The sequence below is a fragment of the Acinetobacter sp. P8-3-8 genome, assembly GCF_000214135.1.
GTDB lineage: Bacteria > Pseudomonadota > Gammaproteobacteria > Pseudomonadales > Moraxellaceae > Acinetobacter.
Genome location: NZ_AFIE01000010.1, coordinates 1 through 90,803 on the forward strand (window position 1 = coordinate 1; position 90,803 = coordinate 90,803).

General features: G+C 36.7%; 80 protein-coding genes and 1 pseudogene. 44 read left to right on the top strand and 37 right to left on the bottom strand.

Features of this window, described 5'->3' with window-relative positions; translation table 11 throughout:
• From GGG_RS0106440 to GGG_RS0106465, 6 genes and pseudogenes are all read right to left on the bottom strand, one after another.
• Positions 1–261, bottom strand: a 261-nt coding sequence (locus GGG_RS0106440) for a hypothetical protein (protein ID WP_029574479.1), incomplete at its 3' end; no start/stop codon positions are given.
• Positions 262–410: 149 nt separating this feature from the next.
• A complete protein-coding gene (gene gltP, locus GGG_RS0106445) occupies positions 411–1,700 on the bottom strand; it encodes a glutamate/aspartate:proton symporter GltP (RefSeq protein ID WP_010113205.1) in 1,290 nt (429 codons plus the stop codon).
• A gap of 278 nt (positions 1,701–1,978) precedes the next feature.
• Positions 1,979–3,097 carry an ABC transporter permease gene (locus GGG_RS0106450; RefSeq protein WP_010113207.1) on the bottom strand — a complete coding sequence of 373 codons (1,119 nt, stop codon included), beginning with the start codon at positions 3,095–3,097 and terminating at the stop codon, positions 1,979–1,981.
• A complete protein-coding gene (locus tag GGG_RS0106455; RefSeq protein WP_010113209.1) occupies positions 3,090–4,223 on the bottom strand; it encodes an ABC transporter permease in 1,134 nt (377 codons plus the stop codon). The genes GGG_RS0106450 and GGG_RS0106455 overlap by 8 nt, the downstream gene beginning before the upstream one ends.
• A 2-nt stretch (positions 4,224–4,225) precedes the next feature.
• Positions 4,226–5,185, bottom strand: a pseudogene (locus tag GGG_RS0106460) (HlyD family secretion protein); the annotation flags it as partial.
• 267 nt (positions 5,186–5,452) lie between these two features.
• Positions 5,453–6,946: a TolC family protein gene (locus tag GGG_RS0106465; protein ID WP_010113213.1), complete on the bottom strand. Its 1,494-nt coding sequence runs from the start codon at positions 6,944–6,946 to the stop codon at positions 5,453–5,455.
• A gap of 202 nt (positions 6,947–7,148) precedes the next feature.
• Between GGG_RS0106465 and GGG_RS0106470 the strand changes: the two genes are divergently transcribed.
• From GGG_RS0106470 to serC, 3 genes are all read left to right on the top strand, one after another.
• Positions 7,149–7,562, top strand: a complete 414-nt coding sequence (locus tag GGG_RS0106470; protein WP_010113214.1) for an SRPBCC domain-containing protein — start codon at positions 7,149–7,151, stop codon at positions 7,560–7,562.
• Positions 7,563–7,758: 196 nt separating this feature from the next.
• Complete coding sequence (locus GGG_RS0106475; protein ID WP_227500489.1) at positions 7,759–8,181, top strand: GNAT family N-acetyltransferase; 423 nt, start codon at positions 7,759–7,761, stop codon at positions 8,179–8,181.
• A gap of 151 nt (positions 8,182–8,332) precedes the next feature.
• The gene (serC, locus tag GGG_RS0106480) at positions 8,333–9,412 is read left to right on the top strand and encodes a 3-phosphoserine/phosphohydroxythreonine transaminase (RefSeq protein WP_010113219.1); all 1,080 of its coding nucleotides are present in this window, start codon (positions 8,333–8,335) and stop codon (positions 9,410–9,412) included.
• Positions 9,413–10,233: 821 nt separating this feature from the next.
• Here serC and GGG_RS0106485 read toward each other — a convergent pair.
• Positions 10,234–11,163, bottom strand: a complete 930-nt coding sequence (locus GGG_RS0106485) for a hypothetical protein (RefSeq protein ID WP_010113221.1) — start codon at positions 11,161–11,163, stop codon at positions 10,234–10,236.
• A gap of 668 nt (positions 11,164–11,831) precedes the next feature.
• Here GGG_RS0106485 and GGG_RS0106490 point away from each other — a divergent pair.
• Both GGG_RS0106490 and GGG_RS0106495 read left to right on the top strand, forming a co-directional pair.
• Entirely contained in the window at positions 11,832–12,320 is a 489-nt protein-coding gene (locus GGG_RS0106490; protein ID WP_138920263.1) for a YaiI/YqxD family protein, read from the top strand.
• A 56-nt stretch (positions 12,321–12,376) separates the two neighbouring features.
• The gene (locus tag GGG_RS0106495; protein WP_010113224.1) at positions 12,377–13,285 is read left to right on the top strand and encodes a DMT family transporter; all 909 of its coding nucleotides are present in this window, start codon (positions 12,377–12,379) and stop codon (positions 13,283–13,285) included.
• Positions 13,286–13,339: 54 nt separating this feature from the next.
• Here GGG_RS0106495 and GGG_RS0106500 read toward each other — a convergent pair whose 3' ends face one another.
• Complete coding sequence (locus tag GGG_RS0106500) at positions 13,340–13,912, bottom strand: PilZ domain-containing protein (RefSeq protein WP_010113226.1); 573 nt, start codon at positions 13,910–13,912, stop codon at positions 13,340–13,342.
• Between the two features lie 22 nt (positions 13,913–13,934).
• On the opposite strand from GGG_RS0106500, the gene GGG_RS0106505 reads away from it, so the two are divergent.
• The 4 genes from GGG_RS0106505 to GGG_RS19545 all read left to right on the top strand — a co-directional run bounded on the left by GGG_RS0106505 (position 13,935) and on the right by GGG_RS19545 (position 18,763).
• A complete protein-coding gene (locus tag GGG_RS0106505; protein WP_010113228.1) occupies positions 13,935–15,170 on the top strand; it encodes a lipoprotein-releasing ABC transporter permease subunit in 1,236 nt (411 codons plus the stop codon).
• Between the two features lie 16 nt (positions 15,171–15,186).
• The gene (gene lolD, locus GGG_RS0106510; protein ID WP_010113229.1) at positions 15,187–15,870 is read left to right on the top strand and encodes a lipoprotein-releasing ABC transporter ATP-binding protein LolD; all 684 of its coding nucleotides are present in this window, start codon (positions 15,187–15,189) and stop codon (positions 15,868–15,870) included.
• 424 nt (positions 15,871–16,294) lie between these two features.
• Positions 16,295–16,837, top strand: coding sequence for a hypothetical protein (locus GGG_RS21335; RefSeq protein WP_227500487.1), 543 nt, complete (start codon positions 16,295–16,297; stop codon positions 16,835–16,837).
• A gap of 72 nt (positions 16,838–16,909) precedes the next feature.
• Complete coding sequence (locus GGG_RS19545; RefSeq protein ID WP_227500488.1) at positions 16,910–18,763, top strand: DNA internalization-related competence protein ComEC/Rec2; 1,854 nt, start codon at positions 16,910–16,912, stop codon at positions 18,761–18,763.
• On the opposite strand, the gene GGG_RS0106520 is transcribed toward GGG_RS19545, so the two are convergent.
• On the bottom strand, positions 18,704–19,669 hold the full coding sequence (locus GGG_RS0106520; RefSeq protein ID WP_029574481.1) for a lysophospholipid acyltransferase family protein: 966 nt from the start codon (positions 19,667–19,669) through the stop codon (positions 18,704–18,706). The two genes, GGG_RS19545 and GGG_RS0106520, sit on opposite strands and share 60 nt — an antisense overlap.
• Before the next feature lie 137 nt (positions 19,670–19,806).
• On the opposite strand from GGG_RS0106520, the gene sppA reads away from it, so the two are divergent.
• Complete coding sequence (sppA, locus tag GGG_RS0106525; RefSeq protein ID WP_010113231.1) at positions 19,807–20,838, top strand: signal peptide peptidase SppA; 1,032 nt, start codon at positions 19,807–19,809, stop codon at positions 20,836–20,838.
• 84 nt (positions 20,839–20,922) lie between these two features.
• Positions 20,923–21,735, top strand: a complete 813-nt coding sequence (locus tag GGG_RS0106530) for an alpha/beta hydrolase (RefSeq protein ID WP_010113232.1) — start codon at positions 20,923–20,925, stop codon at positions 21,733–21,735.
• 96 nt (positions 21,736–21,831) lie between these two features.
• On the opposite strand, the gene purN is transcribed toward GGG_RS0106530, so the two are convergent.
• Both purN and purM read right to left on the bottom strand, forming a co-directional pair.
• On the bottom strand, positions 21,832–22,464 hold the full coding sequence (gene purN, locus GGG_RS0106535; protein WP_010113233.1) for a phosphoribosylglycinamide formyltransferase: 633 nt from the start codon (positions 22,462–22,464) through the stop codon (positions 21,832–21,834).
• A gap of 10 nt (positions 22,465–22,474) precedes the next feature.
• Positions 22,475–23,545 carry a phosphoribosylformylglycinamidine cyclo-ligase gene (gene purM, locus GGG_RS0106540; RefSeq protein ID WP_010113234.1) on the bottom strand — a complete coding sequence of 357 codons (1,071 nt, stop codon included), beginning with the start codon at positions 23,543–23,545 and terminating at the stop codon, positions 22,475–22,477.
• A gap of 135 nt (positions 23,546–23,680) precedes the next feature.
• Here purM and cxpE point away from each other — a divergent pair, with 135 nt between their 5' ends.
• The 7 genes from cxpE (at position 23,681) to GGG_RS0106575 (ending at position 33,148) form a co-directional block, all read left to right on the top strand.
• The gene (gene cxpE, locus GGG_RS0106545) at positions 23,681–24,886 is read left to right on the top strand and encodes a chloramphenicol efflux transporter CxpE (RefSeq protein WP_010113235.1); all 1,206 of its coding nucleotides are present in this window, start codon (positions 23,681–23,683) and stop codon (positions 24,884–24,886) included.
• 15 nt (positions 24,887–24,901) lie between these two features.
• The gene (gene hda / locus GGG_RS0106550; protein ID WP_010113236.1) at positions 24,902–25,609 is read left to right on the top strand and encodes a DnaA regulatory inactivator Hda; all 708 of its coding nucleotides are present in this window, start codon (positions 24,902–24,904) and stop codon (positions 25,607–25,609) included.
• 176 nt (positions 25,610–25,785) lie between these two features.
• Positions 25,786–27,594, top strand: coding sequence for a rhombotarget A (rbtA, locus tag GGG_RS0106555; protein WP_010113237.1), 1,809 nt, complete (start codon positions 25,786–25,788; stop codon positions 27,592–27,594).
• Between the two features lie 12 nt (positions 27,595–27,606).
• Positions 27,607–30,042 carry a CSLREA domain-containing protein gene (locus GGG_RS0106560; protein WP_010113239.1) on the top strand — a complete coding sequence of 812 codons (2,436 nt, stop codon included), beginning with the start codon at positions 27,607–27,609 and terminating at the stop codon, positions 30,040–30,042.
• A gap of 187 nt (positions 30,043–30,229) precedes the next feature.
• Complete coding sequence (locus GGG_RS0106565; RefSeq protein ID WP_010113240.1) at positions 30,230–31,012, top strand: hypothetical protein; 783 nt, start codon at positions 30,230–30,232, stop codon at positions 31,010–31,012.
• A gap of 9 nt (positions 31,013–31,021) precedes the next feature.
• Entirely contained in the window at positions 31,022–32,149 is a 1,128-nt protein-coding gene (locus GGG_RS0106570) for a toxic anion resistance protein (protein ID WP_010113242.1), read from the top strand.
• Between the two features lie 75 nt (positions 32,150–32,224).
• A complete protein-coding gene (locus GGG_RS0106575; RefSeq protein ID WP_010113244.1) occupies positions 32,225–33,148 on the top strand; it encodes a hypothetical protein in 924 nt (307 codons plus the stop codon).
• A gap of 98 nt (positions 33,149–33,246) precedes the next feature.
• On the opposite strand, the gene GGG_RS0106580 is transcribed toward GGG_RS0106575, so the two are convergent.
• Positions 33,247–33,867 (bottom strand): DsbA family protein, encoded by a 621-nt coding sequence (locus GGG_RS0106580; protein WP_010113246.1) that lies wholly within the window; start codon positions 33,865–33,867, stop codon positions 33,247–33,249.
• A gap of 551 nt (positions 33,868–34,418) precedes the next feature.
• Entirely contained in the window at positions 34,419–35,048 is a 630-nt protein-coding gene (locus tag GGG_RS0106585) for a DsbA family protein (protein ID WP_010113247.1), read from the bottom strand.
• A 421-nt stretch (positions 35,049–35,469) separates the two neighbouring features.
• On the opposite strand from GGG_RS0106585, the gene ahpF reads away from it, so the two are divergent.
• Positions 35,470–37,035, top strand: coding sequence for an alkyl hydroperoxide reductase subunit F (gene ahpF, locus GGG_RS0106590; protein WP_010113249.1), 1,566 nt, complete (start codon positions 35,470–35,472; stop codon positions 37,033–37,035).
• Between the two features lie 266 nt (positions 37,036–37,301).
• On the opposite strand, the gene GGG_RS0106595 is transcribed toward ahpF, so the two are convergent.
• A complete protein-coding gene (locus GGG_RS0106595; RefSeq protein WP_010113251.1) occupies positions 37,302–38,249 on the bottom strand; it encodes an AraC family transcriptional regulator in 948 nt (315 codons plus the stop codon).
• Positions 38,250–38,345: 96 nt separating this feature from the next.
• Here GGG_RS0106595 and GGG_RS0106600 point away from each other — a divergent pair, with 96 nt between their 5' ends.
• On the top strand, positions 38,346–38,687 hold the full coding sequence (locus GGG_RS0106600) for a carboxymuconolactone decarboxylase family protein (protein ID WP_010113252.1): 342 nt from the start codon (positions 38,346–38,348) through the stop codon (positions 38,685–38,687).
• Positions 38,688–38,812: 125 nt separating this feature from the next.
• On the opposite strand, the gene GGG_RS19550 is transcribed toward GGG_RS0106600, so the two are convergent.
• The 4 genes from GGG_RS19550 to arsC all read right to left on the bottom strand — a co-directional run bounded on the left by GGG_RS19550 (position 38,813) and on the right by arsC (position 41,767).
• Complete coding sequence (locus GGG_RS19550) at positions 38,813–39,145, bottom strand: NAD(P)H-dependent oxidoreductase (protein ID WP_010113254.1); 333 nt, start codon at positions 39,143–39,145, stop codon at positions 38,813–38,815.
• Between the two features lie 337 nt (positions 39,146–39,482).
• The gene (locus tag GGG_RS0106615; RefSeq protein ID WP_010113256.1) at positions 39,483–39,743 is read right to left on the bottom strand and encodes a YfhL family 4Fe-4S dicluster ferredoxin; all 261 of its coding nucleotides are present in this window, start codon (positions 39,741–39,743) and stop codon (positions 39,483–39,485) included.
• 15 nt (positions 39,744–39,758) lie between these two features.
• On the bottom strand, positions 39,759–41,171 hold the full coding sequence (gene yegQ / locus GGG_RS0106620) for a tRNA 5-hydroxyuridine modification protein YegQ (RefSeq protein WP_029574482.1): 1,413 nt from the start codon (positions 41,169–41,171) through the stop codon (positions 39,759–39,761).
• A 164-nt stretch (positions 41,172–41,335) separates the two neighbouring features.
• Positions 41,336–41,767, bottom strand: a complete 432-nt coding sequence (gene arsC, locus GGG_RS0106625) for an arsenate reductase (glutaredoxin) (RefSeq protein ID WP_010113260.1) — start codon at positions 41,765–41,767, stop codon at positions 41,336–41,338.
• A gap of 96 nt (positions 41,768–41,863) precedes the next feature.
• Here arsC and GGG_RS0106630 point away from each other — a divergent pair, with 96 nt between their 5' ends.
• The 3 genes from GGG_RS0106630 to arsH all read left to right on the top strand — a co-directional run bounded on the left by GGG_RS0106630 (position 41,864) and on the right by arsH (position 44,279).
• The gene (locus tag GGG_RS0106630) at positions 41,864–42,187 is read left to right on the top strand and encodes a metalloregulator ArsR/SmtB family transcription factor (RefSeq protein WP_010113262.1); all 324 of its coding nucleotides are present in this window, start codon (positions 41,864–41,866) and stop codon (positions 42,185–42,187) included.
• Positions 42,188–42,205: 18 nt separating this feature from the next.
• Positions 42,206–43,246 (top strand): ACR3 family arsenite efflux transporter, encoded by a 1,041-nt coding sequence (gene arsB, locus GGG_RS0106635; RefSeq protein ID WP_010113264.1) that lies wholly within the window; start codon positions 42,206–42,208, stop codon positions 43,244–43,246.
• Positions 43,247–43,574: 328 nt separating this feature from the next.
• Positions 43,575–44,279 carry an arsenical resistance protein ArsH gene (gene arsH, locus GGG_RS0106640; RefSeq protein ID WP_010113266.1) on the top strand — a complete coding sequence of 235 codons (705 nt, stop codon included), beginning with the start codon at positions 43,575–43,577 and terminating at the stop codon, positions 44,277–44,279.
• A 20-nt stretch (positions 44,280–44,299) separates the two neighbouring features.
• Here arsH and GGG_RS0106645 read toward each other — a convergent pair whose 3' ends face one another.
• Entirely contained in the window at positions 44,300–44,704 is a 405-nt protein-coding gene (locus tag GGG_RS0106645; RefSeq protein ID WP_010113268.1) for a Cd(II)/Pb(II)-responsive transcriptional regulator, read from the bottom strand.
• A 118-nt stretch (positions 44,705–44,822) separates the two neighbouring features.
• Between GGG_RS0106645 and GGG_RS0106650 the strand changes: the two genes are divergently transcribed.
• Positions 44,823–45,449, top strand: a complete 627-nt coding sequence (locus tag GGG_RS0106650; protein ID WP_010113269.1) for a cation transporter — start codon at positions 44,823–44,825, stop codon at positions 45,447–45,449.
• A gap of 197 nt (positions 45,450–45,646) precedes the next feature.
• Here the strand turns inward: GGG_RS0106650 and GGG_RS0106655 are convergent, their stop codons facing one another.
• Positions 45,647–46,447 (bottom strand): phosphatidylinositol-specific phospholipase C domain-containing protein, encoded by an 801-nt coding sequence (locus GGG_RS0106655; RefSeq protein WP_029574483.1) that lies wholly within the window; start codon positions 46,445–46,447, stop codon positions 45,647–45,649.
• A gap of 409 nt (positions 46,448–46,856) precedes the next feature.
• Positions 46,857–47,558: a hypothetical protein gene (locus tag GGG_RS0106660; protein WP_010113273.1), complete on the bottom strand. Its 702-nt coding sequence runs from the start codon at positions 47,556–47,558 to the stop codon at positions 46,857–46,859.
• Positions 47,559–48,032: 474 nt separating this feature from the next.
• Here GGG_RS0106660 and GGG_RS0106665 point away from each other — a divergent pair, with 474 nt between their 5' ends.
• On the top strand, positions 48,033–48,677 hold the full coding sequence (locus GGG_RS0106665; RefSeq protein WP_010113274.1) for an RluA family pseudouridine synthase: 645 nt from the start codon (positions 48,033–48,035) through the stop codon (positions 48,675–48,677).
• 141 nt (positions 48,678–48,818) lie between these two features.
• A complete protein-coding gene (rapA, locus tag GGG_RS0106670) occupies positions 48,819–51,656 on the top strand; it encodes an RNA polymerase-associated protein RapA (RefSeq protein WP_010113277.1) in 2,838 nt (945 codons plus the stop codon).
• A gap of 136 nt (positions 51,657–51,792) precedes the next feature.
• Here the strand turns inward: rapA and GGG_RS0106675 are convergent, their stop codons facing one another.
• Complete coding sequence (locus GGG_RS0106675) at positions 51,793–52,809, bottom strand: AI-2E family transporter (protein WP_010113279.1); 1,017 nt, start codon at positions 52,807–52,809, stop codon at positions 51,793–51,795.
• A 732-nt stretch (positions 52,810–53,541) separates the two neighbouring features.
• Here GGG_RS0106675 and GGG_RS0106680 point away from each other — a divergent pair.
• A complete protein-coding gene (locus tag GGG_RS0106680) occupies positions 53,542–54,312 on the top strand; it encodes a response regulator (protein ID WP_010113281.1) in 771 nt (256 codons plus the stop codon).
• Positions 54,313–55,164: 852 nt separating this feature from the next.
• On the opposite strand, the gene fabR is transcribed toward GGG_RS0106680, so the two are convergent.
• Positions 55,165–55,860: an HTH-type transcriptional repressor FabR gene (fabR, locus tag GGG_RS0106685; RefSeq protein WP_010113283.1), complete on the bottom strand. Its 696-nt coding sequence runs from the start codon at positions 55,858–55,860 to the stop codon at positions 55,165–55,167.
• A gap of 140 nt (positions 55,861–56,000) precedes the next feature.
• Between fabR and GGG_RS0106690 the strand changes: the two genes are divergently transcribed.
• Entirely contained in the window at positions 56,001–57,068 is a 1,068-nt protein-coding gene (locus GGG_RS0106690; protein WP_010113285.1) for a ferredoxin reductase, read from the top strand.
• A gap of 12 nt (positions 57,069–57,080) precedes the next feature.
• A complete protein-coding gene (locus tag GGG_RS0106695; protein WP_010113287.1) occupies positions 57,081–58,175 on the top strand; it encodes an acyl-CoA desaturase in 1,095 nt (364 codons plus the stop codon).
• A 119-nt stretch (positions 58,176–58,294) separates the two neighbouring features.
• On the opposite strand, the gene GGG_RS0106700 is transcribed toward GGG_RS0106695, so the two are convergent.
• The 3 genes from GGG_RS0106700 to GGG_RS0106710 form a co-directional block, all read right to left on the bottom strand.
• Entirely contained in the window at positions 58,295–59,065 is a 771-nt protein-coding gene (locus GGG_RS0106700) for a TSUP family transporter (RefSeq protein ID WP_010113288.1), read from the bottom strand.
• A gap of 146 nt (positions 59,066–59,211) precedes the next feature.
• On the bottom strand, positions 59,212–61,407 hold the full coding sequence (locus GGG_RS0106705; RefSeq protein WP_010113290.1) for a TonB-dependent siderophore receptor: 2,196 nt from the start codon (positions 61,405–61,407) through the stop codon (positions 59,212–59,214).
• Between the two features lie 241 nt (positions 61,408–61,648).
• Positions 61,649–62,353 carry an SIMPL domain-containing protein gene (locus GGG_RS0106710; RefSeq protein WP_010113292.1) on the bottom strand — a complete coding sequence of 235 codons (705 nt, stop codon included), beginning with the start codon at positions 62,351–62,353 and terminating at the stop codon, positions 61,649–61,651.
• Positions 62,354–62,860: 507 nt separating this feature from the next.
• Between GGG_RS0106710 and GGG_RS0106715 the strand changes: the two genes are divergently transcribed.
• The 10 genes from GGG_RS0106715 to GGG_RS19555 all read left to right on the top strand — a co-directional run bounded on the left by GGG_RS0106715 (position 62,861) and on the right by GGG_RS19555 (position 74,974).
• A complete protein-coding gene (locus GGG_RS0106715) occupies positions 62,861–64,234 on the top strand; it encodes a diaminobutyrate--2-oxoglutarate transaminase (RefSeq protein WP_010113294.1) in 1,374 nt (457 codons plus the stop codon).
• Positions 64,235–64,237: 3 nt separating this feature from the next.
• Complete coding sequence (locus GGG_RS0106720; protein WP_010113296.1) at positions 64,238–65,770, top strand: aspartate aminotransferase family protein; 1,533 nt, start codon at positions 64,238–64,240, stop codon at positions 65,768–65,770.
• A gap of 854 nt (positions 65,771–66,624) precedes the next feature.
• Positions 66,625–67,641 (top strand): substrate-binding domain-containing protein, encoded by a 1,017-nt coding sequence (locus GGG_RS0106730; protein WP_010113300.1) that lies wholly within the window; start codon positions 66,625–66,627, stop codon positions 67,639–67,641.
• A gap of 104 nt (positions 67,642–67,745) precedes the next feature.
• Complete coding sequence (gene pstC, locus GGG_RS0106735; protein WP_010113302.1) at positions 67,746–69,125, top strand: phosphate ABC transporter permease subunit PstC; 1,380 nt, start codon at positions 67,746–67,748, stop codon at positions 69,123–69,125.
• Positions 69,122–70,516 (top strand): phosphate ABC transporter permease PstA, encoded by a 1,395-nt coding sequence (pstA, locus tag GGG_RS0106740; protein WP_010113304.1) that lies wholly within the window; start codon positions 69,122–69,124, stop codon positions 70,514–70,516. The genes pstC and pstA overlap by 4 nt, the downstream gene beginning before the upstream one ends.
• A 15-nt stretch (positions 70,517–70,531) precedes the next feature.
• A complete protein-coding gene (gene pstB / locus GGG_RS0106745; protein ID WP_010113306.1) occupies positions 70,532–71,446 on the top strand; it encodes a phosphate ABC transporter ATP-binding protein PstB in 915 nt (304 codons plus the stop codon).
• Positions 71,447–71,540: 94 nt separating this feature from the next.
• On the top strand, positions 71,541–72,203 hold the full coding sequence (locus tag GGG_RS0106750) for a hypothetical protein (RefSeq protein WP_010113308.1): 663 nt from the start codon (positions 71,541–71,543) through the stop codon (positions 72,201–72,203).
• Between the two features lie 58 nt (positions 72,204–72,261).
• On the top strand, positions 72,262–73,224 hold the full coding sequence (sohB, locus tag GGG_RS0106755; RefSeq protein ID WP_010113309.1) for a protease SohB: 963 nt from the start codon (positions 72,262–72,264) through the stop codon (positions 73,222–73,224).
• 193 nt (positions 73,225–73,417) lie between these two features.
• Positions 73,418–74,560 (top strand): acyl-CoA dehydrogenase family protein, encoded by a 1,143-nt coding sequence (locus GGG_RS0106760; protein ID WP_010113311.1) that lies wholly within the window; start codon positions 73,418–73,420, stop codon positions 74,558–74,560.
• A gap of 66 nt (positions 74,561–74,626) precedes the next feature.
• Entirely contained in the window at positions 74,627–74,974 is a 348-nt protein-coding gene (locus GGG_RS19555; protein WP_010113313.1) for a hypothetical protein, read from the top strand.
• Between the two features lie 22 nt (positions 74,975–74,996).
• Here the strand turns inward: GGG_RS19555 and GGG_RS0106770 are convergent, their stop codons facing one another.
• Positions 74,997–75,515, bottom strand: a complete 519-nt coding sequence (locus GGG_RS0106770) for a DJ-1/PfpI family protein (RefSeq protein WP_010113315.1) — start codon at positions 75,513–75,515, stop codon at positions 74,997–74,999.
• A 295-nt stretch (positions 75,516–75,810) separates the two neighbouring features.
• Here GGG_RS0106770 and pheA point away from each other — a divergent pair, with 295 nt between their 5' ends.
• From pheA to GGG_RS0106785, 3 genes are all read left to right on the top strand, one after another.
• Positions 75,811–76,917: a prephenate dehydratase gene (gene pheA / locus GGG_RS0106775; protein WP_010113317.1), complete on the top strand. Its 1,107-nt coding sequence runs from the start codon at positions 75,811–75,813 to the stop codon at positions 76,915–76,917.
• A gap of 33 nt (positions 76,918–76,950) precedes the next feature.
• Positions 76,951–79,197: a bifunctional prephenate dehydrogenase/3-phosphoshikimate 1-carboxyvinyltransferase gene (locus GGG_RS0106780; protein ID WP_010113318.1), complete on the top strand. Its 2,247-nt coding sequence runs from the start codon at positions 76,951–76,953 to the stop codon at positions 79,195–79,197.
• 197 nt (positions 79,198–79,394) lie between these two features.
• Positions 79,395–79,775 (top strand): hypothetical protein, encoded by a 381-nt coding sequence (locus GGG_RS0106785; RefSeq protein ID WP_010113319.1) that lies wholly within the window; start codon positions 79,395–79,397, stop codon positions 79,773–79,775.
• Between the two features lie 58 nt (positions 79,776–79,833).
• Here GGG_RS0106785 and GGG_RS0106790 read toward each other — a convergent pair whose 3' ends face one another.
• The 8 genes from GGG_RS0106790 to GGG_RS0106825 form a co-directional block, all read right to left on the bottom strand.
• Positions 79,834–80,358, bottom strand: coding sequence for a hypothetical protein (locus GGG_RS0106790; protein WP_010113320.1), 525 nt, complete (start codon positions 80,356–80,358; stop codon positions 79,834–79,836).
• Between the two features lie 236 nt (positions 80,359–80,594).
• Positions 80,595–81,035, bottom strand: coding sequence for a DUF2147 domain-containing protein (locus GGG_RS0106795; RefSeq protein ID WP_010113321.1), 441 nt, complete (start codon positions 81,033–81,035; stop codon positions 80,595–80,597).
• A 208-nt stretch (positions 81,036–81,243) separates the two neighbouring features.
• The gene (rtcA, locus tag GGG_RS0106800; RefSeq protein ID WP_010113322.1) at positions 81,244–82,275 is read right to left on the bottom strand and encodes an RNA 3'-terminal phosphate cyclase; all 1,032 of its coding nucleotides are present in this window, start codon (positions 82,273–82,275) and stop codon (positions 81,244–81,246) included.
• Between the two features lie 250 nt (positions 82,276–82,525).
• Positions 82,526–82,987 carry a DIP1984 family protein gene (locus tag GGG_RS0106805; RefSeq protein WP_010113323.1) on the bottom strand — a complete coding sequence of 154 codons (462 nt, stop codon included), beginning with the start codon at positions 82,985–82,987 and terminating at the stop codon, positions 82,526–82,528.
• A gap of 25 nt (positions 82,988–83,012) precedes the next feature.
• A complete protein-coding gene (locus tag GGG_RS0106810) occupies positions 83,013–83,417 on the bottom strand; it encodes a hypothetical protein (RefSeq protein WP_010113324.1) in 405 nt (134 codons plus the stop codon).
• Positions 83,418–83,422: 5 nt separating this feature from the next.
• Positions 83,423–83,842, bottom strand: coding sequence for a hypothetical protein (locus GGG_RS0106815; protein WP_010113325.1), 420 nt, complete (start codon positions 83,840–83,842; stop codon positions 83,423–83,425).
• Positions 83,843–83,846: 4 nt separating this feature from the next.
• Complete coding sequence (locus GGG_RS0106820; protein WP_029574485.1) at positions 83,847–85,118, bottom strand: RtcB family protein; 1,272 nt, start codon at positions 85,116–85,118, stop codon at positions 83,847–83,849.
• Between the two features lie 330 nt (positions 85,119–85,448).
• Positions 85,449–85,697 (bottom strand): hypothetical protein, encoded by a 249-nt coding sequence (locus GGG_RS0106825; protein ID WP_010113329.1) that lies wholly within the window; start codon positions 85,695–85,697, stop codon positions 85,449–85,451.
• Between the two features lie 213 nt (positions 85,698–85,910).
• Between GGG_RS0106825 and rtcR the strand changes: the two genes are divergently transcribed.
• Positions 85,911–87,518: an RNA repair transcriptional activator RtcR gene (rtcR, locus tag GGG_RS0106830; protein ID WP_010113330.1), complete on the top strand. Its 1,608-nt coding sequence runs from the start codon at positions 85,911–85,913 to the stop codon at positions 87,516–87,518.
• A 26-nt stretch (positions 87,519–87,544) separates the two neighbouring features.
• Here rtcR and GGG_RS19560 read toward each other — a convergent pair whose 3' ends face one another.
• Both GGG_RS19560 and GGG_RS0106840 read right to left on the bottom strand, forming a co-directional pair.
• Entirely contained in the window at positions 87,545–88,906 is a 1,362-nt protein-coding gene (locus GGG_RS19560; protein ID WP_050809028.1) for a patatin-like phospholipase family protein, read from the bottom strand.
• A gap of 306 nt (positions 88,907–89,212) precedes the next feature.
• Entirely contained in the window at positions 89,213–89,845 is a 633-nt protein-coding gene (locus tag GGG_RS0106840; protein WP_010113333.1) for an alpha/beta hydrolase, read from the bottom strand.
• Positions 89,846–89,969: 124 nt separating this feature from the next.
• Between GGG_RS0106840 and yaaA the strand changes: the two genes are divergently transcribed.
• A complete protein-coding gene (gene yaaA, locus GGG_RS0106845) occupies positions 89,970–90,749 on the top strand; it encodes a peroxide stress protein YaaA (protein ID WP_010113334.1) in 780 nt (259 codons plus the stop codon).
• The last annotated feature ends 54 nt before the right edge of the window (positions 90,750–90,803 follow it).

A 90,803-nucleotide genomic window follows, 5' to 3' on the forward strand; every position in this document is an offset into this window, starting at 1 on the left:
ATTGGTTTTATCTTTGAAGAATTTTTCAATAAAATCGGGGTCTGTATTTTGAGATTCTTGAATAAAGGCTAACAATTGCTTTTGTTCTTTTGCATTTTTATAATTGGTATAGGCTTTAGTTAACCCAAGAACTATAGATGCTACAGGTACAGACTTAGTAATATCTTCTAATAATGTAGTTGCTGATTTGAACAGAACTTCATCTGCAATATTCTCAATTGTATTTAATGTTATATCATTTAGATTTTGTTTATTTGACATATGAATACAATGAACATAAATAGTAAAGTTAAAGAAATATAGAGTAAATTCAAAAAAAATGCCAGTTTCTAACTTTTGGGAATAGTGCATGCTAAACACTTGCCAACAAAAAACCACCCGAAGGTGGTTCTTATCTATCTTAAAAATTCTTAATGTGTGGCATCAAAATTATAAGATTTTTGCTTCTCAGTATCGAATTTGCCTTCCCATTTACTAATGACAAGAACAGCAAGTGCATTACCAATCACATTCAACACAGTACGCGCCATATCTAAGATACGGTCAATACCAGCGATAAACGCAAGACCTTCAAGCGGAATACCGACGCTACCCAATGTTGCCAGCAGTACAACAAAAGATACACCAGGAACACCTGCAATGCCTTTAGAGGTAATCATCAACGTCAACACTAAAACGATTTGTTGCGTAATCGTCAAATCAATACCATAAAGTTGAGCAATAAAGATTGCTGCAATACTTTGGTACAACGTAGAACCATCTAAGTTAAAAGAATAACCAATAGGAACAACGAAACTGGTAATTGATTTTGGCGCACCATAAGCTTCCATTTTTTCCATCATACGTGGTAAAACGGTCTCAGAGCTTGCGGTAGAATATGCAAGAATTAATTCATCTTTTAAGATTTTGATAATAGTCCAAATACTAAAACCACAGAATTTAGCCACAAAACCAAGCACAATAAAGATAAAGAACAGAATAGTCGCATAAACCAAAACAGCGAGTTTAACCAAAGGTAAAAGCGAGCTAAAACCAAAGTTTGCAACAGTCGCAGCGATCAAGCCGAATACACCAAAAGGTGCAAACATCATGATCATATGCGTTACTTTAAACATCGTTTCAGAAACAGCTCGGAGTACATCAATCAATGGCTTCTTGGTTTCATTGGCTAAAGAACCCAAACCAATACCAAATATCACAGCAAAGAAAATGATTGGAAGCATATGTCCATCATTCATTGCAGCGAAAATATTAGATGGAATAAGTGAAAGAACAGTATTCACTAAACCATGTGCTTGATGACTGACCTCTTGAGTGGTCTGTTGATATTGTGAAATGTCCGATGTCGTTAATTTTGACATATCGATACCAGCACCCGGCTGGAAAACATTCGCTGCAACTAAACCAACAATAATTGCAACAGTCGTAATGACTTCAAAATAAACAATGGTTTTAAAACCTAATTTACCAACACTTTTGCTATCCCCAGCATTTGCAATTCCTAAAATCAGCATGGAAAGCACAAGAGGGACCACAATCATTTTAATAAGATTGATAAAAATCTTACCCAATGGTTGTAAGAAGTTGGCAACAATATCGTCACGTATTTCAGGAGAATTGTGCAGAAAAGCACCGACAAGAATACCTAGAAAGAGCGCAATAACAATTTGCCAAGCTAGGCTAATTTTCATTTTCTTCATACTGAGCCCTTAAAATTCAGATTTTGGCGAAAAGGGAACACTCTAATGAAAAAAACGCAAAAAAACGCCCACTAAAGCATATGGATACTTTAGGGTGGGAGATTCTGAACGTTCAGAGTATTTCGAAAATGGTCTATTTTGCGCTTATTTACACAACTGTACTATTTTTTTTGCATAAACTCAGTTCGATCGTTTGAAATTGATTCAGTTTAATTTAAATATTCGATTCTAATATTTAGATTAATTAATTTTATAAATAATATTTGAATGTCCTATTCCTATTTTTTATCAATATTGTTCAAATTGGTTAAACGGTAAAATGCCCAAATGAAGAATATTGCAGCAAAACAGGTTAAATAAATCAATTTAGGAATGACCAGTTCAATAGGTGTACCCATTTGATTCAGTTGTATAAATAGATTGATTGCTTGCGTGGAAGGAAGTAATTCAGAGAAATATTGCATCCATATCGGCATGGCTTGGAGTGGCCAAGCGGCACCTGAAAGGAGAAATAATGGGATTGAGGTAAAAACAATTAAATGCCCAGCACGTTCAGAAATATCTAAATAACTTGCCAAAACCATAGCCAATGCAATCGCACTGCTGATGAAAATAGGGACAGCGATCAACATTCCCCAAAAGTTTCCACCGCGTGGATAATCATTTAACCAAAATGTAAACCCAAAAAGATAAAAACAACCTAAACAACCAATGGTCAATGCAGCGAAGTAAATCCCAAAAAACTCAGCAGTGGTTGCTCGCCATGTGCGTTCACGATAACCCGCAATCAACATACATAGGCCTAATACAATAGTTTGGTGAATGATTAATGGTGCAACGGCAGGGAAAATATAACTACCATAACCTGAAAGTGGATTAAACAGCGCAATTTGGTGAATGGGTAGAGATAGCTCGAAATGTGAAATTTTGCCAAACTTTTCTGCTTGTTCGGCAATTGCATGTTCAATTGCTGTGGCAAGTCCTAAACCAATCTGTTTGGTTTTCAGAAAATATGCGCCACTCAAATATAAGCCAACGCCACCAGCTTCACCTCGTATAATGCTATTAGATAAGTTTTCAGGCAATAACAAAATACCATCAGCTTTTTGCTGTTGAACCATTTGTTTCGCTTCTTCAAAATTTGTGGTTATTTCAGTGATTTTGATATTTGGGCTTTTAGAAATCTGGGTAATGATGGCATTGCTCACATTACTTTGTTCTTCATCTACAACAATAATGGGAAGGTTTTCAGCAGTTTGTGCCTGATAAGCAGCAGGGTAGAAAAAACTATAGAAAAATACTGAAAGCACCATTGTGGTTAAAATAGATGAGTTTTTGGCAATATTCTTAAAAGTTTCAATATAGTATTTAGCCAGATTTCGGAAAAATTTAGCCATGATTTGCTTCCTTTAAATTTTTATTCAGGAGCAATGCCGAAACTGCAAAATAAAAGATGCAATACAAAGACAAAATAAATAAAGGAATCAATGAAATAAAAACAGGACTTCCAATGACCCATTGTTCAGTTTGTAGTTTCGCATAAGGTGTATAAGGAATAATATTTGCCCAAAACTGAGTAAAAATAGGTGCATTATTCAGAGGTAAAGTCACACCAGCAAAGCTCAAAGATGAACCGCCATATACAGCAATAAATCCAAAGGTTTTAGATAAGTTCTTTGTGGCTAAAACGACAGTGCTACTGATAAAGGCATAAGCACTAAATAATAAAAATTGTCCAAGTAAAATCACCCATAAACTGCCTGCAATAAACCAGCCTCGAATCACCACAAGCCAAAACATCCACAGCCATGTCCAAAAGCAAAAGATCAGGACATATACTAAGCTTTTACTGAAAAGTGCTGTAAATACGGTTCCATGATTCGTCCATTGATTCACTGTTCCATATTTCAGCTCTTGACCTACAGCAAAAGCGACACAGCAGCAGAGTAACAAATGCAGAATTGCAGGGATCATGAAAGGTTCTAGGTAGAATTCATAATTCAGGTTTGGGTTAAATAAAGGGGAAATTTTGACATTGGCTGTCGAAAGTTCCACATAAGGGATTTTATTTTCAAAATAAGAATCTTTTGCAAAGTCAGCAATAGCCTCTATGGTAGAAAGCAACATTGCAGAATAAATTGTATTGCCAATACTAAAATAAGACTGGTTGAATGCAATACTGATTTGCGCATCCTGAGCTTGTACAAGCCGTTGTTCAGCACCTTCGGGAATGTGGACATAACCCCAAATCTTCGTTTGATCGATTAAACGTTCAATTTCATTTTGATTTTCTGAAATGCGATAAACTTGAACTGAACTGTTTAGACTTAAATGTTTTTCAATATTTCGGCTCAGCTCGCTGTGATCTTGGTCAATAATCGCGATAGGTAAATGCTCAGCTTTACCTGAGTAAAACATGCTGCTAAATAGAACGATAACAAACAGCGGAGCGAGTGTGACTAAACACAAATCCCACTTGTGTTGAAGGAGATAACGAAACTCTCTTAACATGCTCGCCCACATGTTTATGGGTTCTCTTTCAGTTTGAAAATAACACTCATACCTACTTTTAAGTCACTTAATGGTTCGGCAGGTGTTAATTTAATTTTAAAACTACGAATATCATAACCACCAGTTTGACGTGTGGTTTTGATGGTTGCGAATTCACCTTCTGCATCAATATTTTTGATGTTAAATGCAACAGTTTTATTGAGTGCTGGAATAAAACCATCTAAAGATTTCACTTGATAGACTTGTGCATACTGGTCTTCTCGTACATTTAAACTAACCCATTGCTCATCATCTTGCAGAATACTCACAACAGGTATACCCATCGCAACGAGTTCAGAAGGTTTACCATAGGTTTTTGAAACTGTTCCATTGATCGGGGAAAACAGTTTAGTTTCAGCTTCTAGGGCATTGGCTTCAGTTACAGCAGCTTTGGCAATTTCTACTTGAGCATCAGCACTGCTTTTTTGTTCAGAAGTGCTACCACGTTTTGCTCGAGCATATTGTTGATACGATGCTTCTGTGAGTTGACTAGCAGATATTGCAGCGGCTTGCATTTCATCACGACGTTGACGAGAAATGACACCTTGTAGATAGAGATTTTGACCACGGTTAAACGTTGTTTTGGCAAGGTTCTCTTGTGCTTTTAAGCTTTGCCAATTGGCATATAAACTGTCGATATTTTCTTGCTGAGTACCACGATCCACCGAAGCTTGTAAGGCAAGCGCAGATTGTAATCCAGCTAAAGCTTGTTGCTTACTTGTTGCAATTTCAGGACTGCTTAAAGTGACAAGTAGCTGTCCCTTTTTAATCTTCTGTCCATCGTGTACGAAAATACCTTCAATTCGACTTGGCACTTTAGTGCTCACATGTAACGTTTCTGCTTCAACACGACCTTGTACATCAATGGTTTTAGGTTGATAACTTTTCCATAAACCAAATGCAATCAGTCCTAGTAGAGCAATCAACAGAATCGCAGCAATTGCAATGATTGCTTTCTTTTTTGAAGGAGGTGTTGGCGTTACAGTTTCTGCATCTGCTTTAGATTGTGCTTCATTCTCATGATTTGTATTTAAATTTTCAGAGTGTAATGGTGGGTTTGATTCATTTTCTGATGAATCGTCTTGTGATGATATCGAAGGTTTTGACTCCACAGTTTGTTTAGAATCCAGTGGGTGCTCGTTTTGAGCATTGTCATTTGTTGTGTCTGGATGAGTATTTTTTTGTGTCATTTTTTATTCATCCTAACGAAGATAATCGGTATTTGATTGATTGATAAAGCGACTAAACTGATCAATAGAGCCGTGGCTTTGGAGTAGTGTAGCGAGCGATATCACATATTTATAAGCATTCAGTGCTTTTTCAGCTCTTAAAGCGCTCAATTGATCTTGAGCATCAATCACTTGTGTTGCGGTTCCCATATCTTCTTTAAAAGAAAGGGTTTGAATTCTTAAATTTTCTTGCGCAGCTTGTTCATTTTGTTGCAGTAATAGATTGCTTTGTTGGGCTGAGTTCAATTCGCTATAGGATTTATAAATCACATTCTCAATTTCTTGCTGTGTACGTGCAGTTAAGAGTTCCGTTGCATAGCGTTGTAGTTCAGCGGCTTGGACATTTTTATTCTTATCTATGCCTGAAAATAAGTTATAACGTGCCGCAACCCCAACGATCCAGTTTTGATCTTGATCTAAGCTATATTCGCCAAAAGCAAACACGCTTGGTTTTTTTGCCGCACTTTGTAGTTTAATATTTTGATTGGCCAGTTGTGTGTCCATTTGCATTTTACGAACTAAACTGGAAGTTTCGGGGTAGGATGCCAGTAATTGATCTAAGGACTGGCTGTGTTGGCGATTGACGAAAAGCGGGGTAGTGAGTTGGTCAATCGATTGTTTATTTAACAAATTTTTGAGTTGAAATTGACTGGACTGTACATTCGCTACAACATTTTGATAGTTGCGTTGTGCATTATTTCGCGCAACTTCAAATTGCATTCGTTGTCCTTTGCTAATAAACCCTTGTTTTTCAAACTTTAAAGCATTGTCGTAGTGCTGTTGCATTGTTGATAAATTTAAACGACTTGCTTCTAAAAGTTGCTGTTGCAGTTGTACATTAAAATAGGCACGAATCACCTCAAAGCGTTGTATATCTTGTTGTTGTTTAGAATCGAGCTGGCTTCGTTCAGCTTTTAAATTCGCAATTTGCTTAGTCGTAGTAGTGATACCACCTGTATAAATCGGCATCATCACCGATACAGTCGGACGGACGACTTCATCTTCCAAGACAACATTTGCCGTATCTGGAATTAAACCAATTCCACTGTGGATACCTTGTGCCAAGCCGTCTTTTAAAGGATCGGTAATGGTCGAAGGAATATTTTCCTGAGATTGCCATTGATCGACACGTTCATTCACCCCTTGAGAAAGTGTTTGTTCTAAATTATTTTTTATCCCATTGAGTGGAATATCTGTTTCAGTATGAAATTTATAAGCACGAACATTCAAATCGACACGTGGTAAACCTAGATTTTTAACGGCATCTGCTTGAAGTTTAGAAGCTTGGTTTAAAGCATCATTGGCTTGCGTGGTATAAGAATGCTCCAAAAAATACTGTTCAGCTTGTGTGTAACTTAGGTTTTCAGCAAAACTGTGACTGACGATACACGAAAAAATACCCAATAAAGTGATGTGCTGTACAGATTTAGATAATGCTTTTCGAGAATATAGTGTTGTAAATTTCATCTGAAAAATCATCAGTATTTGTTTGTATTTAAAACATTCTAACCTTTATTGACTAGAATAAATAATCTAAAAGTAGGGTGATAAATGTGTGGTTTTTGTAGCGTGTATTTTGTAAATATTGCTTGACTGAAAAAGAGTGAATATTCTAAATACGGAATAGAATTTTCAATCATATTTTCAATAAAAATTAGGTGAAGTGGAAATGACAAAAATTACAGTTGAGTCGCAAGTGAAGGCACCCATCGAGCAGGTCTGGCAGATCTATAACAATCCTCAAGATATTGAACAGTGGAATACTGCTTCGCCAGACTGGCATACGGTAAATTCTGTCAATGATTTACGTGTTGGTGGTCAATTTTCAAATCGCATGGAAGCTAAAGATGGCAGTATGGGATTTGACTTTGCAGGAACGTATACAGAAGTCATTCCACATGAAAAAATTGCCTATTCATTTGGGGATCGTACCGCTGAAATTACTTTTGAACAAAAAAATGATGCAGTATTGGTCAAAATTAGTTTTGACCCAGAGAATCAATATCCAATTGAACAGCAACAAGCGGGTTGGCAGGCGATTTTAAATAATTTTGCTCAATATGTAGAACAGCAGAATTCATAATTAAAAGCTTGTTTAAAGCTGTTTTAATAGAATATTCAGGACAATACTGAAAGCAGCTTTTAACGACTAACGACTGAATTAGTTTTTTAAATTTATTTGATATATCAATATGATAATGATTGATTCTGCACGTTTGATATTGAACCCTTTTACATCAAATGATGCCGAGGAGTGTTAGGCCTACATTACACCCACGCTGACAAAGTATATGTCTTGGGATCCACCACAAGATCAAGCAGCCTTCGAGGTGATATGGCGAGTATGGTTAACTACAATCAAAGATGGTTCTGATTTAAATTTTGTGATTCGACATAAATTAAATCATGAGTTTTTAGGATTGGTAGGACTTCATGAAACTCTAGGGAAAACACCTGAACTGGGTATTTGGATTCGAGAAGATCGTCATGGTTTTGGCTATGGAAAAGAAGCTGTCACCACGATTGTGGATTGGGCTTCAACAAGGAACGACTTTGAACATTTTATTTATCCTGTAGCTGTCGAAAACCATTCAAGTCGACAGATTGCTGAATCTTTAAATGGTTTTGCAAACTATTGTTGTCAACAGCCGAAATACAATTCGATGACTTACCATATTCCTAAACCAGTCAAACGGACTTAAAGTCTGTGGTTGACTGGTCTTTATTATTGAAATCTCAACTGTAAATTGTCAAACACATTGAAAGATTGACTGACAAAGCTACTGCAAGAACAGCCGTTTTGTGGTTAAATGCGCCTATTTCATTCGTTTCACTTTTATAAAGGGAAAAATCATGCGCGCGTACAATTTCTGTGCTGGTCCTGCTGCATTACCTACTGCCGTTTTAGAAAAAGCTCAACAAGAGATGTTAGATTGGCATGGTAAAGGTTTATCCATCATGGAAATGAGCCACCGTAGTAAAGACTATGTGGCTGTCGCTGAAAAAGCAGAAGCAGATCTTCGCAAGTTAATGAACATCCCTGAAAATTACAAAGTTTTGTTTTTACAAGGCGGCGCATCACTTCAGTTTTCTGCAATTCCTTTGAATCTTTTGGGTAAAAACTCAAAAGCAGACTATATTCATACGGGTATTTGGTCTGAAAAAGCGACTCAAGAAGCGCAACGTTATGGCGATATTAATGTCATTGAAGCGGGTACAACGATTGATGGCAAACTTGCGATCAGTGACCAAAGCCAATGGAACTTATCGAATGATGCAGCTTATGTGCATTATGCTGAAAATGAAACCATTGGTGGTATTCAATTTGCCAATATTCCTGTAACAGATAAACCTTTGGTTGCTGATTTATCATCAAGTATTTTATCTGCGCCTTTAGACGTGTCTAAATTTGGTTTGATTTATGCAGGTGCGCAAAAAAATATCGGTCCAGCAGGTTTAACCTTGGTGATCGTACGTGATGATTTGCTTGATCAAGCGAAACCTGAAATTCCAAGTCTATTAAAATATGGTGCTCAAGCTAAGAATGAGTCAATGGTGAATACACCTGCAACTTATGCATGGTATTTATCAGGTTTAGTTTTTGAATGGTTACTTGAGCAGGGCGGTGTAGACGCAATGCACAAAATCAATTTGGAAAAATCTAAATTACTTTATGGTTATATTGATTCAAGTGATTTTTATAATAACCCAATCGCGATTCCAAACCGTTCAATCATGAATGTGCCTTTTACTTTGGCAGATGAATCTTTAGATAAATTGTTTTTGAAAGAAGCTGAAGAAAACCATTTATTGAATCTTGCAGGTCACCGTTCAGTGGGGGGGATGCGTGCGAGCATTTACAATGCTGTGCCTTTGGAAGGTGTTCAGGCATTGGTTAACTTTATGGATGACTTTGCTAAGCGCAATGCTTAATCCATAATTTTAAAAAAGATTTAGAAATAAAAAATCCTTCACTTTGAAGGATTTTTTATATATGTGTTATTAGATTATAAATCAGGTCGATGGAAAAATGCCTAGAATATGAATGATCATTGCGGCCAAAAACATCCCCAGAACAAAAAAGCAGCAAGCTCCTTTATCCAAACGTAAGCGAAAACCACTATTTTCGCTAATAAGACTAGTCGATTGTTCAGGTATAATTTTCATTACTGAGCCTAGATTTTAAAATTATTGTTAAATCCTATTGGTTCGTCGTATTTTTAACATAAAATATTGGTTAAATAAAGCACTAATTTACATTAATTCAACGATTATAAATATATTAACCCAATATATTTTGAGTGATTTTGAATTTAAAATAATTAATTTGTGGATATATTGTGGATAACTTCGTTTTATTATTCGTATTTTGAATAAAATACTGAGCATGGAGCTAACGAAAACCCTTTTATAATTTTATAATTTGTTGATTTAAAATATTTTAATTTAAATATCATAAATCGTTTAATCAAATATTATTTTAAATTCATTATTCTTAGAGGTTGAAAGATAACTGTGTATTTAGAATATTTAAAATGAATCGATTTTATCAGGCTTTAGAAAGTATTTGATATTAATGGGCATGATTTGAATTTAAAATGTGGATAACTTTTTATAAATGAATTTAAACACCGTGTATTGTTTAAAATATAAGCGAATATAAAATTTTTCATTCAACAATGAATACCTCAATAAAAAAGCATGATATTCACATATCATGCTTTTTAGATTTAAGTGATTTGATTCACAATAGATTATTTCTCAGAGTAGATATTCGCCTGAATCCAGATATTGCCACGGATATATTGTCCAATTTCAAAGTTCTTGAATGCAGGATCTTTAGTCGCTATACGTACTAAAATGGCAGGTTGATCTTCTTCTAAAATCAAAGTGACATCATAGAGCGTATATTCTTGTTGCATAAACTCCATTGAAGTTTTACCAACAACTTTGCCTTGGAACCATGCTTCATCTTCTTGACCCAAAGTTTCGCCGTAGAGATAAGCCACCATTTTCGAAAAATCAACGGTAACAGGGGCGTTATCATCATCAGATTTAGGTTGCCATGCATCAATCTGTTCTTGCAAGTTTTCAGGTGCAATACCATTATTTTGCGAAAGAATATCGTTGAGTGCGCGATGGTGTTTAATTGAAGCAGGGTCATCGACAATAATTTGTTCATGATCTGAAACTTTTTCAAGTTCATATGCCCATGCATTGAGTTGCACTTTGTATTGCTGATCACGTTGATATTGATGACTATTGACACTATATAAACTGTCAAAAGCATAAACCACACTGTTGCTTCCTACTTTTAAAGATAAGACGGCTTGTGTGTTGGTTTTACAGGTAATAATTCGGTCAATCGAGGCAGTCAGCTGATACGGGCTTTCAAAACTCGGGAATGCAGTTTTTACCGCTTTGGGCTTATTATTTTCGACATCAATGACTTGGCATAGCTGTACAGGAGCGCCACTTGGACCTTGAATAAGCCAGACAGATTCATCCATATCGCATTCTTTTGCGCAGATCCCCATAGGCATAATTGGCGCATCGAGTGCGAGGCCTAACCATTTAGGTACTTCAGTTGTTGGATTTTCTGTCAGTAGGTTCCAATGCTCGACATGACTACCAAAAGTCTGATCTTCAATCGTAATTATTTCTGGTCTGTTTTGATTGTTCATATTTGCAATTGATTCATGCTGCTCTTATTACATTAAATCGAGGGTGATTGTTATATTTCAAGTCTTAAAATGTAAAATCACTATGAAAACCATATTTTTAAGCTAAATCCGCTTTGATTTGTTTTAAAATTAACCAAATGAGAAATAACTACAGCCATTTAATTTGAATTATCAACCTTAAACGATTCAATACAATCATTCTATTTAACGTCAGTTCGGGATAAGCTTTGATATAAGTTATTGAAAAGATAGATCAGGCACAGCGGAGTTTTACCGTTTAAAAGTCAAATGTAAGGATTAACCTACTTCGTCTTGCACTTCACTTGAAATATATTTCAATCTCGCTCAGGTTCGACCTGAGAGGTACTACCTCGCAAGGCTTTCGGGAAAAGTAGGCAAAACCATTTGTCAGTCGCCCACTCGACAGATACTATCAAGTACTTAATATATCGCAAAAACAGTATATTACAGATCTTGCGGAATATATTCCTCATGCCTCGAACAATGCGACTGACGTTTCCGCGTATCTAGTTGGGAATATATTTTATCTCGAACTCAGGTTATTTAAGTATTCAACTGAATCATACAACTTAAGCATTCAAAAATTAGGATTTGAGCAAAAGCGTTAAAGTAAGTTCTCTCACATTTTGTTAAACTAATTACATGCAATAAAGCTGAGAAATTGTGTGTTGCCATTTAAACTTTGGGTCGATGCAGATGCATTACCTAAAATCCTTCGTGAAGTCATTCTACGAGCTTCTGATCGTTATCAATTAGAAGTGACGTTTGTTGCCAATCAACCCCTAGGGATCACACCATCGGTTCGAATTAATTCAATTCAAGCCATGGCTGGTGCAGACCAAGCAGATCAAGAAATCGTTGATCGTATGAATGTACATGACATTGTCATTACGCAAGATATTCCTTTAGCTGCTCAAGTGATTGAAAAGGGAGGTGTTGCGATTCATCCACGTGGTGAGGTTTATACATCTGCCAATGTCAAAGCACGGTTACATTTACGTGATTTTATGGATACTTTGCGTGGTGCTGGGGTACAAACTGGTGGACCGCCACCGATTTCAGAACGTGATAAACGTGAGTTTTCCAGTAGCTTGGATCAAACGATTTTGAAACAAAAACGTAAAACGTCTGTTTAAGTGACTTTAAATGATTTGAGTAATATTCTCTTATCGTTGACCCATTAGGAAACTGTATGCCTTCCAAATCAAACCTGATGATGACTTATGTTTTATTGGTCTTCATTTGGGCAAGTACACCATTGGCAATCGTCTGGAGTGTGTCTGATTTACATTTGATGTGGGCATTGGTGTTACGCTTTTTTATTGCTTTGCCGATCGCTTGTGCTGTTTTGCTTTTACTTAAAATAAAATTACCTTTCAATAAAATTGCCTTGCACAGTTATTTGGCAGGTTCATTGAGTTTAATTGGTTCTCAAATTTTTACTTATGCTGCAACAAAATATCTGAGTTCAGGCATCATTGCTTTAATGTTTGGACTTGCTCCGATTATGGCGGGTTTAATTGGCCGCTTTGGATTTCAACAAAAACTTTATACGCTACAATGGATTGGGATGGCTATATCTGTTGCAGGTTTAGCTATTATTTGCACCAGTGGTGGTCAAAGTCAGCATGTTCATCCGATTGGAATCGGGTTGATGTTACTGAGTGTATTCGCATATTCATTGTCCATTTACTGGGTTAAATCTGTGAATGCGCAAATTGAACCGATGGCACAAGCAACGGGTTCAATTCTTATTTCTACTTTTGCTGCAATGTGTATTGTACCATTTATTTGGCAATATGCGCCGACACATATGCCAAATCATCAATCGCTCTTTGCTTTGATTTATACGGTATTGATGGCATCGCTATTGGCAATGTTCTGTTATTTCAAATTGGTACAGAATATTAAAGCCACAACGTTATCGTTAACGACAGTGATGACGCCAATGTTAGCGATGTTTTTTGGCGCAATCTTAAATGATGAGAAATTAACCATTACTGTATTTGCTGGGGCTGCCGTTTTAATTTTTGGATTATTTTTATATTTCTATAAAGATTTTAAAGCGAGTAGATTACTCGCTCGAAAAATCAAAGCTTAGTTTTTAAGTAAGATCAGCGTTTTAAAATTATTATTTTAAAAGCCATCACATATTTCAATTGGTTGGTATCACATTGAGCTGAATACATTCAGCAAGCTTAACTCTATCTTGCGGATGTAGTGTTATAAAATATGCGCCAACACGATATTGTTCATTTTCCACACTTTCTGAATAGGCAATTTGAGCTGTCGCTGCAATATGGAAAAAGTTTTCAGGATGACTCAATGCAACATGAATATAGGTGCCTTGTTTTAAATGTTGCTGACTGGTAAAGCTAAAACCACTCTCTGAAAAGTTAACTTTTTGTGGTGTTGGTAACATGGTTTGTACAATAGAGTCGTAAATAGAACCAGTAATGAGGTTTAACTTTTGATTGAATAAGGATAAGATTCGAGCAATTTGTTGATCTTTTTCATTTAATTGTTCTAATTCGTAGTGAAGTGCATGATCAAATTGATCTAATTCTGCAAGTAGTAGAAAATAGCGCGGTAATACAAAGTTAGAATCATATGGATCGTTCAGCGCAACTTCTTCAGAAATGACTTGATAGTTGATTCTTAATGCAGCATCTATACGCGACATTACTCGACGTTCATTCGTTTCATTTTGATGCTGTAACGCTTCCATAAAACACCTCGGACTAGATGGTATGTTTAAACCAATCTCGCTGTATATAGGGTTGAGATACACTCGCGCACGGCGTAGTAATCACTTTATTTCTTTTATCGCACTGGTTTCCATGATCGGTCTAACCTTGGGCGTGGCTGTACTTATTACAGTTTTGTCCGTTATGAATGGTTTTGACCGAGAGTTAAAGACACGTGTCTTAGGTATGATACCTCAAGCCACTGTTTCTTCAACACAAATTTTAACAGATTGGCCTGTTCTTGCAAAGAAAATTGAACAACATGAACATGTTACTGGCGTTGCACCATTTACTCAATTGCAAGGTATGCTCACAGCACAAGGTCAAGTCGCTGGAATCATGGTCACGGGTATTGAACCTCAATATGAAAAGAAGGTTTCAATTATCCAAAATCATATGGTGGAAGGTAGCATAGATCAACTAAAAAAAGGTGAATATGGCATTGTTTTAGGCAAACAAATGACTGATGCTTTAGGTCTTAGCCTAAATGACAATGTCACATTGGTTTTACCTGAAGCGACACCTTCTCCAGCAGGGGTAGTGCCACGTTTTAAACGTTTTAAAATTGTGGGTATTTTCAGTATTGGTGCAGAAGTAGATTCGAGCCTTGGCTATATTGCTTTGAACGATGCATCAACCTTGTTACGCCTTCCAGATGGTGCACAAGGTGTACGAATGAAGTTGGACGATATTTTTCAAGCACCTCAAGTTGCAAATGAAATTGTCAGAGAATTACCAGGCACATTCTACGCATCTGACTGGACTTATACACATGGTAATTTGTTCAGTGCGATTCAGATGGAAAAGGCAATGGTCAGTCTTTTACTGTTTTTAATTGTACTTGTTGCTGCATTTAATATTGTTTCATCATTGGTGATGGTGGTGACCGATAAAAAATCTGATATTGCGATTCTCAGAACTTTAGGTGCTTCACCTGCAACGATTACTCGAATTTTTATGGTTCAGGGTACAGTGATTGGTGTGGTCGGTACTGTTGCTGGTGCAATTTTAGGGATCATTTCTGCTTTGGGCATCAGTAATTTTATTGGCTGGTTGAATACAGCATTTGGTCTACATTTATTCGATGCGTATTTTATCAACTATTTACCTTCTTATTTAAGATGGCAAGATGTAGTGATTATTGTTGCTTTGTCATTAGCATTAAGTTTTATTGCAACAATTTACCCAGCTTTACGTGCTGCTAAAATTCAACCTGCGGAGGCACTGCGTTATGAGTAACTTTGCCAATGCTGCAATGAACAATACTGTGCTTGAAGCCAAGGATATTTATAAATCATTTACCGATGGTAAATCGACTGTAGATGTAATTAAAGGTTTATCACTACAAATCCAACAAGGTGAATTTGTTTCGATTGTTGGTTCAAGTGGTTCAGGTAAAAGCACACTATTACATATCCTCGGTGGCTTAGATCGACCAACTGAAGGCTTGGTCAATCTGAACGGTAAACGATTTGATAATTTAGGTGAAGCTGAACGTGGTTTTCTGCGTAATGAACACTTAGGATTCGTCTATCAGTTCCATCATCTATTGCCTGAGTTTACAGCTTTAGAAAATGTTGCAATGCCATTGATGTTGCGTAAAGATGCAGATTTTAAGCAAGTCAAACAAAGGGCAGAGTTTTTATTGGAACGTGTCGGTTTAACACATCGTTTAACCCATCAACCCGGTGAACTATCTGGTGGTGAAAGACAGCGTGTTGCTTTGGCGCGAGCGTTGGTGACTCAACCTAAATTGATGTTGGCAGATGAACCTACGGGTAATTTAGACCGTAAAACAGCAACCTCTATTTTTGAATTGCTCCGTGAATTACGAGAAGAATTCAATATGGCGATGTTGATCGTGACGCATGATGAACAATTGGCTAAATCTGCCGATCGGATTCTGCATATGCAAGATGGTTTATGGATTGACGCTTAATCATAACTGATATTTAATACAGCCTATTTCTCATTCTTAGATTAGGGTCTGTTGACAATTCGTCTATGTTTGCGACTATGAGTGTTTTTTAGGCGATACTAGGCGTGAAATACGAAATTTAGTCATTCTAAATGAGTAGTTCACAACAACGTAGCGTCAAAAACACTCTAGTCCCAGAGGGTTGTGGCTAAAATTATCTCAGCCTTCGTTATGAAACTTGAAAATAGTCTCGCTATTCTCTTCGTTTCATGCCTTGTCTGCTCAATTTTAGCCTACAACGCAAGCCATTTATGAAATGTCAACAGACCCTAGCATTTAAGCTCAAGTAAATTGGGCTTAAATTTTATTTTGATAACAATAAAATCGAATAATTATTATGTATATGTACATCATCTTGCTTGGATGGATACTGGGTATCTCATTCATGGGCGCTCAAACACCACAATATCTAAGTTTATATTTGGCACTTACTTTTGGATTAAGTTTCCTTTTATGGGTATTCAAATACTTTAAATTCTCATCTACGAATAAACCTGCTTTTAAATACATCAGCTTGATGATGATTGGTATTTTTAGTTATTTATCAGGTGTGTATTATGCAGATCATGCTTTAGAAAAAAGGCTTGCACTTAGGCCACTACAAAATAATCAAACGCAGCATATGGTCTACATTCAGTCGATCAATAAAATTAAACTCAATGATCAGACTCAAGAAAATAATCAATCACTTAGACAACAAAAACAACTAAAGATCATTCAGCAAAGGGTTATCGTTTTAATTCCCAATCAACAGCCTATCCAAATGTTGATGTATGTGAATGATCAGCAAGCTGAATTGATTAAACTAGGTCATTATTATCAAGTCACTGGGCAATTTAAAGCAGTACATGGTTATGCAGTCGAAGGGACTTTCGATAAAGAAAAATGGTTTTTGCAAGAAAATCTGCTCGGAATATTAAATGCTTAATCCATTCAAGTCATAGATGAAAATCAAGTTAGACAATTCGGTTTTCAGTCTTTTGTTGATCAACAGCAGCAGTTGAATCAACGTGTTTTATTAAAAATAGAAAGTTTGCGTTTGGATTTTAGAGCTGTTATTTCCAATTCATCTTTGCACAATAAAGGGTTGTTATTGGCGTTATTAACTGGAGATGAAAGTTTACTTTCTGTTGAAATTCAAAGTTTATTTAAAAAACTGGGTATTGCACATTTACTGGCAATATCAGGTCCGCATGTACTTATTTTTGCAATGATTTTTTGCTTTATTTTTAATTTAATCTTCAAGAAATTTTATCCTAAAATATTTTTAAAAATACCGAGACCTTATTTATTGGTCTATCCATTTCTATGTTGTGTGATTTTTTATACGGCTTTTGTGGGGTTTGAAATACCAGCACTTCGAACGATGATTACTGTACTTATTCTCAGTGTAATTGTGTTGTTAAAACAGAAAATTCAACCTGTTAAACATTTGCTCTTAACCGCCAGTATTTTATTACTTATTGATCCTTTTAGTATTTTATCGGCTGCATTCTGGTTGTCGTTTGGCGCATGTTTTATTTTGATCAGGGTATATCAAACTTTACAGCAACAATCCAATGAACAGATACAGACATGGCAGGCGAAATTAAAGCTTTTTCTACAGGTATTATTTGATTTGCAGTGGAAAACATTTATCGCATTATTGCCGTTGGTATTATGGATCTTTCAGCAATTTTCATGGATTACACCGCTGAGTAATTTAATCGCCATTCCGATTATCGGTTCGTTGGTTGTTCCTATCGAAGTTTTAGCTGCTGCTATCAGTTTGTTTTCAGAATCATTAGGAATATTACTTTTTAAAATTGCAGATTATTTACTGAGTATATTATTAAATTTACTTGAGTTTTTAGATCATGTCTTGGGATTTAAATTACATTGGTGGGCTTTGAGTTCATTAGAAATTCTGTGCATTGCTTTGGCAATATTGATTCTTTTTTTACCTAGAGGCGTGATTCCTAAATTTTGGGCTGCACTATGCTTAATCCCTTTATTATTACCGAATAAAAATCAATTTATTTTTCAAATGAATGTATTAGATGTTGGGCAAGGGCAGGCGATTTTTGTTCATTTGCCTGAGCATAAAATGATGATTGATACAGGTGGTTTTTATGATGAAACTAAGTTTAGTATTGCTCAAAATTTGATTGTACCTTATTTAGCACGGCAAGGTATTTCTCAACTGGATCAAGTGATTTTGACGCATTTGGATCAAGATCATAGTGGGGCATTTGTAGAAATAGCTAAAGAAGTCGCGGTTAAGAAAGTATATTCCAATCAAAGAGATCAACGTTTTGATAATGCGAATTTCGAATATTGTTATCAAGGACAGCATTGGCAATATGATCAGGTTAAAATTGAAGTGCTTTCACCACCTAAAAATAGCCTAAGCGAAGCACCTTATAATCAAAATGAATTATCTTGCGTGGTTTATATTCAAGTGCCTGAATCAAATCACTATCAAAATTTCCTTTTGATGGGGGATGCAGGTTGGGAAACAGAATATCGATTGTTACAGCAATATCCTGACTTAAAAGTTGATGTATTGGTGATGGGGCATCACGGCAGTCGACATAGTTCTTCATTTGCATTTTTAAAACAATTAAAACCTAAACTGGTTATTGCTTCAGCAGGATATGGAAATCGTTATGGTCATCCGCATTCTATAGTTTTGGAAAGATTAAAAACCTTAAATATCCCTGTAAAAACTACAATCCAACAAGGATCAATCGAATTTAAAGTCAATAGAAAAGGACAAATGGATATACAAGGTTTTCGTCAAACTCAAAAATGGTTAATTTTCAACGAGGACATCACTTTCAAGAATCATTTCATTTCGAACAGTGTTAATTAAAGTCATCGCTTGATGATTTGGAATGTTATAGATTTTTTTAAGCTGTGGATTCGCTTTAAAACGTTTATAACTCCAATGATAGTGTTCAGGATGCTGTTGAACCAGTTGTTCGAGGTGTTTGAAAATAATACCAGTGCCTTCGTTGGCACTGACTTGATAAATACTTTCATCAATGGGTTCAATCGTCATGTCAAAGCCATGCTGATCATTTCGTGTGGCATATAAAAACAGTGCTTTAGCTTTGGTTTTTTGAATAAGTTTTGCACTTAAATTACTTGAATAGAGTGGAATACCAGAATATTCAATCAGTTCTCCTCCTTGGTCAGGAGTGTGATCTGGCAAAATAACGGTTGTTCCGCCTTGTTTTAATGCTTTGAAAATTTGGCGTACCCCAGACTCATCTGTCGGGACTAAATCAGCATCTTCTCGGCTTCTTGCTGCACGTACAAATTGGTCTGCCTCATTATTCTTGATTGGTTTATACATGATGGTCATTTGCGTATATTGCGCAAACCAAGCATTCATGATTTCCCAAGTACCAAAATGAGGCACAATAAGTACTAAACCTTTGCCTTGCTCTATCGCTTCATGGAAATAATGCTCACCTTGGATATGGTGAATTCGTGCAATATTCTTTTGAGCAGTGCTTCCCCAAATTGTAAAAAACTCCATGTAAGATTGAACCTCATTGCGAATTGCATGACGGGTAATGAGTTCACGTTGTTGTTTATCCAATTCAGGAAAGCAGATTTCAATGTTTAAGCGAATCGTTTCAGATGTTTTTGTGATATGTAAAAAATTGACAATACCTGCCAAAAACCGCCCAGTAAATTGAGCGATTGGAATAGGGTGTCGACTGAAAAAATTGAGAAGTCGAGAAATTATAGTCTTATGTTTTTCAGTCATTGCTACAAAAAAGTGGAGATAGGGTTGATGTATATTGTGATTTAGCAAAATATTATAGAATAAATCGCAATGATTGGACAGATTATATGTATTCCTTGTATATAATGAACTATGAATAATTAATTTGGATGGTATAAATGTCCGATTGGCCGCCGAAACCACAAAACGAAAACTCAAATTCTCATCCTTCATCTGGTCAACAACCTACAGGACAAGAATGGCGAATCTTAGAAAAAGTCGTTCTTGCATCTGTAGAAGAACAACGTCGTAGTCGCCGTTGGGGGATTTTCTTCAAAGTTCTCACATTCCTTTATATTCTTGTTGTTTTGGTGATGATGACGAAAAGCTGCTCACTATCAAGTGGTAGTGATGGTGAATCGACTTCAAGTGAGCATTTGGGTGTGGTAAATATTGTTGGAACCATTGATTCAAGCAATCAGGGTGTAAACAGTGTTGACACGATTAAGTCACTCAAAAAAGCATTTGAATCAAAATCTGCAAAAGCTGTGGTTTTGAATGTAAATTCTCCAGGTGGCTCGCCTGTTCAATCTGATGACATTTGGCAAGAAATTGAGTATCTGAAAAAACAAAATCCAGATAAAAAAGTCTATGCAGTGATTGGAGATATGGGGGCATCAGGTGCTTATTATATCGCTTCTGCGGCAGATGAAATTTGGGTCAACCCTTCAAGTTTAGTCGGTTCTATCGGTGTGATCATGCCAAATTACGGTGTGAACGGTTTAGCACAGAAACTAGGTGTTGAAGATCGAACTATGACTGCTGGAAGTAATAAAGATATTCTAAGCATGACTAAACCGATCAATCCTGAGCAAAAAGCGCATATCCAAGCCTTGTTAGATAATGTGCATTCACACTTTATCACTGCTGTGAAACAAGGTCGTGGTGCTAAATTAAAATCGACTGATCCAGCAATTTTCTCAGGTTTATTCTGGACAGGTGATCAAGCAATCAAGCTAGGTATTGCAGATAAAGCTGGAAATATTGAAACACTTAAGCGTGAGTTAAAAGTCAATAAAACTGTAGATTATACTGTTGAACGTAGTCCATTTGATTCAATTTTAGGTCGTATAGGATCTGAAATGGGGCATGGCGTAGGTGAAGCAGTAAGTCAAAAGCTTGGTATGAATCAAGATGTAAAAATGCAGTAAACTGCTTAAACTTTTAAAGCTTCTTCCCATTGCTTTGCAGTGGGAGAAGTGACTTTAGAACTTCAAAATAGAAAACCGAATATCATGCGTATTTCAAATCAGCAAAAGCCACTCATTCATTTTGCACATGCCAATGGTGTACCGTCAAAAGTTTACACGAAACTATTTGATTTGCTTAAAGATGAATATGATGTGATCTATGTTCCTCTACTTGGCCCTGATCGTCGTTATCCAATTGCTCAAGGATGGAATGAACTGGCGGATCAAGTGGTTGATAGTATTGTGCAACAAGCTCAAGGACGTAAAGTGATTGGTTTAGGGCATTCATTGGGTGCAGTGACTACCTTAAAAGCGGCTTATAAGCGTCCAGAATTGTTTGAACAAGTGATTATGCTTGATCCACCTTTAATTGTTGGAAAAGCTGCTTTTGCGATGTTTATGGCTAAAATTTTCAAGCCAAAATTGATTGATAAAATTACTCCTGCTTCACTTAGCCTCAAACGTCGTGATCATTGGGATTCTCGTGAACAAGCTGCTGAGTTGTTAAGACCTAAAGGGTTTTATCAGCATTTTGATCAAGATTGCTTTCAAGCCTATATTGACTATGCTTTAACGGAAGATGCGACAAGAGGTGGTGTTGAGTTAACGATTTCTAAATATGATGAAGTTGAAATTTTTAGAACAAACTCTGATTCGATGTGGTTGCCGATGCCGAATCCGCCTGTACCATCGCATTTAATCATCGGTGATGAGAGTCCATTTTTTAAACAAAAATTTCCACAAATCATTCAGAAAAAATTGGCAATCCCTTTTTCTGTAACATCAGGTGGACACATGTTCCCTTTGGAACATCCTGTTAAAACTGTTGAATTGGTGAAGAAACTCATTCGCAAATAATTTGGAATGATGATCTTGTTTGCTTGTTAGAATTGATAAGCTAATAAAAAATGCATCCGAGGATGCATTTTTTATTTCAAATATTTTCAGCAGTTTTTAAAACTGACAGAACTGAATTGGTTTTTCTAAAGCTTGCCCTTTATAAAGCACTTGACCTTCTTTGAGATGTTGAATCGTGCCATTACAAATCCATTCAACCGCTTGCGGGTAAATTAAGTGTTCAAGCACATGTACACGCTGTGCAAGGGATGCAACATTGTCATGCTGAGTAACTTTTAAAACACCTTGTGTTAAAGCTTGCCCTGCATCAAGTTCCGCAGTGACATAATGCACTGTACAACCATGTAGAGCATCACCTGTATTTAGAACACGTTGGTGCGTATGCATGCCTTTGTAATTTGGCAATAGGGAAGGGTGAATATTCACCATTTTACCTTCCCATGCTTTGACAAATTGAGCACTTAAAATTCGCATAAAACCTGCGAGTATGACCAAATCAACATCCCAATCGAGCAATTGTTGATGCATAACAGCATCGAAAGCTTCACGGTTTGGATATTGTTTATGTTCAATAATTGCAGTTGGAATATTCGCATTTTTTGCACGTTGTAGTGCATAAGCTTCAGGTTTATTGGAAATAACCCCAACGATTTTCCCTGAAAGATTGGCATCGATCAGGGCTTGTAAGTTACTTCCACTGCCTGAAACCAGTACAGCAATTTTGATCATGTGATTGTTCTTACGCAAAAATTACACGAATTTTTTCGTCAGCACCTTCAACAGATTCAGCATTGTCTTGGATATGACCAATTTTCCAAGCTTTCTCACCTTGAGCATTGAGTACAGCAATGGTTTTTTCAGCATCAGCTGCGTCAACGGCAATAACCATACCTACGCCACAGTTAAATGTGCGGTACATTTCAAATTGTTCAACACCACCTTCTTTTTGAAGAAGTTTAAACAATTCAGACCATTCCCAAGAAGATTCATCAATAACTGCTTGAGCACCATTTGGAAGTACACGAGGTAAGTTACCTGGTAAACCGCCGCCTGTGATATGCGCCATTGCATGAACATCAACTTGTTTGCAAAGTTCAAGAATAGGTTTTACGTAAATACGTGTTGGTTCCATGATTGCATCTGCAAGTGGGCGACCATCAACGATTTGAGCAAGATCAATATTTTTAACGTCTAAAATTTTACGAAGTAAAGAGTAACCGTTTGAATGCGCGCCAGATGATGCTAAGCCAATCAGAACATCACCAGCTTTAACTTTTGAGCCATCGATAATTTTGCTTGCTTCTACAACACCAACAGAGAAACCTGCAAGGTCATAGTCTTCACCTTCGTACATGCCTGGCATTTCAGCAGTTTCACCACCGACCAATGCGCAACCTGCAAGCTCACAACCTTGACCAATACCTGTAACAACATTGGCTGCAACGTCTACATTTAAGTGACCTGTTGCATAGTAGTCTAAGAAGAATAATGGTTCTGCACCGCAGACAATAATATCGTTCACACACATTGCAACTAAGTCTTGACCAATTGTGTCATGACGGTTTAAGTTTAGTGCTAAACGTAATTTAGTACCGACACCATCTGTACCAGATACAAGAACAGGTTCTTCATAACCTTTCGGGATTTTACAAAGTGCGCCGAAACCGCCTAAGCCACCCATGACTTCAGGGCGAGTTGTGCGTTTAGCGACAGATTTGATTCGATCGACAAGTGCGTCGCCCGCTTCAATATCGACACCAGCGTCTTTATAGCTTAAACCAGTGTTTTGAGTAGAAGTTGAGTTGCTCATATGTGAAGTCTCCGCATTCGTGCGCAGATTATACCTGAATATACGAAATTCTTATGTTATTTCTGCACTAAAATGTTATGTTTATTCAAATATTTTACTTTCTATAATGATTAAATCTGAAAAAGGCGTGATTACATGCACGATCGGACCTTAAAACGAATTTTTATACTCGGTGGTATAGCATTAATCCTCTGGGTTTTATACTTGCTCAAGCCTGTGGTAATCCCTTTTATTGCCGCTTTTTTAGTTGCGTATCTATTTAGTCCTGTGGTTGAAAAACTCTCTAAATTCTTACCAAGATGGCTTTCGATTGCGCTGGTATTTATTGGTATCGGTGTAGTACTGACATGGGCAATGTGGTTCGTTGTACCTTTGGTATGGAAACAGTTGATTTATGCAAGAGATAGTATTCCCGCGGGTATTCATTGGATCAACTCAACTTTTTTACCGTGGGTTTCCAATTCGTTTAATGTAGAACGAATGGAGTTAGATACCGATCAAATTTCTCAAGTTGTGATGGAATATGTGCAGACCAACTATAGTGCTGACAGTATTCAAAGCATGGCGTTGAAAATAGCACAATCAGGGCTAAGCTTTATTTCCATCGGCGGGACGATTGTTTTAATTCCAATTATTGCATTCTATTTCTTATTGGATTGGAATCGTATGCTGTTGAGCTTAAAAGCGTTGATTCCACGTCAATATGAACAAAGTACCTTAAGAATTGTCGGTGAATGTCATAGTGTTTTAGGCGCATTTGTTAAAGGGCAATTCTTAGTAATGATTTTACTTGGAATCGTCTATGCGGTCGGATTGCAATCAATTGGATTGGAAGTTGGCTTAATTATTGGCATGGTGGCAGGTTTATGTAGCATTATTCCATATCTTGGTTTTGGTGTTGGGATTATTGCAGCAGTCATTGCATGTTTCTTCCAATTTGGTGTGGATCCAAAGCATTTATTAATGGTATTGGCTGTATTTGGTGTAGGGCAATTGATAGAAGGTTATATCCTACAACCTTTCTTATTGGGCGATAAAATTGGTTTATCACCTGTAGCTGTAGTTTTTGCGGTATTAGCAGGTGCGCAACTTGCTGGTTTTGTGGGGATGTTGATTGCTCTACCTGTGGCTGCCATTATTGTGGTATTACTTAAACATGCCAGAGAATGGTATGAACAAAGTCAGTTTTATCAAATGAGTGCAGCAGCGTCCGTCGTCGTACAAAATGATGGGCAAGTTGAAACGATTTCAGTGAATAGTCAGCAACTTGATCTTGATATTGAAATTAAAAACACGCAAGATAATCAAGAAAAGGTCAAATCAGACCAAGAACCACTTTAGGAACTTATATCGTCTATGCGTCAATTACAGTTGGATATAGAACCACAACTGGATGCCCGAATTAGTGATTTTTCTGGGCCAGGTTGGGGGCCTGTAATTGATGCTGTACGTCAGCTTCATGCGGGTTTGATGAATCGTTTCTATATTTATGGTGGAGCGGGGACTGGAAAAAGTCATCTACTTTCGGCAATTTGTGATTCATATTTAGAAATTGGTAAATCAGCGATTAAAGTATCTTTGCTTGAGTTGTTAGATGCACCAATTGAAGCGATTACATCTTTAGAAAGTTATGATTTGGTCGCTTTAGATGATATCGAAGCGATTAGTGGTGTGCCACATTGGCAGAAAGCTGTTTTTCATTTAATTAACAATAATAATGAGGGTGGTGGTCAACTGGTGTTTTCGTCGCGTTTTGCGCCGATTGAGTTAAAACTTGAACTACCCGATTTACAATCACGTTTAACGCAAGCTGTGAGTGTGAAAGTGCCGAGTGGCAACTCATACGCAGACCGTCAATCGCTTTTACATTCGGTATTGGAACGCAGGGGTGTACATTTTGACCCACAAATAACAGAATATATGCTATTACATGGACCACATCAAACCAGTACACTGCTTCAGTCAGTTGAGCAATTAGAAAAGTTACTGAAGGGTGAGAAAACTAAATTATCTCATTCAACATTAAGACAAATCTATGCATTGATTGATGAATATAGACAGTAATGATAGTGGGTAGTCTTCGATTGTCTAGCAAGAAGTAAGCGTCAATACCTTGTCAAATCACGTTATCATAAAATTCTTGAGAATTTGTTTTAACTGTGACAAAGTACGCGAAAAGGATTTATGGCCAAGCTTTGCTGGCTAATAAGAAATAATTAAAAGAAATTAAGGAGACTATAATGCTCAAACGGGGCATAGGCTTAGGATTATTGTGCATCAGTGGTCATGCGTTTAGTGCGAATATCACAGTGACAACAACAGAAGATGTTGTGAAAGCTGATGATCAGTGTTCATTAAGAGAAGCCATTGAATATATTAATCAGGGGATGCCAGAAGCAGGCTATAACGGCTGTGGTGGTAAAGAAGCAACTGCTAGAATTCTTCTCGATGCTAATAAAGAATATGTACTAAATAACCAAGTCCGTATTTCTAAAGATATCGATTTTGCTTCCAATTACGAAACAAATGTTACTGATACTGAAAACGTCGTTGGTAAGAAAAACGCGATTATTAAAATGGCGGGTAAAGACCGTTTGTTCCGCATTGAAAAAAACGTAGACCCTGCTGCTGAAACAGCACCACCGATGATCAAAGTGACATTCACTGAAATTACGATGAAAGGCTGTGGTCAGTCAGTCTGTGCTGATCAAGGTGGTTTGATTTATAACAAAGAATTATTAAGCATTAGTAATGGGCAGTTGTTAAATGGTGTCGCAAAACAAGGTGGTGCAATTTACAATGCAGGTATTTATGAAGCCAATAAAAGCCTAAGTTTTATTTCCTTAAGTAATACCTTAATCAAAGGGAATAAAGCAGAAAAAGGTGGGGCAATTTTTACTGAAATCCCAGCTTATATGATTTCACAATCTGTCATACGTGATAATGAGGCGACAGATGCAAGCGGTGCTGTGCTTGAAACACAAGATCAATTTTCAGAAGATGCATTAAAGAATTTAGGTACAGCCGCACCTTTTGGTGTGTTGAATAGTACTATTTTTAGCAACAAAGGTTATGTCGTTAAAGTCTTTGACGCTATGCAAATCAATAATGTCACCATGATTTTAAATAGCATGGGACTTATTCTAAATGCCCCTCAAAAGAAAGGTTATGTAGCAAATAGCATTCTGGCTAAAAATGGTACTCAAGATTGTACCATTGCGGCTGGTGGTGAAGAAATGCAAGTCAGTAACAACCTCTATTCTTCAGGTTGTAATGGCTTCAAATCGACAGCATTGGGAAATACACAACTCATTGCTGGAGCTACAACAGAAGGTAAATGTGATTACAGTTCTAGTGGCATTTTATGTCCATTTTCTGAATCGCCAAATCTGGCATTAGGTTATTTTTTACCTCGAATTTTGCCAAGCTATAATGCAGTCACAGATTCACCGATTGTGAATCATGGTGTCTCTGCTCAGGATGAAGTTTTAGCTTGTTCTACTGCTGATCAACGTGGAAAAACCCGAGATCGTAACCCAGAATTGTGTGATCGTGGCGCGATTGAATTGGTGATTGATACTTCAAATGTGACTACGGTCGGTAAAGATATTCTTTATGATCAAACGGCGAGCTTCTCAATTGCAGATCAATTGCAAGATGGTGAATTGGTCAGTGTTGCACAATGTAAGAAAATTTTTAATCGTGATGTCGATGATAATGGTAAGCCTTGGCAAGTTGGGTGTTTGAAAATCATTCAAACCAATACGCCTTCAAAAGGAACTATAACGATTAGCCAAGATGGTGAAGTTGTTTATACGCCAAATAATCATTGGCAAGGTTCTGATGAGTTTAAAATCAATGTCGTTACATCTACGACCAGTTTTAACAAATCTGATAACCCTTATATCTCGATTCCTGCTCGTATTGTACAAAGAAAACCTGATGATTTTAAAAACGATAAAGTGAAAACCTCAGGGGGGAGCTTAGGGTTCTTCTCACTTATTGGATTGGTTGGGCTCGTTGGTTACCGACGTGTAAAATATAAGTAAAAAGGATTGGACATGAAAAATTATAAAAAAGGACTTCTGACGCTTACTGTATTGTCGGCGATGTCACTGATGGCGGCTGAAGATCGTACGATTTACGTGACGACTCTTGCGGATGAAGATGGTGAAAACTCAGAGAGTTGCTCTTTGAGAGAGGCTTTAAAAGCAGCTTCTACACACAAAGCTTATGGCGGTTGTATTGCAGGTCAACAGTATGCAAGTGTGCCGAATGTCATTCAGCTTGAAGCTGGGACATATCTCTTAAATAAGGAATTGAAACCAAATTCAGATGTGGTGATTTTTGGTAAAGAATCTGCTGATTATTCACGCCCAAGTGTGCTTACCAATAGTTACCCAGCGCCGTTACCTTTAAAAACAACGATTTCAGGCCAAGGCAAGGTTCGTATTTTTAATACGATTTATGACAATAAACCTAGCTTAACCTTGAATAATTTAATATTAACAGATGGTTCAAGTTCGGCAGACACCAATAATGATGTCGGTGGAGCAATCTATGCAGGCGGAACATTAACGTTAAATAATGTATCTATTCTCAATGCGAAAGCGAAAATGGGTGGTGCAATTTATTTAAATGATGTGACCAGTGCGTTGACAGTTAACTACGGTGTTTTCCAAGCCAATCAGGCAGAACAAGGTAGTGTATTGGGTATGTCTTGTTCTGATAATTTGCTTTTTACAACACGTAGTATTGCAATAAGTTCAGCAAGTTTTGTGAATAATGGTTCGACAACGAGTTCGAGTGTTTTTAATTTTTGTGGACAGCCATCTGCTACTTTGACTGCAAATACAATCACGAATAATACAGCAAATCCAAATAACGGCAGTATTATTCAGTTTAGTGCTACAACACCACAAGGCAAAGTCAATTTTAGTAATTCTTCAAGCATATCTTTGCAAAGCAATACTATTGTTAAGAATAATGCGTGGTCGACATTATTGTACGGAAATTATGGTGCTAAAGCGTTGGTGAATAATGTCTTGGCATATAACACAGGCAAATCTTGTCGTTATGCAGATGGTGATGTGTCTAAGGTTGAAAACTCAGGCATGATCTTGAGTTATAACGCTTTAACTCTAGCGACTGGAAATGATCAATGTGAAGTTGCAGAAGCTGTTACTAAAGACAATAAAGATCATACATTTGATGTCAGTCAGATTAATTTCTCAAGTATTTTAACTGACTTACAAACGCCAAGTGAATCGACTAACTTTATGCCGATGTATTTCCCTAAGGACTTAGGCACAGATAAAGATTTAGTTGATGTGGGGTATGTGGGTTGTAGTACTGCAGATCAGCGTGGAGTAACACGTGTGATTGCAGTGAATTCGAATGGTGCTAATGAACAGGCAAACTCGTGTGATTTAGGTTCAACAGAGCTACTTCGTTTAACTGCAAATAATGTTAGTGCAACCAATACTTCAGTCGTGACTGCATTACAAACCTATCAAAATGAGTTAGATACCTATACTAAACTGTTTGAAGATAAAGCCACAAAGCCAGATTATCTACCGTTCTATAAAATTCAGGTTGATAAATACAGCAATCTCATCAAATACACCAAATCAGATCAAAAGTATCGAACTATTTTTGTTGACCCTTTTGCAACGAGTTTACCAGCTGAAATCGTGACAAAAGATGCCAATGGCAACGATGTACGAACAGTTAAACATTTAAGTTCAGACAACTATGATGTAATTGTTAAATCGCTTGGCCTAGGTGTATTAGATAACAATAGATTATTTGATGGAGAAGAAGATCCAAAGCTTCATTGTGAATGGAATGCGAATCTCAATAAAATTATGATGTGGCGTACAAGTGACAATGTGACACCATCAGGTGAAAATGAATTCTGTAGTTATCAACTGAAGCTAAAAGGTGCAAATCCTGAAGTTGTATCTTCGGCTTATATTATTGCAAGTTATGTCAATATTGCCCCAGTTGCAAACGACACTACTTTGAATATTGCTTATGGCTCAACCAATACAATCGATATCGATTTACTACAATATGCAAATGATGATGGCGACGGCAATGTCAGTGCTTTGACAGATAAGCCGAATAAACCAAAATTCTATGTTAATGCGAAGGGTGAGGAATTACCTATTCGTATAGCAGCAAATTTAGATCCTGTCATCATTACAGCAGATCGTAGTGGCCCATGCCCAGGCGAAGATAGTAAATATACGTGTTATGGTGGCAAACTGCATATTCAACTGAGAAACACTTTAGATCCGTTCAGTTATAAGTTTAGTTATTATGTCTATGATGCTGATGGTTTAATTTCTAATGCTGCAACTGTGAAGTTAGAAAATTCAGGTACAGCACCTGGAAGCCCACGTATTAGTGGTGGTGGTGCATTCGGTTGGTTGAGCTTAGTAGGTTTAATTGGATTGACGGGCTATCGCCGTTATAAAATGAAGCGCTCATAAAATTATACAATTAGACTTTTATTGAAAAGCCAGTTTCGAGAAACTGGCTTTTTTATCTGTATATTTTTTGCTATTTATATAGGATTCATACGCAATTTATATTATAAGTTTAATGAAGCATTGTTTTGTTTAAAGCATTTCGTAAATCATTGAAAAATTTTGGATAAATACTTCATTTTAAACTGATATGAAACAATTTAAAGTCCTGACTCCTATTGAGCAAATTCCTTGTAGTTCTGAAGAATTGCTTTCAATTAAACGTAATGATTTGATTCCTTTATTGGATAATCAGACACGTATGAATATGTATGCAGATCAACTTATTCAAGCGCAATCAGTTTTATTAAACAGCATCGATCCTAACCTAACCCAAAAGTTAAGTTTGGTGATTAGCAAAATCATTGAACAGCTATCCAGTTCTCAGAAAAAGCTAAATCAACGAACGTTTAATCGATTGCAAAAATGGTTAGGGCTTGACCTAGAATTTAGTGCGGGGCAGGTTAAATATTTGCAAGATTTAGAAAGTTTGATTGATGAGGCAAATAGACTTAGCCAACGTTTAAACATTGAAATTCAAAAGTCAGAATCACGCTTTCAACAAGCCAATGGTCTCCGTGAGCAAATGGCAAAATATATTCGTGCTGCGCAAGAGTTTCTACATGAATATCCTGATTTTGTGCAAAATAGGCATCCGCTAGATAATTTTTCAGACAGATTATCTAAAAAGATTAATACTTTACAGACCTTGCAAACCAGTAATGACATTGCACTTGCACAAATGCAGTTGACTCAACAGTTGTCATTATCCTTACTTGATCGGTTTAATGAGGCGCAACAAGTTTTGATTCCTGCTTGGCAATATCATGTGAAACAGAGTAGTGCACAGAATTCTTTCACGACCACAGCTGATCTGGATAAAAGTCGTGATAAATTAATTCAATCATTAAAGAAATCATTAGAAAATAAATAGGGTACATTTATGAGTGAATCAAATCTTCAACATCAGGCAAATGAAACGAATTCGAACTTGGAATTGCAAAAGTTTGAGCAATTGAATTTGAAAGAAATCGGCCTCAGCAATGACGATTTTAATGAAGTCGTAAATGCACATAAAGATTTGGCCAATATTAATCATGCGGCGGTGGCTGAATATGGTAAGAATATTGCGACCAAAACATCAACTTATACCGATGAGCTATTAAACTTAGTTAAAAATAAAGATCTGGATGTGACAGGTCAAAAGCTTAATGAGGTTGTGCAAGTCGCTCAACAGCTCAATACTTCAAGTATTTTGAATAAATCTAAAAGTTCAGGTTTTATTGGCGGTATTTTAAATAAGTTTAAAGGTGCAAAACAAAGTTTTGATCAGCATTTCAACACTACAAAAGAACAGATCGATAGTTTGGTGAAAGAAATTGAAAGTTCACAGTCAGGATTAAAAGCACGCGTTGATACTTTGGATCGGATGTTTAATGGTGTGCAAGAAGAGTATCGTCAGCTCGGTATCTATATTGCCGCAGGGCGAATTAAGCAAGAAGAGGTGCAGCAAGAAATTGCGACGCTATCTGCATTGGAACAAGATCAGAAAACAACGCAACGCGTCTATGATCTGAATCATTTGGCGAATAATTTAGAAAAACGTGTCAGTGATTTACAAGTGTTGCAACAATCTGCAATGCAAACTTTGCCGATGATTCGCATTATTCAATCTAATAATATGATGTTAGTAGATAAGTTTTATGCGATAAAAAACATTACTTTACCTGCTTGGAAGAACCAAATTAGCTTAGCGATTTCGTTAAATGAGCAACGAAATAGTGTACAACTTGCCAATACCATCGATGATGCGACCAATGAGTTGTTGAAACGCAATGCTGATTTATTACATCAAAATTCAGTAGATACTGCGAAGGCCAATCAACGTTCAGTGATTGATATTGAAACACTTGAACATGTGCAAAATACCCTCATTAAAACTGTTAATGATGTGATTCAGATTCAAAAAGAGGGGATGCAAAAGCGTGAAGAAGCGTCTACTCGAATTAAAGCATTGCAGAACAATTTACAGCAATTGGTGATTAATTCGAGTACGAATCAATCATCATAACAATGCTATTGATTTACATACTCTCTTTGCAGTGATTTTGTTAAAGATGACACTTGGTTAAAATGGGTGGAGTGATTGAACCAAACAACGAAATATCCATTAGATACTCAGCATTTGCAACAAGGCTTAACGCTATTGCAGAAGCGTCAAAGAAGGTTGGCTTTTTTGGCGTTATTGTCAAGTACTGTGGGGATTGTGAGTTTAATCACTGCATTTTTGCAACAAGATATTGTTTTGGGTTTATTTGGATTAAGCCTAGATATTCAACAACTGCATATTCCTTATGCTGTAGATGAGCAATTAAGAGAATTTATTCATCATCCTGATTATTTAATGAATGCATTTTCATGGTTGGCATGGTTGCTTTTAAAAGTAGTCGTATCATTCATTGGTGCATTTTTTATTGTCGGTTTTTTAAAAAGATTTAAATATTTTTTATTCAAATTTCAATCATTTGTTCTTAAATTCGTGGCATGGTTATTGGCTTTTATTGTGCTTTGGTCTGGAGTGACCTATGTGCAATATGATTTGAAGGATGATGAAGAAAGTGAAACAGCATCATTTATTCAATATGATCAAAGCATTCAGCAAAGTGAAATCTATGCTTATTTACAGCAGACGGACACGCCTGATGCAGTAAAGGATTATTTATTGGTGCAGACTGCTTTGCTACATAAACCTGAAGATAAAACCATCGCTAAAGTATATGCAGAAAAGCTATTGAACGATGAAAAAATAGATCCACGTTTTCAAGAGTATGGTTTTAAATCAGAACAAATTTGGGCGATTCAACACCAAGTATATGGTCACTCTGTGTCAAATATTGCAAAATCCGTTGATCCACAAATGAATAGAGCAGTGTTCTGGTCAAACATCACACAAAATATTTTATGGGCTATTACAGCGCTAAGCTTTCTGATCAGTATCGTTATTTATTTTCTTGCACATCGAATTAAGCTTCGTTTAATTCGTATCGATCAACAAATCTTTCATCACTAAAACAGCAAATAGTAAAGCAGTTAAAACAAACACGCTATATACATTCACAATGCATATAGCGTGTTTGTTATTGTCGTTTAATTGCTAGGCTTTAAGGTTTAAGCAACACTTCGTGTATCTTCGAGTAAAAGGTGTTTCAACTCTAAAGTGTCAAAAGTCTTGTCCCAAATTTCTCCATCTACAATATAAAATGGAGTTGGGTGTTTACCAAAACTATTCACATAACGTGTAATTTCAGCTAGTTTGTCGCTGATTTCTTTATGTTGAATTGAACGTAATACTTTGTTGCCATCCAGCCCCATGCCTTCAATGATGTCTTTTAACACATCTTGATTGGCAATATCTTTACCATGTGCAAATAGGGCATGGAAAATAGCTTGGGTTAGGGCATATTGATCAAATGTATTGTCGAGTGCCAAAATCGCTTGATGAGCAAGGCGGCTATTTGGCATACGTTTCATATGCTCAATATCAACTGTTAAGTCTTGGCTATAGGCTGCAAATTTAGCCATATCCAATTTTCGATCGGCTTCTTTTGTGCCATATTTATCAGTTAGATACTGATAAACGTTTAAGCCTTCCTCAGGGATTTCTGGTAAAACTTGCACTGGTAATAATTCGATTTTTTTCGCAGTCGGTTGATTCCAATGTTGTTTCAATTTTTCAAAAGCAACATAGCTCATTGGATAGACAAGATCGAATACAAACTCAATTTTCATTGTTTTACCTCACTCTACTTACACATTCATTTTGATTAAATACAAGAAGCTGTCGTTAATCGTGAAGAAAATATTTCATAGACTTAGCTTAAAACTTTGAACGAAGTCTGGGCATGATTTTTTGTGCAATGATGGTCGCAGATTTATTATCTTTTATTGATTATTAATCTAATTTTAAGGTTGGAGGAAAACAAGCGATTGCTTTGTATTGTACAAATGCAAGTTAAAACAACAGCCTGTTTACTTGCTAATAAGTGCTTAGACTGGTTATATGACTCATCTTTTATAAAGGAACTCAATGGATTGATGTTTTCTTAAATCGTATCGTTATTCAATTCTTAGATTTTCAAATATAGAAAGCAATTCATTTCTTAAAGCTGTCAACCTATTTCAGAACTAGATAAATTTTCCTCATTCAATTTGAAACTGACAGATACCTTTAAATCAGGTCTCTGTCAGCTTAGATTCGTATGAGTACAATTTAAACAATAGATTTAGGATTACTTAGTTTAAAAAGTTTTAGGGTTTATAAAGTCTTCGGGTTTAAAGTCTTAGTGTTTAGAATCTTCAAGTAAGATCTTCTGTAAAACTAAAGTATCAAAGGATTCATCCCAAGTCTCACCATCTATAACTTTGCCATCTACAACATAAAAAGGCGTTGCATGTGTGCCTAAGCTTTGCACGTATTTGGTGACTTCAATTTGTTTGTCACTAATTTCTTTATGTTGAATTGAACGTAACACTTTTGAACCATCTAGCCCGATACCCTCAATGATATTTTTAAGTACTTCTTGGTTTGCAATATCTTTACCATGAGCAAATCGGGCATGGAAAATAGCCTGAGTTAAAGCATATTGATCAAGAATACTGTCGAGCGCCAAAATGGCTTGATGAGCAAGGTTACTATTCGACATGAGTTTAAGGTGCGCAAGATCAAGGACTAAGTCTTGGCTATAAGCAGCAAACTTTACAAGATCTAGCTTTCGGTCTGCTTCTTTAGTGCCATATTTTTCAGTTAAATACTGATAAACATTTAGTCCTTCATCAGGTGTTGCAGATAAAATTTGCACTGGTAATAATTCGACTTGAGCGGTAGTTTTTTGATTCCAATATTTTTTTAATTTTTCAAAAGCCACATAGCTCATAGGGTATGCGATATCAAATACAAATTGAATCTTCATTAGAGTGCCTCTAAAACTGTTGCAATAACATTAAAATGGGAAAGAGTGGGAGATCATTATTTAAACATTATATAATTTAGTATAATTTAAAAATATTAAGGTTGTCTTTTTGTGTAGTCATGGTGAGATAATTGCTATCATGCTATTTTCAAAGGATAAAATTATGTTTAAAAGTTGGAAATAGCGATCTGCCTGTGCTTAAATGCAAAATCATGATCAAATTTTACGATTAAAATAGTTTGAAAATACATGTTTTAAAGATGATTTTTTAGTCATCGTTAGTTTTACTGATGATATAGGAGATTTTATTTTTAATCTAAAAAAACGATTATTAGAATAAAAACAAACTGTTTTATCTATTTTTTGAATTACCGTACTATACACATATTGAATAAAATTAACTCCTTTGGAGATGTTAGACATGTTAGATCAAAATACAACAGCTCAATTAAAAACACTTTTAGAACGTTTGGAAGCGCCAATCGAATTGGTAGCCTCTTTAAATGATTCAGATAAATCTGAAAAAATTAAAGAATTAGTCGCAGAAGTTGCGGCTTTATCTGACAAAGTGACCGCTCGTTTTGATGGTCAAAATGAGCGTAAGCCAAGCTTCGGTATTGCCAAAGCAGGTGAGCAACCTCGTGTATTCTTTGCGGGTTTACCGATGGGGCATGAGTTTACCTCTTTAATCTTGGCTTTGTTACAAGTTTCAGGTTATGCGCCTAAAGTGTCTGATGAAGTGCTGGCTCAAATTAAAGCATTAAACTTAAGCTCAAACTTTGATGTGTTTGTATCTTTAAGCTGTCATAACTGTCCTGATGTTGTGCAAGCGTTGAACTTGATTGCGATTAACAATCCAGGTACGACAGCAACTATGATTGATGGTGCTTTCTTCCAAGATGAAGTTGAAGAACGTAAAATCTTAGCTGTGCCTATGCTGTTCCAAAATGGTGAACATATTGGTCAAGGTCGTATGACTTTGGAAGAAATTATTGCCAAATTGGATACGGGTGCTGCGGCGAAAGATGCAGAAAAATTAAATGCAAAAGAAGCATTTGATGTACTGGTGATTGGTGGCGGTCCTGCTGGGGCGACTTCAGCGATTTATGCAGCACGTAAAGGTATTCGTACAGGTATCGTTTCTGAGCGCTTTGGTGGTCAGGTGATGGATACCATGGACATTGAAAACTTTATTTCAGTGCAAAAAACTCAAGGTCCTAAGTTTGGTGCAGATATGGAAGCACATGTGCGTGAGTACGGTGTGGACATTATGAATCTACAAAAAGTGAAAAATATTGTAGGTGCTGAACAAACTGCCAATGGTCTAGTAGAAGTTGAGCTTGAGAATGGTGCAAAACTTGAATCAAAAACCGTCATCTTATCGACAGGTGCGCGTTGGAGAGAGATGAATGTACCAGGTGAGAAAGAGTATAAAACACGTGGTGTTGCCTACTGTCCTCACTGTGATGGCCCATTATTCAAAGGCAAAAAAGTTGCTGTCATCGGTGGTGGGAACTCAGGTGTTGAAGCTGCAATTGATCTTGCGGGTATTGTTGAACATGTGACTTTAGTTGAGTTTGATACTAAATTACGTGCAGACCAAGTGCTTCAAAACAAATTGAATAGCTTGCCAAATACCACCGTGATTTTGAATGCACTTTCAACTGAAGTAGTGGGTGATGGTTCTCAAGTCACAGCCTTGAACTATAAAGATCGTGCGACTGATGAAGAGCATACTGTAGAGCTTGCAGGTATTTTTGTCCAAATTGGTTTATTACCAAATACGGACTTCTTGAAAGGCACAGCAGTAGAACTTTCTAATCGTAATGAAATTGTAGTGAATGATCGCAATGAAACCAATGTAAAAGGTGTATTTGCTGCAGGCGACTGTACAACTGTACCGTATAAACAAATTATCATTGCTTCTGGTGAAGGTGCAAAAGCGGCTTTATCAGCATTTGATTACATGATTCGTTCAGGTCAATAAGCGTCAAAAGAAAAGCCAACGTGCTCCCAATTCGCGTTGGCTTTTCTTGCTTTCCTCTTATGATTTACCCTTGATAGGAATTGAGTGACTAACAGCTCAGTTCCTTTTTTTATGGTTATTATTCAACAAGTATTTAACAAGTTTTGTGGCAAGAATCTATTTAAAAATATCTATTTAGACAGCATCAATAGCAACTGGCATTTTTAATAACACATATTTTGCATGATACTAAACAACGTAGCTTGAAAAATTTACATTGAAAATCTTTAATGAGCATTACGATAGAAATGTGCTGTCATGCCATAATGTTGTTTAAATACTCTGCCGAAATGAGTTTCGGACTGAAAGCCAAGATTTAATGCAATATTGTAAATAGATAAATGACTGGTCTTTAAAAGTAAGCTCGCATGTTGCAGTCGTATTTTGAGTAAAAAAGCATGTGGCGTAGTTTGTAAATCCTTTTTAAATAAACGAATTAATTGAATTCGTGTGCAATGTAGAAAAAGAGCCATGTCATCTAAGCTCCATTTTTGTTCAGGTGATTTTAAAATGGCGTGGATGAGGGGTGAGAGTTTTGAATTGTGCCATTCGATAATACGTGATGAAACACTGTCATGTTGAGTATGCAAATAAGTACGGAAAATATAAATCAACAAAACTTCAGATAGGGCATTGATGACTTTGAATTGCCCAATATGTTGAGTGTTCTCTTGCTCCAATAAGTTTAAAAGCGGTTCAACTAATAATTGCTCAACATTTAAATGAATAAATTCAGGTAACTGTATAAATAAATCAGCATGTTCAGAATAACTAAAATGTGCACAAAACAAATTCAAATTGAGCTGTGGAGCATGGTTGGTTTTTAAAATTAACCCTGTAGCTTGTTGAATGCTTTCAATGTCTTGTATTGGTTTGGTTTGTTTTTCAATGACTTGGTTTTCAATGCTTTGGTGGTTAACAGCTTGGTTATCACTTGTATTTTCTTGAAAATGAATCAGTTGATGTGCTGAACCATGGGGAAAGAATATGACGTCCCCTGTATTGATCTGAATCTTTTTATGATTGATATACAACCAACCCTTTCCATGACGAACGATATGAATCATCGCTGTATTTTTAATTGCAGGTATGGCATATAGCCACTCGCCACCAAAGCGGCATTCAGTGTCTATGCTGCCTTGAATCTGAGCAAGTTCGATTAATTTATTTAACATTGGATGATACTTTTAGATTGTTATTTGATACTTTTAGTCGGTTTTAACTATACAAAAATTGCAATACTAAATTATCAATTCGATGAGGTGAATGCAATGTTTGTAGATTGGAAAGAACACACACAACATGTCAAAAAATCATTTGGTGCTTTAGGTAAGAAGCATCCAAAAATGTTACAAGCCTATCAAGCTTTAGATGATGCTGCGGCAGCAGAAGCTTTAGATGCTAAAACACGTGAGTTGATTTCTTTGGCGGTGGCAATTACGACTCGTTGTGAGAGTTGTATTTCAGTACATGCGGAAGCTGCAATGAAAGCTGGCGCAACTGAAGGAGAAGTAGCGGGTGCATTGGCGACAGCGATTTCATTGAATGCAGGCGCGGCATATACATTTGCTTTACGTGCACTCGAAGCGTGTGAAACACAAAAACCTGAATGATTGTATTGATTCTTGTTCTATAAAATAAATTTTTTATAAAAAAGAATAAGGCAATTTTACAGAATGAAAAAGCCAATGTGTTCCCCAATTCACGTTGGCTTTTTCTTTTGATAGGAATTGAGCGGTTAGCGGCTAACAGCACAATTCCTTTTTTTATTGAATTGTTGCTGTAATTTATGCACCAAAGTCGTTGTTTTTAACGCTGCATCAGCAATAGATTTTTGCAACAAATCCCCACCATATTCTTGATATTCAATCGCAATTTCATGGAATTGCTCTAATCCCATAAAATTAAAAGCAGTTTTTAGCGATGGTTCAACATGATTCGCAAAAGGCGTATTCGCAGAATCAAAATCATGCCCACCACGTGCAGATAAAAGCACGACAGATTTTTCATGATTGAGTAAACCAATATAAGGTTGCGCTTTGCTGTTGTCATATTTATAGGTTTTATTCATTCGTCAATGAAATTAAGCAATGGTGTCGGGACATGTTTTTACAGTCTTTTGATTCTCCTAAATAGTTTTATGCAACAAAAGAAAAATCCAACGTGCTCCCCAGCACACGTTGGATTTTCTTCTTTTTCTTGTTTTACCCTTGTTCGGCATTGAGTAACAAGCACCCAATCCCTTTTTATTATCGATGCTACTTATTATTTATCGTTATTATGGTTTAACGTTATTTTTATTTTTCACGCTATTTTTATTTATTGTTATTAAAATTCACTGCCACATTTACAAAGCAGATTTACAACGCAAGATTGATAAAGCAAAAACAATACCAAAAAGTTAAAAGCTATCCCGTTGTACTCAATAAATTTAAACAATGAAACTTATGGAGTAGTTGTTCCTTACTTTCCTGATGTTGAGGATCTGGAACAATGCATTCAATCGGGCAGACATCGACACAGGTTTGGCGATCATAAAAACCAACACATTCTGTACAACGTGCGCTATCAATTTCATAAAATTTTTCACCTTCAAAAATTGCCTGATTTGGACATTCAGCTAAGCACATATCGCAATTAATACATTGCTCTGTAATGACTAAGGCCATATTCAATCTCGCTGATTAACCTGCTTGATAAGCTAAAGATGATGCAGAAATATTCATGGTCGAACTAGGTAAGTTTCTAATTAACAAAGCATATTTCATATCAATCTTCATATTGCTATCAACAGGTAATGGGATAGATACAATATGCCCTGAACCTTTCGCTTCTGTAATGACATTGCCATGCTTATCTCGTATTTCTGTTAAGGTAAACGTGATATTTCCTGATGTCGTCATGAGTTCTAATGAGTCACCGATGACAAAACGATTTTTGACATCGACTTGAAGATATTGAGCATTCGCTTCAAGTATTTCTCCAACAAATTGTTGATGATCAAATTGAGATGACCCAGATTGGTAATTTTGATAATCACTATGTACATGACGGCGTAAGAAACCTTCGGTATAGCCACGATTGGCTAGGCCTTCTAGTTGCAACATTAAAGCAGGGTCAAATGCTTTCCCTAATAGCGCATCATCAATGGCTTTACGATAAATTTGCGCTGTTCTGGCACAGTAGAAGTAAGATTTGGTGCGTCCTTCAATTTTAAGAGAATGAATGCCCATCTTGGTTAAACGATCGACATGTTGTACTGCACGTAAATCTTTGGAGTTCATGATATAAGAACCATGTTCATCTTCTTCGGCAGCGAACATTTCTTCATCATTGCGTTGTAATAAAACCGGCTCGCCAAATTGATGTTGTTGTAAGGCGTGTTGCTCGTCGGCATCTTTGTTATTGCAGCAGTTAGACTTTAACTCCAGCGGTTGAGCTGGAATGACATCCCCAGTGACATCTTCTACTGCTTCGTGGATGCTATATTTCCAGCGACATGCATTGGTGCATGCGCCTTGATTTGCATCACGTTTATTCATATAACCTGAAAGTAAGCAACGACCGGAATAAGCCATGCAAAGCGCACCATGTACGAAAACTTCGATTTCCATATCAGGTACATTTTGCTTAATTTCTTCAATTTCCTCTAAAGACAATTCACGTGACAAAATGACACGGCTCAGCCCCATATTTTTCCAAAATTTTACTGTTGCCCAGTTCACAGCATTGGCTTGTACCGATAAGTGAATGGACATTTCGGGGAAATGTTCTCGAACCAACATGATTAAGCCTGGATCAGACATGATCAATGCATCAGGTTGCATCGCAACGACTGGTTCGAGATCTTTAATAAAGTTTTTTAATTTAGAATTGTGTGGTTGAATATTTACCACGACATAGAATTTCTTACCTAATGCATGCGCCTCAGCAATGCCGATTTTTAAATTGTCATGATCGAATGAATTATTACGAACACGTAAACTATAGCGTGGCTGACCTGCATAAACGGCATCTGCACCATAAGCGAATGCATAGCGCATATTTTTAAGCGAACCCGCAGGTGAGAGTAGTTCAGTAACGTGAGAGATGCTCATATCAATCTAAAGGCATACAAAAATTATGTCTTTATTGTAGGCATTTAAAAATAAGATTCAACCTAGTAAAACACTCAGGATTATTAGGTTGATTTATTTAAAATATTTTTATTATTCAGTGATATATATTTAATTTTATAAGATAAATCAAATCGAACGAAAAATTATTTTACTCGTTTGAGTTGTTGATCGATAATAATTTCACCATCTTCTTTGCTAAAAGGTTTGAGTTGCGGTGCAGATAAAATATCCAAGACCAATTCAGAAGGTCGGCACAATCTCACACCTAATTCAGTCACGACAAAAGGTCGATTGATCAAAATAGGGTATTCCAACATAAACTCTATTAATTGTTCATCTGTCCAATGTTGTTGTTCTAATTTTAAAGTTTCATAAGGTTCAACATTTTTACGAATGGCTTCACGTACGGATAAACCTGATTGTTGAATCATGTTAATCAACTGATCTTGAGTTGGTGGATTTTGCAAATACTCAATCACTTCAGGCTCTTGTCCCGAATTTCGAATGAGCGCCAGTGTATTTCTTGACGTCCCACAAGCAGGATTGTGATAAATCTTAATCTGATTCGATGACATGTTTATTCTCTGTGTAAAAGCAATATTGCATTTATATATGGATATGCGTATATTCGCAATAGTAAATATATGAAATTGCAAAATTGAGTAATCAAGATGGATCAAACAGATTTCTTTAAGTGCCTATCTGACCCAACCCGTTTAGATATTTTGAAAATGGTGATGGCAAAAGACAATGTTTGTGTCTGTGAAATGACTGAGGCAATGCAGTTGAGTCAGCCGAAAATTTCAAGACATTTAGCATTGCTTAGAAATCTATCTATTCTGCTTGATCAGCGCAAAGGGCAGTGGGTTTATTATCGTTTAAATCCTGATTTACCTGAATGGGCTGTCGCAGTTTTGAGAATCATTGCGAAACAGTCTAGTGATACGTTTGGAAATAGCCTAAGCAATATCAATTCCGTGAATTGTTGCGAATAAGTGGTAGAGAGTACAAAGATGTCTGCGTCCAAACTGTCTTTTTTAGATCGTAACTTAACCTTATGGATTTTCATCGCTATGGCGTTGGGAATCGGGATTAGTGTGTATTTTCCTCAAGCTTCACTCGCCTTAGATCATTTAAGTATAGGTTCAGTCAACATTCCTATAGCGATTGGGCTTATTTTAATGATGTATCCACCTTTAGCCAAAGTGGATTATGCAACCTTGCCACAGGTGTTTAAAGATAAACGTACCTTGATGCTTTCATTGGTTCAGAACTGGTTGATTGCACCGTGTTTGATGTTTGTTTTGGCGATCATTTTCTTACATGCCTATCCTGAATATATGACAGGTTTGATTCTGATTGGCTTGGCACGTTGTATTGCAATGGTATTGGTTTGGAATGGTTTGGCCTGTGGTGATAATCAATATGTTGCAGGTTTAGTGGCATTTAACAGTATTTTTCAGATTCTCTTTTTCAGTAGTTATGCATGGTTATTTCTGAACTTCCTGCCGCCATATTTTGGTGTAGCAGGACAAGTGATTGATGTTGGTTTTTGGACAATTACTCACGCTGTACTGGTTTATTTAGGTATTCCTTTCTTATTGGGCTTTTTAAGTCGATTCATTTTAGTTAAAGCCAAAGGTTTGCAATGGTATCAGGCTAAATTTATTCCAAAGATTAGTCCTTTAAGTCTATTGGCATTGCTCTTCACGATTGTCGCCATGTTTAGTTTAAAGGGCGCAGAAGTTGTTCATTTACCTTTAGATGTATTACGAATAGCCATTCCTTTGACTATTTACTTTGTGGTGATGTTCTTCCTGAGTTTCTTTATGAGTAAATGGATGGGCAATGATTATCCTCGTACTACAGCAATTTCTTTTACTGCGGCAGGGAATAATTTTGAATTGGCACTTGCAGTTGCAATAGCAACTTTTGGACTGGCTTCACCTGTCGCATTTACCACAGTGATAGGGCCATTGGTGGAAGTGCCTGTATTGATTGTTTTGGTGAGTGTGTCTTTGTGGTTACGTAAAAAATATTTTTCAAATGTTTGATTTTATTCGAAGAGATTGTGACGGTGTCTTATGTCTAAAATTTAAATTTAAGGAATAACCTTCGGTTCGACCTACTTTTGTTTCGGCAAAATGAGAAGCAGAGCTTCGCAAGAAAACCACCTTGCGGAGCATTCATTGCTCCTCACCGTTGAACTCGTTAAATATTATCTATTGATGAATTAGTCGCAGAAACATTTTTATCAATAGTAGTCCTGCCTCGAACAATAACGGATGACGCTAGCGCGTATCCTCATATTTTTATAAAGCAACGAGAAAAATGAGGTACAGCAGATAATTTTCTAAAAGCAGATTCGTAGGTATAAGTGGAATGAACTTACCCAATATTGATCTAGACATACTAGAAACACCAAGTTTTGAGCAGATTCAAGCCAAAGCTTTAACTCATCCACCTCGTATTTTATTGTTGTATGGTTCTAATCGAGAGCGTTCATTTAGCCGTTTGGCTGTTATGGAAGCAGGGCGAATCCTAGAAGCATTTGGAGCAGAGGTTAAAATCTTTCATCCAAAGGGTTTACCACTGCCTGAAGATGCTGAAACTACACACCCTAAAGTTCAGGAACTCCATGAGCTCTTGGCTTGGGCAGAAGGAATGGTATGGTGTTCACCTGAACGGCATGGTTCGATGAGTTCTATTTTCAAATCACAAATTGACTGGATTCCTTTAGCCGCAGGTGCGATTCGTGCCACGCAGGGTAAAACATTGGCTCTCATGCAAGTATCGGGTGGTTCACAGTCATTTAATACAGTGAATCAATTGCGTATTTTAGGTCGTTGGATGCGAATGATCACTATTCCAAATCAGTCCTCTATTCCAAAAGCATTTTTAGAGTTTGATGAAAATGATCGGATGAAAGCTTCTGCTTATTACGATCGAATTGTGGATGTGATGGAAGAGTTATTTAAATTTACATTATTAACACGTGGACAAACTGCTTTTTTAACGGATCGTTATTCTGAACGTAAAGAATCAGCAGAGCAGTTGTCTAAACGAGTGAATCAAAAAGCATTGTAAGTTACTATAAACCTCATAAGTTATTCTGAAGTTTCCAGTTTTTTGACAATCTGGCAATGATCAATGGTGGTATTTGAGGAACATGATTGACGTAATTCACGTAGTTGAGTTTTAAAACTCATCAATTCTTGAATACGTGTTTCTACATGTTGAATGTGTTCCTCAATCAATTGATCAATCACTTGGCAGCCTTGTTCAGGGTACTGAATTTGCTCTAAAAGTTGAGTGATTTCATGTAAAGTCATATCTAAAGAGCGACAACGTTTGATAAAAATCAGACGTTTGAGTGCTTCATCATCATAATATTTATAATTATTATCTGCTCTAAAACTGGGCTTAATTAATTGTTTCTTCTCATAAAAACGAATGGTGTCATTGCTCAGTTGAGTCTTTTTGGCTAAATCACTGATTAAATATTGATGCATAATCTATTTCCTCAATTATTTTCCTACTCGATTTTTCAAAACAGGCTTGACCTTGGAGTAACTCCATAGTTTTAAATAAGCATAATACAGATAAAGATTTAATCAAGTGAGGAATGTTATGGCATGTACTTGTAGCCATGAGCCTGCTCCACAAAAACCAAATAGTAAATTTAGAACTGCATTGTGGATTGCATTATTCATTAACTTAGCTATGTTTTTGGTTGAGTTGATCGGTGGTGCTTATGCACATTCATCGGCGCTTTGGGCAGATTCACTGGACTTTTTTGGTGATGCAGTCAATTACGGTATTTCACTGGCTGTATTGGGTGCGAGTCTGTACTGGCGTGCAACGGTAGCTTTATTAAAAGGCGTAACCATGGCGTTATTTGGCTTGGTGGTGATTGCTAAAACGGCTTATGCCTATGTACAAGGAATTCCACCTGAAGCGATCACGATGGGTACCATTGGTGTGCTTGCTTTAATTGCCAATGTGATTGCTGCGGTCATTCTTTACGCGTTCCGTGATGGCGATTCAAATATGCAATCGGTATGGTTATGTAGTCGTAATGATGCGATTGGAAATGTCGCCGTGATTCTTGCTGCGGTAGGTGTTTTTGGTACAGGCAGTTTGATTCCAGATTTAATCGTGGCTGTGGTGATGTCAATTCTTGGACTAACAGGTGGATATCAAGTGATTAAAAAAGCTATGCAAGAAAGAAAGCAAAATAAAATGGTCAGTGCATGATTGTGATTGTTGGTTTTTTATTACTTATTGACGAATTTTTATTGTTTATTAATGAAACAGTCGATTAATGAAATAGTCGATAAAAAATCTATGTATCCTTGAAAACGCAAAGATGCCTTAATTTATGAATAACTCCATGAATATCAATCTATTTATTTTAGATCGTTGATTCTATGGAGTTATTCTGAATAAACTGTTCATATATAATTCTTCACGCTATAACGTAAGTTAAGTTCAATCAGGGTTTTGGTCAGATTGAAACCATTCTTATCCATGTTGCGATAATAATCTAATAAAATGACACCTAAACGTGCTGGATGGTTCGGTAAATTTTCCAAAATAACCATCAATGCTTTATTCATGACCGGGTAGTGTGTTAAACCATTGCCCCATGCCAAATCATAAGGAGTTTCTTTTTCAGAATGCGTTTTCACACAGTTATAGCTGATATATAAAGTATCATTGCTGTTGGTTGTCGCTTCATCAATCAGCTTTTTAATTCCAGTGATTTGTCCAGCAGTTTCAGTGTGATATTGCAAAGGCAAAATACGGAACTTCTGATCTAATGGATTGGAATATTCATATAATCCAGCTTGACACGGAATCCCGATTTCACTGATTGCGGTACAATGATTAAAGAAGACGATTTTTCCTCTTAGTTCACTGATCGTTGTATTTCGATCACATTCATAGAAATAGGTTTTATTCCCTTCAGTTAAAAATTCTTCTAAATGATGCATAAAATTGCGTTTAAAATTGAAGAATTTGGTTTCTCTTTGCACAATTTGAATACAGATAATTTCTGTAGGATTGCGTTTTAAAAAGTTTTTGCAGGTCAGAAGCACTTGTTCAAAATTGATTTGGCAATGATAACGATCATGAATCACACTCAATGAGTAATCTTCAGGATGTGTACATGCCAATTGGATATCCAAATAGCGGATTCCATCATGAAGTTGTTCAAGTAAAGTATAGTTCTGATGTTTAAGATGATTCATCGAGTCATCAAAATTGTAAGTCGCTGAGCAATGCGTCCCCGGGATGGTAATTTCACTTAATTTTAAGTTTGGATTTAAATGTCTCATCCAATTATGGGTTGCTACGCTATATACGTGTTTATTTATTCCAAGATTCATCGCAGAACTCAACTTTGATGTTTGAGTTTATAAAGTATTCAACTTTTGTAATTGTGAGAATCACTAAAAATAAGTAAAAAATGAAGTAGAATAGAATGAATTAATCGTTCGTATATTTTTATTGAAAACAATGATTTGTATTAAAATATTGTAACAATTTAATTGAGAATAAACTGAGCTTTAAAACCCGTGTAAAAGCTCAGTTTGGCACGATTAAAAAAGCTTAAAAGATCGATTTATTATCAAAAATAGTGTGTGAAACACAGAATATTTAATCAAAAATCTTTTGAATGGCTTGGAATGGTAATGTCACGACATCAAATGCAACGGCAAAAGGGAAGAGTACAACTTTGTCAGTCGTTTTACGTCCAACTTGGGAATAATCTTTGACTTGCTCATAAGTGTAAATACTGACGCTATATGGTTTGCTGAGTGCTTTTAGTGAGGCGCTATTGGTTGCAGGCGGAAAAATCACGCCAGATAAAGCTAGATTAAAACAAAAACGTTGTGCTTTTAAACGTTGGTCACTTGAAGTTGTGCATTCTTCAGCACCATTTTCAATAAAAAATTCACGATCTTGCTTGGTCACATCTTCTGAAAGTTTGACGTATTTGAGTGGTAATGTGCCTGAAAACTTTCCATCATTATTTGCTGAATAGAATTTAAGTTCTTTATCAATTTGAATCAATTTAGGATCAAGCCCAGAAATAACTTTGACAAAGCGAGCACCACCACTGGTCAGAATATAACTTTGCTGTTGTCCAGCAATGACGATACTATCCGCAGGTAATGTAGGGATTGCTTGAGATGGTTTTCCGAAAGCGAGAACGGTGTCATTGATTAACACGTGTTGAACGTCTCGAGTACGTACGCCATCGTCTTTTTCTAAAAGGGTTTTGGTTGCACAACCTGTCATTAAAATCGCTGAAAAAAGTGTGACTGATAATGTGAATTTAGATGTCATTTTATTCATATTTTTACTCATTTTAATCAAACTTATTGTTTTATAACATTTCATCATGAAAGCGTTAAGTTTATAAGTTGCCAAAAAATACGGCAAAAAAGTGCTTTATCAATAGATTATTCATTTTTTAACGTTGTGGGTTGGCAAAATGTATGATGATTCATTTTATGACAAGCTTATTATTCTTAATTAATGCATTAAAATTTACCTAAATCATGCATGTGTTCGATCTCCTTTTTCTCTACATTTAAAATTCGAATCATCATTTGAGGGTAGGATAAATTTAAAATGAGGATTTCGTTTCAATTTTTTTGACTATGATTAAATACTGAGGGGGAAGCTTGATTTGTAAAGTTTGGATAATGTAGGCAAGTGTATTGGTAAACCGATGAATAAAGCTAAAAAACCAAAAATATTCATTGTATTTTTATGTCAAGATTCATAGAATTGCTCGCTTGTTTGCACGATCAGCGGAACTGAACCTTGAGTAATTTTCTAACCGAGCACCTGATACATCGTGAAGATGATTTTATGGTGATTCATAAGCCCGCAGGCATACTCACAGTTCCCGGAAAAACAGAAGACCTACAAGATTGTGTGATCAATCGCTTATTGAAAATAGAACCTAAGACTTTACTGATTCATCGTTTAGATCGAGATACTTCAGGTATTCTTGTATTCGGTTTAAGTAAATGGGGACAAAAAACCATTTCGCGTCAGTTTCAAGAACGTCAAACATCTAAAATATACCAAGCTGTGGTTGCAGGACATTTACAAGGTGAGGGGACTGTTGATATCCCTGTAATCTATGATCCTGAACATCCACCCCTACATATTGTTGATCCTTCACATAACAAACCCGCTTTTACACACTGGAAAGTCATTGAACATTTTCAAATACAAGGACAGGCTGTAACACGTGTTGAATTAACACCGATTACAGGGCGGTCACATCAGTTACGTGTTCATATGCAATATTTAGGTCACCCTATTATTGGTGATACTTTATATGCAACAGCAGAACAGCAACAGCTTATGCCACGGTTGTGTTTACATGCACAACAATTGAGTTTTCATCATCCTAAAACAGAGGAGCTTGTACAATTTGATTGTCCAGTTCCGTTTTAGTTCAAATTTTTAAATAGATCGTGAAAAAAGCTCAGAATTTAGTGAGCTTTATGTCAAAAAGTATTGCGTAAAGACGGTATACTTTGTTCAAATATTCTCCTGATTTGAGCAACTGTGTTTCGGTCCTAACTTGAGATAAAGGTGGAAAAATTGCAACAATTTGCTATAGGTCAACGTTGGTTATCAGACACAGAAACTGAATTAGGTTTAGGTGTGCTGATTGATGTCGATGAACGTTCAATTAGTATTCTCTTTCCGAAAAGTGATGAAACTCGTGTCTATGCACGTAATAACGCACCTCTATCTCGTATTGTCTTCAATGTAAATGATGAAGTTCAAGACCAAGAAGGCAATAAATGGACGGTTGAATCATTTGATGATCGCAATGGTGTGATTCGTTATAACGTGATTCGCACACTAGAAAATGGTGAGCAAGAACGTAAGGCGCTCAATGAAACACGTATTGGCGCACAAATCCAATTGTCAAAACCTTTAGAGCGTTTGCTTGCAAGCCAAATCGACTATAAAGAATGGTATGACTTGCGTATTGAAGCCATGCAAATGCAAGCCAATATGCAAACTTCGCCATTGCGTGGTTTGGTTGGCGCACGTGTCGGTTTGATTCCACATCAACTTTATATTGCACATGAAGTCGGTAAGCGTTTTGCACCACGTGTTTTACTTGCAGATGAAGTTGGTTTAGGTAAAACCATTGAAGCTGGACTGATTATCCATCAACAACTCAAAACAGGTCGTTCAGAGCGTATTTTGATTCTGGTACCTGATTCATTGCAATATCAATGGATGATTGAAATGCGCCGTCGTTTCAATTTGAACTTCTCATTGTTTGATTTGACACGTACCGCTTCGATTAAAGAACATGATCCTGAACTGAATCCATTCTTAACGGAACAATGCATCATTGCTTCAGTAGATTTGATGATTGACCATGATGATTTACGTGAACAAGCACTTGAAGCTGGTTTCGATCTTCTTGTTGTCGATGAAGCGCATCATTTGATGTGGAGCGAAGAGGAAGGTGGTAATGATCGTTACGACCTTGTAGAAGAGCTTGCTGAAAAAACTGAAGGTGTATTGTTATTGACAGCAACACCTGAACAATTGGGTGTAGAAAGCCATTTTGCACGTTTACGTTTACTTGATCCACAGCGTTTTAGTTCATTAGAGCGTTTTTTGGATGAAGAAGAGCAATATCACCATACGGCTAAAATTGCAGAAGTATTGATGTCTGATCTTCCGCTGGAAGCAGAGCATTTAGCCGCTGTTGAAAAGCTACTCGGTCATCCGATTGAAGACCAACCTGAACACCGTTTCCGTGCGATTCATGAACTTTTAGATCGTCATGGTACTGGACGTATTCTATTCCGTAATACCCGTGAAGCGATTCAAGGCTTCCCTGGTCGTGACTGTCAGCCTGCACCATTACCTGCACCAGAAAACTGGTCTAAAGATGGTAAATTACGTGAGCAAATGTGGCCTGAAGAAGCACAACTTGATGGTGCTTGGATGGAAACTGATCCACGTGTGACGTGGTTGATGGAAAGATTACGTACAGATTTAAAACATCACAAAGTATTGCTGATTGCACGTAGCGGTCCAGTGGTTGAAGCTTTGGAAAATGCTTTACGTATCCACGCAGGTATTCGCACAGCGATGTTCCATGAAGGCATGAGCTTGTTGGAACGTGACCAAGCTGCGGCGTATTTTGCAGAAGATTCTTACGGTGCGCAGATTTTATTGTGTTCTGAAATTGGTTCAGAAGGTCGTAATTTCCAGTTTGCTTCTAATCTGGTGTTATTTGACTTACCTGCCAATCCTGATGTTTTAGAACAACGTATCGGTCGTTTAGATCGTATTGGTCAAGAACATCGTATCCAAATTCATGTGCCTTATCTGTTAGGAACAGCACAAGAACGTATGTTCCGTTGGTATAACGAAGCACTGAATATTTTCAGCAGTATTTCTCCAACGGCTCAAACGCTTCAAGAAAACTTTATTCTCGATTTAAAAGAGTGCTTATTGACAGATAAAGGTCAAGAGTTTGAAGAGCTTCTTGAAGCAGTGAATGTTCAACGTCAAGCGCTTGAAAATGAGTTACAAGAAGGCCGTGATCGTTTATTAGAATACAATTCATGTCGCCCAATGGTTGCACAAGAAATTGTGACAGCACTTGAAGATTATGATGACAATACTTTATTACCAATGTTTATGAAGCGCTTCATGGCGGCAACGAATATTGATTTTGACGAACAAAGTAATGGTACGGTCATCATCAAACCAACGGATCAAATGCAAGTTCAAGGCTTGGATATTGATGAAGAAGGGATGACGGCAACGTTCTATCGTGATCAAGCTCAGATTCGTGAAGATGCTCAGTATTTAACCCTTGAGCATCCATTTACTGAAAGTGTGATGGAAATTATCCGTACACAATCTTTTGGTAGTACCAATGTCGCAATTCTTAAAACCAATGCTTTAAAACAAGGTACAATCTTGTTAGAAGTGTGGTTTAAAGTGGATGTTGTTGCACCGAAAGCATTGAATTTGCCTTCAAGTTTGCCGACACAATTGATACGTGTATTGTTGACTGAAAATGGTCAAGACATCACTGCAAAGCTTGATCCTGAAATCATCAAACCGTATTTGCATCATTTGGATAGCAATAGCTGTCGCCAAGTGGTCAAAGCTCGTCGTGAAGTGGTTGAAGCACGTTATGCTCAAGCGTTAGATATTGCCAAAGGGGCGTTGCCGACATTGCGTGAGCAGGCGAAAGAGATTTATGGAAGTAAATGGCAATATGAAATTGACCGTTTAACTTACTTAAAACAGTTCAATCCAAGTATTCGTGCAGATGAAATTGAGCGTTTACAGAAATTCCAAAAAGAAGGTTTAGGCTTATTAGACGGTTTATCTGTAACACCAGAAGCTATTCAGATTTTAGTTGTGGTTAAACCGTAATTTATTCACATACTTAATTTGGTTCTGAACGAATTAGAACGCTTTCAGAAAGAATTTAAAAAACAAAAGCTCCTTGGGGAGCTTTTGCTTTTTTATCACTTAGATCATTTATAAATGAGTTCATTCATAAATTAGCTCAGATCATCTTCGCCTCTTTTAATTCCAACTTGATGTAGGCATAGAAAATAGGCGCAACGATCAAACCTGCAAGTCCGAAAATAGACTCAAATACCAACATTGCCAATAAAACTTCCCATGAAGCTGCATGTATTTTTGTGCCAATAATTTTGGCATTGATAAAATATTCAAGCTTATGAATGAAGATAAGATAGATTAATGCAATCCCCGCAATGCTTACGGAAATGGTTAGACCTGTAACCACAATAATAGAATTGGAAATTAAGTTTCCTACAATTGGGATTAAGCCAAAAATAAAAGTCAAAATCACTAAAGTATTGGCAAAGGGCAGGTGTATGCCAAAAATCGGCAATAAAATATGTGAGAATACAATGAATAGTCCAGTATTGATCAGAGAAATCTTGAATTGAGCGAATACGACGTTCTTAAAAGAAATCGATAAATTCTCAATGCGCTGAATCATGGCTTGTTTAAACACAGGATGTTCAGGTGCCTTATGCAAACGATTTAATGAAACCAAGATACCGATAATTGAACCAATCAGCATTGTGGCAAGATTATGAATGAAATCTGTGCCTGTATGTTTGAGCGTAGATAAATTGTCTTTCATCAGAGCCAGTGTCTGATCCTTAAGCTCAGGTAAAGTATAAGGAATAAATCCTGGGATATATTGTGCAATTTCAAGTTGGAGTTTTTGTAGTGTTGCATCAATTTGCAAACTTAATCCGTTGATTCCAGAGCCTTGGACATCGTGTTGCATAAAACTTACAAGACTAGTAATCGCAAAAGTAATCAATGTGACAATGAGAATGCCTAGAATGACGCTGATGGTGAGTCTAGCGCGTTGACCATCGATATATCTTTCAGTGATCGTACCCAAACTATTAATGATTTCATAAATGACAAAACCAGCGAAAAAGCTTGCAAGTAAATGTAATGGAATCAATAAAATCAACGCGATTAACATGATGATATAACTTGCAAGAATACTTTGACGCTCATTCAGTAGGTTCATTGAATTATCCAATTCGTTTGGCGCAGTTGGGTTATCAGGATTATTATTGATTTGATCATTGAAGATATTTTCAATTCTAGGCTTTTTTCTATTTATAGTGTGAAATACTTAAAATTAAATGAATACTTTTTTGATGATGTAAATGATCGATATTGCAGACAAAAAAAGGCTGATGAACATGTGCAGTTCATCAGCAAAAGGGGACTTGATCGCATTTTATGCAATAGATAAACAGGGCGTATAACGCTCAGTTAAATAAAGAGACCAAGTCTAAAAAAGTTCATTTTTAATTCTTTCTAAAACTAAAAGGTTAAAGAGAGATGAATATTAAAAATGAAAATATAGATGAAATTCCCCATTCAATAGTTGTTAATTGTGTTTTTAAACTTAAAGAAAGACCTATCCTTTCAATCAAGAAAAGATACCCTGTAGCCTTATCATTAAATTAGTTCAGAGCATTTGGATAATAAATCACTAAAAATAAGTAATTTTGAATTTATGTTAATATTAAAATAAACTTAATAATTAAATTATGAAAATGTTGTTTTAAATATAAAATGAGTTTTATTTTATAAAATATGTTACATATTCTATAAATCATTGTTACTTATGTTTTTAATTAAAATTATTGAATAATTTTTCTAATTTCTTTTAAATATACCCAATATTGGTTATTGTTTTATTCATGGTTTTAAATTAACAATAATAGGAAGTAAGGAAGGAGTGGAATACATGTTTTCTGTAGACTATCAATTACCATTACCTACTCATACATTAGAAGACGAACATAAAATGGATGAACGCTTTAATAATATTTTTAACATGGATTGCAAATTAAGGTTACCTGTTCTTGTTTTAGAAGACGATCCAGTTATTCAAGAGCGCATGTATAAAATATTAGTCAGGTTTGGTTATAAAGATGAGGACTTAAACTTTACTCAAACGATTAAGGGGGCGGAGGAGATTTATGAAAAGAAGCATACAGCGTTGGTTTTGGTTGATTTAGGATTGCCTGATGGTAATGGTATCGACTTTATTTCCTATATGCGTGAATTCAAAAATGACAATGAAACACCGATTATGGTTGTTTCTGCATGGAACTCGGTAGAAACGATATTAAAAGCACTTTCTGCTGGTGCTTCAGGGTATGTTTTAAAAGAACGTGATGATTTTGAACTGATTTTTGCAATTCGTAGTTTGTTGCGTGGCGGGGTAATCATCGATCCTTTTGTTGCAAGTCAAATTTTAAAAAGTATGCATCATACGGATGATGTAGTTAAATCATCTTGCTCACAACACAAAGTAGAAAGCAATTTGTCAGTCAGAGAGTTGGAAATATTGGTTTTAGTTGCTGCTGGAAATAGTAGCCGAGAAATTTCTGAAACACTGAGTATTTCTAAATTTACTGTAGATTGTCATATTAAAAATATCTATCACAAACTATCGGTAAACTCGAGAACAAAGGCAATTAATGCAGCCAAGAAAATTGGATTAATTGATTAATATTATTCAATTTTATACGTATTTTGACTTTGGTTGTGGTTTAAAATTTATTAGTGCTTATACAGATAGGGTGTAGCTAAGCAAAAGATAGATTTAGACGTTTTAACTTGATCAGATATCTAGCCATTTCAATTTTAAACCAGATTGAAATGGCTAATTTTGGGGTTTGGTAGTTGTATTTATAGTTGGTTTTTAATTTTTTAAATGGGTTCTAAAAAGTGATCAATAAATAAATTTGAAATGAGTAATTGTCATTAAATAATTTTATTGAAAATTAAAAAAAGTTATAATCATACTTTTGTTGGTTAATTGGATTTAAAACAAAGAATAAAATAAATTATGTCTATTTTCTTTGATATAAAATGCTATTTTTTTGATTATAAATGTCACTCCTTTTTATAAGATGTATTCTATTTACATTTTATGATAATCGTTTATTTAAACATATGTTGGATTTAATATAGGCATTGGTATTATTTTAAAATATAAATAATATAAACATTTGTTGGATTAAATATCAGATATTGCATGCTATGAATTTGAATAATTGAATTAAACTAAATAGGGGGGAGTTTTTATTAAAGTATTTATGCTTATTATTTGATGATTTAAAAGGCTTGCAAACAAAGTTTACAAGGGGCTGATTTTTAACCAGCTTAAAAAATAGAAGGCTCGTAATGAGCCTTTATAAAAACGTTCGTTATTCATACAGGATTTACAGGATTCATATAGCTAAGCACAGAAATTGACTTTAATGCTTCGAACCCAAAAAACAAACTAATGATTTATTAGCGTTATTGCTTGAATTATAGAGCAGATAGGTTAGATCATCATCAAACAATAAGCCTGTAATTAGCGAATTTGAGCTTCATCTAAATGGCGTGAACCTTCAAGAAGCATGCGGATCATAATCATGGTTTGTTCAGCCACTGCTTTACGTTCTTTAATCGGTAAATCAATGACCTTTGCACCCATGTTAAAAACCAATTGAGTAATGGCTTTGGCAACTAAATCAGGATGCGCTAATTTACTATTATTGATACGTTCTAAACGAATGAGATCTTCTTGCAGCTCTTGTTGGAAATAGTTCAATTGCTTATCTACAGCAAGTTTGTATTGGATTGAACCTGTATAACCTTCACGTAATAAAAGGCTGAGATTGCCTTCATCTGCATCTAATTGTTCAATAAACACTTCAACTGAACTGCGAATAATACTGCTTTGCTTAATCGCTTTAATCCGTGCTTGATGCAAAATACGACGTAACACACCACCAGACAGTTCAATTAATTCAATCGCTAATTCATCAATGTCTTTGAAATGTCGATAAAAGCTATTCGGAGCAATACCTGCTTCACGAGCAACTTCTCTCAAGCTCAATGACGAGATGCTTTTTTGTGGACCAATTAAGTTCAGTGCAGCTTGGAATAATTCTTCTTTAGTAATCGTTGCCTTTCTGCCAACAGTACGCACAGATACTTTCTCAAGCTCATGATACTGCTCTTGAAGTGTAGATGGATCCTGAGGAATTGCAGAAGTCTGATTCATAAATATCAAATAAATTAAATTATTTAACCATTATAGCGTTTGAAGTCACATAAATGAAACGCCCAGATACAATACAAACGTATATACAAATATATATACATGTGTATAATAATTAAAATTTAGACAAATGGTGAGCTCAAATGCACGCTATTGAAAAGCAAAAATCTCCTGTAAATTCGATGTTTGACATTGTTTTAGGTCAAGATAATGTAAATTTCTGGCTACAAAAAATAAATCCATTATGGTCTGTTCAGCAGGCTTTAGGAAAAATTGTTCAAAAGCAACAATCTGCTGCGGATACTGTCAGCTTAACGATTCAAGTCAATCGTCATTTTAAAATGGGGCTCGCAGGGCAACACCATCCTGTGATTATTGAAATAAAAGGCGTTCGTTACGAAAGAACCTATAGCTTGACGAAACTTGATGCACAACATGTACTTCTCACTGTCAAAAAAGTAGATCAAGGTATCGTCAGCCAATGGTTGAACGACAAAGCAGAAATGGGCGACGTGATTGAGTTCGGCTTACCTTATGGCGAAATGCTACTTCCGCAAAACGCACAAATGCTGATTCTTTTGGCGGCAGGCAGTGGAATTACACCGATGTATAGCCTAATCAAGCAACTTGCAGCGAAGGGGCAATTGAGTCAACAAGCTGTACATTTAATGTATTGGGTCAAAAAGCATGAAGATGTAGCGTTTAAGCAAGAATTTGATCACTGGAATGCGCAATTTTCACAATTCAAATTTGAAGTGTTTTATACGCAGGAACAACAAGCAGATTCAAGATTGAATGATGCCCATATTCACAATATTGAGAATCTTCAAAAAAGTACGGTTTATGTCTGTGGTCCTTCAGGCTTTGTGACTACGGCTGAAGCGTTGTTTGAAAATGTGCAAGATTTTAAAAGTGAAGCTTTTAGTCTAACGCCAATCATCACTGATGATACGGGTTTTATCAATGTTACCCTGACTCAGTCGAATAAAGTGGTTGCGATTCCAAAAGGGCAATCGATTTTAGCAGGGCTAGAACAGCAAAACATTAAACCGCAACATGGTTGTCGTATGGGAATTTGCAACAAATGTGCGTGTAACAAAGCGCAGGGTGCAACAAAGAATCTCGTCAATGGCTCAGAGAATTCAGAACCAAATAATTTGCTCAGAATCTGCGTCAACACAGCTCAAACTGATTTAGTTATCGATATTTAAGCGAGTTTTATCATGAATATGCCAGTTAAAATTCAATATTTTACCAATCCTAAAAATCGTGAATTAACACAATTTGAATTGGATGAATTAGCACGTGAGTTGGATGCAATTAAACAAGAAGTACTTGATGATATTGGTGAGAAAGATGCCAAATATATCAAGAAGGTTTATGCAGCGATTCGTTATAGCAGTATTTTAGGGCGAGCTTGTTTATTTGCAGGTTGGTTCCCGCCAGCGTGGTTATTGGGTACAGGGCTGCTCGGTTTTGCCAAAATCATGGAAAACATGGAGTTGGGTCATAATGTCATGCATGGACAATACGACTGGATGAATGATCCACGTTTTAAAGGGACGACCTACGAATGGGATACCGTTGGGACTTCAGACAACTGGCGTCAGACACATAACTATAAACATCATACTTATACCAATATTAAAGGTATGGATGACGATATCGGTTATGGTTTACTCCGTTTGTTCCCTGAACAAAGATGGAAGCCTGGTTATTTACTGCAACCGCTTTATAGCATTCCTTTCTGTTTATTGTTCCAGTGGGGCGTTGCTATTCAGAATCTTGAAATTGGTAAGCTCATTTATAAGAGAAAGACTTGGGCGCAATTTAAACAAGATTGGAAGCCAACACAGAAAAAAATTGGTCAGCAATTTTTGAAAGATTATTTATTCTTCCCGCTCATTGCAGGGCCAGCAGCACTGCCTGTATTTACGGGAAATTTAGTGGCGAATGGTATTCGGAATATTTGGACATTCAGTATTATCTTCTGCGGACACTTTACCAAAGACGTTGAAGTATTTCCAAAATCTGTATTACAAAATGAAAGCCGTGGTCACTGGTATATGCGTCAGATCCGTGGTTCTTCTAACTTAACGGGTTCAGAAGCATTCCATATTTTGACAGGGCATTTGAGTCATCAAATTGAGCACCATTTGTTCCCAGAAGTTCCTGCACGTCGTTACCGTAAAATGGCACCGAAGGTCGAAGCAGTATGTAAAAAGTATGGCATAAATTATAACAATGCGAGTTTGTTTAAGCAGTACGGTCAAGTCCTTGGACGTATTGTGAAATATGCTTTTCCGTTTAAGAAATAGTTTTGATTTAAGCATTTCTTCAAAAAACCACTTTCGAGTGGTTTTTTATCGTTTAAATTGCATTGAAATTATTCACAGATTCAGAATATTGGCACTTAACTATTGGTACAGTTTAATTATCAATGTATGAATAAATCATAGCCCATACGACCAATTAAAAAGATCAATAAAATCAAAAAGAAAATACGAATGAAGCCACTTCCATATTTTATAGCCAATGCTGTTCCTGCAAATGAACCCAAGACATTACATACGGCTAAAATGATACCAGCCATCCAAAGAATATGACCAGAAGGAATAAAGAAGAACATCGCCGAGATATTGGTGGCGACATTGACCAATTTGGCTGATGCAGAAGCATTTAAAAAATCAAAGGCAAAGACTTTAACAAATAGAAAGAGTAAAAAACTTCCAGTTCCCGGGCCGAAGATTCCATCATAGAAACCAATCAACGCACCGAAAAATAAGCCTAAAGCGATTTCCTTTTTACCGGTTTGTAATACGGTATGAATTTGACCTAAATCTTTTTTAGCGAAGGTATAAATGGCGATAATGATTAATAAGAAAAATACAACGTAGCGCATCAATTCTTTTGGAATAAGCGAAACCGACATTGCTCCAAAGAAAGAAAATATAAATGCAGCGAGCATTGTTGGTAATATTAATTTCCAATTGATAGTGACTTTCTCATAGTAAGCAAATGCTGAAGAAACTGTACCTGCCATCGCTATGATTTTATTGGTTCCAAAAATCGTTGCTAAGCTTTGCTTTGGAAATGCATGCATCAGTGCAGGTAGTTGGACTAAACCACCACCGCCAACCGCAGCATCAATGAGTCCTGCACAAAAAGCAAAAAAACCAAGGCTGAGCAGTATTGTTTGGTATTCCATTACTGAATTTTCTATAGCGTTATTTTAAGAGAACCATCATAGAAGATATTCAAATAAAAGTAATTAAAAAAAGCCCTAATCTCAAGTTGTGAGATTAGGGCTTTGGTTATTTAAAAGGCGATGAGTAAGTATTTTAAATAATGGGCTTAAAAATCAACAGAAGTTTGTAGATAGAAGGTACGTGGTTGACCTATATACTTACCACCTGTTGAGTCCGAAGAGCGGGTAAAGTATTGAGTATCAAATAGGTTTTTAATTCCACCCGCAACTTTTAAACCATAAAAATCTTTACCAAAATTATAGCCAGTACGAACAGCAAAAGTTGAATAACCCGGAATATCGCCGATACGACCATCTACAGTTTCTTCAGTTTGATAAACGTCGCCAGAACCCGGTGCATGCTGTTTAGATTGCGCAAACATGTCAGCATTGACTGACCATTTATTTACCGTATAACCCATACCTAAATTTGCAACATGACGTGAGTAATAAGGTAAATCTTTACCATCAAATTTACCTGCTTCAGAGACTGCTTTGGTAAAGGTATAATTGCTATAAGCTTTTAGACCTTTTAACGAATCTGACAATGAACCAAAGTCATAGCTCAAACCTGCTTCAACACCTTTATGACTGGTTGCACCTAGATTGGTCCAGATGCCTGTACCAATATTGTCAGGACGTTCTAGTAAAAGTTCTTTGTCAAAATCTAGGTAAAATACAGTCAATTCAGCATTTAGACCATTACCTAAGTATTTGGTTCCAATTTCGTAGTTATTTGATTTTTCAGGGTGTAAACCATCCAGTGTTGTCACCGCAGTATTTTTACTGTTTATAGTTCGTGTCGTCACAAGCTGGTTATACTGCTGTGGACCGAATGATACGCCTGCATTTGCAAATACATTCCATTGGTCGTTGAAAGCATATTGTATTGCGATATTCGGTAGAAATTCGTCAGATTTAATCTTTGGATGCACAGTGTTATTGGCAATACCACCTTGATATGCTGTGAAATCATTGTGTGTTTCAATCGATTCAAAACGTACACCTGGTGTAATGGTCCATGCACCTATGCCAAAACGGTTATCTATATAGACTGCATGTGCTTTTGTTCCACCATCACTGGTGGTATTCGGTACACGAGTTCCAGGTGTGCCTGTCAGCGTATTATACGGTGCTGTACGACCAGAAAACTCAGAACTGTCTTCTTCCAAATAGCGATAGCCCACGGTTACTTCATTATTCATTTTGCCCCATGTATAAGCTCTTGAATAACGAGGTTCGATACCAAAGTATTTATAGTCACGTGGTGAGTTACTGATACGGCTATTAGGCGTATTTTCAATTGCAGACTCAAGGTCACTGGTACGGAAAGAGTCTACATAATAGCCTAAGACTTCAAAATTATTGACGTCATCTTTATGGCTATATTTCACTGAAATGTCAGAACGGCGACCTGCAAAATAGTTACGTGTTTGGTTCGATTGATAAGGATTTTCAGCATATTGCGCGGCTGTTAAACCTTCAGGCATTTCACCACGACCTTCATAATGATGCAGATTTACTGCAACTTGATCATGGTCAGTAAATTGATACGATGTTTTTAGCATCACATCATCAATATCAATTTTATTATTGGCTTCTCGGTAACCATCACCTTTGGTGCCTGAGTAAAGTAGGGCAAGACCCAAACCATTCTCCATTGTTCCACCAATGAACAGATTTGGACTGTATTTGATTTGATCTGTGCCAGTTGCAAATTCAGTCGTTAAACCAACAGAACCCGAAAAATATTCAGGAATAGCACGTGTTGTAAAGTTGATAATACCACCGACGTTTTGTGGCCCAAAGCGGACAGAACCTGCACCACGAACGACATCAACAGACTCAATATTGCCCATAGAAAGGGGAGCCATAGACAATTGTGGCTGACCATAAGGGGCAAAAGATAATGGTACGCCATCCATTAATACGGTTGAACGAGGAGATAAACGTGAAGTTAAACCACGAACCCCCAAGTTTAAAGATACATCACTACCGCCTGTACCATTACTATCTTGAACTTGAACACCTGGAACTTGTTTTAATGCATCACGGATAGAAGTAACTGCAGAGGCATCCATTTTTTTACGATCGATAATGGTTCGTGCACCTGCATGATTATGGACTTTTTCTGCATTGGCATTTTCTAGCCAGTTTCCTTTAGCTTGAACAACAATCGGAGCAAGGGTCTGCGTTTGAGTATTGTCTTCATTTTCTGCATAGCTTACTGACGTAACAGAGAGAAAAGATAATCCAATCGCATAGCTAAGCGTGGATGGCTTGAACTTTAAGCTTTGTAACATGAGCGTCCTTGAAAATTCTATAAGAATATGTGCAATTTGAATTGAGCGTATCTTAATCTGTTGTTATGTAAATTTAAATAATGACGATTATCATTTATAACTATTGTCTTGTTTAGATGAGTTGAATTTCCGATACAAAATGATTATTTCTGCAATTCATAATCAAAATAAATAAAAAACCGTGCAGGAGCACGGTTTTTAAAAGTATTGAGGGTTTAAGCGTATGGATTTAATCCACTAATTATTTAAGTTGAATAGAACCGTTGGCATTCACAGTGACTTTTGATTCTCCAGCAGCTACATCTTGAGGTGGCGCTGCTGCAACATCCGCAAATTTTGCCATACTTGCTCGCATCATTACGGGTTGTGGGTAAGAGTTACTGGTATTTAAGTTCAAGTTTACTAGGTTATAGCCAGTTTTATTCCAAGCTTGAGTGATGATTTGAGCACGTTGTTGAAAGCTTTTAGATGCTTCAACCATCAATTCATTTTCAACTTTCTTGCGCTGTTCATCAGAGACTGAGAAATTAATCGATTGCGTTTGGAAGTTTTGTTGCAACTCGCTAATTAACTGACTTGCTGCTTTAAAGTCTTTACTTTCGATTTGGACTTCGGCACGTCCACGCCATTCTTTCAATTTCTGATTGTCATTGTCATACACTGGATAAGTGGTTTGTGAGCCAGTTTCAACTTTGACTTGTGGATATTTTTTAGCAATCGCCATTGCTTGATTCATCAATTGAGCAATTTGTGATGAAAGCTCAGCGGGTTGTTTGTTGGTTTTTTCAATAAAAAGTACAGCGTGCATTTCATCATTAGATACTTGACGTGTTGCTTCCGCTTGTACATTGACAATATTGTAATTTAAAGGCTCATTTTCAGCTGCAATAGTCATAGTGCTTAATGTCGTTCCTAAAAGTAGGGTAGTTAAAGCTAAATAACGCATGGCGAATCCTTAAAAAGTGTGTGTCAAATTTTTTGGCTATTTGACTAAAAGTTATATTAAATGACTTTGAATGTGTTTTTGATATTAAGCATAACTTGCGGATTACTTTGGCATAATTTGTGGTGTAATTGTAATAATTTACGTATGATTTGCAACTTGAATTAATTTTAAATGGTCTATAAATCAGCTTCTTAGAAGAAAAACGAAACCCAGTAAGTTGAAACAATATACGAATTTTAAAGAATCAATATAAATATCGGGTTTTCTTTGCTTTGTCACATAGTATGATGATAATGACTATTTAGAATTTGCTGAATGTTTTTTTCGATAAATGGAATAGAGATAAGTGCATAAAAGATATTTATTTTGTCGTAAAAAACTGTATCATTCCGCTCCTAGTTATGAATACATAAAGCACTCTAACTAGATTCTATAAAGCACCGAGTCAAAAGACCGCAAGTCACCCGACTTATTTCTTTCAACCCATATCAGAGATGGTAATTCGATATGAGCGTTACTTCTGTAAATCCTGCTGCCACTTCCACAAACGAATACTACTTGACTCGCCAAAGTCAGATGGAATCGAATGTTCGTAGTTATCCACGTAAATTACCGTTAGCGATAGCGGAAGCACATGGTTGTTGGGTTACCGATGTTGAAGGTACAAAATACCTCGATTGTTTAGCTGGGGCAGGAACATTGGCTTTAGGTCATAATCATCCTGCGGTAATTAAAAGTATTCAGGACACTTTAGCGAGTGGTCTGCCTTTACATACTTTAGATTTAACAACGCCTTTAAAAGATGCTTTTACTGAAGCACTTCTTGAACAGCTTCCGGGTGGTCAAGAAGAGTATTGCTTACAGTTCTGTGGCCCATCTGGTGCAGATGGTACAGAAGCAGCAATTAAATTGGCAAAGACTTATACAGGTCGTAGCACAGTCATCAGTTTTTCTGGTGGCTATCATGGGATGACTCATGGTGCACTGGCAATGACAGGTAACTTATCTGCTAAAAATGCGGTAAATGGCTTAATGCCAGGCGTACAATTTATGCCGTATCCGCATGAATATCGCTGCCCACTTGGGCTTGGCGGTGAAGCAGGTGTAGATGCTTTAACGTATTTCTTCGAAAACTTTATTGAAGATGTTGAAAGCGGTGTAACTAAGCCAGCAGCTGTTATTCTTGAAGCAATTCAAGGTGAAGGCGGTGTGGTGACTGCGCCAACAAAATGGTTACAAAAAATCCGTGAAGTGACTGAGCGTCATAACATTGTCTTGATTCTTGATGAAGTTCAAGCTGGTTTTGCACGTTCAGGTAAAATGTTTGCCTTTGAACATGCAGGTATTGAACCTGATGTTGTAGTCATGTCAAAAGCAGTAGGTGGTAGTTTACCATTGGCTGTGTTAGCCATTAAACGTAAGTTTGATGCATGGCAACCAGCAGGTCATACGGGTACTTTCCGTGGTAACCAATTGGCTATGGGTACTGGTCTTGCGACAATCAAAACCATTAAAGAACAAGATCTTGCGAAAAATGCGCAAGAACGTGGTGATTTCTTACAAGCTGAATTGAAAAAAATGGCTGCTGAATTTCCATGTATTGGCAATGTTCGTGGTCGTGGTTTGATGATTGGCGTTGAAATCGTCGATGAGCGTAAACCAGCAGATCATATGGGTTCATTACCTGCAGATTCACAATTAGCTGCAGCAATTCAAACGGCTTGTTTTAATAACAAATTGTTGCTTGAGAAAGGTGGTCGTAGCGGTACAGTGATTCGTTTACTTTGCCCATTGATCATCACTCAAGAAGAATGTGTTGAAGCACTTGCTCGCTTTAAGAAAGCAGTTGCTGAAGCGCTTGTCGCAGTTCGAGGCGCATAAGTTATGGTAGATTTTGCAGAACACCGTAAAGCGTTACTCTGCAATGATGCTCAATCTATTGCTGACTATGAGTCAGCAATGGGTGAGGCGACCAAAGCGGTCGCAGCATGGTTGCAAAACGATAAAATGTACACTGGCGGAAGCATCAAAGATCTTCGCAGTTCAATCGCATTTAATCCTTCAAAAGAAGGTTTAGGTGTACATAAAGCATTGGAACGTATGGTTGAGCTTTTCTTAAATAAAAGCTTAAAAGTACATCATCCGCATTCTTTAGCACATTTGCATTGCCCAACGATGGTGACCAGTCAAATTGCTGAAGTGTTGATCAATGCAACTAACCAGTCGATGGATTCATGGGATCAAAGTCCTGCGGGTTCTTTGATGGAAGTTCAGTTGATTGACTGGCTACGTCAAAAAGTCGGTTATGGCGCAGGTCAAGCAGGCGTGTTCACTTCAGGTGGAACACAGTCAAACTTGATGGGCGTTTTACTGGCGCGTGATGCATGCATTTCTAAAAACTGGAAAGACGAAAACGGCAATCCATGGTCTGTACAGCGTGATGGTATCCCTGCGGATGCGATGCGCAATGTCAAAGTCATTTGTTCTGAAAATGCACATTTCTCTGTGCAAAAGAACATGGCAATGATGGGTATGGGCTTCCAATCTGTTGTGACTGTTCCAGTGAACGAAAACGCACAGATGGATGCAGATGCATTAGAAAAAACCATGGCTCATCTTCAAGCAGAAGGTAAGATCGTGGCGTGTGTTGTTGCAACAGCTGGTACAACCGATGCAGGTGCAATTGACCCACTGAAAAAAATTCGTGAAATCACCAATAAATATGGCGCGTGGATGCATATCGATGCGGCATGGGGTGGGGCACTGATTCTTTCTAATGATTATCGTTCAATGCTCGATGGTATCGAATTGTCAGATTCTGTGACACTTGACTTCCATAAGCATTATTTCCAAACGATTTCATGTGGTGCATTCTTGTTGAAAGATGAAGCGAACTATCGTTTCATGCATTATGAAGCTGAGTATTTAAATTCTGCTTATGATGAAGAACATGGCGTTCCTAACTTAGTATCGAAGTCATTACAAACAACTCGTCGTTTTGATGCGTTGAAATTGTGGATGACAGTAGAATCACTTGGTGAAGAATTATACGGTTCAATGATCGATCATGGTGTTGATTTAACACGTGATGTTGCAGCATATATCAATGCAACAGAAGGCTTAGAAATGCTGGTTGATCCGCAATTCGCTTCGGTATTGTTCCGTGTTGTTCCAGCAGGCTATCCAGTTGAATTACTTGATACTTTAAACCAAAACGTTGCAGATGAATTATTTGCACGTGGTGAAGCCAATATTGGTGTAACTAAAGTCGGTAATGTTCAATCATTGAAAATGACCACTTTAAGCCCAGTTGCAACTTTAGAAAATGTTCAGAGTCTGTTGAATCTTGTTTTAGCAGAAGCTGACCGTATTAAAGATGCGATTGCTGATGGTACATATACTCCTGCAATTGATTAATATCGATGCTGTTGTAAAAAGGAGATCTAATGATCTCCTTTTTATGTTTGCTGATTTGGTAAGCGTATGGATAGGTTTTTAAATTACATCCTATTTGGCTTTAAATGGGCTGTATGCGGTTGAAAAGTTGATGTATAGATTAGTTGTAATAATCATTTAACATTTTACTAAAGCTTAAGAAAAATGAACTCAGTATGATCAGTGCCATAGAGAAACTGCTGCAAAAGAAAATAATTTTTTGATAATTCTGCCTGCAACTATTCATTAAAGGTAAATGATAGACATGATACATTGAACGTAGAGTTTGCATGGTGAGAATGAATAGTGAAATAAAACTAAAGCTAATCAAAAGATTCTGCATCAAAAAAGATTGGCTGATATGTGATAATAAAATGTAAATAATCAGACTGCTCATACTGATGACAAAGGTGATCATACTGGTTGATGCGACCATTTTAAGAAAGGTTTCATGCCATTCTTGACGATTTAATATTTTCATTCACCATTACTCTTTTTTTCTATTTTAATCGAATTTTGCTCAAAAATTAACGAGAGTACGACTTATGTTGTCGTTCATTTGGATGAATGAAAAATCAATATGTGTGACATGAAAATGAATTATTACATTTGGATTCACAGTATTAGAAAAAAATAAAAATATATTACGTTCTATTACGTATTGAATTTAAAAGATTTTTAATTAAAACAATTCTGGAATATCAATTATCATAAAAGCGTCATAAAGCTGTAACTTCTTTGTCATATTTTAAAATCAAAATGCAGTTATCCGAAAAGTACAACATCACTAACAAATGGCGTACTTCAAAATTGCAAGCTTATTAAGAGAGAAAAGAATGCGCTTAAATCACATTGCACTTGCTTTAGTTGTTTCAGGGGCGGCGGTTGCAACCACAGCTAATGCAGCTCGTGACACGATCCAAATTGCTGGTTCTTCAACTGTACTTCCATATGCAAGTATCGTGGCAGAAGAATTTGGTCATACATTCCCACAATACAAAGCACCTGTTGTAGGTTCTGGCGGTAGTTCTGCTGGTCTAAAACAGTTCTGTTCAGGTGTGGGCGATAACACTATCGATATCGCAAACGCTTCTCGTAAAATTAAAGATACTGAAATCGCAGCATGTAAAAAAGCAGGCGTGAATAAAATCCAAGAAATCAAAATTGGTTATGACGGTATCGTATTTGCATCAAATTCAAGCAAAGCGGCGTATAAATTACGTCCACAACACGTATTTGCAGCATTAGCAGCTGAATTGCCATCAAATGGTAAATTGGTTCCAAACCCGTATACACGTTGGAATCAAATTGACAAATCACTTCCGAATGAAGCGATTACTTTAGTGATCCCTGCATCTAACCACGGTACACGTGAAGTGTTCCAAGAGAAAATGGTTGAAGCAGGTTGTGAAAGTTACGATTACTTCAAAAAGTTAGACAAAGATGCTCAGAAAAAAGCATGTTCATCTTTCCGTAAAGACGGTAAAGTGATTGAAATTGCTGGTGATTATACTGAGACACTTGCACGTTTAAAATCATCTCCAAACGCAGTAGGTGTTTTCGGTCTAGGTTTCTATGATCAAAACCGTGACAAATTACGTGTTGCAACTGTAAATAATGTAACACCTTCTGAACAAACGATTCTGAATGGTACTTACCCAGTATCTCGTCCTTTATACTTTTATGTTAAAGGCGAACATTTACAATCAATCAAAGGTTTAAAAGAATATACTGAATACTTCTTGAACAAAAAAGTATCGGGTAAAGGTTCTAAATTAGACAAAGCAGGTTTAATCTCAATGTCTGATTCTGAGCGTGCAAAAGTTCTTGCAACATTTAAAGCTGGTAAATAATTAATCAGTCATAATCGAAGCTGATGGTGGGCGACTACCATCGGCTTTCATTGCTAAGCAGAGTTTTTTCAAATCATGAAGATTGAAAAAACGGTGGAGAATACATGAATCTGCTACTTATTGGCGTGTTATTAGCTTTAATTGCTATCGCATATCAAATCGGGCTACGAAAAAGCCGAAGCCTAGCAGGTAAGGGAAATAACACTGCAATCTTACATTCGCGTCCAGGCTATTATGGTTCATTGGTTGCATTATGGTGTGGCATTCCTGCTTTTTTAATCTTGATCATTTGGAATTTGGTTGAACCAAGTATCCTGCAACATTTAATTTTACAGAATGTTCCTGTCAATATTGCTTCTTCACTTGATGAAGCTGGGGTAGATGTACTGGTTGATCGTATTCAAGCGATTGCTTCAGGCTTTGGGGTAACAGATACGCCAGCGGCTTATGAAGTTGCAGCAGCAGAACAACTTGCTAAATTTGAAAGAATTGGTTCTTTTGCTAAATTCGCAGTGGTGATTTGTGTTGCGATGCTAGGATTGGTTTGGGCAAAGAAAAGAATTAGCCAACAATTCCGTGCACGTAATGAAGTAGAAAAAACAATTAATGTTGTTTTGATTCTCTGTTCTGGTGTTGCCATCCTCACCACTGTCGGCATTGTGATGTCAATGTTCAGTGAAGCAATGCATTTCTTCAAATTTGTAAGTCCAATTGACTTCTTCTTTGGAACAGAATGGAATCCGGGTTTTAGCACTTCTGGAAATGCAGAAGGAAGCTACGGACTATTACCATTGCTATGGGGTACGCTCATGGTGAGTGGTATCGCATTATTGGTTGCCGTACCGTTGGGTTTAATGATTGCAATCTATCTTGCAGAATATGCTTCTCCACGTTTCCGTTCTTGGGCAAAACCAACTATTGAGGTTTTAGCGGGTATTCCAACAATTGTATATGGCGTTTTTGCCATCATGGTGATTGGCCCAGTCTTTAAAATGTTGGGAAATGCTGTTGGTATCGATGTCAATGCAACCAGTGCTTTAACCGCAGGTTTTGCAATGGGGATTATGATTATTCCATTCGTATCTTCATTATCGGATGACATTATCACACAAGTCCCACGTGCTTTACGTGATGGCTCATTAGGTCTAGGTGCAACTAAATCAGAGACAATCCGTCAAGTTGTACTCCCAGCAGCATTGCCAGGGATCACAGGGGCATTCTTGCTCGCTGTTTCTCGTGCAGTCGGTGAAACCATGATCGTGGTACTGGCAGCAGGGAACAGTCCTTTATTACATATCAATCCACTTGAAGCTGTTTCAACTGTGACTGTAACGATTGTGAAGCAATTAACAGGTGATACAGATTTCGCAAGTCCACAAGCATTGGTGGCATTTGCATTAGGTCTAACCTTATTTGTCATTACATTGTGTTTAAACATTGTTGCACTTTACATCGTGCGTAAATATCGTGAGCAATACGAATGAGTACTTCAAATACATCTCCTGTGGATCAAAATGTATTTGATCCTCAAGCTGCCGCAGAGCTTCGTGAAAAGCGTAAAGCTAAAATTGCAAGTTCATTGTCAAAGCGTCATCGTAAAGAAAAAACCTTCCGTATTTTTGGTTTTACTTCAGTCGTCATTGGTTTAGCTTTCGTAGCGATCTTATTCGGAAGTATTTTGTACAAAGGGCTTCCTGCATTTTGGCAAGCCAGTATGACTGTGCCTGTATATTTCGATCCAACAGTGATTGATGCAGGACCAAAACCGACTCAGAAAGTTGGTGAATCACCTGCGGTCTATCAAGAGCGCTATGTGGATTGGCAAACCAAAATGGGTATGGTGGATTGGGATGCATTAATTGTGAATGGTTTGATTGCAAAAGATCCTTCACTTGCAAGCCAACGTGATGAATTAAGCAATTTGTACACCAGTTCAGAAGCGTATCGTATTCGAGATATGGTGTTTAAAGACCCTGCTTTAATTGGTAAGAAAATCGAATTGAATTTTCTTGCAGATGCCAATATTGATGTATGGTTGGCAGGTAATATTGATCGTTCTTTACCTGATGATCAGCAACAATTAAGCCCAGAGATTCGTAAACTTTCTGATGATTTAGCAACTAAAGGTGTAATCGAACGTACGTTCAACACTCAATTGTTTACTAATCCAGACTCACGCAGTTCACCAGCAACAGCAGGTTTGGCGGGTGCATTCATGGGTTCATTGTTCATGATGCTCATCGTGATTGTGATCTCTATTCCGCTAGGTGTTGCGAGTGCAATTTATTTAGAAGAGTTTGCGCCTAAAAACTTTATTACGGACATTATCGAAGTCAATATCAACAACCTTGCAGCAGTACCATCGATCGTATTTGGTTTATTGGGTGCTGCAATCTTTATTGGTTGGATGCATTTACCCATTTCAGCACCTTTGGTAGGCGGTTTGGTACTGAGCTTGATGACACTACCTACTGTGATCATTACTACTCGCGCTTCGCTTAAAGCTGTACCACCATCGATTCGCCAAGCAGCATTAGGTATTGGTGCATCACGCTTACAAACTGTTTTCCACCACGTATTGCCATTGGCTTTACCGGGGATCATGACAGGTGCGATTATCGGTGTTGCACATGCATTGGGTGAAACTGCACCATTATTATTGATTGGTATGAGTGCATTCGTTGCGAATATTCCAGTATCTCCATTAGATCAATCTACAGCATTACCTGTTCAAGTTTACTTATGGCAAGGCAATGAGTTGCGTAACTTCTTTGAAGGGCGTACAGCAGCAGCCATCATTGTTCTATTGGCATTGATGGTTGGCTTAAATAGTTTTGCGATTTGGTTACGTAAGAAATTTGAAGTTCGCTGGTAAAAAAGGGCAGAATATATGAATACTGTAGACATTAAAAATTCCTTAGAACAGGATAGAATCGTGAATTCAGAACAATCTCAATCAGCGTTGAATGAAACAGAACAAAAGCGTCAAGCGACGTCATTTGTTTCTCAGTTTGAATCTAGTAGCACGCCAAAAAAAGAAAAAAACACGACCGTTAAAATCAGTGCTGAAGATGTACATGTGTATTATGGTGAATCTGAAGCGATTAAAGGTATTGATCTTCAAGTGTTTGAAAATGAAGTGATCGCATTTATTGGACCTTCAGGTTGTGGTAAATCAACATTCTTGCGTACTTTAAACCGTATGAATGACACCATTGATACTTGTCGTGTAACGGGTAAAGTTCGTTTAGATAATCAGGATATTTACGATCCAAATTTAGATGTGGTTTTACTACGTGCGCAAGTAGGTATGGTTTTCCAAAAACCAAATCCATTCCCAAAATCGATTTTTGATAATGTAGCTTATGGCCCTAAACTTCATGGTTTAGCACGCGATAAGTATGACTTAGAAGAAATTGTTGAAAATAGTCTACGCAAAGCGGGTTTATGGGACGAAGTAAAAGATCGCCTCAACCAACCGGGTACAGGTCTTTCAGGCGGTCAGCAGCAGCGTCTTTGTATTGCACGTACCATTGCAGTAAGCCCAGATGTGATCTTGATGGATGAGCCGTGTTCTGCACTAGATCCAATTGCAACAGCAAAAATTGAAGAATTAATTTCAGAACTTTCTACACAATATACAATTGCGATTGTAACGCATTCAATGCAACAGGCTGCACGTGTATCTGATCGTACTGCGTATTTCCATTTAGGTGATTTGATTGAAGTCAATGCAACAGAAAAAGTATTTACTCAACCTGATCATCAGTTAACGGAAGCTTATATCACTGGTCGTTTTGGTTGATTCTAAATTTTGTAGTGAGAGTTAAAAAAACAGAGTGATATCACTCTGTTTTTTGTTATGCTCTAAAATTAAATATAAGTATTAAGCACAGGAAATGGATATAAGTAGTGAGTTAAGAAAGCAATCAAAAGTTGCACATAAAGATCAAAAAAAATTATATCAAGTGATTTTTGGGACGGAATATATTGCCGAATATCTTGCTATTTTATTCGTTGTAATGAGTATTGTTCTTGCGATATTCATACCACATGAAGGGTTATTTTGGACTTCACAAAGTGAGGGAATGAATAATTTTCATCGTTGGTTATATGATCTATTTGTGTTGATTTCTTCTAGTATGGGAATAGTTTTATATTTTTTTCTGAAAAGAAAAATGATTCAAATTCCTGTCCGTCAGCAGTGGAAATTATATATTCAAGCTCAAGCGAACTTTAAAAATTTTAGAATTCAAAATGCGATACAACAAGGGAAAAAACCATTTTTGGTGAGTCGTAATTCTGAAATTGTAGCAATCAGTATAATTATTATAATATTGATCATGAATTATATATTTTTAACACCAAGTGATTCATCACGACGGGGAAATTTTTGGATTCAAACATGGTGGCCGATTAATGCTTTTATCATTGGTGCATTTTATTATTCGCTCTTTTGGCTTTATATCCGATTACTTGCTGTTAAAGATATAGATAAGCAATACCGATTAATGGAAAAGAAGGAAAAGTTGATACAAAATAAAAACAACAATCACTATTGAATTTTCACTTAATAGACCGCATCTTTATTGAAAAGCACTCCTTGAGAATATAAATTCTATGTTATTTCATTTACCTAAAGTACCTGCAGAGATCCATATTGGTCATTTAAATGCACGTATTAATGAACAAAGAAAAAGAATTGCACAAACGACATCTTCAAAATTAGAGCTGTTGCAATTGACTCAACAATTTTCTAAAGAGGCTCGTGCGAGAAAAAAGAACAATCAAAAAATCTATGTTTTAGATTTTAAAGGTGATGTTCAGGCGTCTGCTGTTGAAAATTTACGTGAAGAAATTACCCTAATTTTAGCCACAGCAAAAGCTGGTCGTGACCGTGTTGTAGTTCGCCTAGAAAGCCCAGGTGGTATGGTACATGGTTATGGTCTTGCTGCTGCACAATTGGTACGTTTACGTGATGCAGGATTTAACCTGACGATTTGTGTGGATAAAGTCGCTGCAAGCGGTGGTTATATGATGGCTTGTATTGCGAGTGAAATCATTTCGGCTCCATTTGCTGTGGTTGGCTCAATTGGTGTGGTTGCTCAAGTTCCTAATTTTAATCGTTTATTGAAAGAACATCATGTCGATTTTGAACTCTACACAGCAGGTCAATTCAAACGCACCGTGACCATGTTTGGTGAAAATACACCAGAAGGTAAGGCTAAGTTTGAAGAAGAATTGCAACAAACTCATCAATTATTCAAACACTTTGTGGAAAAGTATCGCCCACAATTAAATGTTGAAAATGTTGCAACAGGTGAGCATTGGTATGGTGAGGATGCACGTAGTTTGAATTTGGTGGATAAATTACAAACTTCAGATGAATACTTACTTGGCTTATTGCCAAACCATGATGTGTATGTGATTCAAACACGCCGTAAACCAACTTTAGGTGAAAAATTAGGATTACAAGCAGCGCAAATGGCAGATGCTTTGATTCCTTCCCTGATGAATAAATTGGTGAATGAAGTGACTAAGTTGAATTCATCATTACCGATGTTTAAAGACAATAAGTTTTAATTCCTCTCGATGAATGATGCATACAAAGAGCAATCAATGTAAGTTGGTTGCTCTTTTTTATTGGTGGAATCGGGCTATTAGCCCAATAAGCATAAAAAAATGACCTCATGCGATCATGAAAAAATTTTCAAAAATGATTAGCATGATGTGTAAAGAAATTTGAACAACAACAATCGCAATAAGGAATGCCTTGATGTTAGCTTATGATGCAGATTTAGAACTCTTTCGTGATAATTTTAAACGTTTTATGAATGAGCACATTGCTCCTCATTATGAGCAATGGGAAAAAGAAGGGCTTATGCCACGTTCAGTTTGGACGATTCTTGGTGAAAATGGTTATTTATGTGTAGATGTACCTGAAGAATACGGTGGTTACGGCGTACCTACTGAATATTCTTTGATGTTGGTTGAAGAATCTGCACGTGCAGGTTATGGCGCATTATCAACCGCTATTTCATGCCACTCTGAAATTGCAGCGCCGTATATTCTGCATATTGCAAATGAAGAACAAAAGCAATATTGGCTACCGAAAATGGTTACTGGTGAAGTGGTTGGTGCGATCGGTATGACTGAGCCGGGTGCTGGTTCTGACCTTCAAGCGATGCGTACTTCAGCGATTTTGAATGGCGATCATTATGTTTTAAATGGTTCAAAAACCTTTATTTCCAATGGTCAGCATGCAGATTTAGTGGTTCTCGCTTGTAAAACTGATCCGCAAGCGCGTGCGAAAGGTGTGTCTTTGCTTTTGGTGGATACACATTTGGAAGGGTTTAAGAAGGGTACGAATTTAGACAAGATCGGTCTTCATTCTCAAGATACTTCTGAATTGTTCTTTGACAATGTTAAAGTTCCGGCAAATCAACTTTTAGGTAATGCTGGAAATGGCTTTGCTTATTTGATGCAAGAATTGCCACGTGAGCGTACTGCAATTGCAGCAACGGCTTTGGGTGCAATTCGTGGTGCAATTGACGTTGCAACAGTCTATGTCAAAGAGCGCCAAGCTTTTGGTCAAGCGATTGGTAATTTCCAAAATACTCGCTTTGTTTTAGCGCAAGCAAAGATTGATGAGTTGGCAACAGCTGCCTTCTATAATCAAAATTTAGCGTTATATAAAGAAAATAAATTGGATGTCGAAACGGCTGCGGCTTTGAAAAGCTTTAGTACAGACATGCAAATGAAAGTTGCAGATAACTTACTTCAGTTGTTTGGTGGTTATGGTTATATGACTGAATATCCTATTTCACGTTTCTTTGTCGATGCGCGTATTCAGCGTATTTATGGCGGAACGAATGAAATTATGAAAGAGATCGTGGCGCGTGGAATAATCGGTCGATAATCCGTATTTCTTTGAATATATGGAAGCTATGAGCAAATAGCTTCCATGATTGAGGAATAAAATAAATTGAATCAAGAAACAGAAAAATTACAACAATACCAAAAGCTTATTCAAGCAAGAAATCGGTTTACAATCGGCTTCGCCTCTTTACCTGTCTTCGTTTGTCTGTGTTATTACATTTTAAAAATATTTATTCCAATACAAGGTTTAGTTTTTGTTTTAACAATGATTGTCGGTATATTTGGATATATCTTTGTTATGTTTGGTTTTTTAATGAAAGATATTTGCCCTTGGTGTAAGCAGCACTTCTTTTTTCAATCTAACAGTTCTAACAGCCGTTTAATGAAAATACACAGTTTTGATTTATTTTTTCGAAAACATTGTGGTCATTGTAATGAACCAAAACAGGATTAATAAAAGTAAATTTAGCTAAATTTTAAGCACGTAATACATTCAAACATTCATTAATAAAAATCGGTAATTCATGTGTTGAACGTGAGGAAATATATAAGTTATTGTCATTTACAACTTCACGATCAAAAATGACTGCACCTGCTTCTTTTAACTCTTGCACCATTGCTTCGATCGAAATCAAACGACGTCCAATCGCAATTTGCGCATCAATCAATAGATTGGGGCTATAACAACACAAGAAAATTGGTTTCTGTGCATTGGCAAAATTTTGTAAAAAATGAATAAAACGTGGGTCTTGTTTGAGGAGAAATGGAGAGTTTCCCCCAGGAATCATTAATGCATCAAAGTCTTGCACGGAAATTTCATCTATACCTAAATCAATACTGACAGATGATTTTCGTTGTTTACTATAAACAATATTTCCAGCTAATTTTTCAATGTTTCTTACAGAATGACTGGCAGCACGAAAGGCTTCAACAGGATGATGATATTCTGTATCTTCAAAATCATGGGTAATCAAAACAGCGATTCTTTTATTCATATTCTATTTCTCGAATTGCGCTTAACTCATTCATCATAAATGGAAATCTACATAACTCTATAGCTAGTTTGTAAATAATTTATGTGAAAAATAATGATGAAGTTGGCTATTATTTAATCAATTTTGAAGTGGTATTTAGATTCTCATCAATCAATTATTTCCAGATTGATGAACTGTGTATTGTTGCTAAGATAAAAGCAGTTTTGCTCAACAAATTTAATCGAACTATTGTTATACTGTTGAAGGTCTTAAACTTAGACTTTTCGTAATTCTCGACTTTAAAGGGCGTATAACAATGATCAACGATGATCAAAACACGACTTCTCTCGATCTTGCTCAAATCCGTGAAGATATTGATTCTGTAGATCAACAAATTCAACAATTGATTAACCGCCGTGCCAAACTGGCAGAAGCAGTTGCAAAAGCAAAATTTGCCGCAGAAGAGAATCCGCTGTTTTATCGTCCTGAACGTGAAGCGCAAGTATTACGCAAGGTGATGGAACGTAATGAAGGGCCATTGTCTGATCAAACCATGGCACGCTTATTCCGTGAAATCATGTCTGCATGTTTGGCACTTGAAGCGCCACAAAGTATTGCATTCCTTGGGCCAGTCGGAACTTATACCCATTCAGCAGTTTTAAAGCATTTCGGTCAGGACGCTGTAGTTCGTCCATTGCCGACCATTGATGAAGTGTTCCGTGAAGTTGAAGCGGGTAGTGCACATTATGGTTTAGTCCCTGTAGAAAACTCCTCTGAAGGTGTGGTCAACCATACTTTAGATTGTTTTAAATCATCTTCTTTAAATGTGATTGGTGAAGTTGAATTGCGTATTCATCATCAATTCCTTGTATCTTCAAATACCCGAAAAGACAGTATTAAGCAGATTTATGCACACCAACAAACTTTGGCACAGTGTCGTAAATGGTTAGATGCAAATTATCCGGGTGTCGAACAAGTCGCATTAAGTTCAAATGCGGAAGCAGCTCGTCGTATTCGCAATGAATGGCATTCAGCAGCCATCGCATCTGATGTTGCGGCAAGCATTTATGATTTAGAAATTTTGCATGGCAATATTGAAGATAATCCTGAAAATACCACACGTTTTCTCGTGATTGGACGTGAAAAAATTCCTCAAAGTGGCAATGATAAAACCTCATTGTTAATTTCTGCACATGATCGTGCAGGGGCATTGTTGGAAATCCTTGCACCATTTGCAAAACACAATATCAGTTTAACCAGTATTGAAACGCGTCCTGCATTACCTGAAAAATGGGCTTATGTATTCTTCATCGATTTAGAAGGTCATGTAGAACAGGAAAATGTAAAAGCGGCGATTGAAGATATTCGTCCTTTGGTTAAAGAAGTACGTGTATTGGGTTCTTATCCTGCTGCTGTGCTTTAATGAAGTTGTGAAATAGGTGTTATAAGAATCGTCATGTCACAACTATTATTTAAAAAAGTTGCTTTTATTGGGCTTGGGTTGATCGGCTCAAGTCTTGCTCGTGTGATTGTTGCTGAACAGCTTGCAGAGAAAGTTGTTGCGTCTACACGCTCACAGAAAACTTTAGAAGATGCCAAAAATTTAGGAATCATCTCGGAAGGATTCAGCAATCCAATAGACGCAGTTAAAGATGCAGATTTAATCGTATTGGCGTTACCTGTACGTGCGACACAGAAAATTCTTGAAGTTATTCAACCTTATATCGCTGAAAATGCCATTATTACTGATGTGGGTAGTACCAAGGGTAATGTGGTTGAAGCTGCAAAAGCTGTTTATGGTGAACATTTACCTGCGGGTTTCGTTCCGGGGCACCCGATTGCAGGCGCAGAACATACAGGTGTACATGCGGGTAAAGTTGATTTATTTGTCAATCATAAGGTGATTTTGACACCATTACCGAGCAGTGCAGACTGGGCGGTAGAAAAGTTAATTCAGTTATGGCAAGCAGCCAAAGCTGAAGTGATTTGTATGGATGTAGATAAGCATGATGAAGTGCTTGCACATACCAGTCATTTACCGCATTTGATGGCATTTAATTTGGTTGAACAACTTGCAAACCGTGAAGATAATTTAGATATTTTCCGTTATGCAGCAGGTGGTTTTCGTGACTTCTCTCGTATTGCAGCCAGTGATCCGCAGATGTGGCACGATATCTTTTTTGCCAATAAAAAAGCGATTCTAAATGCAGTTGACGGCTTTGAAGAACAACTTGCAACATTACGCCAATTGATTAAAGATGAAGATTCACATGCATTGATGGGTTTGCTCGGTCATGCACAAGCAGCACGACAGCATTTCAATCATATGCTCGCCAATAAACCATTGATGGAGAAAAATAAGGTGACACAACAATTTACCATTTTGCCGGGTGATAAGACATTTAAAGGTAAATTTACCGTGCCGGGTGACAAGTCTGTGTCACACCGTTCCATCATGTTTGGTGCGATTGCAGAAGGTACTACGCATGTGACTGGTTTCCTTGAAGGGGAAGATGCACTTGCAACACTACAAGCTTTCCGTGATATGGGCGTTAGTATTGAAGGCCCTAAGAATGGTGAAGTCACGATTCACGGTGTTGGAATCAATGGTTTAAAAGCACCGAAGACAGCCTTGTATATGGGTAATTCTGGGACTTCTATGCGTCTGCTTTCAGGCATGTTGTCTGCGCAACAGTTTGATTCTGTAATGACAGGTGATGCATCATTGTCAAAGCGTCCAATGGAACGTATTGCTAAGCCATTACGTGAAATGGGTGCACAGATTCAAACCACAGGTGAACGTGGTACACCACCCGTATCTATTACAGGTGCGCAAGCTTTAAAAGGTATTCATTACGATTTACCAATGGCTTCTGCACAAGTGAAGTCAGGAATCTTATTGGCAGGTTTATGGGCAGAGGGAGAAACCTCGGTGACTGAACCTGAACCAACGCGTGATCATACAGAACGTATGTTACGTGCATTTGGCTATGATGTGAAAACTGAAGGTAATCGTATTTCACTACAAGGTGGTGGAAAGTTAGTGGGTACAGAAATTCAAGTACCTTCTGATATTTCATCAGCAGCGTTCTTTATGGTGGGTGCGGCGATTACGGAAGGTTCTGATGTAACACTTGAAGCTGTAGGGATTAACCCAACTCGTACTGGTGTGATCGAAATTCTCAAACAAATGGGTGCTGACTTAACTGTTGAAAATGAACGTATTGCAGGCGGTGAACCAATTGCAGATATTCGTATTCGTGGTACACGTACATTGAAGGGTATTCATATGCCTGAAGATCAAGTGCCTTTAGCGATTGATGAATTTCCATCACTTTTTATTGCTGCGGCATGTGCTGAAGGTCAGACGGTGTTAACGGGCGCTGCTGAATTACGTGTTAAAGAGTCTGATCGTATTCAAGTCATGGCAGATGGTTTAAAAACCATGGGTATTGACTGCACGCCAACGGATGATGGCATTATCATTGAAGGTAAAGGTCAATCTGGTGATTGGTCTGCGATTTTCACTGGTGGTGAAATTGAATCACACCATGACCATCGTATTGCAATGAGTTTCTCAATGGCAGGTTTGCGTACCTCTGGCGAAATTAAAATCATCGGTACGGAAACAGTTGCAACCAGTTTTCCTACATTCACCGAGTTGGCGAATCAGGCAGGCTTAGCTATTCAAGTCACTGAATAAGTGATTTATTGATTTTGAATGAGATGCTTGTTCATTTCTTTTAACTTTAAATATAGAAATGCAGTAATCGATAAAAAGATCAGAAAATCATCTGATCGTTGTATATTTGTCCAACAACAGCCAAGCAAATGCTTGGCTGTTTTGTTTTAATTGCTTATTCTAAAACAAGAGAACTATAAAGCCTTTTGGATGAAGCGATGAGAACATTACAATTTACTGCCAACTGTGAAAACCATGTGAAAAATACTGCGCATGGTGCAAATGCATGTTATGTCACTCAGGAATATGTGACAGACTTGTTGGCGAAGCAACTTTCTCAATATGGTTTTAAAGCTGAAATGACTCATTCTGAAGAAAAATTGGCAGTGAGCGTAGAAAATCATCCGATTGGTTTAGGCGTGAATTGTCATTTAAATGATGATGGTTTATTAACGTGTATTATTTCAGCGCATGCAGATGAAGAACAAGTTTGGTTCAAAAAAATTGAAACACAAAGCATGATTAAGCAGTTGGCAAATGCAGTCGAAAATACTTTAAAAGAGGATGATGCATTTAGTGGCTTTGAGTGGAAAGGGTGAATTACAAGTTGACCATGAATACTGATACAGGCAAGTATTCATGATCATGCGTACTCATTTAACTTAAGCATTTTGTTTGGGTTATTACAGATTTAGAATGGTCTTTCACATAGTTGCAGAGTTGTTCAGCTTCTTGATTGGAAAGTCCCCAAAAGGCAATTACACCTCGCTCGTTTGGATCATTTTTATTGGATATATGTAAATATTGTGATCCAGAATATTCTTGATTTAACATGCTGATATATTTAGTGTCTGTGAAGCTACTACAAGATAAATTGGACAAAATTTCACAGTCTAAAGTACAACTATTTTTAAAATCTCTAATCAAGCCACTGCTGCTACTGGATTGGATGGTTTTCTCGCATTGCTCAATATTTGCAAATGCGTAAACAAGTTTTAAAGTATAGCCATCTGCTTGTAAATCTAAGTTGAGGTAAGCAGGTGTGTTTGTAACCTGCGTCGTAGGGGTTTGGCTAATCTGTTGATTGGCATTGTTATTTTCATTTAGAGTATGGTTTGTTTTGAATATTCCAATTAACCCAATTATGAATAGTCCACCCAACCACTTTAAAACTTTACTCATATTTTTCTCAAGTACATGATTATTTTTATAATGCTCAATATAAATCAAAAAATTTGTGAAATAAATATTAAATGATTGAATTTAAATGAATTTTTATAATATTTTTAGGCGTTTGATTCGTTATTTATATTTTGGGAAAATGTTGAGTGATTTTTTATCGAATCAGAATTTAGATGACAGTTATATACAAAAGAATTAACTGTCATCACTTCGGTATTCTTTTAAATAAGAAGGTATTATTCCACACGCAACCAAGTCTGATTACGACCAATTGCAGAAATGCCTAAATAGCCACGTAAAAATAATTTTTTGCCATTTGAGCTGACTTTACCCTTTAAGCGATAAATTTTCCCTGAAACAGGGTCAATAATTTTGCCATCGGTATAATTGACTTGATCTGTAGTTTTTAATCCTGAAATGACTTGCATACCAATGATTGGTTTATTGGTATAAGGTGCAGGGCAGTTGGTACAAAACTCTTTTGGTGTATAACCCGGACGAGGTGTTGATTTGAGTGCTGTACCCGCATAAGTTCCGTTACTTTGTTTTTCAATCTTGACCAGTCCTTTCGCTTCACCTGTTTTGTCATCGATATAACGCCAAGTTCCTGAAATATCATCAGCAAAAGCAGCAGAACTTAACAACGCAGCGACGATGGTCATTGAAAAAGTTTTCATAAAATCCCTTTGATATAATAGTTTTAGTTAACATAAGCTATAATTAGCTAATATATTGATTATACAACTCATTATGAGTCTTAATATTTACATCTTACGCCAAAATACAGCGTATTTTTTAGCAAAGTGAAATGTACTTTGTGAGAAATATTTAGGTGAATTTACGGCATTATGTCGATTATGTTTATTTTTAAAACAAAAGTGAGTATCAAATTTTGACACTCACTTTGCAAATTTGATTATTAGCTTCAAAAACAATTTTACAATTTAAAAACTTTTGAATCATTTCGGCTTGAGTTTTTGTATGCTCACTGATCACTTGAGCAGTGAATTCACCACCTTGACCTAAAGCTAAAGGTAATAAAAGTTGATCTGCTAAATATTCATCCACTACAGCATCTATGTTCAAATAGGATTGAACATCTTTTGCTAAATCATGTGCCACTTTTTCGGCACTTTTCTTCATTTCACCTAATGCTGAAAATACTTGCTGATGATGTTCATAATTTAAGACAACAAAAGCTGTATTCCCTTGGCTAATTCCTTGAAAGTTCAGTCTTTTACGCTGTGTTAAGCTTAATTTATTATTTAACACTTCAAGCTCACGATCTGCAATATTGGGTTGAATATTTAAAGCTGCTGCAAAAGCATTGATTTCAAGTAATTTGCCTTTATTCAAAACTGAAAATTTCTGCTTTTCTACCCAAGGGTGGATTATTGCATTAATCTGACCTGCACCAATTGGAAAGAAGCCCGCACGTTCACATTGAAAATCGACCTGAATACCTAATTTTTGAATCGTTGGGAGAAAGCAATGTTCAATAAAATCAGCAGTTGGTGCCATAGGATTATGTGTACCGCCGTGTATGGTGATTTGACTGGCTTCATTTTGCATCATTAAAACAGGCAGTAGGGTTTGTAGTACCAGTATTGTGCTACCCGCAGACCCAATTTGAAAATCATACTTTCCAGTTTGTACTTGTTGAGGTTGAAAATATAATTTTTGAGAATGCAATTCTGCGCCCTGAACAATTGCATTGCTTATCCGTTGAGATGCTTGTACACACACTAAATGCTGACGCATTAAGCCCGGTTTTTTACGTCCTGCACGAATATTCACAAGTTCAAAAGGAATCCCTGTCAGCATTGAAAGGGAAAGGGCGGTTCGCAAGATTTGTCCGCCACCTTCGCCTTGTGAGCCATCAATTTGGATGGTTTTATTTTTAAATAATGTGTTCATCTTCTTCTATCAATTTTATAAACAGAACATACTGTCAGGACATGGTGATGCTCAGTGAGTGGTAACTCTGCTCTCACAAAGGTTTTCATTGTGCAAGGTGATGGGTTGATTTGTGCCTATTTTGGTTAAGCTAACCCACTCGCTTTGCAAGCCACTACACATTATTTTCAATCCAGTGTTGTGGAGATAGTGGATCTTGCACTCGCCCAGTATGTTCAAACTGGATTATAAGTCGGAACTTATAAATTCTTTAAACTTCAAGTAAATCGATTTGCCAATTTGTAGCTTGAATTAACACATTTAAGTCACGTAATTTGGCACTAATATCATCGGCTTGTTTTTGCAATGATGATACAGGAATGACTTTGCGCCATTTAATCTCACGTGAGCTATAACGATCAGGTTCACGATGCGTATTGCTAATAGCGGAGATTAAGATTTTATGTCGTTCTACAAGCTCATCGCGTTGAGTCAATAAAGCCAATAATGAACGACCATCTGTAAGTTTCGCCAACGCATTGGTTTGATGAATGGCATACACCAATTTTTGAGATTCCTGAGTTAATGCAAAAACTTGTTTCAATAACTCGTTTGGATCTTCCGATGGTTCATCACCTTCTTGTACCAATACGTTCGCATTGATACGTTGTTTTAATGAAGCGAGTTTTTTCTGTTGATCGCTTCGTAATAATAATGCTTCTGCGAGTTTCATTTTATTATCCTTATAAATTAAATAATTAGTGAATATTTAACACAATGATTTGATATAGAGCCTGTTGAGGTAATGTATCGATTGGAATGGATTCAGCAAACTCTATAACTTCTTCTAAAGTTTGTTCTTCATGCCAAGTGGTCATGAGGGTATAATCATCGTCATCAGGCAATTCGTAATTACAGAATTCTAAATAACTATAATCTAGTGCATCATCCCAAATTGAACACTCATGCCCCCAAGCCAATGCCCAATAACATTGCTCAGATTTCACAATCCAATCACTACATTTATTTCGCCAATCATTACTCACATTGTTGTTATGTATAGCGATTACAACAATGTAAGGTTGTTGTGGTAATGCATGATGGATTGCTTGATTAGCCAAAAGATTGTAATGACTGATCTTAATTTGTTTAGAGCGATCCATTGGTTTTACTCACATTCAGTGGGGACTTGGGAAAGACAAAAAGCTTTATGATATATAAGTCCTTTTTCAATCCATACATCATATGAAAAAGAGTGAATATTTCGTTGTAAGGTCATAAGCTCATTTCTCCAAATACGCACATCCCCATGCTTTATATGTTTAGACTCATCCAAATATCTTTGTAAAAGTAATCTTTTTTCAAACAGATCATTTAAATGTTTAAACTGATAAGCGACCATAAAGTAAAGTAAATATTTAAAAAAATTCTGTTTGTTACATTTATGGTCTATAGCTAGTTCTAAAAAAAGTAATATTTCATCTTTCCATATCAGGTATAAATCCCATTCAGGAGCAGGTAAATTCTCATCAGAAAATGCCCACGTCCGAATCTCAGTTATGCTTGGATTGGAAGTGATGGTCACCATGTTATTACCCCTTCACACAAACAACTTGATTCAATGTATAAACCACTTCCACCAAATCACTTTGCGCTTTCATCACATCTTCAATCGGTTTATAAGCTGAAGGAATCTCATCAATTACCGCTGCATCTTTACGACATTCCACACCTTGGGTCTGTTCAATCTGATCTTCTACAGTAAACAACCTTTTGGCAGCAGTACGGCTATGTACACGACCCGCACCATGTGAACATGAACAGAAAGATTCCTGATTTCCTTTACCTTTGACAATAAAAGACTTTGCCCCCATAGAACCCGGAATGATTCCATACTCACCCAAGCGGGCACGTACAGCACCTTTACGAGTAACCATGACTTCTTGCCCGAAGTGTTCTTCTTTATCCACATAATTATGATGACAATTCACAGCTTCAACTTTGGCATTAAAAGGTTTATTGATGATAATGCGTAAAGCCTGAACCGCAGCTTCCATCATTAACTCACGGTTTTTCATAGCAAAACGTTGCGCCCAACCCACCGCAAACCAATAATCATCAAAATGTTCAGTACCCTCAACCAAATAAGCTAAATCTTTATCAGGTAGGTTAATAAAATGCTTTTGCATATCTTTACGAGCAAGCTCAATAAAGTGGTTACCAATCGCATTCCCAACACCACGAGAACCTGAATGCAACATGATCCACACTTGCTGATGCTCATCTAAGCAGATTTCAACAAAGTGATTTCCAGTTCCTAACGTACCTAACTGTTTATGGTTATTGGTATTTTTTAAACGAGGGTGCTTGGCACAAATATATTCAAAATCTGTGACCAATTCAGCCCAAACCTGATCGACACGCTCAGATGTATTTTCCCATGAACCACGGTCACGACGACCACGACCTTTCGTCATCCCATGTGGAATTAAACGTTCAAGCTCAGTACGTAATGCATGTAGATTATCAGGTAGATCAGATGCAGTTAAAGATGTACGTGCCGCCATCATTCCACACCCAATATCTACACCAACAGCAGCAGGAATAATAGCACCTTTGGTTGGAATCACACTTCCAATGGTTGCGCCGATACCGACATGGACATCAGGCATAACGGCCATCCATTTATAAATAAACGGCATTTGTGCTGTTTTTAATAGCTGATCTTTCGACTTCTCATCAACAGGGACGCCTTTTGTCCACATTTTTATAGGAACACCTTTAGCATCCTGAATAACGTTATAAGTACGTTCTTGATTTTGTGAAGAACTTGCTTGTTTTTCAATTTGTTCTGCTACTGACATTGTCATTGCTTTTATCCTTTTCAAAACCTGCCTGCCAAGCGGTTGCAGACAGGTGATATAGCTATACATCTTATGATGCATGTATTGTATATTGCGAAGAGTGTGCCAAGTTTTTAATTTTGGAATAAATAATTTTTAAAATATTGATATTTATTAATATATTTAAATTTAAATAAAATGGGGTTATATTTATTTATAAATTTTATATAAATAAATATATGAAAATATCTAAATATATATTTAAATATTAAAACCCGTGCTAAGAACACGGGTTTTAAAAAGTGATTAAGCGCGAAGAAATTTATTCATCGATCCATATCGGTTTTTTATCTATTTTTCTAGATAATGTTCCTCAATATGGATGTTCAGCCTTAGTGCAAGGGGATCATCCTCCAATATTTGGCTATGACCCATCAAAAGTTTCTTTTCTGTCTTTTTACGATTTTTACTGGGTGGTTTTTCATGATAATTTTGGCATTTTTTATACCAATGATTGGTTTGCAGATAGTATTTTTTGATTCTTAATTGCTCTAGGGCAAGATCGATATTGTCGTTTTGAACAATAACTTGTATAGACATGATTTGCGTTTTAAAGACTGACACCTGTCTATGGTTTTGAGTTGAAGTGTTAAATTAGCAAAAGTGATGAAAAGATACAAGAATATTGTCTATAGCTAAAATGATTCATCAGATGATCATGCAATATTGGATTAACACAAAGACTAAATTTAAATGTTTTATGATAAAAATCCCGATATGATGGATATGAAAATATAATTTTTTATAGAAAGTATGCAAAATACCAAAAAAACAGTCGTTATAGGTTTTGTGGGTTCAACCTTAGATCAAGGCAAAAAGCCTGAGCGTTGGCAACGTTGGCGTCCGACCATGAGCTTACTCATGCATGAAGACCTCATTGTTGACGAATTGGTATTATTGCATGATCGCCGTAATACAGGTTTAGTTGAGCATTTACAACGAGATGCTTTGCAGCTTTCTCCACAAACGCAGGTGACAGGTCACAAGGTGAATATTCGAGATCCGTGGGATTTTTCGGATATGTATGGTGCATTATATGACTTCGTAAAGTCATATCCCTTTGATGTTGAAAATAATCATTATCTATTGCATATCACCACTGGAACACATGTTGCGCAAATTTGTTGGTATTTACTGATAGATGCACATTATCTTCCTGCAAAACTGATTCAAAGCTCACCAACAGGTAAACAACAGCCTGAAGGTGAATATCGGATTATCGATCTAGATTTATCTCGTTATGCAGCTTTAACACAGCGTTTTGAGCATGAGCAGTCTGAAAATTGGTTACAGCTTAAAGCCAATATTGCGACAAAAAATAAAAGCTTTAATCAACTCATTCAAGAGGTTGAATTGGTCGCAACACGTTCAAGTGCGCCAATTCTAATCATGGGGGCGACAGGTGTTGGCAAGTCACATTTAGCTAAGCAGATTTATCAACTTAAAAAAGAAAAGTTCCATTTATCAGGACGTTTCATCGATGTGAACTGCGCTACTTTAATCGGTGATAGTGCCATGTCGACATTATTTGGACACAGCAAAGGTGCTTTTACAGGCGCTATAGCAGCACGGACAGGTTATTTAAAAAGTGCTGATCAAGGGATTTTATTTCTTGATGAAATTGGTGAATTGGGACTTGATGAGCAAGCGATGTTGCTAAAAGCACTGGAAGATAAATCTTTTTTCCCAGTGGGTAGTGACAAGGAAATTCAGGCTGATTTTCAACTGATTGCAGGAACCAATAAAGATTTACGTGAAGAAGTTCAGGCAGGGCGCTTCCGTGAGGATTTGTGGGCACGACTCAATATGTGGACATTCTTTTTACCAAGTTTAAAAAACCGTTTAGAGGATATTGCGCCCAATATAGAATTTGAATTACAACGTTTTGCCAATCAACATCAACGTCAATTGCGTTTTCATAGTGATGCCTTGCAGAAATATTTAAAATTCGCACAGTCTTACGAAGCGACCTGGCAAGGTAATTTTCGTGATTTAACGGCAAGTGTTACTCGAATGGCGACCTTGGCAAATGGTGAAAGAATTGGATTAAATGAAGTGAATGCTGAAATTAACAGATTACAAAAAATTTGGAATATTGAGCAGCAGACATCTACAAGCTTATTTTCAAATCTCGGTCAAATACTAAGTGCGTCACAGATTGCTCAAATTGATGAGTTTGATCGTATTCAACTGGAAGGTGTGATTGAAATTTGTCAAAAATCTAAGTCGATGGCAGATGCAGGACGGCGTTTATTTTCAGTTTCTCGTGAGCAACGACAAAGTACCAATGACAGTGATCGGGTTAAAAAATATTTGGCTAAGTTTGGTCTGAGCTGGGATGATGTTTGTAGGAGATTTTAATTTTCATTTAGATTTACCCCTCACATTTAGAATAGACTTTGAATTGAACATTGTTTAATTTCTTGAAGTTTTACTTTTTCCTTATCTGTTAAAGTGATTTTGAAGTCTTCACGGATTTTTTTATAGGCGCTCCAATTAAAACCTGTTTTTATTGGGGCAGAATTATTGTCTAAATCATTTTGTTGATAAGCATTTTGTTTTTCAATAATAAAGTTATGCGCTGCTTCAACACCGAGTGCAAATAGCGCAGCTTTTTTATTATCATCCATGTTGAAATCAAGCCAATGAAATTTGTATTCATTTGATTCTGCTGTATTAATATAGGTAATTAAATGTTGATAATCTTCGTTTTGATGCAGAAAACTATAGTCAGCTGTATGTCTGGCTGAATCAAATAAAGCACTTAAATAGTGAGAAATACTGTCTACATCTTTAGCTTGTTGACGATCCACATCTAATTTGGCACCAAATGTAGGACATAAAGGGATAAATTCACGTTGATGGAAAACATCAATTGGGAAATTAGAAACAATTCCACCATCAACAAGATAAGCTGTTTTCGGCGCTTTACCCTTAAACCCTGTAAGTTTTTCCCAACATCGCTCTCTACCGATTGGAATATTTGGAATAATGCACGGTTTAAAGAATAAAGGAATGGACATAGAAGCACGTACATAATGAAGTGGATGCGTTTTGAGTGGATTATCCCAATATAACGTTGCCATTCTAGGAAATATGATTTTACTTTCCGTCGTCACATCAGTTGCTATAATTGCCAATTCATTTTGTTTGAAATCTTGTTCTAGTCTTTTTTTATCCTGCTCTAGTGTTTTTCGATCACTATTTTCACGAATTTTAAGCAGATTTTCTTTATTCTTTAATTTATTCAATAAACTCAGTGTATTAACATCTCTACCAATATTGTCTTCTAACCATTGTTTAAATGCCTCTCCTGAATTAATCCCTAACTGTGTTTTACTAAACTTTCCAATCAAACCTAAACCAATAATTTTAGGCAACATGGCAACCCAAAAATTATCTTGTTGTTGAATATTTTTAACCAATGCTTTGGCGAGTAGTCCACCATCGACAAATTCCGAGATCCGCATGGCACCTAAAGTTTTTAATAGACTTATACTTTTGGTTTCATGCGATTGCCCTAATGCAGCTAACAACATTGCATTGATTGCACCAGCGGATGTACCTGCAATATTCAGAAAACGAATACCTGCTTGCTCTAAGGCATAGGTATAACCGACCAGTGCAATGCCGAGTACGCCACCGCCTTCAAGGACTAAATCGACATATTGATGACCTTCGTTATCGACTAAATCTGAAATGGGGTGTTGTTGAATTCGTTGTCGAATCTCAGAGATATAATCCGAAATTGTTTTATTTTTTTTGGGAACTTGTAGTCATGTATTTTAGAGATGAGTGTCATTGTAGCACCTCGCATTTATTATTTTTAAGTTTAATTAAACTATAGTGTTCATAGGTTAAGTTTAATTGATATTATTTTGGTTGGTGTCGATTAAATCGTAACAATTTTTTATTTATGATCAGTGACTTCATTTAAGAGTCTAAGTCATAAAAGTAAGATGATGTAAGTGTCTAATTTATTATAGTATTTTATAGGCGCATTCATAGAAGAACTAAGTAGTCGTTAGTTCTTCTATGAAGTATCTTATGAAAAATTAAGATACTAGCAGAAAACGAGAAATCGCAATTCTTAATTGCTTTAAATAACCCGTAAAGAAGTGATTAGCACCTGGTAACACCGTAATTAAATGGCGTTGCGGTTTTGCCCATTCCAACAAATCACTTAATTTAGTGGTTGGATCAGCTTCACCATGCACAAACAAAATATCACCTTTGATTGACGGTGTTTCGTAGTGACGAATTCCATCAACAGTTGCAGTAGGCAAACCACACAAAATCACTTGTTTCGGTTTAATTTCATCAGGTAAGGCATGATAAGCCTTCGCCATCACATGCGCACCAAAACTAAAGCCACCTACATAAAAAGGTAGACCTTTGTGTAATTGTCTTACATGTTTAATGACATCTAAAATATCGTCAGTTTCGCCAAAGCCTTCATCGTGAATACCTTCACATTGGCCTGAACCACGAAAACTTGGACGATAAACAACACAACCTTGTTCAGTAAGAATCTGTGCAAGTAGTGCTGGAACTTTATGTTGAGGTGTCCCACCTTGCAGTGGATGAGGGTGACAAACGACAGCAAATCCTTTTACTTCGCCCAGAGGATAGTCAACAAAAATTTCGATTTTGCCGACCGAACCTTGAATGAACAGTTGTTCGGACATAATTTAAACGATAGATAGCAGGGAAGTGCTATAGTTTACCGATTATGTTCACAGAAAACACGAATTGGCATTAAAATATTCCGACTGATATAGTTTGATTAATTATTTTTTGATCAGGAAGCCCATGCTCGCCCTAATTTCCCCTGCTAAGACGCTCGATTATGAAACTACACTTCCGACTGATGAGCACACTTTACCAAGACTGCTCGATCAATCTCAACAGCTTATCGACCTAAGTCGTAAACTTTCTGCTTCTGAAATCGCCAGTTTAATGAAGGTAAGTGAAAAAATTGCTCAGTTAAATGTCGAACGTTTTCGTGACTGGAATTCGGACTTCGATTTCTCGAATGCAAGACAAGCTATTTTTGCATTTAAAGGCGATGTTTATACAGGCTTAGATGCATACCATTTGTCAGCAGAGGATTTGCAATTTGCGCAAAAACATTTGCGAAGCTTATCTGGTTTATATGGTTTGTTGCGACCTTTAGATTTGATGATGCCTTATCGTTTGGAAATGGGTATTAAACTTGCCAATGCACGTGGGCATAATTTGTATGAATTTTGGGAAGATCGTATTACCCATTTGATCAATCAAGATTTAGAACAATCAGGTTCAAAAGTATTAGTGAATATTGCTTCTGATGAATATTATAAATCAGTGAAAGAGTCCAAAATTCAAGCTGAAATTATTAAACCTGTATTTTTAGACCAAAAGAATGGTCAATATAAAGTCATTAGTTTTTATGCCAAGAAAGCACGTGGTTTGATGGCTCGTTATATTATTCAAAATCAATTGGATAGATTGGAAGACTTAAAATCATTTAATACCGATGGCTATTATTTTGATGCTGAGAGTTCACTGAAAGGTGAGTTGGTATTTAAGCGTGATGAAAAGGCTGCTTAAAATCTAGGACCCACACCAATTTAAACATTGGCGTGGGTTTTGATTTTTTTATTC

Excerpts from the sequence above, each read along its gene's own strand:
- GGG_RS0106825 (WP_010113329.1), bottom strand. The coding sequence starts at position 85,697 with ATGTCTATACAAGTTATTGTTCAAAACGACAATATCGATCTTGCCCTA.
- GGG_RS0106495 (WP_010113224.1), top strand. The coding sequence starts at position 12,377 with ATGCCTTCCAAATCAAACCTGATGATGACTTATGTTTTATTGGTCTTC.
- GGG_RS0106750 (WP_010113308.1), top strand. The coding sequence starts at position 71,541 with ATGGATATAAGTAGTGAGTTAAGAAAGCAATCAAAAGTTGCACATAAA.
- GGG_RS0106840 (WP_010113333.1), bottom strand. The coding sequence starts at position 89,845 with ATGTCCGAACAACTGTTCATTCAAGGTTCGGTCGGCAAAATCGAAATT.
- GGG_RS0106470 (WP_010113214.1), top strand. The coding sequence starts at position 7,149 with ATGACAAAAATTACAGTTGAGTCGCAAGTGAAGGCACCCATCGAGCAG.
- GGG_RS0106595 (WP_010113251.1), bottom strand. The coding sequence starts at position 38,249 with ATGTTAAATAAATTAATCGAACTTGCTCAGATTCAAGGCAGCATAGAC.
- yaaA (WP_010113334.1), top strand. The coding sequence starts at position 89,970 with ATGCTCGCCCTAATTTCCCCTGCTAAGACGCTCGATTATGAAACTACA.
- GGG_RS0106695 (WP_010113287.1), top strand. The coding sequence starts at position 57,081 with ATGAATATGCCAGTTAAAATTCAATATTTTACCAATCCTAAAAATCGT.
- GGG_RS0106465 (WP_010113213.1), bottom strand. The coding sequence starts at position 6,946 with ATGAAATTTACAACACTATATTCTCGAAAAGCATTATCTAAATCTGTA.
- GGG_RS0106530 (WP_010113232.1), top strand. The coding sequence starts at position 20,923 with ATGCGTATTTCAAATCAGCAAAAGCCACTCATTCATTTTGCACATGCC.
- GGG_RS0106520 (WP_029574481.1), bottom strand. The coding sequence starts at position 19,669 with ATGACTGAAAAACATAAGACTATAATTTCTCGACTTCTCAATTTTTTC.
- GGG_RS0106505 (WP_010113228.1), top strand. The coding sequence starts at position 13,935 with ATGTTTAAACCAATCTCGCTGTATATAGGGTTGAGATACACTCGCGCA.
- fabR (WP_010113283.1), bottom strand. The coding sequence starts at position 55,860 with ATGAATCAGACTTCTGCAATTCCTCAGGATCCATCTACACTTCAAGAG.
- GGG_RS0106715 (WP_010113294.1), top strand. The coding sequence starts at position 62,861 with ATGAGCGTTACTTCTGTAAATCCTGCTGCCACTTCCACAAACGAATAC.
- GGG_RS0106705 (WP_010113290.1), bottom strand. The coding sequence starts at position 61,407 with ATGTTACAAAGCTTAAAGTTCAAGCCATCCACGCTTAGCTATGCGATT.
- GGG_RS0106730 (WP_010113300.1), top strand. The coding sequence starts at position 66,625 with ATGCGCTTAAATCACATTGCACTTGCTTTAGTTGTTTCAGGGGCGGCG.
- arsC (WP_010113260.1), bottom strand. The coding sequence starts at position 41,767 with ATGTCATCGAATCAGATTAAGATTTATCACAATCCTGCTTGTGGGACG.
- rtcA (WP_010113322.1), bottom strand. The coding sequence starts at position 82,275 with ATGAACACATTATTTAAAAATAAAACCATCCAAATTGATGGCTCACAA.
- GGG_RS19550 (WP_010113254.1), bottom strand. The coding sequence starts at position 39,145 with ATGAATAAAACCTATAAATATGACAACAGCAAAGCGCAACCTTATATT.
- GGG_RS0106785 (WP_010113319.1), top strand. The coding sequence starts at position 79,395 with ATGAGAACATTACAATTTACTGCCAACTGTGAAAACCATGTGAAAAAT.
- GGG_RS0106690 (WP_010113285.1), top strand. The coding sequence starts at position 56,001 with ATGCACGCTATTGAAAAGCAAAAATCTCCTGTAAATTCGATGTTTGAC.
- GGG_RS0106645 (WP_010113268.1), bottom strand. The coding sequence starts at position 44,704 with ATGCATCAATATTTAATCAGTGATTTAGCCAAAAAGACTCAACTGAGC.
- ahpF (WP_010113249.1), top strand. The coding sequence starts at position 35,470 with ATGTTAGATCAAAATACAACAGCTCAATTAAAAACACTTTTAGAACGT.
- GGG_RS0106615 (WP_010113256.1), bottom strand. The coding sequence starts at position 39,743 with ATGGCCTTAGTCATTACAGAGCAATGTATTAATTGCGATATGTGCTTA.
- GGG_RS0106720 (WP_010113296.1), top strand. The coding sequence starts at position 64,238 with ATGGTAGATTTTGCAGAACACCGTAAAGCGTTACTCTGCAATGATGCT.
- arsH (WP_010113266.1), top strand. The coding sequence starts at position 43,575 with ATGAACTTACCCAATATTGATCTAGACATACTAGAAACACCAAGTTTT.
- GGG_RS0106455 (WP_010113209.1), bottom strand. The coding sequence starts at position 4,223 with ATGTGGGCGAGCATGTTAAGAGAGTTTCGTTATCTCCTTCAACACAAG.
- GGG_RS0106660 (WP_010113273.1), bottom strand. The coding sequence starts at position 47,558 with ATGAATAAAATGACATCTAAATTCACATTATCAGTCACACTTTTTTCA.
- GGG_RS0106560 (WP_010113239.1), top strand. The coding sequence starts at position 27,607 with ATGAAAAATTATAAAAAAGGACTTCTGACGCTTACTGTATTGTCGGCG.
- pstA (WP_010113304.1), top strand. The coding sequence starts at position 69,122 with ATGAGTACTTCAAATACATCTCCTGTGGATCAAAATGTATTTGATCCT.
- gltP (WP_010113205.1), bottom strand. The coding sequence starts at position 1,700 with ATGAAGAAAATGAAAATTAGCCTAGCTTGGCAAATTGTTATTGCGCTC.
- GGG_RS0106580 (WP_010113246.1), bottom strand. The coding sequence starts at position 33,867 with ATGAAAATTGAGTTTGTATTCGATCTTGTCTATCCAATGAGCTATGTT.
- GGG_RS0106780 (WP_010113318.1), top strand. The coding sequence starts at position 76,951 with ATGTCACAACTATTATTTAAAAAAGTTGCTTTTATTGGGCTTGGGTTG.
- serC (WP_010113219.1), top strand. The coding sequence starts at position 8,333 with ATGCGCGCGTACAATTTCTGTGCTGGTCCTGCTGCATTACCTACTGCC.
- GGG_RS0106650 (WP_010113269.1), top strand. The coding sequence starts at position 44,823 with ATGGCATGTACTTGTAGCCATGAGCCTGCTCCACAAAAACCAAATAGT.
- GGG_RS0106805 (WP_010113323.1), bottom strand. The coding sequence starts at position 82,987 with ATGAAACTCGCAGAAGCATTATTATTACGAAGCGATCAACAGAAAAAA.
- sohB (WP_010113309.1), top strand. The coding sequence starts at position 72,262 with ATGTTATTTCATTTACCTAAAGTACCTGCAGAGATCCATATTGGTCAT.
- lolD (WP_010113229.1), top strand. The coding sequence starts at position 15,187 with ATGAACAATACTGTGCTTGAAGCCAAGGATATTTATAAATCATTTACC.
- rbtA (WP_010113237.1), top strand. The coding sequence starts at position 25,786 with ATGCTCAAACGGGGCATAGGCTTAGGATTATTGTGCATCAGTGGTCAT.
- GGG_RS0106770 (WP_010113315.1), bottom strand. The coding sequence starts at position 75,515 with ATGAATAAAAGAATCGCTGTTTTGATTACCCATGATTTTGAAGATACA.
- GGG_RS0106675 (WP_010113279.1), bottom strand. The coding sequence starts at position 52,809 with ATGAACCTACTGAATGAGCGTCAAAGTATTCTTGCAAGTTATATCATC.
- GGG_RS0106795 (WP_010113321.1), bottom strand. The coding sequence starts at position 81,035 with ATGAAAACTTTTTCAATGACCATCGTCGCTGCGTTGTTAAGTTCTGCT.
- GGG_RS0106820 (WP_029574485.1), bottom strand. The coding sequence starts at position 85,118 with ATGTCAGTAGCAGAACAAATTGAAAAACAAGCAAGTTCTTCACAAAAT.
- hda (WP_010113236.1), top strand. The coding sequence starts at position 24,902 with ATGCGTCAATTACAGTTGGATATAGAACCACAACTGGATGCCCGAATT.
- GGG_RS0106760 (WP_010113311.1), top strand. The coding sequence starts at position 73,418 with ATGTTAGCTTATGATGCAGATTTAGAACTCTTTCGTGATAATTTTAAA.
- pheA (WP_010113317.1), top strand. The coding sequence starts at position 75,811 with ATGATCAACGATGATCAAAACACGACTTCTCTCGATCTTGCTCAAATC.
- GGG_RS0106450 (WP_010113207.1), bottom strand. The coding sequence starts at position 3,097 with ATGGCTAAATTTTTCCGAAATCTGGCTAAATACTATATTGAAACTTTT.
- purM (WP_010113234.1), bottom strand. The coding sequence starts at position 23,545 with ATGAGCAACTCAACTTCTACTCAAAACACTGGTTTAAGCTATAAAGAC.
- yegQ (WP_029574482.1), bottom strand. The coding sequence starts at position 41,171 with ATGAGCATCTCTCACGTTACTGAACTACTCTCACCTGCGGGTTCGCTT.
- GGG_RS0106790 (WP_010113320.1), bottom strand. The coding sequence starts at position 80,358 with ATGAGTAAAGTTTTAAAGTGGTTGGGTGGACTATTCATAATTGGGTTA.
- GGG_RS0106655 (WP_029574483.1), bottom strand. The coding sequence starts at position 46,447 with ATGAATCATCTTAAACATCAGAACTATACTTTACTTGAACAACTTCAT.
- pstC (WP_010113302.1), top strand. The coding sequence starts at position 67,746 with ATGAATCTGCTACTTATTGGCGTGTTATTAGCTTTAATTGCTATCGCA.
- GGG_RS0106630 (WP_010113262.1), top strand. The coding sequence starts at position 41,864 with ATGGATCAAACAGATTTCTTTAAGTGCCTATCTGACCCAACCCGTTTA.
- pstB (WP_010113306.1), top strand. The coding sequence starts at position 70,532 with ATGAATACTGTAGACATTAAAAATTCCTTAGAACAGGATAGAATCGTG.
- GGG_RS0106570 (WP_010113242.1), top strand. The coding sequence starts at position 31,022 with ATGAGTGAATCAAATCTTCAACATCAGGCAAATGAAACGAATTCGAAC.
- cxpE (WP_010113235.1), top strand. The coding sequence starts at position 23,681 with ATGCACGATCGGACCTTAAAACGAATTTTTATACTCGGTGGTATAGCA.
- GGG_RS0106600 (WP_010113252.1), top strand. The coding sequence starts at position 38,346 with ATGTTTGTAGATTGGAAAGAACACACACAACATGTCAAAAAATCATTT.
- sppA (WP_010113231.1), top strand. The coding sequence starts at position 19,807 with ATGTCCGATTGGCCGCCGAAACCACAAAACGAAAACTCAAATTCTCAT.
- GGG_RS21335 (WP_227500487.1), top strand. The coding sequence starts at position 16,295 with ATGGGCGCTCAAACACCACAATATCTAAGTTTATATTTGGCACTTACT.
- GGG_RS0106700 (WP_010113288.1), bottom strand. The coding sequence starts at position 59,065 with ATGGAATACCAAACAATACTGCTCAGCCTTGGTTTTTTTGCTTTTTGT.
- GGG_RS0106810 (WP_010113324.1), bottom strand. The coding sequence starts at position 83,417 with ATGGATCGCTCTAAACAAATTAAGATCAGTCATTACAATCTTTTGGCT.
- GGG_RS0106485 (WP_010113221.1), bottom strand. The coding sequence starts at position 11,163 with ATGAACAATCAAAACAGACCAGAAATAATTACGATTGAAGATCAGACT.
- GGG_RS0106680 (WP_010113281.1), top strand. The coding sequence starts at position 53,542 with ATGTTTTCTGTAGACTATCAATTACCATTACCTACTCATACATTAGAA.
- rtcR (WP_010113330.1), top strand. The coding sequence starts at position 85,911 with ATGCAAAATACCAAAAAAACAGTCGTTATAGGTTTTGTGGGTTCAACC.
- GGG_RS0106815 (WP_010113325.1), bottom strand. The coding sequence starts at position 83,842 with ATGGTGACCATCACTTCCAATCCAAGCATAACTGAGATTCGGACGTGG.
- purN (WP_010113233.1), bottom strand. The coding sequence starts at position 22,464 with ATGATCAAAATTGCTGTACTGGTTTCAGGCAGTGGAAGTAACTTACAA.
- GGG_RS0106585 (WP_010113247.1), bottom strand. The coding sequence starts at position 35,048 with ATGAAGATTCAATTTGTATTTGATATCGCATACCCTATGAGCTATGTG.
- GGG_RS0106710 (WP_010113292.1), bottom strand. The coding sequence starts at position 62,353 with ATGCGTTATTTAGCTTTAACTACCCTACTTTTAGGAACGACATTAAGC.
- GGG_RS0106500 (WP_010113226.1), bottom strand. The coding sequence starts at position 13,912 with ATGGAAGCGTTACAGCATCAAAATGAAACGAATGAACGTCGAGTAATG.
- GGG_RS0106565 (WP_010113240.1), top strand. The coding sequence starts at position 30,230 with ATGAAACAATTTAAAGTCCTGACTCCTATTGAGCAAATTCCTTGTAGT.
- arsB (WP_010113264.1), top strand. The coding sequence starts at position 42,206 with ATGTCTGCGTCCAAACTGTCTTTTTTAGATCGTAACTTAACCTTATGG.